The organism is Allomuricauda sp. F6463D (assembly GCF_023015965.1).
In the GTDB taxonomy this organism is placed as follows: Bacteria; Bacteroidota; Bacteroidia; order Flavobacteriales; family Flavobacteriaceae; genus Flagellimonas.
This window is the reverse complement of the sequence record NZ_JALKAN010000001.1, coordinates 634,386-749,728: the sequence shown is the minus strand read 5'-3', so window position 1 is coordinate 749,728 and position 115,343 is coordinate 634,386. Positions and strand designations below refer to the sequence as shown.

Annotated in this window: 112 protein-coding genes (1 of these 112 only partly in view); 41 read left to right on the top strand and 71 right to left on the bottom strand. The window is 37.4% G+C overall.

Annotated elements, in window-relative coordinates; all coding sequences use genetic code 11:
- Positions 1-77: the 5' end (the start) of a TlpA disulfide reductase family protein gene (locus MWU56_RS03260; protein ID WP_247042210.1), read on the bottom strand. The gene continues 1,039 nt to the left of window position 1, outside the view; 77 of the gene's 1,116 nt are visible here — the first part of the coding sequence; its start codon is at positions 75-77; the stop codon falls past the left edge of the window.
- A gap of 98 nt (positions 78-175) precedes the next feature.
- Entirely contained in the window at positions 176-679 is a 504-nt protein-coding gene (locus MWU56_RS03255) for a hypothetical protein (protein ID WP_247042209.1), read from the bottom strand.
- Positions 680-767: 88 nt separating this feature from the next.
- Here MWU56_RS03255 and MWU56_RS03250 point away from each other — a divergent pair, with 88 nt between their 5' ends.
- Positions 768-3,683: an FAD-binding and (Fe-S)-binding domain-containing protein gene (locus tag MWU56_RS03250; protein WP_247042208.1), complete on the top strand. Its 2,916-nt coding sequence runs from the start codon at positions 768-770 to the stop codon at positions 3,681-3,683.
- Here MWU56_RS03250 and MWU56_RS03245 read toward each other — a convergent pair.
- A complete protein-coding gene (locus MWU56_RS03245) occupies positions 3,654-4,565 on the bottom strand; it encodes a UDP-2,3-diacylglucosamine diphosphatase (RefSeq protein WP_247042206.1) in 912 nt (303 codons plus the stop codon). The two genes, MWU56_RS03250 and MWU56_RS03245, sit on opposite strands and share 30 nt — an antisense overlap.
- A 193-nt stretch (positions 4,566-4,758) precedes the next feature.
- On the opposite strand from MWU56_RS03245, the gene aroC reads away from it, so the two are divergent.
- Both aroC and MWU56_RS03235 read left to right on the top strand, forming a co-directional pair.
- Entirely contained in the window at positions 4,759-5,823 is a 1,065-nt protein-coding gene (gene aroC, locus MWU56_RS03240) for a chorismate synthase (protein ID WP_247042204.1), read from the top strand.
- A gap of 58 nt (positions 5,824-5,881) precedes the next feature.
- Positions 5,882-7,207 (top strand): dicarboxylate/amino acid:cation symporter, encoded by a 1,326-nt coding sequence (locus MWU56_RS03235; protein ID WP_247042203.1) that lies wholly within the window; start codon positions 5,882-5,884, stop codon positions 7,205-7,207.
- On the opposite strand, the gene MWU56_RS03230 is transcribed toward MWU56_RS03235, so the two are convergent.
- From MWU56_RS03230 to MWU56_RS03175, 12 genes are all read right to left on the bottom strand, one after another.
- The gene (locus MWU56_RS03230) at positions 7,208-7,615 is read right to left on the bottom strand and encodes a thiol-disulfide oxidoreductase DCC family protein (RefSeq protein WP_247042201.1); all 408 of its coding nucleotides are present in this window, start codon (positions 7,613-7,615) and stop codon (positions 7,208-7,210) included.
- Between the two features lie 396 nt (positions 7,616-8,011).
- Entirely contained in the window at positions 8,012-8,893 is an 882-nt protein-coding gene (locus tag MWU56_RS03225; RefSeq protein WP_247042200.1) for a DUF5677 domain-containing protein, read from the bottom strand.
- Between the two features lie 379 nt (positions 8,894-9,272).
- Positions 9,273-9,932 (bottom strand): hypothetical protein, encoded by a 660-nt coding sequence (locus MWU56_RS03220; RefSeq protein ID WP_247042199.1) that lies wholly within the window; start codon positions 9,930-9,932, stop codon positions 9,273-9,275.
- Between the two features lie 323 nt (positions 9,933-10,255).
- Positions 10,256-11,326 carry a DUF6090 family protein gene (locus MWU56_RS03215; protein ID WP_247042197.1) on the bottom strand — a complete coding sequence of 357 codons (1,071 nt, stop codon included), beginning with the start codon at positions 11,324-11,326 and terminating at the stop codon, positions 10,256-10,258.
- A gap of 92 nt (positions 11,327-11,418) precedes the next feature.
- Positions 11,419-12,345 carry an alpha/beta fold hydrolase gene (locus MWU56_RS03210; RefSeq protein ID WP_247042195.1) on the bottom strand — a complete coding sequence of 309 codons (927 nt, stop codon included), beginning with the start codon at positions 12,343-12,345 and terminating at the stop codon, positions 11,419-11,421.
- A 333-nt stretch (positions 12,346-12,678) separates the two neighbouring features.
- On the bottom strand, positions 12,679-13,461 hold the full coding sequence (locus MWU56_RS03205) for a DUF6090 family protein (protein ID WP_247042193.1): 783 nt from the start codon (positions 13,459-13,461) through the stop codon (positions 12,679-12,681).
- 450 nt (positions 13,462-13,911) lie between these two features.
- The gene (locus MWU56_RS03200; protein WP_247042191.1) at positions 13,912-14,724 is read right to left on the bottom strand and encodes a hypothetical protein; all 813 of its coding nucleotides are present in this window, start codon (positions 14,722-14,724) and stop codon (positions 13,912-13,914) included.
- 160 nt (positions 14,725-14,884) lie between these two features.
- Entirely contained in the window at positions 14,885-15,748 is an 864-nt protein-coding gene (locus MWU56_RS03195) for a DUF5694 domain-containing protein (RefSeq protein ID WP_247042189.1), read from the bottom strand.
- Between the two features lie 91 nt (positions 15,749-15,839).
- On the bottom strand, positions 15,840-16,274 hold the full coding sequence (locus MWU56_RS03190) for a cupin domain-containing protein (RefSeq protein ID WP_247042187.1): 435 nt from the start codon (positions 16,272-16,274) through the stop codon (positions 15,840-15,842).
- 24 nt (positions 16,275-16,298) lie between these two features.
- Complete coding sequence (locus MWU56_RS03185) at positions 16,299-16,676, bottom strand: nuclear transport factor 2 family protein (protein WP_247042185.1); 378 nt, start codon at positions 16,674-16,676, stop codon at positions 16,299-16,301.
- Between the two features lie 486 nt (positions 16,677-17,162).
- The gene (locus tag MWU56_RS03180) at positions 17,163-17,597 is read right to left on the bottom strand and encodes a hypothetical protein (protein ID WP_247042184.1); all 435 of its coding nucleotides are present in this window, start codon (positions 17,595-17,597) and stop codon (positions 17,163-17,165) included.
- Between the two features lie 462 nt (positions 17,598-18,059).
- Positions 18,060-18,935, bottom strand: coding sequence for an AraC family transcriptional regulator (locus MWU56_RS03175; protein WP_247042183.1), 876 nt, complete (start codon positions 18,933-18,935; stop codon positions 18,060-18,062).
- Between the two features lie 91 nt (positions 18,936-19,026).
- On the opposite strand from MWU56_RS03175, the gene MWU56_RS03170 reads away from it, so the two are divergent.
- Positions 19,027-19,371: a DUF983 domain-containing protein gene (locus tag MWU56_RS03170; protein ID WP_247042182.1), complete on the top strand. Its 345-nt coding sequence runs from the start codon at positions 19,027-19,029 to the stop codon at positions 19,369-19,371.
- Between the two features lie 476 nt (positions 19,372-19,847).
- On the opposite strand, the gene MWU56_RS03165 is transcribed toward MWU56_RS03170, so the two are convergent.
- Positions 19,848-20,729, bottom strand: a complete 882-nt coding sequence (locus MWU56_RS03165; RefSeq protein WP_247042181.1) for a LysR family transcriptional regulator — start codon at positions 20,727-20,729, stop codon at positions 19,848-19,850.
- 94 nt (positions 20,730-20,823) lie between these two features.
- Between MWU56_RS03165 and MWU56_RS03160 the strand changes: the two genes are divergently transcribed.
- Entirely contained in the window at positions 20,824-21,750 is a 927-nt protein-coding gene (locus MWU56_RS03160; RefSeq protein WP_247042173.1) for a DMT family transporter, read from the top strand.
- Between the two features lie 453 nt (positions 21,751-22,203).
- On the opposite strand, the gene MWU56_RS03155 is transcribed toward MWU56_RS03160, so the two are convergent.
- From MWU56_RS03155 to MWU56_RS03125, 7 genes are all read right to left on the bottom strand, one after another.
- Entirely contained in the window at positions 22,204-23,124 is a 921-nt protein-coding gene (locus tag MWU56_RS03155) for a restriction endonuclease (RefSeq protein ID WP_247042171.1), read from the bottom strand.
- Positions 23,102-24,187: a ParB/Srx family N-terminal domain-containing protein gene (locus tag MWU56_RS03150; RefSeq protein WP_247042169.1), complete on the bottom strand. Its 1,086-nt coding sequence runs from the start codon at positions 24,185-24,187 to the stop codon at positions 23,102-23,104. The genes MWU56_RS03155 and MWU56_RS03150 overlap by 23 nt, the downstream gene beginning before the upstream one ends.
- 339 nt (positions 24,188-24,526) lie before the next feature.
- A complete protein-coding gene (locus MWU56_RS03145) occupies positions 24,527-25,726 on the bottom strand; it encodes a serine hydrolase domain-containing protein (RefSeq protein WP_247042167.1) in 1,200 nt (399 codons plus the stop codon).
- Positions 25,727-26,396: 670 nt separating this feature from the next.
- Positions 26,397-26,849 (bottom strand): 5' nucleotidase, NT5C type, encoded by a 453-nt coding sequence (locus MWU56_RS03140; protein ID WP_247042165.1) that lies wholly within the window; start codon positions 26,847-26,849, stop codon positions 26,397-26,399.
- 240 nt (positions 26,850-27,089) lie between these two features.
- On the bottom strand, positions 27,090-29,588 hold the full coding sequence (locus tag MWU56_RS03135; protein ID WP_247042163.1) for a TonB-dependent receptor plug domain-containing protein: 2,499 nt from the start codon (positions 29,586-29,588) through the stop codon (positions 27,090-27,092).
- Positions 29,575-30,480: a FecR family protein gene (locus tag MWU56_RS03130; RefSeq protein WP_247042157.1), complete on the bottom strand. Its 906-nt coding sequence runs from the start codon at positions 30,478-30,480 to the stop codon at positions 29,575-29,577. Before MWU56_RS03130 ends, MWU56_RS03135 begins: the two co-directional genes overlap by 14 nt.
- A gap of 49 nt (positions 30,481-30,529) precedes the next feature.
- Positions 30,530-31,054, bottom strand: a complete 525-nt coding sequence (locus MWU56_RS03125) for an RNA polymerase sigma factor (RefSeq protein ID WP_247042154.1) — start codon at positions 31,052-31,054, stop codon at positions 30,530-30,532.
- A gap of 342 nt (positions 31,055-31,396) precedes the next feature.
- On the opposite strand from MWU56_RS03125, the gene MWU56_RS03120 reads away from it, so the two are divergent.
- Positions 31,397-32,467, top strand: coding sequence for a hypothetical protein (locus MWU56_RS03120; protein WP_247042152.1), 1,071 nt, complete (start codon positions 31,397-31,399; stop codon positions 32,465-32,467).
- A 176-nt stretch (positions 32,468-32,643) separates the two neighbouring features.
- Here MWU56_RS03120 and MWU56_RS16650 read toward each other — a convergent pair whose 3' ends face one another.
- From MWU56_RS16650 to MWU56_RS03050, 15 genes are all read right to left on the bottom strand, one after another.
- On the bottom strand, positions 32,644-32,760 hold the full coding sequence (locus MWU56_RS16650; protein ID WP_410548927.1) for a DUF4180 domain-containing protein: 117 nt from the start codon (positions 32,758-32,760) through the stop codon (positions 32,644-32,646).
- A gap of 166 nt (positions 32,761-32,926) precedes the next feature.
- Positions 32,927-33,283, bottom strand: coding sequence for an iron chaperone (locus tag MWU56_RS03115; protein ID WP_247042150.1), 357 nt, complete (start codon positions 33,281-33,283; stop codon positions 32,927-32,929).
- A gap of 36 nt (positions 33,284-33,319) precedes the next feature.
- On the bottom strand, positions 33,320-33,679 hold the full coding sequence (locus tag MWU56_RS03110; RefSeq protein ID WP_247042148.1) for a DUF1801 domain-containing protein: 360 nt from the start codon (positions 33,677-33,679) through the stop codon (positions 33,320-33,322).
- Between the two features lie 50 nt (positions 33,680-33,729).
- On the bottom strand, positions 33,730-34,233 hold the full coding sequence (locus MWU56_RS03105) for an SRPBCC domain-containing protein (RefSeq protein WP_247042146.1): 504 nt from the start codon (positions 34,231-34,233) through the stop codon (positions 33,730-33,732).
- Positions 34,230-34,556, bottom strand: a complete 327-nt coding sequence (locus tag MWU56_RS03100) for a metalloregulator ArsR/SmtB family transcription factor (protein WP_247042145.1) — start codon at positions 34,554-34,556, stop codon at positions 34,230-34,232. The genes MWU56_RS03105 and MWU56_RS03100 overlap by 4 nt, the downstream gene beginning before the upstream one ends.
- Positions 34,557-34,747: 191 nt before the next feature.
- A complete protein-coding gene (locus tag MWU56_RS03095) occupies positions 34,748-35,200 on the bottom strand; it encodes a DUF1569 domain-containing protein (RefSeq protein ID WP_247042136.1) in 453 nt (150 codons plus the stop codon).
- 85 nt (positions 35,201-35,285) lie between these two features.
- Positions 35,286-35,687: a VOC family protein gene (locus tag MWU56_RS03090; protein ID WP_247042134.1), complete on the bottom strand. Its 402-nt coding sequence runs from the start codon at positions 35,685-35,687 to the stop codon at positions 35,286-35,288.
- A 19-nt stretch (positions 35,688-35,706) separates the two neighbouring features.
- A complete protein-coding gene (locus tag MWU56_RS03085; protein WP_247042132.1) occupies positions 35,707-36,102 on the bottom strand; it encodes an SRPBCC family protein in 396 nt (131 codons plus the stop codon).
- A gap of 52 nt (positions 36,103-36,154) precedes the next feature.
- Entirely contained in the window at positions 36,155-36,604 is a 450-nt protein-coding gene (locus MWU56_RS03080) for an SRPBCC family protein (RefSeq protein ID WP_247042130.1), read from the bottom strand.
- Positions 36,605-36,611: 7 nt separating this feature from the next.
- A complete protein-coding gene (locus MWU56_RS03075) occupies positions 36,612-37,025 on the bottom strand; it encodes a VOC family protein (RefSeq protein WP_247042128.1) in 414 nt (137 codons plus the stop codon).
- A gap of 6 nt (positions 37,026-37,031) precedes the next feature.
- Positions 37,032-37,586: a dihydrofolate reductase family protein gene (locus MWU56_RS03070; protein ID WP_247042125.1), complete on the bottom strand. Its 555-nt coding sequence runs from the start codon at positions 37,584-37,586 to the stop codon at positions 37,032-37,034.
- Positions 37,587-37,620: 34 nt separating this feature from the next.
- On the bottom strand, positions 37,621-38,004 hold the full coding sequence (locus MWU56_RS03065; RefSeq protein WP_247042124.1) for a VOC family protein: 384 nt from the start codon (positions 38,002-38,004) through the stop codon (positions 37,621-37,623).
- 74 nt (positions 38,005-38,078) lie between these two features.
- On the bottom strand, positions 38,079-38,660 hold the full coding sequence (locus MWU56_RS03060) for a Crp/Fnr family transcriptional regulator (RefSeq protein WP_247042123.1): 582 nt from the start codon (positions 38,658-38,660) through the stop codon (positions 38,079-38,081).
- A gap of 99 nt (positions 38,661-38,759) precedes the next feature.
- Positions 38,760-39,206, bottom strand: coding sequence for a tetratricopeptide repeat protein (locus MWU56_RS03055; RefSeq protein WP_247042121.1), 447 nt, complete (start codon positions 39,204-39,206; stop codon positions 38,760-38,762).
- Between the two features lie 2 nt (positions 39,207-39,208).
- Positions 39,209-39,805, bottom strand: a complete 597-nt coding sequence (locus tag MWU56_RS03050) for a superoxide dismutase (RefSeq protein WP_262917771.1) — start codon at positions 39,803-39,805, stop codon at positions 39,209-39,211.
- Between the two features lie 110 nt (positions 39,806-39,915).
- Between MWU56_RS03050 and MWU56_RS03045 the strand changes: the two genes are divergently transcribed.
- On the top strand, positions 39,916-40,572 hold the full coding sequence (locus MWU56_RS03045) for a metal-dependent transcriptional regulator (RefSeq protein WP_247042119.1): 657 nt from the start codon (positions 39,916-39,918) through the stop codon (positions 40,570-40,572).
- Positions 40,573-40,930: 358 nt separating this feature from the next.
- On the opposite strand, the gene MWU56_RS03040 is transcribed toward MWU56_RS03045, so the two are convergent.
- The 6 genes from MWU56_RS03040 to MWU56_RS03015 all read right to left on the bottom strand — a co-directional run bounded on the left by MWU56_RS03040 (position 40,931) and on the right by MWU56_RS03015 (position 47,398).
- Positions 40,931-41,809 carry a pirin family protein gene (locus MWU56_RS03040; protein WP_247042117.1) on the bottom strand — a complete coding sequence of 293 codons (879 nt, stop codon included), beginning with the start codon at positions 41,807-41,809 and terminating at the stop codon, positions 40,931-40,933.
- Between the two features lie 68 nt (positions 41,810-41,877).
- Positions 41,878-42,471, bottom strand: a complete 594-nt coding sequence (locus MWU56_RS03035; RefSeq protein ID WP_247042115.1) for a Crp/Fnr family transcriptional regulator — start codon at positions 42,469-42,471, stop codon at positions 41,878-41,880.
- A gap of 385 nt (positions 42,472-42,856) precedes the next feature.
- Positions 42,857-43,228, bottom strand: a complete 372-nt coding sequence (locus tag MWU56_RS03030; protein ID WP_247042112.1) for a hypothetical protein — start codon at positions 43,226-43,228, stop codon at positions 42,857-42,859.
- Between the two features lie 514 nt (positions 43,229-43,742).
- Complete coding sequence (locus tag MWU56_RS03025; protein WP_247042110.1) at positions 43,743-44,309, bottom strand: carboxymuconolactone decarboxylase family protein; 567 nt, start codon at positions 44,307-44,309, stop codon at positions 43,743-43,745.
- Between the two features lie 71 nt (positions 44,310-44,380).
- Positions 44,381-44,944: a TetR/AcrR family transcriptional regulator gene (locus tag MWU56_RS03020; RefSeq protein WP_247042108.1), complete on the bottom strand. Its 564-nt coding sequence runs from the start codon at positions 44,942-44,944 to the stop codon at positions 44,381-44,383.
- Between the two features lie 279 nt (positions 44,945-45,223).
- Positions 45,224-47,398 (bottom strand): endonuclease MutS2, encoded by a 2,175-nt coding sequence (locus MWU56_RS03015; protein WP_247042107.1) that lies wholly within the window; start codon positions 47,396-47,398, stop codon positions 45,224-45,226.
- Positions 47,399-47,625: 227 nt separating this feature from the next.
- On the opposite strand from MWU56_RS03015, the gene MWU56_RS03010 reads away from it, so the two are divergent.
- Positions 47,626-48,291: a uracil-DNA glycosylase gene (locus MWU56_RS03010; RefSeq protein WP_247042105.1), complete on the top strand. Its 666-nt coding sequence runs from the start codon at positions 47,626-47,628 to the stop codon at positions 48,289-48,291.
- A gap of 26 nt (positions 48,292-48,317) precedes the next feature.
- Here MWU56_RS03010 and MWU56_RS03005 read toward each other — a convergent pair whose 3' ends face one another.
- The 5 genes from MWU56_RS03005 to MWU56_RS02985 form a co-directional block, all read right to left on the bottom strand.
- The gene (locus tag MWU56_RS03005; RefSeq protein ID WP_247042103.1) at positions 48,318-49,166 is read right to left on the bottom strand and encodes a substrate-binding domain-containing protein; all 849 of its coding nucleotides are present in this window, start codon (positions 49,164-49,166) and stop codon (positions 48,318-48,320) included.
- A gap of 70 nt (positions 49,167-49,236) precedes the next feature.
- Entirely contained in the window at positions 49,237-50,124 is an 888-nt protein-coding gene (locus tag MWU56_RS03000) for a nucleoside phosphorylase (RefSeq protein WP_247042102.1), read from the bottom strand.
- A 1-nt stretch (position 50,125) separates the two neighbouring features.
- Positions 50,126-51,058 carry a DUF1835 domain-containing protein gene (locus MWU56_RS02995; RefSeq protein WP_247042100.1) on the bottom strand — a complete coding sequence of 311 codons (933 nt, stop codon included), beginning with the start codon at positions 51,056-51,058 and terminating at the stop codon, positions 50,126-50,128.
- Positions 51,059-51,200: 142 nt separating this feature from the next.
- On the bottom strand, positions 51,201-51,530 hold the full coding sequence (locus MWU56_RS02990) for a translation initiation factor (protein WP_247042098.1): 330 nt from the start codon (positions 51,528-51,530) through the stop codon (positions 51,201-51,203).
- A gap of 2 nt (positions 51,531-51,532) precedes the next feature.
- A complete protein-coding gene (locus MWU56_RS02985) occupies positions 51,533-52,483 on the bottom strand; it encodes an isopenicillin N synthase family dioxygenase (RefSeq protein ID WP_247042097.1) in 951 nt (316 codons plus the stop codon).
- Between the two features lie 110 nt (positions 52,484-52,593).
- Between MWU56_RS02985 and MWU56_RS02980 the strand changes: the two genes are divergently transcribed.
- The 7 genes from MWU56_RS02980 (at position 52,594) to MWU56_RS02950 (ending at position 59,294) form a co-directional block, all read left to right on the top strand.
- Positions 52,594-54,573: a thiamine pyrophosphate-dependent enzyme gene (locus tag MWU56_RS02980; protein ID WP_247042095.1), complete on the top strand. Its 1,980-nt coding sequence runs from the start codon at positions 52,594-52,596 to the stop codon at positions 54,571-54,573.
- Positions 54,574-54,681: 108 nt separating this feature from the next.
- On the top strand, positions 54,682-55,167 hold the full coding sequence (locus MWU56_RS02975) for a lipocalin family protein (protein ID WP_247042093.1): 486 nt from the start codon (positions 54,682-54,684) through the stop codon (positions 55,165-55,167).
- A 4-nt stretch (positions 55,168-55,171) separates the two neighbouring features.
- Positions 55,172-55,864, top strand: coding sequence for an OmpA family protein (locus MWU56_RS02970; RefSeq protein WP_247042090.1), 693 nt, complete (start codon positions 55,172-55,174; stop codon positions 55,862-55,864).
- A 161-nt stretch (positions 55,865-56,025) separates the two neighbouring features.
- Positions 56,026-56,358: a hypothetical protein gene (locus tag MWU56_RS02965; protein WP_247042088.1), complete on the top strand. Its 333-nt coding sequence runs from the start codon at positions 56,026-56,028 to the stop codon at positions 56,356-56,358.
- Between the two features lie 97 nt (positions 56,359-56,455).
- The gene (locus tag MWU56_RS02960; RefSeq protein ID WP_247042085.1) at positions 56,456-57,373 is read left to right on the top strand and encodes an EamA family transporter; all 918 of its coding nucleotides are present in this window, start codon (positions 56,456-56,458) and stop codon (positions 57,371-57,373) included.
- A 68-nt stretch (positions 57,374-57,441) separates the two neighbouring features.
- Entirely contained in the window at positions 57,442-57,996 is a 555-nt protein-coding gene (locus MWU56_RS02955; protein ID WP_247042084.1) for a DUF4251 domain-containing protein, read from the top strand.
- A 95-nt stretch (positions 57,997-58,091) separates the two neighbouring features.
- Entirely contained in the window at positions 58,092-59,294 is a 1,203-nt protein-coding gene (locus MWU56_RS02950) for a PQQ-dependent sugar dehydrogenase (RefSeq protein WP_247042082.1), read from the top strand.
- 5 nt (positions 59,295-59,299) lie between these two features.
- On the opposite strand, the gene MWU56_RS02945 is transcribed toward MWU56_RS02950, so the two are convergent.
- Positions 59,300-59,476, bottom strand: coding sequence for a hypothetical protein (locus tag MWU56_RS02945; protein WP_247042080.1), 177 nt, complete (start codon positions 59,474-59,476; stop codon positions 59,300-59,302).
- Positions 59,477-60,073: 597 nt separating this feature from the next.
- On the opposite strand from MWU56_RS02945, the gene MWU56_RS02940 reads away from it, so the two are divergent.
- Together MWU56_RS02940 and MWU56_RS02935 are read left to right on the top strand one after the other, a co-directional pair.
- On the top strand, positions 60,074-63,202 hold the full coding sequence (locus MWU56_RS02940) for a WD40/YVTN/BNR-like repeat-containing protein (RefSeq protein ID WP_247042079.1): 3,129 nt from the start codon (positions 60,074-60,076) through the stop codon (positions 63,200-63,202).
- 292 nt (positions 63,203-63,494) lie between these two features.
- Positions 63,495-63,875, top strand: coding sequence for a DUF302 domain-containing protein (locus MWU56_RS02935; RefSeq protein ID WP_247042078.1), 381 nt, complete (start codon positions 63,495-63,497; stop codon positions 63,873-63,875).
- A 4-nt stretch (positions 63,876-63,879) separates the two neighbouring features.
- Here MWU56_RS02935 and MWU56_RS02930 read toward each other — a convergent pair whose 3' ends face one another.
- Positions 63,880-64,842: a BT4734/BF3469 family protein gene (locus MWU56_RS02930; protein ID WP_247042077.1), complete on the bottom strand. Its 963-nt coding sequence runs from the start codon at positions 64,840-64,842 to the stop codon at positions 63,880-63,882.
- 361 nt (positions 64,843-65,203) lie between these two features.
- On the opposite strand from MWU56_RS02930, the gene MWU56_RS02925 reads away from it, so the two are divergent.
- Positions 65,204-66,886 carry a reverse transcriptase domain-containing protein gene (locus MWU56_RS02925; protein WP_247042076.1) on the top strand — a complete coding sequence of 561 codons (1,683 nt, stop codon included), beginning with the start codon at positions 65,204-65,206 and terminating at the stop codon, positions 66,884-66,886.
- A 30-nt stretch (positions 66,887-66,916) separates the two neighbouring features.
- On the opposite strand, the gene MWU56_RS02920 is transcribed toward MWU56_RS02925, so the two are convergent.
- Positions 66,917-67,537, bottom strand: coding sequence for a JAB domain-containing protein (locus MWU56_RS02920; protein WP_247042075.1), 621 nt, complete (start codon positions 67,535-67,537; stop codon positions 66,917-66,919).
- Between the two features lie 137 nt (positions 67,538-67,674).
- Positions 67,675-69,870 (bottom strand): transferrin receptor-like dimerization domain-containing protein, encoded by a 2,196-nt coding sequence (locus MWU56_RS02915; RefSeq protein WP_247042073.1) that lies wholly within the window; start codon positions 69,868-69,870, stop codon positions 67,675-67,677.
- Between the two features lie 128 nt (positions 69,871-69,998).
- Here MWU56_RS02915 and MWU56_RS02910 point away from each other — a divergent pair, with 128 nt between their 5' ends.
- The 5 genes from MWU56_RS02910 to MWU56_RS02890 all read left to right on the top strand — a co-directional run bounded on the left by MWU56_RS02910 (position 69,999) and on the right by MWU56_RS02890 (position 75,945).
- Entirely contained in the window at positions 69,999-70,580 is a 582-nt protein-coding gene (locus MWU56_RS02910; protein ID WP_247042071.1) for a YdeI/OmpD-associated family protein, read from the top strand.
- 271 nt (positions 70,581-70,851) lie between these two features.
- Positions 70,852-71,169 (top strand): DUF6515 family protein, encoded by a 318-nt coding sequence (locus MWU56_RS02905; protein WP_317236525.1) that lies wholly within the window; start codon positions 70,852-70,854, stop codon positions 71,167-71,169.
- A 128-nt stretch (positions 71,170-71,297) separates the two neighbouring features.
- Positions 71,298-73,310: a M13 family metallopeptidase gene (locus MWU56_RS02900; protein ID WP_247042067.1), complete on the top strand. Its 2,013-nt coding sequence runs from the start codon at positions 71,298-71,300 to the stop codon at positions 73,308-73,310.
- A 459-nt stretch (positions 73,311-73,769) separates the two neighbouring features.
- On the top strand, positions 73,770-75,311 hold the full coding sequence (locus MWU56_RS02895; protein ID WP_247042060.1) for a S8 family peptidase: 1,542 nt from the start codon (positions 73,770-73,772) through the stop codon (positions 75,309-75,311).
- 205 nt (positions 75,312-75,516) lie between these two features.
- A complete protein-coding gene (locus tag MWU56_RS02890) occupies positions 75,517-75,945 on the top strand; it encodes a peptidylprolyl isomerase (protein ID WP_247042058.1) in 429 nt (142 codons plus the stop codon).
- Positions 75,946-76,095: 150 nt separating this feature from the next.
- Here MWU56_RS02890 and MWU56_RS02885 read toward each other — a convergent pair whose 3' ends face one another.
- From MWU56_RS02885 to MWU56_RS02870, 4 genes are all read right to left on the bottom strand, one after another.
- Positions 76,096-77,856, bottom strand: a complete 1,761-nt coding sequence (locus MWU56_RS02885; RefSeq protein WP_247042050.1) for a serine hydrolase — start codon at positions 77,854-77,856, stop codon at positions 76,096-76,098.
- 266 nt (positions 77,857-78,122) lie between these two features.
- Positions 78,123-78,707 carry a porin family protein gene (locus MWU56_RS02880; protein WP_247042049.1) on the bottom strand — a complete coding sequence of 195 codons (585 nt, stop codon included), beginning with the start codon at positions 78,705-78,707 and terminating at the stop codon, positions 78,123-78,125.
- A gap of 137 nt (positions 78,708-78,844) precedes the next feature.
- Complete coding sequence (locus MWU56_RS02875) at positions 78,845-79,468, bottom strand: class I SAM-dependent methyltransferase (RefSeq protein ID WP_247042047.1); 624 nt, start codon at positions 79,466-79,468, stop codon at positions 78,845-78,847.
- Positions 79,469-79,530: 62 nt separating this feature from the next.
- The gene (locus MWU56_RS02870; RefSeq protein WP_247042045.1) at positions 79,531-79,731 is read right to left on the bottom strand and encodes a hypothetical protein; all 201 of its coding nucleotides are present in this window, start codon (positions 79,729-79,731) and stop codon (positions 79,531-79,533) included.
- Positions 79,732-80,065: 334 nt separating this feature from the next.
- On the opposite strand from MWU56_RS02870, the gene MWU56_RS02865 reads away from it, so the two are divergent.
- Positions 80,066-80,389, top strand: a complete 324-nt coding sequence (locus MWU56_RS02865) for a hypothetical protein (RefSeq protein WP_247042043.1) — start codon at positions 80,066-80,068, stop codon at positions 80,387-80,389.
- Between the two features lie 49 nt (positions 80,390-80,438).
- On the opposite strand, the gene MWU56_RS02860 is transcribed toward MWU56_RS02865, so the two are convergent.
- Entirely contained in the window at positions 80,439-81,446 is a 1,008-nt protein-coding gene (locus tag MWU56_RS02860) for a carbon-nitrogen hydrolase family protein (protein ID WP_247042041.1), read from the bottom strand.
- A gap of 172 nt (positions 81,447-81,618) precedes the next feature.
- Between MWU56_RS02860 and MWU56_RS02855 the strand changes: the two genes are divergently transcribed.
- The gene (locus tag MWU56_RS02855) at positions 81,619-82,461 is read left to right on the top strand and encodes a 1,4-dihydroxy-2-naphthoyl-CoA synthase (protein ID WP_247042038.1); all 843 of its coding nucleotides are present in this window, start codon (positions 81,619-81,621) and stop codon (positions 82,459-82,461) included.
- 713 nt (positions 82,462-83,174) lie between these two features.
- Here the strand turns inward: MWU56_RS02855 and MWU56_RS02850 are convergent.
- Positions 83,175-84,509, bottom strand: coding sequence for a serine hydrolase domain-containing protein (locus MWU56_RS02850; RefSeq protein WP_247042036.1), 1,335 nt, complete (start codon positions 84,507-84,509; stop codon positions 83,175-83,177).
- A 213-nt stretch (positions 84,510-84,722) separates the two neighbouring features.
- On the opposite strand from MWU56_RS02850, the gene MWU56_RS02845 reads away from it, so the two are divergent.
- From MWU56_RS02845 to MWU56_RS02835, 3 genes are read left to right on the top strand one after another with little or no spacing between them, the layout of a single operon-like run.
- Positions 84,723-85,157, top strand: coding sequence for a 3D domain-containing protein (locus tag MWU56_RS02845; RefSeq protein ID WP_247042034.1), 435 nt, complete (start codon positions 84,723-84,725; stop codon positions 85,155-85,157).
- Positions 85,154-85,816: a peptidoglycan recognition family protein gene (locus tag MWU56_RS02840; protein WP_247042032.1), complete on the top strand. Its 663-nt coding sequence runs from the start codon at positions 85,154-85,156 to the stop codon at positions 85,814-85,816. Before MWU56_RS02845 ends, MWU56_RS02840 begins: the two co-directional genes overlap by 4 nt.
- A 5-nt stretch (positions 85,817-85,821) precedes the next feature.
- Positions 85,822-87,264 (top strand): M14 family zinc carboxypeptidase, encoded by a 1,443-nt coding sequence (locus MWU56_RS02835; RefSeq protein ID WP_247042029.1) that lies wholly within the window; start codon positions 85,822-85,824, stop codon positions 87,262-87,264.
- Positions 87,265-87,521: 257 nt separating this feature from the next.
- Here the strand turns inward: MWU56_RS02835 and MWU56_RS02830 are convergent, their stop codons facing one another.
- Together MWU56_RS02830 and MWU56_RS02825 are read right to left on the bottom strand one after the other, a co-directional pair.
- A complete protein-coding gene (locus MWU56_RS02830; protein ID WP_247042028.1) occupies positions 87,522-88,469 on the bottom strand; it encodes a DUF1080 domain-containing protein in 948 nt (315 codons plus the stop codon).
- 77 nt (positions 88,470-88,546) lie between these two features.
- Entirely contained in the window at positions 88,547-89,629 is a 1,083-nt protein-coding gene (locus tag MWU56_RS02825; RefSeq protein WP_247042026.1) for a vWA domain-containing protein, read from the bottom strand.
- Between the two features lie 210 nt (positions 89,630-89,839).
- On the opposite strand from MWU56_RS02825, the gene MWU56_RS02820 reads away from it, so the two are divergent.
- The gene (locus tag MWU56_RS02820) at positions 89,840-90,091 is read left to right on the top strand and encodes a MoaD/ThiS family protein (protein ID WP_247042024.1); all 252 of its coding nucleotides are present in this window, start codon (positions 89,840-89,842) and stop codon (positions 90,089-90,091) included.
- A gap of 17 nt (positions 90,092-90,108) precedes the next feature.
- A complete protein-coding gene (locus MWU56_RS02815; RefSeq protein ID WP_247042023.1) occupies positions 90,109-90,726 on the top strand; it encodes an NTP transferase domain-containing protein in 618 nt (205 codons plus the stop codon).
- Positions 90,727-90,734: 8 nt separating this feature from the next.
- Here the strand turns inward: MWU56_RS02815 and MWU56_RS02810 are convergent, their stop codons facing one another.
- Together MWU56_RS02810 and MWU56_RS02805 are read right to left on the bottom strand one after the other, a co-directional pair.
- Positions 90,735-90,881 (bottom strand): hypothetical protein, encoded by a 147-nt coding sequence (locus tag MWU56_RS02810; protein ID WP_247042021.1) that lies wholly within the window; start codon positions 90,879-90,881, stop codon positions 90,735-90,737.
- Between the two features lie 48 nt (positions 90,882-90,929).
- Positions 90,930-91,580, bottom strand: a complete 651-nt coding sequence (locus MWU56_RS02805; RefSeq protein WP_247042019.1) for a GntR family transcriptional regulator — start codon at positions 91,578-91,580, stop codon at positions 90,930-90,932.
- Between the two features lie 85 nt (positions 91,581-91,665).
- Between MWU56_RS02805 and MWU56_RS02800 the strand changes: the two genes are divergently transcribed.
- The gene (locus tag MWU56_RS02800; RefSeq protein WP_247042017.1) at positions 91,666-93,252 is read left to right on the top strand and encodes a trehalase family glycosidase; all 1,587 of its coding nucleotides are present in this window, start codon (positions 91,666-91,668) and stop codon (positions 93,250-93,252) included.
- 7 nt (positions 93,253-93,259) lie between these two features.
- Here the strand turns inward: MWU56_RS02800 and MWU56_RS02795 are convergent, their stop codons facing one another.
- Complete coding sequence (locus MWU56_RS02795) at positions 93,260-93,730, bottom strand: hypothetical protein (protein WP_247042015.1); 471 nt, start codon at positions 93,728-93,730, stop codon at positions 93,260-93,262.
- 147 nt (positions 93,731-93,877) lie between these two features.
- On the opposite strand from MWU56_RS02795, the gene MWU56_RS02790 reads away from it, so the two are divergent.
- Positions 93,878-94,666: a hypothetical protein gene (locus MWU56_RS02790; protein WP_247042013.1), complete on the top strand. Its 789-nt coding sequence runs from the start codon at positions 93,878-93,880 to the stop codon at positions 94,664-94,666.
- A gap of 107 nt (positions 94,667-94,773) precedes the next feature.
- Positions 94,774-96,144: an aldehyde dehydrogenase gene (locus tag MWU56_RS02785; protein WP_247042011.1), complete on the top strand. Its 1,371-nt coding sequence runs from the start codon at positions 94,774-94,776 to the stop codon at positions 96,142-96,144.
- Between the two features lie 529 nt (positions 96,145-96,673).
- On the opposite strand, the gene MWU56_RS02780 is transcribed toward MWU56_RS02785, so the two are convergent.
- The 4 genes from MWU56_RS02780 to MWU56_RS02765 form a co-directional block, all read right to left on the bottom strand.
- Positions 96,674-96,874: a hypothetical protein gene (locus MWU56_RS02780; protein ID WP_247042009.1), complete on the bottom strand. Its 201-nt coding sequence runs from the start codon at positions 96,872-96,874 to the stop codon at positions 96,674-96,676.
- A gap of 309 nt (positions 96,875-97,183) precedes the next feature.
- A complete protein-coding gene (locus MWU56_RS02775; RefSeq protein ID WP_247042007.1) occupies positions 97,184-100,276 on the bottom strand; it encodes an SIR2 family NAD-dependent protein deacylase in 3,093 nt (1,030 codons plus the stop codon).
- 498 nt (positions 100,277-100,774) lie between these two features.
- Entirely contained in the window at positions 100,775-102,166 is a 1,392-nt protein-coding gene (locus tag MWU56_RS02770) for an FAD-binding oxidoreductase (RefSeq protein ID WP_247042005.1), read from the bottom strand.
- Positions 102,167-102,301: 135 nt separating this feature from the next.
- On the bottom strand, positions 102,302-103,393 hold the full coding sequence (locus MWU56_RS02765) for a nickel-binding protein (RefSeq protein ID WP_247042003.1): 1,092 nt from the start codon (positions 103,391-103,393) through the stop codon (positions 102,302-102,304).
- A 226-nt stretch (positions 103,394-103,619) separates the two neighbouring features.
- Here MWU56_RS02765 and MWU56_RS02760 point away from each other — a divergent pair, with 226 nt between their 5' ends.
- From MWU56_RS02760 to MWU56_RS02730, 7 genes are read left to right on the top strand one after another with little or no spacing between them, the layout of a single operon-like run.
- A complete protein-coding gene (locus MWU56_RS02760; RefSeq protein WP_247042001.1) occupies positions 103,620-104,234 on the top strand; it encodes a TetR/AcrR family transcriptional regulator in 615 nt (204 codons plus the stop codon).
- Between the two features lies 1 nt (position 104,235).
- Positions 104,236-105,486 (top strand): TolC family protein, encoded by a 1,251-nt coding sequence (locus tag MWU56_RS02755; RefSeq protein ID WP_247041999.1) that lies wholly within the window; start codon positions 104,236-104,238, stop codon positions 105,484-105,486.
- A 1-nt stretch (position 105,487) separates the two neighbouring features.
- Positions 105,488-106,390: an HlyD family secretion protein gene (locus MWU56_RS02750; RefSeq protein ID WP_247041991.1), complete on the top strand. Its 903-nt coding sequence runs from the start codon at positions 105,488-105,490 to the stop codon at positions 106,388-106,390.
- A complete protein-coding gene (locus MWU56_RS02745) occupies positions 106,390-107,292 on the top strand; it encodes an ABC transporter ATP-binding protein (protein ID WP_247041990.1) in 903 nt (300 codons plus the stop codon). The genes MWU56_RS02750 and MWU56_RS02745 overlap by 1 nt, the downstream gene beginning before the upstream one ends.
- On the top strand, positions 107,292-108,020 hold the full coding sequence (locus MWU56_RS02740) for an ABC transporter ATP-binding protein (RefSeq protein WP_247041987.1): 729 nt from the start codon (positions 107,292-107,294) through the stop codon (positions 108,018-108,020). Before MWU56_RS02745 ends, MWU56_RS02740 begins: the two co-directional genes overlap by 1 nt.
- A complete protein-coding gene (locus tag MWU56_RS02735) occupies positions 108,017-109,123 on the top strand; it encodes an ABC transporter permease (RefSeq protein ID WP_247041985.1) in 1,107 nt (368 codons plus the stop codon). The genes MWU56_RS02740 and MWU56_RS02735 overlap by 4 nt, the downstream gene beginning before the upstream one ends.
- A gap of 38 nt (positions 109,124-109,161) precedes the next feature.
- Positions 109,162-110,283, top strand: coding sequence for an ABC transporter permease (locus tag MWU56_RS02730; RefSeq protein ID WP_247043689.1), 1,122 nt, complete (start codon positions 109,162-109,164; stop codon positions 110,281-110,283).
- A 205-nt stretch (positions 110,284-110,488) separates the two neighbouring features.
- Here the strand turns inward: MWU56_RS02730 and MWU56_RS02725 are convergent, their stop codons facing one another.
- The gene (locus MWU56_RS02725) at positions 110,489-111,058 is read right to left on the bottom strand and encodes a hypothetical protein (protein ID WP_247041983.1); all 570 of its coding nucleotides are present in this window, start codon (positions 111,056-111,058) and stop codon (positions 110,489-110,491) included.
- A gap of 214 nt (positions 111,059-111,272) precedes the next feature.
- Here MWU56_RS02725 and MWU56_RS02720 point away from each other — a divergent pair, with 214 nt between their 5' ends.
- Positions 111,273-112,355, top strand: a complete 1,083-nt coding sequence (locus MWU56_RS02720; RefSeq protein ID WP_247041982.1) for a DUF6544 family protein — start codon at positions 111,273-111,275, stop codon at positions 112,353-112,355.
- Positions 112,356-112,379: 24 nt separating this feature from the next.
- Here MWU56_RS02720 and MWU56_RS02715 read toward each other — a convergent pair whose 3' ends face one another.
- Entirely contained in the window at positions 112,380-113,606 is a 1,227-nt protein-coding gene (locus MWU56_RS02715; protein ID WP_247041979.1) for a glycosyltransferase, read from the bottom strand.
- A gap of 91 nt (positions 113,607-113,697) precedes the next feature.
- The gene (locus MWU56_RS02710; protein WP_247041978.1) at positions 113,698-115,209 is read right to left on the bottom strand and encodes a DEAD/DEAH box helicase; all 1,512 of its coding nucleotides are present in this window, start codon (positions 115,207-115,209) and stop codon (positions 113,698-113,700) included.
- Positions 115,210-115,343: the final 134 nt, after the last annotated feature.

Genomic DNA, 115,343 nt, shown 5'->3' with positions numbered 1-115,343 from the left:
AAAGTGTATCCTTTGGGGTCGGAATTACAAGCAGTTAAAAATAGAACTCCAAAGGTTATTACAAGTAATCTTTTCATTTCAAAAATGTTTAGGGTGCTAAGGTATTCAATACTTATGGCATAAAAAAACCCTTGGCACTTCTATGTGCCAAGGGTTTTTTGTAAAATTTTCTTAATTAGAATTGGTATCGGATACCCAATGCGATGTCAAAATCAAAGTCATTGTCGAAGCCATTATACCCAATCAGGCCAATTTCCGGTCTAAAGTCCAAGGATAGGAGCAGTGGGATATCAAAATCGTATTCTATACCGATATCACCTGCTGCGAATACAAAAAGTCCGTCGTTGTCATCATCAAAATCGGGGTCTCCCGGATAGTCAAAGTCTACGCTGCCCAAGCCACCGCCAACGCCGTAGTACCAATTAAAATTGCCATCCAACTGGTGTACCCATTGGTATACTCCGGTTATTTTAAAAGCGTCAAAATGGCGACTGTCCCTCCAGCCTAAATCAAATTCGGCACGGTTATATTGTCCAATGGACTTTTGGTAAGAAATTTCGGCTCCAAAGCCGTCGCTGTCTCCCAATCTAAGTCCCAAGGCATGTTCCGATATGCTCTGTGCGCTTAGGCTGGCTGTTGCAAACAAAATAAATACTGAAAATAATGTGGTAATTTTCATCAGGTTCTCGTTAAGTTAAAAATTAGAGATAGTTTTGTGTTAAATTTACGTTTGAAAAACAGTATTAGTTCCCAAAAAGTATTCCAAATTGGATAAAAATTTGTTAAAAGACCTTTCAGATGCCTTGGAAGGCGAGTTGTTGTTTGATGAATTGAGCAAAACATTGTATGCTACCGATGCTTCGGTATACCGTAAGATGCCCACAGCGGTGGCCTACCCTAGAACCAATGATGATTTAAAGGTTTTGGTTGCATTTGCCAATACAAACAAAATTGGACTAATACCGAGAACTGCCGGTACATCTTTGGCAGGTCAATGTGTGGGTGATGGTATTGTGGTGGATGTAAGTCGTTATTTTACTAAAATCATAAGTTTGGATAAGGATAACAAGCAAGTTACGGTACAACCGGGCGTTGTTCGTGACGAGCTTAATCTATATTTAAAACCTTTTGGCCTTTTTTTTGGACCAAACACCTCTACTTCCAATCGCTGCATGATTGGGGGTATGGTAGGGAATAATTCATCTGGGACCACATCAATCCAATATGGAGTAACTAGGGATAAAGTTTTGGCAATGCACTGTATCCTGTCCGATGGAAGCGATGCGTTTTTCTCGGAGATTTCCAAGCCGGAGTTTGAAGAAAGAAAGAAAGGTGATGCGTTGGAAGCCAAAATTCACAACAGCTTATTCGAAGAACTTTCTAAGCCTGAAACACAAAACAAAATAACATCAGAGTTTCCAAAACCAAGTATACACAGAAGAAATACAGGTTATGCGGTAGATGAACTGCTCAACAACCCTGTAATGGGGGATAGTGGTGCGAATTTTAATCTATGTAAGTTGTTATCGGGTAGTGAGGGTACCCTTGCTTTTACAACTGAGATTACCCTGCAATTGGACGATTTGCCGCCACAATACGCGGCTATGGTGGCCACGCACTATAAAAGTCTGGAAGATTGTTTATCGGATGTGGCTCCCGTAATGAAACACAACCTTCATTTGTGCGAAATGATGGATAAAGTTATTCTGGATTGCACTAAAAACAACCGGGCACAATTAGCCAACCGTTTTTTTGTGGAAGGGGATCCTGCCGGGATATTAATGCTGGAAGTGAAAGCCGATACCAAAGAGGACCTGAACAAGCAATTGGATAATCTATTAAAGACGATTGAACGGTCTGGTTTAAGCTATGCCAATCCTGTTTTGTACGGCGATGATATTAATAAGGCCATTGAGCTTCGTAAAGCAGGACTTGGACTTTTAGGAAATATGGTCGGGGACAAAAAAGCGGTGGCGTGTATTGAAGATACTGCTGTTGCTTTAGAGGATTTGAAGGATTTTATCGGTGAGTTTACACAGATAATGAAAGGGTACAACCAAAGTGCGGTGTATTATGCCCATGCCGGTGCGGGAGAATTACATTTACGGCCTATCCTCAATTTAAAAAAATCTGAAGATGTAGTACTGTTTCGAAGCATTACTACTGATGTGGCAAAACTGACCAAGAAATACCACGGGAGCTTTAGTGGTGAACATGGTGATGGAATTGTGAGGGCCGAGTTCATTCCCTTGATGATCGGTGAAACCAATTATGAATTGTTGAAAAGGGTAAAAACACTTTTTGACCCTAATGGTATATTGAACCCTGGAAAAATCGTGGACGCATACCCGATGGATGAATCTTTACGCTACGAAGTCGATCGTGAAGAACCCGTTGTGAAAACCTTGATGGATTTTTCAGACAGTGAGGGTATTTTAAAAGCTGCAGAAAAATGCAATGGTAGTGGGGATTGCAGAAAAAGTCACCACATGAATGGTGGGATGTGCCCAAGTTATCAAGCTACAAAAAATGAAAAAGACACGACGCGCGGTAGGGCCAATGCGTTGCGTGAATTTTTGACCAATTCAGAAAAGACCAATAGGTTCAACCATGAAGAGCTTAAAAATGCATTCGATTTGTGTTTGAGCTGTAAAGCATGTGCCAGTGAATGCCCTAGTAATGTCGATGTTGCGGCATTAAAAGCTGAGTTTCTGTATAACTATCAAGAAGCTAACGGTTATTCTTTGCGAAGCAAACTGTTTGCCTATAATACCCAATTAAATGCATTGGGAAGTAAAGTGTCAGGGATAACCAATTGGATGTACGAGTCCAAAATAGTAGGTGGAATGCTAAAAAAAGCTGTTGGTGTGGCCCCTGAACGTACACTGCCCAAAGTAGGTCGATTCAATTTTAAGAACCATGTAAAAAAATATCGTGTAAAACGTACTGATATTTCCAAAAAACGGGTAGTACTATATGTGGATGAATTTGTAAAGTATCTAGATATTGAGGTGGGCAAGGATGCAATAGAACTTCTTTGCAAGCTAGGCTACGATATAGAACTGTTTTATGGAGAAAGTGGTAGGACCTATTTGTCCAAAGGATATTTAAAGCAGGCCAAAAACCTGGTAGGCGCAAATATGAAAAAGTTAAAAGATATTTTAGATGCAGGTTTACCCATCGTTGGATTGGAACCTTCGGCCATTTTGTCCTTTAGAGACGAATATCAACGCTTGCACGACGATAAGGATCAGTTGGAAAAACTAGCTGCCAATTCGTTTTTAATAGAAGAATTTTTTGCTGCTGAAATTGCTGCCGGACATATTACTTCCGATAGTTTTACCGAAGAAGAACGAAGCGTTAAAATACATGGGCATTGTCACCAAAAAGCATTGAGCAACCAAAAGGTGACCTTTGATATGCTCAATCTTCCAAAAAATTATAAAGTGACCATTATACCATCAGGTTGTTGTGGTATGGCGGGTTCGTTTGGATATGAGAAGGAGCATTATGAAACCAGTATGAAGGTTGGGGGGCTCAAGTTGTTCCCAGCAGTGGCGAAGAGTCCAGAAGACACTTTGATAGCGGCAAATGGCACAAGCTGTAGGCATCAAATTAAAGATGGGACGAAAAGGGAGGCGCAACACCCGGTTTCAATCTTGAGAAAAGCCCTGGTTATCTAAGAAATCATTGTCAGTCTTATTTTCGTTCAAATACTCAGCGTCAACATCCGTGTTGGTAATTCCGCTATTGGTGATGGAGGCTATGAGTTCGTTCATATCCATCTCTTTGAGGTCTTCATCCATAAAAAACGGGGATAGCCTATCGTGGTTGTAATGGTAAATTTTCCATCGTTTGAAGGAATATTCCAAAGCTGTCAGGTTTTCTATCCAATCCCCTGAATTTAAGTAGGTGCAGCTCCCGTGTTTGTTTTCATAAACCTCTTTTTTAGGCTGATGTATATGTCCACAGACAACATAATCATAATGATTTTCAATGGCGAGTTCTGCTGCTGTCGTTTCAAAATTATTGATATACTTTACCGCACCCTTGACACTATTTTTGATTCGTTTGGAAAGCGAATATTTTTCGCGTCCCATTTTGGCCAGACACCAATTGAGAAAATAATTGGTCAATATTAAAAAGTCATAACCATACCCGCCCAATTTGGCCAACCATTTGGCATTTTGTATGGAAACATCGAACACATCACCATGAAAAAACCAAGCTTTTTTACCATCCAAGTTCAAAACCAACTTGTTCATTATTTTAAAGTTTCCCATGGAAGTATCACTGAACTTACGAAGCATTTCATCATGATTTCCAGTAATATAATATACCTCGGTACCCTTGGAGGCCATGCCAATGATTTTTTTTAGAACCTTTAAATGGGAAGGAGGGAAATATCTTTTGCTAAACTGCCAAATATCAATGATGTCACCATTTAAAATAAGCTTTTTGGGTTGGATACTATTTAGGTAGGTAATGAGCTCGTCGGCATGACAACCATAGGTTCCCAAGTGAGTATCTGAGATAACGACTAATTCTAATTTCCTTTTTTTCAATGCTATAGGGTTTGATTATAAAATTAAATCATGGTATTTATTTTAATATCAAATCGAAGTCATTAATACATGAGGATATTGTTAAATAATCATCATCTTGAAACTAAATATGTTACAATAATATTAAGCCATAACACTGTTTTTGAATTAGATTTGTAACGTCTACCTTTGGGGCAGTAAAATTTTATATTCAATGGCAGGAAATTCTTTTGGACAACTTTTTAGGCTCACCACATTTGGTGAATCTCATGGAAAAGCTTTGGGAGGCATCATAGACGGTTGTCCTGCCGGAATTGAGTTGGATTTGGACAAAATTCAATGGGAGCTTAACCGTAGAAAACCAGGGCAATCTGCGATTGTAACACAGCGCAAAGAGCCAGATACCGTTGAAATATATTCTGGTGTTTTTGAAGGAAAGACCACGGGAACACCTATAGGTTTTGCTATTCATAATACCAACCAGAAATCCAAGGATTATTCACACATTAAGGATTCGTACCGACCATCGCATGCAGATTATGTGTACGATAAAAAATATGGGTTTCGCGACTATCGCGGAGGCGGTAGAAGCTCTGCTCGGGAAACAGCCAGTAGGGTAGTGGGTGGCGCCATTGCCAAACAGTTTTTAAAGGAAATAAAAATCAATGCCTTTGTTTCGCAGGTCGGGGATATGAAATTGGAGAAACCGTACCAAGAGTTGGATTTTTCCTTGATAGAATCCAATGCAGTTCGCTGTCCCGATACCCAAATGGCCCAACAAATGGAGGATTATATCAAATCCATTAAAAAAGAAGGGGATACCATCGGAGGAGTGATTACCTGCGTTATCCAAAATGTACCAGTTGGTCTTGGAGAACCTGTTTTTGATAAGTTACACGCCAGACTGGGAGAGGCCATGTTGTCCATCAATGCGGTAAAAGGTTTTGAGTATGGTAGTGGCTTTGCCGGGGTGGCCATGAAGGGAAGTGAGCACAACGATGCCTTTAATCCAGATGGTACCACTAAAACCAATCGTAGTGGTGGGGTACAGGGTGGCATAAGCAATGGGATGGATATCTATTTTAGTGTGGCTTTTAAGCCCGTTGCTACGGTATTGCAGTCTTATGAGACCATTAATAAAGCAGGTGAAAAAGTAACCACCCAAGGAAAAGGGCGACACGATCCCTGTGTTGTTCCAAGAGCTGTTCCCATAGTAGAAGCCATGGCCTCATTGGTTTTGGCAGATTACGCTCTTTTGGCCCGTACAAACAAAATCTGAGTGCCCAATTAGGAGGTTTCCTTTCTATAAAGTATATTAACGTCCTGAATTTTACTTTATGAAGAAATTGGAATTGCACTGGCAAATCCTTATTGGAATGCTTCTCGGTATTCTTTTTGGATTTGCAATGACCCAAATTGATTGGGGTAAGGATTTTGTAGACGATTGGATCCAGCCATTAGGAACCATTTTTGTAAAACTTCTAAAACTTATTGCCATACCCTTGATTTTGGCATCTTTGGTAAAGGGTATTTCCGACTTAAAGGATATTTCAAAATTTAGAAATATAGGTCTCCGTACGATCGGAACTTATATAGTTACTACGGTAGTGGCAATAACCATTGGTCTGCTACTGGTAAATGTAATGAATCCCGGTAGTGGTATTTCGGAAGAAACCGTTACCAAACTAACAGATACTTATGCAAGTGATGCTGGGGTTACTTCCAAAATAGAGGAAGCTTCACGTCAAAAAGATAGCGGACCGCTCCAATTTATCGTTGATATGGTGCCTGACAATGCTTTGGCTGCCATGACGGACAATGCGCTGATGCTCCAAGTAATTTTCTTTACTATTTTCTTAGGTATTTCCATGTTGTTGATTGGCGAGGAAAAGGCAAAACCATTGAAAGACTTCTTTGATTCACTCAACGATGTGGTCTTAAAAATGGTGGATTTGATTATGCTTTCGGCGCCATATGCGGTTTTTGCCTTATTGGCTGGGGTTGTGGTATCCTCCAGCGACCCAGATTTATTACTGGCATTGTTAAAGTATGCCGGTGTGGTTTTATTGGGTCTTGCACTTATGATTGTTTTTTACACCCTTATTGTGGCCTTTGTGACAAAAAAGAATCCGTTCTGGTTTTTAAAAGAGATAAGTCCGGCACAGTTGCTGGCCTTTTCCACAAGTTCCAGTGCTGCAACCCTTCCTGTTACCATGGAAAGGGTAGAGGAGCATATTGGTGTGGATAAAGAAGTTTCCAGTTTTGTATTGCCCGTTGGCGCAACCATAAATATGGATGGTACAAGTTTATACCAAGGCGTTGCAGCCGTATTTATTTCACAGGCGCTTGGGTTCGACCTCACTTTTGGAGATCAGCTTACTATTGTGCTTACAGCCTTATTGGCCTCCATTGGTTCCGCGGCAGTTCCCGGGGCGGGAATGGTGATGTTGGTAATTGTGTTGGAGTCCATTGGTTTCCCTGCTGATAAGTTGGCCATTGGTCTAGCATTGATTTTTGCTGTGGACCGGCCATTGGATATGTGCCGTACCATTGTGAACGTTACAGGAGACGCTATGGTGTCCATGGTAGTGGCCAAATCGGTTGGTAAACTGGGCGATCCACATCCGCAGGAATGGGACGATCATTATGATGAGGTAAAATAATTAATCCAAAAACTTGGCTTTTAGTTCGGGCGTGGGAATCATACAGGATTCCTTTTTGCCAAACCACTTATATCGATTTTTGGCTACAAAATCATAGATAACATTGCGAACGGAAGTTGGAATCCATGCAAAAATGGCAGTCAACTTCCATAATCCACCCAAGTCCTTTGCAATTTCCAAGGCAGCATCGGATTTGGTATAATAGGCAACCCCAGGCTCAATAAGGATGATGGAATCGATTGTGAGGGTATCTATATGGCGTTGTGCTACCAATTGCTGACCAATATCGCTTTGCAGCGCAGCATACCGGAACAAGTCTTTTTTGTCTCGTTTGATCACAAATTGTACTGAGCTGTTGCAGAGGTTACATACCCCATCGAACAAAATTATTTTTTTACCTTCTTCCATACTATCGTTCCTGCACAGGCAGAAATCTTTTACTTAATTGTTTGGTGCATTTGTCATTTTAAACCGCCCATAGGGAGCATGGGGAATCTAGATTTCTCAATGGATGCTTCGCATCTCATTTCGAAATGACCCTTGCTTTGCAAAGATACGGTGATTGGGGGTGAAGTCTAGGAGGGAGGAAGAAGGTTTCGTTATCGGTCTTGTATATGAAACGTAGCGCTGAAAATAAGCGATAATTTTTCGGATGAAACACAAGCCAAATTTTTAAATTTTACTATTTATTTTATTTTTGGAAAATCGTCAAATTTAAAAATTTGGCGACTTCCTAAAAATGCCTGAACCTTTGTGTTAACAACGACTCGCGCTATTTTTTATATACGTTGTTACCACCAGTTTTTATTCCAATGTTTCTCCAAATTTTTTTTCCCAAACTGTATAGAATGAATTGCTAATTTCATTCATTCTCATAAGTCCATTTTCTATTTCGTTCGTAAGACATTCATTCCAATTCATAAATTCTAATAGACTTTCAATGACTATTGAGTTCATCGGCACAATCACTCTACAATCGCATTTTTCATAATTTAGGAATCCAAAAAATCCGCTTTCTTTTCTCGTTAGGTGAAAGTCAAATATCTCTTGCCAATTTCCGTGTACTGCATCTGAACCAACACCATAAATAAAAGAATATAAATCTTCATTGTCAACTTCACTATGTATTTTCCAGAATGACTTTCCGTCAAGTTTCCATCTTTTTTTGAATGATTTGTTGCTTTCTATTTCTAAATCTTCAATGGTAAATCCATCAACTTGTAATTTAGTTTCTAATTTTAATAATTGACGTTTGATAATTGGATGGTTATTGTCGTTTAATTCCATCAATTTTTTATAATTCTGGTGTCTTGCTTGATAAGAAACTAATCTAAAATTGCGTTGCGATTCAGTTCCGTTTTTTATTAAATATTTTGTGATTATAAACGATTCATACATTGGTCTTGCAAATAATGTCTGAATTTCAAGTTTATTTAATTCTTGGTAGTTAACGTATTCTTGATAAAATTTTACAATTCGAGTAATCGAACCAACGATTGTAGATTCGTTTAAATTGTAATAATTGGGATGTTTTTCGTGATTTATTACTCTTGAAAGTAAATCAATTAATTCTCCTAAATCTTTAGAAAACTTAATTATAAATTCATTTAGTTCTATTTCCGTTTTTGAAAATTCAGATATATCTATATTCGAATATTTATTAAATATCTCTGTGATTTCGTTCATTTTCTCAAATTGGTGGTAACGTATTAAAGATATGAATCCGTTTTAATGATTTATATCGACCAGTAACGAATTTCGGTGATTTTTTTGCAATCACAATCGGGTAAGTAAATCTCTTATCCCTTAATTATCAACATAAAAGCCACGATGTCTGGGTATACTTTGGGCTTTGGTGTCATTTTGAGCCGATCAAAGCGAGTGCGAGATAATTAGGTTTCTCAATTGTTGCCGTGCGCCTCATATTCAAGTGGAACTGGTAATTCACCTCAGTTCTTTGTGGGAAAATTTTTTATGCTTGCTACAATGTTTATAGAATACGTTTGTCGTAAAACTGTATTTCAGTTTTCCTTATTTTGAGTACGTATTAAATTGGTAATTGACCTTATTGATTTGTTTTAGGGAACTGTATTTCTTTGAATGGCGCTTCATCATTTTCCAGATCGGGTGCCGGTGTTACATGAGCATGTCCTTCATTATATAGTTCACCAGTTGTTTTTTTTATTTGATACCACGATTCTTGCATTTCCGAAACAACATTTATATCGTAATGGTCCTCTTTTTCCCGAATGCGCATCTCACCTTTAAAATTGGTAATATCCATACTATCGATATCAGTCATTGCTTCAAGTATAAAATCAATGTTCTTTTTAAAATGATCTGTTTGCACATAGTACGGAATCGTATTTGCTGTAGAAAAATCCTCGGGGTTTGAAACGTTACCTTTATAACTTGTCTTTGTGCTCATATTTATCCCTACATTATCGTAAAATATGGTGTTAATTGGCAGGAACATAATTGGATTTGAAAATGCAACATAGATTTCCTCTCCATTGGTTTGGACACTTGTATGAGAGAAGTTTTTTAAGCTTGCCCTTTCATCGATCAAGGGTAGGGCCAATTGAATAATTGAATCTTTCCCCAATTTTACCAACTCCCTTATTTCCTTGTTCATTTTGATTTTTTCTTTTTTTATATTTTGAGCGTAGAATGTAGTTGAAATAAACATGAGTTGAATGAGGATAAAGGCAATTCTATTTTTCATAGTTAGCTTTTTCAAAGGATGGGTAAGGTTAAGTGTTACTAACCGTTTTTAATACGGTTTAGTTACCCATATAGAATCCAATTAAGTACATGTAACGAAGTACGGTGATTTTTTCCGCAATAACAATCACGAGGATTCCTCTATTATTTCACAATCATAAATACTGTAGATTATTGACCATGGAAAGTTGCGTGTTTGTGTGCGAGGATTTTCCAAAGGAAAATCAGACGCCAGCAAACAAAACAACTAATATTGGTTAAGTGCCAAATAGTAATTTTACATGTACAATGTTAGCCTTTCGTTATTCATTTCTTCTAATTAGTTTAAAGTTTATTTAAGTGAACTCTTGTTCCAAATTTCATAATAATTAAAGAAGTAATTTCATTCGTACTATCTCTTATAAACTCTCCTTTAAAGTAAATATCTGTCTGGCCAAATATCTTATCTGCAGTTTCAAAATAGAAAAGATCTATATCTTCAAGATTTCCATTCATAACGCCTATTAAATCATTGTCTTGTATCTGAATTTTATAGTTCATATCAGGAAATTGACCATTAAAACCTTCAATCTCTACAACCTTATAGGTGCCCACATATTCTTTTAGTTGTTCTGTTGTTAGATCAACTAAATTATGTGGTATAAAATCGGGAAGCGGTTCATTACTTTCAACAAGTGCTTTAATTTGTTTGTATGCATTAATTGCGTTTTCTCTAAATTGCATAACATGATAACTTGCCAAATTTTCCCAGCCAGCATTTTGGTATAGAGCTACATCATTTTTATAGTAAGGGTCATTTAGGAAAAAATCAATCATCTCATCTTCTAATTGAGGCCGATTTAATCTGTAATACCAATCTTTACTTTTGGCTAACCCATCCATCACTCTATCTGTAATAAAGTCCAATCGATTATCGAACTTGTCTATTTCGTATTTATTATAAATATAGATCTCGTGTAATGGCTCAATAACTGCTTCTAGCTTTTTTGGAACATTATCAACATTTTCTATGAGGTTAGCATAGCCATTTGCATGAATTTTCATATGAAAAGCGTTCATTATAGCATTTCTCAAAGCATTTAGATGATCATTTTTATAATCATCATAGGTTAGTTTATCTGTTTGTATTAAGTTGATTATCGAATCTTTTGTTTTATAATAGGCAATTAGTTCGTCCGATTTTTGAATATCTAGTCCTAAATCATGTTGTACTTCTTTTAAAATAGAAACAATCTTGTTTTCGGTTTTACGCTGCTCGTTTTTATTATTTATTTGAAGTGCGATAAGAATACCAATAATAACAAGCACAATTTCTCCAATGGCATAAAGTAGATATTTGCTGAATTTATTTTCTGAGAGTGGTCGCTGTCTTAGGTTTCTAAAGAATTTTATCATTTGGTTAATGGTTGGTCTTAATGAAGGCTAACGTTTAGTATATAATGCGTAGCATCCCGAAAGGTGCTATGATTTCATATATAGTGTTATACTTATTTTTCATGTGTTTCTATATTGTCGATAAATTGCATGATTTCAGTATTAATAGTATCGCTATAGGAAGTAAAAAAAACATAATGGTCTTTTCCTTTCATTTCAAAAAGCGTTGAATTTGGTATTCTTTTGGCCGCATTCTGTGAGTGAGTATAAGGAACGTTCTCATCTTTGTCACCATGAAATAGGATGGTAGGAGACATTATTCTTTCCATCTCAAAATCTTTTAAATGGAGAACCACATTGTTATCGTTTGCTAAACCATCATCAATTGACACGAATGGGAACACACCTCTTTCAACAAACCTATCCATGATTTCACTTTCTTGCTTAGACATTTGAGTTTTAGCAATTTGAATTCCTAACCATGTACCAAATTCAGTTTGAAAGAATGAACTTAAAAGGCCATTGTCATCCGTTGTGTCTTCCATTTTTTCAGAAACTGCTGCAGATAGTATCAGTCCTGCACATCTGTCTGGATAATCTATTGCAAACTGAATACTTGGGGGGCCACCACCAGATATTCCATTAACAAATACAGAATCAATTTTTAGCTCATCCAATAAGCTTTTATAGAGTGCCGCTTCGTCTGTGGGGGTACCCCCAGAGGATAAAGGTGTTTTATAATATCCGGGTCTTGAGACTGCCAATACACTAAAGCCTTTATTAAGAAATGATTCACCCCCTGCAACATGTACACTACCAGGCGATCCATGGATCATGAGCATATATCGGTCTGAATTACCCTTTAAAGAGTATTCTACGGGTCCTTCGGATGTAGTTATGACTTCCGAATTTTGAGGTAAATTTTGAATTGCTGCTTTTTTCCAAAAGAAGAAAGTGATATAAAGACCAATCATTAAAACTGTAATTAAGCCAATGATTGCTATTAAAATTCGCTTCATCCACTTAAATACCTTTTTCATTCTATTTTTTAATTAAGTATAACGTATTGAGATATGTATCTGTTTTAATGATTAATATCGACCGATAACGAATTTCGGGGATTTATTTACATATTTAATCAGGTATGCAGTTCTCTTATCCCTTAATTATCAACATTAAAGTTACGGAATGTGGGGGGTAGGTTTGGGGTCATTTCGAACCTTTAGGACGGGGTGTGAGAAATGTTGACTTCTCAATTGTTACCATATGCCTCATTGCGAAAAGATGTTTGCTTCGAATAGGATTGATGGTTGTGGAAAAAGGTACACAGGGCGAGGAGGGAAGTTTGGTTATCGTGTTTGTGTATGATTTCGTTATTTTTCTTGTTTTAAATAAGCATCAATGGCCTTGGTTGTCTTTAGTCCTTCTTGGTATAGTAACAGTCGCACTTTATGATTCAGTAAAATGTTAGCTTTTGTCAGGCCAAAATTATTGGAAATTATTTGTTTTTGGTCTTCATCTAGGTTTATCAGGGAATTATAAAATTTATAAAATGATTTTTCATTCGAGTTTTCTTTCCACCGTTCTGGCATCCCAAGGTCTGACCCAGAACCTGTTTCGAAAAAAGGATAAATATTATCACTATATTTTATGATGGAATTATTGTGTACGCTCTCTTCTTTTATTACTTCATCAAATAATCTGTAGTAATATTGAATACTATTTCTTAAGGAATCTGAAGTAATGAGTCCTGTTTTGCCAGACGATTTCATGTCATCAAAAACTATATTTTTACCTTCAAACCATTGGATTCCAAAAGCATAACCTAACTTTGAGACTATTAAAGTAGGGTCTGTGTGAATTGAATCTGAATGCAAATAACGTCCCAAAAAAGTATAAGCATCTAATTTAACCGTATCCCCTTGAAAAAGCCTTTCTAATTCTGCTAAGTCCTGCTTAATATCTAATTGTATTCTAACAAGGTATTCCTTTTCATAACCTTTGTTTTTTTTTATATCATTAAGATTATTTAATTGCAGGGCAATAAGAATACCAATTACGACGAGAATAACTTCTCCTATAGCATAAATCAAATATTTACTGAGTTTATTTTCAGTTAATAGTTGTTGTCGGATTTTTCTAAAGAATTTAATCATTGGTTAGCGGTTTCTGATAATAAAGCACAACGTATTGAGATATGTATCTGTTTTAATGATTAATTGATCGCTAACGAATTTCGGGGATTTATTTACAAATTTAATAAGGTGTGCAGTTCTCTTATCCCTTAATTATCAACATTAAAGTTACGGTATGTGGGGGGTAGGTTTGGGGTCATTTCGAACCGAGCGTAGGGAGGGTGAGAAATGTCGACTTCTTAATGGTTACTTTGGGCCTCATTTCAAAACGACGTTTGCTTCGAAAAGGATTGATGGTTGTGGAAGTAGGGACAAAGGGCGAGGAGGGGAGTTTCGTTATCGGTTTCGGCTATGAATCGTTGCGTGGTCTAGCACTTAACTTTGCACGTACACACCAAGTTGGAAATTCCACATGACTTTCTAAAGTAAGCGAGAACAGGCAATAATTTAAAGCCATTGTTGGTAGTTGTTTTAATATTCGTAAAACTCTTTTATGGTGAAATTCAATTCTTCTTCTTTAGGCTTAATTAAAGAATTCAAATAGTATCTATGAAAATAACCATTCAACACGATTATTTTCTTGCCATTGTACTCTTTTACAAAGTGCAAAATATTTTTAGACATTGTATGGTTTCTTAAATCCCAAAATTCAGATGCCCTTTTAAAACCTTCAAAATAACTGATGCTGTCACCACTATTTTTAACATAATAGGTGTTAGAGAAAAGCGGATATTGAGACATTATGCTTAAAAGCTCTTTATAATGATATTTTTGCCTGATTTCAGCAGCTTTATCTGTTTCAGAGTTATTAAAGGCTCGAGCACCTAAATAGGCAAATGAATTAAGGGTATCATTTGCTTCAAGAAAGTTTTGATAGATTCTTTTATTCAAAGAGTTCAGCTGATTATTTTTATAAAGGCTGTCTAACAATTCGAATGCTTTGCTATCTGTTGGTCGAGACCCAATTTTTATCCTGTATTCGTTTCTTCCTGTGAAATCGTATGGCCTTACATCCACATTAAAGTTGTTCATGTACTTTACAGTGGCAATATTTTCATTACTTTCCCAAGTTTTCTTAAAGTCAAATTCTTTGGTAAAGAATGAAGAATCCACTTCAAAAAGTATCAAATCAGGCTCAATTTTAACCAAGATATTGTAAAGGCTGTCAGGTGTAAAATTTTGGACGGTCTGATGAACAGTTCCAAGAAGCACCAATTCAGTTTTTTTACTTGTACAGCTGCAAAAAAGCAAGCCAATAAAAATAAATTCTAAAAACCTTTTCATTCGAATGAGTTTTCAATATTGCTGGCAACGGTCTCGGTTATGAGTAGTTGCGTGGGTTAGCTCTTAACTTTGCAAGTACACACCAAACTGAAAATCCGCGAGGATTTTCAGAAATAGGCAGGAACAAGCAATTACTTATAGCCATTGTTGTAGCCAGTTTTTATTTTAAATATTCTAATGTGTTTACCATTTCAAATTTTGGGCTTCTTCTCATAAATTCTCTTAAAAAAGCAGTATGAGCAGTCCCCATAATTATAAATACTCTGTCTTTTTTTGTCATTGGAATTCTGTTTAGGTTAGAATATATCTTCATATTTCTATGATAGAATATTGCTGCATTATCAGCACCTTCAAATCCATCCTCTATTCCTACATAAAGTAATTTATCTGCATTAGTATTTATTGAATAATCAAGATGTAAGGGTTCATTAATTAATTTTAATTTCTCAAGTAGTGACAGTTTATCATAATTTTCTTCTCGTCTAGCCATTTCGGGATAATCTTTAAATGGCTCATTTGTTAGTTGTAAATATGTTTTTGAATCAATGTTGTTTTTATGTTCTGGACTGTTTTCGATAAAATCTCCAACACTATAATTATATCCCATATGATTATCTATTCCATATATTTTTTTTACATCACTCAATCTACCAACATCAAAACCAATCATACTACTTTCACCATAATTAGTGTTTAGTGTAGTAGGATTATCTAAAAAGTCTTGATAAGCTTTATTGATTTCAATATTAAATTTTGGTAAGTTTTCAATACATATTATCGTAGGTTTAAATTGAGCTAACATTTTTGAAATTTCTCTAATTTCTTTTTGTGCTTTTTCGCTGTGTTCATCGAATTCTGTTTTGTTAGCATCAGGGGTGAAACCAAAGTGAAATGTCCCAAAGTTTAAAACTTTGATTTTATCATTTATTTGTTCAATTGGTTTTTCTGTTTTTAATTCATCCGGTTTATTTTCTGTATTACAGCTAAAGCATAAAATACATAACAATAGGAAGGTTTGTTTCATTTTTAAATTTTGTTTTTTGCATTATGCACAACGGTTTAGCTATGCGCAGTGTCCCGAAGGGCATTGCGTATAGGTTTTGTTGTGTAGCGTTTTATTCTGTGTAAATGTCAAATTCAGCAGAAACTGATTTCATTAAATCCTTATTGGCAAAATCACTATCTGACATTTGAGACAATTTTTCTAAGTACTGATCGAACTGACCATTTTTGAAAATGGAAAGCATTTTACCACCTTTTTCACACTTTGCGGCATGCCAAATTTTGGGAGGTATGGATATTGTGTCGCCAGGTTTACAGATTAAGGTTACATCATCAAATATTAACTGCACTTCTCCTTCAAGAATATAAAAGACTTCTGTCATAATTTTATGATAATGCCTTGGTAAGAAGAATCCAGGTTTAATTTTGTCCTCAACAAAGCATAGTTCTCCGTTTGTGTTTTTAGAAGAAAGCTTTATAAAACAATGATCTTGTGAATAGTTGTAATTTTTTCCTTCGCCATTACGAATGATTTCTTTTTCCGTCATTTCTATTTTAAATAATTGGTGGCTTTAGTACATGGTGTTAGGGTTGGCCGAAATTTCAGGTATTTTCTGAATTGAATCCCAATGCTCGCAAATCTTTCCATTCTCATCGAATCTAAAAAAGTCCATGGTAACATATTGATCGTTTCCTGGCCATGTTTGATGTGTATGGAGAGCAACTAAATTTCCTTCCGCAATGCACCTAACAAATTCTATCGATTTCTTAGGGTATTCGTTTTGCATTCTATTGAAATAGTCAATAAAGCCTTGAGTTCCATTTGCCACATCAGGATTATGTTGAATATACTCTTTACCAACATATTTTTCAATTGCTGACTTAGGATCTCCGTGGTAGGCAGTCTTGTAAAATGCAATGGCGTTTTTCTTGTTTTGATCTATATTCATTGGCATCTAATGTTTTAATGCTACACAACGTATTGAGATATGAATCTGTTTTAATGATTTATATCGACCGATAACGAATTTCGGGGATTTTTTTGGCAATAGCAATGGAGTGAACGATACTGTTATAACCTAATTATCAACAGAAAAGTGATGGTATGTGGCCATTTTTATGTCTTGGTGTTATAACGAACCGAGTTTAGGGGAGGGCGAGAAATCCAAATTTATGCATCGTTACTAGGCACCTTTTTTGAAAAGACGTTTACTTCGAAAAGGATTGAAGGTTGTGGAAGAAGTTAAACAGGGCGAGGAAGGAAGTTTCGTTATCGTTTATGTATAAGAATAGTTGCGTGTTTGTAAGTGAGGATTTTCCGAAGGAAAATCAGAAGCTAGCAAACAAGTAACTACCTTTGGTTTAGCTAAAACTAGCAATTTTTTTTATACGGTGTTAGTGGCTGGCTTTTTTTGTCAAATTGTTTAATCAACATTTTAAAAATCTATAGTATATGAAGCCGAGTCACCCGTTTCACTTTCTTTTAATGCAAATGGTTCATCGTTTTTTGAAACATGTATTTCAATAGTGGGAGCTCCACTTATATAATCATCTATTTGAATTTCACATTTAAATCCTCTGTTTACAGGACCATATGTTTGATTCCAACTTCTAACTTGTAATCCATTATTGGTATATATACCTTGAGGCGTAGTGGCTGTCCAATTACTAAAACGACCATAAGCACCATTTCCTTTTATTATATATTGCACATAGTAATTGTCGTTTAATTCAGGTTTATTATTATCCATGTCATTTTTATCGCATGAAGAAATGCAAAAAATCAAACTAATTATCATTGGTTTGACAATTGAAAATCCTTGTTTTAGAAAATTTAATTTCATCTTGATTTTTTTAATTTCTTTTCTCATTGTTCTGTCCTCAGCTTTTCACTAACGTATTGAGATATGAATCTGTTTTAATGATTTATATCGACTGATAACGAAGTTCGGGGATTTTTTTGGCAATAGCAATGGAGTGAACGATACTGCTACACCCTAATTATCAACAGAAAAGTGATGGTACGTGGCCTGTTTTATGTTTTGGTGTTATAACGAACCGAGTTTAGGGGAGGGCGATAAATCCAGATTTATGCATCGTTACTAGGCACCTTTTTTGAAAAGACGTTTGCTTCGAAAAGGATTGGTGGTTGTGGAAGAAGTTAAACAGGGCGAGGAGGGAGATTTCGTTATCGGTTTTGTTGATGTTCAGTTGCGTAGTTTGAACAGTTTAATTAGCAAATAGTTAAACATGGAATATACCTAAGTAAGCGACCACTGCCAAGCAATTAATTTTACTGTTGTTGTGCATAGTACTTTTAAATAATCTAAATTTCATCTAAAATACTTTTTCCGAAAATCCAAAGGCGTCATACCTGTTTTTAATTTGAAAAACCTTGAAAAATAGGCATAGTCCGAGAATTCAAGAGTATATGCGATATTGGCCAAATTGTCTTGAGAATGTACAATCAATCTTTTTGCCTCTAGAATTATCCTTTCAGAAATTAATTGGCTTGTCGTTTTATTTAGTGTTTTGTTTACTACTCTATTCAGATGCTTGGTGGTTATATTTAATTTATCAGCATAAAATTTAGGGAATTTTTGACTATAAAAATGGGCGTTTATTAAACTCTCTAAAGCTTCAAGTATATTAGAATAGTTTAGAGAATTAAGCTTTTCCAAATTGATATTAACTGTATATGCCCTTGTTAATTCTATATAAATGTTGTTTAGTGAATTTACTATTTTTAACTCTCTTAAAAGATTGGTTTGTAAATATTCAGTATAAGTTTCCTGAAACTTAAGATTTAATTCATGAAGCTTTTTTGGAGCTAATTCTAAAACAGGAGGATTCTGATTGGAATAAAAAAAAGGAAATGAATGGAGTTTATGTTCTAAAAACTTTAACTCATAAAATTCTTGAGAATGAAAGAAGATAAATCCTTCAGGCTGTGTTTCAAATTTCCAAAAATGTGTTTGCCCTGGTTTTAAAAAAAATACCTTGCCAGGGTTTATACTATAAGAATTAAAATCAATTTCATGTGCACCTGTGCCTTCAGTAAATAGTACACATAGATAGAAATTATGACTATGTGGTTTGTTTATTATATCCTTATTACGCTGTATGTGATTCGAAAAAGAATTTATATACACATCGTTGAGTGGTTCGGATTCTTTAAATTGATTAATATTTAGAACTGGTGTTTTCATATTGTATGTCCTAAAAGTACAAATAATGGAGAATATTTTATAAGACTAAAAATTATTTACAATTCTAATTTTGTAGTATAAAATATTTGTAATGAATAAAGTTGTTGATGCATTAAACTGTAAGTGTCCGAATTGTAAAAAAGGAAATATTTTTATGCATGGAGGGAATATATTATTATTGAATTTTCCGAAAATGAATGATAGATGTCCAGAGTGTAATTATAAATTTGAAAGAGAACCTGGTTTCTTTTTCGGGGCTATGTTTGTGAGTTATGCACTTGCGGCGGCACAAATGATAACAAGTCTTGTAATCTTTTGGTATTTAATTGATTTGTCGCCTTTAAAAGTTTTCGTCATTATTGGTGTGATAGCATTTCTTTTAAGTACTATCAATTTTAAATTATCAAGGTCAATTTGGATATATATGTTTTATTAAGGTATGGTTTGAAGTTAATTTTTGGCAGTATTATGCACAACGTATCGAGATATGTATCTGTTTTAATGATTAATATCGACCGATAACGAATTTCGGGGATTTATTTACAAATTTAATCAAGTATGCAGTTCTCATATCCCTGAATTATCAACATTAAAGTTACGGAATGTAGGGGGGGAGATTTGGGGTCATTTCGAACCTCCAGAAGGGAGGGTGAGAAATCTCGACTTCTTAATCGTTACCTATGGTTAGTTGCGTGGTTCAGCCAGTAAGTTAACAAATACAAACCGAATAGAAAATACGAGAGTATTTTCGTAAGTAGGCAAGAACCAAGCAATTAATTATACACGGCTTAAGTTTGATTCTCTTTAAATTGATAGTATAAATCAGAAAGAACAAAAGAGAGAATTAAGGTTAGTATATACGGATGAAGCGTTGGTGTAAAAGTGTGTGTAACGGGTTAAGTGTTCCAATGTTTAAATGTTCAAATAGTGTTTCAAAAAATTTAGATATGATTCCAATTCATTTTCCCGTTCCGTTTTCCACACCAATTTCATATCCAATTGGTATGGCAAATCAGAAAGTTCTATACTTTTTAGGTCAAGCGAAAACCCTTTTAAGGTCGATTTTCCCATCATCGTGATTCCAAGTCCTGCAGAAACCATTCTTAGGACGGTAGATGTATTTGGCGAACGATGCACAATTTTTGGGGAATACCCATAATTTCCAATGATTTTCAGAATTTCTTCCATATATCCAACTCCCTCGGTTTGTGGATTCAAGACCCATTTTTCGTTTTTACAGTCCGCCAAATCCTTAAAATTAGAGGTGTTCAACCGATGATCTTCGGGTAAAATTAAAAGATAGTTTTCTTTGTAAATTGAAAGGCTCGAAAGTCCATCGGGAATAAATGCGTTTGGAACAAAACCAAAATCCACTTCTTTGTCGTTCAATTTGTCGAATATCATTTCATTAGTTCCCTCTACGTGACTTGATTTTAAGTCGGGCAGATTCGTTTCCATATATCGTAACAGGTCTGGCAAGACAGTATGCATCGCCGAACTTGCGTGTCCAATTTTAACTTCGCCTGCCTTTCCCTGATTAATCAAAACTCCTTTTTTAATGGATTGGTCGAGTTGGTTCAAAATTTTGGAAACCTCCGTTTTAAAGAATATTCCCGATTTAGTCAACGCAATTTGCTTTCGTGAACGGTCGAACAATAAAAAACCGAGTTCTTCCTCAAGCACCTGAATCTGCCTACTTAAAGCGGGTTGGGCAATAAAAATCCGTTCCGATGCTTTTCTGAAATTCAGTGTTTCGGTCAATACCAAAAAGTTTTGTAATTGCGTAGTTGTCATTTTATTGATTGAAATATGTTATCAATTAATCAAAATTAAGTATTTTTTTTAATTGATAGAGTGTCCTTCCTTTGTATTTCAATTTATATTAGAGATGCGAGTAAAAAACAATTATAAAGTTTGGTTCTATTTTATAGCGTTGGTTTTAGTTTGGGGCAGTTCGTTTATTTTGATTAAAAATGGATTAAAAGGTTATACGGTTTGGCAGGCTGCAACTATCCGGTTAGTAGCTGCTTTTTTAGTAATGCTTTTTTTTGCCATTCGGCATATTAGAAAAATACCAAGTGAAAAAGTTCCAGTAATTTTACTAGTAAGCTTGTTGAGTATGGTTTTTCCATCCTATCTGTTTAGTATCGCACAATCTCAAATTAGTAGCTCACTTGCAGGAATATTAAATGCTTTAGTTCCAATGTTTACAAGTGTTCTTGGATTACTATTTTTTAGAAAATCTATTAATAAATTACAATGGTTGGGTCTTGCTATAGGTTTTATTTCTGCTAGTTTTTTAATTTTGATTAATATAAGAAGCACATTTTCGTTAAACGAATATGCTTTATTAATCATTGTTGCAACTATTTGTTACGGATTAAATTTTAATATTGTAAAAACATATCTATCTGATGTTAATTCACTTCACGTAACCACAATTGCTGTTTCTTTTTCAGGAATATTCGGCTTTCTTTTTTTATTTTTTAGTGGATATGAGTCGTATATCAACGTTAGTGAGCAACAAGTTTTTCCGTTGCTATCATTAGTTACATTAGGTGTCTTGGGAACAGCTTTAGCTCAGTTTATGCAAAACCAATTAATTCAAAAATCTTCAGCTGTTTTTGCTAGTTCGCTTACATATCTAATTCCCGTTGTTGCTGTGCTTTGGGGTGTTTTAGATGGCGAAAAGTTGGTTTTTTGGCATTATTTAGGGATGTTAGGAATACTTATAGGTGTTCTGATTTTGAACAAGTTTGGAAAGTCTAAAAACAATTTGGCTTATGATAAAACAACGAAAGTGTTGCATGTTTAATTGAAGTACAGAACGAGTAAGGGCATAGAAATTTTTGTATGGATGATGAGTTGGAAAAATTTTATGCTCTTACGATACCTTATTTTAAACTTTCTGAAAACTTTTATTGCGTAATTTTGAATCTTGGCAAGACGTTTTTTGCATTATGCACAACGTATTGAGATATGAATCTGTTTTAATGATTTATATCAACCGATAACGAAGTTCGGGATTTTTTTCTCAATATCAATCGTGTAATCAGTTCTCATATCCCTGAATTATCAACATTAAAGTTACGGTATGTAGGGGGTAGGTTTGGGGTCATTTCGAACCTCCAGGAGGGAAGGTGAGAAATCTCGACTTCTTAATGGTTACTTTGGACCTCAATTCAAAATGACGTTTGCTTTGCTTCGAAAAGGCTTGATGGTTGTGGAAGAAGGTACACAGAGAGAGGAGGGAGGTTTCGTTATCGGTTTAGCTATGAGCAGTAGCGTCCCGCAGGGCGCTATTGCTTATAGGTTTTGTTGTATGCCGTTTTTTTATTTCTCGTAAAAACTTTACTTCATCAAATTCATTATTATCTAACCCAATGGAATGTTCAATTATTTCAAAGGCAATATCATCAATATCAAAAACTAGAATTCCTAGTTTATCAGACAATGCAATAGAATCAGAACTGTAATATGTTGTTGTTATGTAAACTAAAAGAAAAGGGTCAGCTAGTCTTATTTCTGATAGGATTTTACTATCGCCTAGCCATCCTGAAAGGTAATGTTCATCAAGTGCATTTTGCAAGATTTTTGCGCTACCATAGAATTCCCTTATATCTTTCGTTTTGATTTTAACTGATTTCGGATTATATCTTTTAGATTGACCAACAACCCTAAAGATTACATTATTTTTTTTAGATAGTACAGTATCAATTTTTGGGTCAATTGCTTTTGAAAAATCTCCTTTTCCAACAAAATCAATTCCGCCATCAGCACTTTTTCTAGTGACTACGGAATACTCAGTGAGTAAGTGGTTTACTAAAACGGCACTTATTAACTCAAAATCCTTATCATCGCAGTTTAGCAAGTATCTAACAATTGCTGGTGTTTCCTTGTAAACTGGATTTCTTTTAGCAATTCCTATAATTAAATTGTCGTCAGACTTACTGAACTCAAATTTTGAAAGACTGCTTTTATTAATTTTATATTTTATGTGGTTTCTAAGTTTTGTCTTTAATGATTTTAATGCATCATTAAACTCTGCTTCTTTGAGAAATACTTTTTTATTAGATAGGTATTTATCTAGACCCTGATTAATATCCAAATTCTGTGAAGGATTAAATCTTTCCAAAATTTCAAAAAAATAATCTTGGACGTGTAACTTATATTCCTTTGACTTGGTCATATATAGCTACTCTTTTAGTAATCATAGATTTCAATTTATTGAGCAATTCAATATCTTCATCATTAAATTTCTCTAATTGATCAAGTGGGATTTTTTCAAGGCTGTCAATTGCTTGAGTAACTTCTTTTTTCCAATTAACAGTATTATATTTTAGTGCAACAGCCAAAGCTTCAGTAATTGAAGTCCTATCTTCAAGCAGTTTATCCCATGCTTCACTTGAAGCTATGATTTTGGTTAATTCTCGCACATCACGAGTTGAGTTTAACTTTTTTCTATGACCATTATCTGGGTCCTCAATTATCCACTTAAAAAATAAATGGTAGTCGTTATCTACTTCTTCAAATAGGCCTGTATCGTTATCATACCCAAAAAACTCTCTTAATTTTTTTCGACCTACTAGTTCATAAAAGTAATTAATGTGCTCTGGAGTCGCATATTGTCCATAGTCATCATCATCGTGCATTTGTTTATGGAGAAGGTATGCACTATAAATACGATTTACTTCTTGTGTTCTGTAGCCGATTGCTAGTGCTACATCTTGAGGGGATAAACCTTCATTTTCAATTAACGATCTAATTAATTGAGCTTTTTGATATGTGCCCCAAGGTCTCGCCTCTGATATATGTCTTACACCCTGTACTTTTAATCGATTTATATCAGTATCACTTTCTGACTCTAAAACGCTCACTGTGAGATTTTCATAGGTCGATCGGATCGATTTGTCTTTGGCACCTTCTTTAATCATCTGTTCAATCCATAGAATTGCAGCTAATCTTCTATTACCTTCAATAACAACAAAAGAGTCATCGTCTAATTTTGAAACAACAATTCTATCCATTGGTAGATAGCCTATTTCAAGAATTGAATCTCTCAATGCTCTAACTTGAAATTCTGGTCTAAGCATTTTCTGGAATGCAGCTTCTTGAACATCGACCTCTTTTATTCTATCAGGTGGAACTTTACTCTCAGGTTCGTCCATTGATAAGAATCTAGGGTTGTTTGGGTCTAGGTACAATGAATCAAATGGTATTATTTGATCTTTAAATTTTATCGTTTCTTTCATGTCGTTTTTTTAATGGCATACAACGTATTGAGATATGAATCTGTTTTAATGATTTATATCGACCGATAACGAAGTTCGGGGATTTTTTTGTCAATAGCAATGGAGTGAACGATACTGTTATACCCTAATTATCAACAGAAAAGTGATGGTATGTGGCCTGTTTTATGTCTTGGTGTTATAACGAACCGAGTTTAGGGGAGGGTGAGAAATCCAGATTTATGCATCGTTACTATGCCTCAATTCAAAATGACGTTTGCTTCGAAAAGGATTGATGATTGTGGAAGAAGGTACACAGAGAGAGGAGGGAGGTTTCGTTATAGGCCCGACTTACCAGTGGGCTTATAATTTAGTTTCATATTCTTCTAATTTGTTCCATATGTCTATAAATTCCTTTATTCCTTCTTTTCTAAGGTCGGTATTTACAATCAAAAGCTTTCCGATTTTAGTTTCAGAATTGAAGAACATATGTGTTGCAACCCCTGGGTCGCCACCAGTATGACCTATTTGTCCGTGAGCAGATATTCCCATAAAAACACCCATATTGTATTCATCATTGTAGATGTTTTCATTTCTTTCGGTATAATTTATATCGGTCAATTGAGGTTTAAATAACTCCTTGTAGCTATTGTTATTTAAGATTTTGCCATTTCCGCTATAACCAGCAATTAATTCAGTTAAATATTTTCCCAAATCAGTCGATGAAGTAATTAAACCGCCATCTGGATAATTAACCAATTTATAAAAAGCTATTTCAGTTTCATTATTTAGATATAGTTTAGAATGCTTTGAAAAATCTACTTCATTAAAAGACCACCCTGTGCTAGACATTTCAATTGGTTTGAAAATATGTTCATTCGTGAATTCGTTGAATGATTGATTTGTTGCTTTTTCTATTAGTAAGGCAGCTAATCCTGCGGCAACATTTGAATATTCGAATACAGCTCCGGGCCTTGTCTTTAAAAAATTATTTTTCTTGTACCATTTTCCCTCTTTACTTAATATGTTTTTTAAAAAATCATCCAGAATTATTTTTTCATCAGGTAAACGAAAATTACTATTTACTTTAGCCTCCTTATTCTCTTTTTCTTTTAAAATATATCCGTTCTTCTCGTATCTTGAAGGATCTTTAATACTAGATGTGTGAGTTGCTAATTGTCGTATTGTAATTTGTTCATCAGGGAAATATGGATTACTTACATTGAATAATAAGTGTTTGTTTATAGGGTCGTCTAAGTTAAGTTTTCCAAGTTCCTGAGCTTTTAGCAATGCAATGCCAATAATAGTTTTGGAAATGGAAGCAATGTTTTGAATGGTATTATTAGTGTATTTCTTGTTTGCTTTAATATTAGAGTACCCAAACCCTTTTTTATATAAAGTCCCATCTTGATTTACAATAGCTACAGAGAATCCGTTAATATGTTTTCTTGAGTATATTTTTTCAAGTTCTACAGTTAATTTTATTGAGGTAGAGTCATTTGTCTGACAATAAACTGTGCTGACAAGAATATTTAAGATTAAGGTCGTAATTATTTTTTTCATTGCTATATAGCTATTGTCTTGCGTGCTGGTAACGGTCTTGTGTATGGTTAATTACGTGTTTCAAGTACCTAATTTAGCAAATACAAACCGAATAGTAAATCCGCGAGGATTTACATAAGTTAAGTTTGAACTACGTAATTAATCAGATTTCTCAACTACTAATTGGCAAGAGCATTTTATCTTAAAAAAGTCTATCAAATTTGAATGTCGATATAAAATAAAGCATTCCTGCTGTAGCCAATAAATGAATTCCAAAGCCTATACTGTTTATGACTTTTACATAGGTTTTATTATGAAAACCTATACTAGAGTAAAGGGCGAATATTAAAATAAAAGCTTCTAGACATATTACATATAATTCGTTCATTTCGAAGTTATATTGTTTTTTATTCAAACTATTAATAGCCCAAAAAACAAATAGACCAATCACAAAAACGGCATTTAAATACGATATTATTAAAGTTGTTTCTCCCGTTTTATACCCAACGATAAGGACTGCTAAATGGCAACACAAAATGATAATCAATATTATACTTACGACCATATCATTCATAACTATTTATCGGTATTTATTTTAATTGCTGGTAACGGTTTGGATATGGGTCTGTGCGACCTAGAGGGAGTGTGGCTTCATATCTATTGTTGTGCGTTCGGCTCCCTTTTTATTTATTTATATTAAATAGTCTATTACCTTATCCCAATTAGGAAATTCTTGGCTTCCGAAGTGAATCCATTCCCCTTTAAAATCTTTTGCGCCATTGTTAGGTCTATCATCAATTAAATAATCTCCGGAATTTAAATTCTTATTGTGTGATATAATCAACCTCTTATAGAACAAACTATTTTCTTCTTTACCAAAGTGTTTATGTACCCATTCTATTTTATTTATCCAAGCACTTGGATTTAACCATGGCGCTGTTGAAAGAATATACAGATCATATTTATCAGAAAGCTCTTGAACAGATCTTATTGCATTAGGGTAGGGTTCCATTAGCGAAAAAATATTAGGAACTTCGTCTAGCCTTCCCTCGTATTCATGAATGATATTTTTATCAAGTTTGTCTATTCCTGTTTTGAAATCGACAAGAACATTATCCATATCTATGTAAATAATCTTTTTCATTTGTTTTCATTATTTATGGATGCACAACATATTGAGATATCAATCTATTTTATTGATTTATAATGACCGATAACGAATTTCGGGGATTTATTTACAAATTCAATTAGTTATGCAGTACTCTTATTCCTTAATTATCAACATAAATGTTCCGGCATAGGAGGAGCTAAATATGCAAACGGGCCTATCAAAACTTAGGTTTTCGTTCTGAACAGAACTACAATTCGCTTAATTGGACACTCTTTAAAAATACAGCCGCAAAATAGCGTTGGTTGTGGTTCCTAAGGAATATCGCGTAAACTCCGTAGCACTATTTTCCGCGTTGATCCTATAATAATTGTTTATCGGGTTTATAAAATTGGTAATGTTCCAAACTGAAACCCCTATTTCTGAACGTAATTTTCTATTTATTTTAAATTTATAAAGCGTAGAAGCGTCGATTCTAAAATAGTACAATAATCTTTCGTTGTTTGCGGTATCAAAATTAATGGAACCCTCTATAACTTCATTGCCTTGCATGGGTATGGATGTTGGCTTCCCTGTTCTATAGTTTAATCCTGCAGAGATATTCCAAGAATTGCTGCTATATGTACTCCCCAATGTAAAAGCGTGGGTAATATCAAAATTGCTTGGAAATTCTGTGTCCTCAAGTTTCTCGAAGTGATACGTGTTCTGCATATATGAATAACTCAACCACGTACTTAACGTATTGAAATTTTTCCGCATCAAAAATTCAGCACCTATGATATCATAACTTCCTTGTTCTTTTTCAAATTCGTATTTCGTGGTAAAACCTTGGCTTTGGGTGGTAATGCCATCAACGTTTTTTACGTAAGCCTTTGCATCTAACAACCAGCCTTTATTTTTATACAGTAATCCTACCGATGCCTGCTTGCTTTTAATGATTGGTATACTATCATTGTCTGTGAGTTGCCATCGTCGTTTTTCCACGCCTAAAAAGTCATTTTGAAAATTGATGATCTGCGAGGTGTTTTGATGCTTAAATTCGCCTAAGGCCTCCAATTCAAAATGTTTACCCAAGGCCTTGCGAATACTTAAACGGGGTTCTGTGAGCAGCACATTGAATTTTTTAATATAATTTACCCTCGAACCTACCTTTACGGTAATATCTTTGTTTTCATTTTGAAACTGTGCTTGTGCAAAAGCGGCCTGTTCCCTTACCACTTCTTCATCGCGCCTTACGTATATTGGCTCGTCAATATCATTAAGATTTGTAACTTTTGATTCGATAAAATTGTAGCCCAAATTTAACCGCCATTGGTTTTGGGAATAAAAGCCCTCTGCTTTTACCGATGTTTCCGAAACTATATTTTCCTGTAAAAAGCGCTGTTCTGCCATAATATTTGCATTTATGGCCTGTAATTTATAGTCGGTATTGTAAACGTTTACAACGGTACTTACTTTATTGTTCCACTGTCGTTTGTAATGCAAACCAGCGGAAATACTGTGTTGGGATATACGGCTTTCCTTGGTTTCTTGTGACCCGTTGACAAATGCGGATTCATCAAAAGTTAAATCGTTGTTTACCCATAGGGCATTTAACCGTATATAATCTTTTTCCGATGGTTTGTACAACCATCGTAAAGAGGTGTCGTAAAAATCAAAAGAATGATTGGAATTGCTAACGTCCGATGTATTTTCCTCTACCTCCGTGTGTTGTGTAACGCGTTCAAAATAGGTGCTGTACGTGGGTGTTCGCACCAATGCGTCTATGGATTTTCTCGCAGCAACTTGTACAGAGGATTTTGTTCCGAAAGGAATGTTCAAAAACACATCTGCATTAAGCAGGTTAACACCAAAAGACCCTTCAAATGTTGGTGCAATGGCTTTATTGGACTGCATGTCTATAGTCCCGGAAACCCCATCGGTATATGAAGCATCCGTACCGTTATTGATTACCGTCGCTGTTTGTGTCATTAGTGGGTTAAAACTAGAGATCAACCCAAAAAAATGACTGGATTGGTACATTTTAATACCATCCCAAAGAATCAGGTTTTGGTCGTGCGATCCGCCTCTGATGTTTATATTGGAAACTGTTTCATCTACACTGAGTACACTGGGCAGTGCCTGTACCGTATGCAATACGTCCGATTCAATAAGGCCTGGCAACAAGGTGAATTTGTTATAATCAATTCCAATACTGCCGTCCTCATGTTTGTCGATACCTTTGATCAAATAACCATTTAGGGTCACCGGTCGCAACGCTTCCGCTTCTTCCTCCATTAGGATATAGTCGCAATTTTCCAGATCAAAATCCACAGCTTTGCGTTCCACGGTTTTAAAACCAATAAAGCGAATGGTCAAAACAGCGTCTAACAATCGTGCTTCCAATGTAAAATAACCATCTTCATCAGCTACGGTATAGCCATTCTTGGTATGGATTGTTGCGCCATAAAGTGGATTTTCTGCCCCGTCCAGTATATGGCCACAAACGGTAACGGTTTTAGATATAGCTATGACCTTATCGCTAATTCGTGTGAAAACTAAATGGGTTTGTTCTTCCAGGCTTTTAATATTGGCAATAAGGCTTTGGTTTTCTTTCAATGGGGTTACATACACGTTTTGTAGCAAATCACTTTTATAGTTAAAAGTAATGTTGTGTGCTTTTGCAACCAGATGGATCACATGTGCTACATCGACCTTTTCGTCAGTAGTTTGTGCACTTATTGAAAAGCAACAAAGAAAACTTGCCAGAAAAATTATTACTTTAATTATTAGCATTCTGTATTGTGACCTTTTTATTATCTGTAACACTATAGGTCAAGTCAAGAGGTTGCGTAATAGCTTTTAAAGCACTATTAAGGTCGTTGTGTTCGAATGCACCTGTAAATCGTAAACCTTCGGTATTTATAGTGGGGGTAATTGTAATGTTATATTGTTTTTCCAATGCTACAAATACGGCATTTATAGGTGCGTCTTTAAACACACTCATATTATTGAGCCAATAGGGCTCTGCAACGGTAATATTGGATTTTTTAGCGGTTCCCGATGCTAAAACAAACTCAGAACCTGCCGGCAATTCAATGGTCTTGGTATTAAAGCTCACTTGTACTAAACCTTCATAACAGCTTACTTTAAAAATACTGTCTTTTGTGAATACATTGAATTCGGTGCCCAAGACAGTAACTTTGCCAAATGCGGTATTTACAGTGAATTGCTTTCCTTTTGCGACATCGAAGAATGCTTCCCCTTTCAAATCCAATGCTCTTTCTTCATCCCAATTGGAAGGGGTATAGGTGAGTTGGGACAATTCATTTAGCTGAACGATAGAGTTATCTGGGAGTGTGATCGTTTCTTTTTGTGCCAAATCGGTTGCTATGGTACTTGCCTTATTATTGTTCCAAAACAAAAACACGGTTAGTCCTATCACGAAAACAGCTGCAAATCTGGAAGCTACCTTCATCCAGTTGATGGGCGATGTTTTTTTATGGTGCAACTGTTTTTCCAGCGCTTCAAAAGAAGGGACTTTTGCCTGTTTACTACCACTGAACCGCTGCGCTTCTACCACTATTTCTTCATATAGTGGCGCATCATCCAAAGCTTTAAAAGCTTCCGCCTCTGCTTCGGATAAGTTGTTGTCCAACCATTTTTTCAGTAAATCTTCTTTGTCCATAACTAGATGCTATACTTATAAAACAACTCAGCTTTCAATTGTCCCAAAATTATTTTTGATTCAATTCTTCCAATTGGTCTTTTAATTTATTTAAAGCGGCATAAATCCTGTGTTCCACAACTTTTTTGGTGACATTTAGTAATTCTGCTATTTCCCGATGTGTTTTACCATCTACTTTGCTTAGTAGAAAAGCCACGCGTTCTTCTTCCTTTAAATTGGACAATGCAGTTTCATAACGTTTTAAAAATTCCTTTTTACGCAACATGAACTCCGGTGTTTCATTGGTGTAGTCCTTAGGTTTTACCTCCTGATGTTTAAACACAATGTTCCGGTGCTTTACTTCATTGAGCATTAAATTGTTCGCAACGGTGTATAGATATGATTTTGCCGCCTCTGGAGCTACCTTGGCGCAGTTTTCCCATAATTTAATAAAAGCATCCTGAACTTTATCGGAAGGGTTTAGTAGGCTTCCATATTTATAATATAGAATATTGCTCATACTCTGTGCATACTTTTCGTAGAGATGGGAAAAGCGCAATTTATCACAGACATTTTTGTGGAGTGACTTAGGCAATTATTTGTGGGCTTAAAAAAATTAAAACCTTAAAAGTATACTTTTTTAAAAACACTGTAAAAATGTCAATATTACCAAAACATCAACTTTTAAGGCCCCATGAACAACCTATGACCAATAGAAGCAACTTTGTTCAATTACTTTTGGAAAAAAATATATTCCGTAAAAGTCTGAAAAAGTTATAATTAGAATGTAAGATTAAAAAAAACAATAAAATTTTTGGGACATTCATTCAGTAAGTTGTTCTAAGTATAAAGGCAGCAATTATAAATGTCTTTAAAAATAATAAGTGTAACCTTAATGCTAAAAAACAATTTAATTATGAAAATGTTTAAACCTCTCATGTTTGTCTTATTAGGTTTATTTTTAACCATAACATCATGTAGAACAGAAGATGATTTAAGTATCGACCCACCTGCAGAATCCACTTTAGAAGCTAATTCAGCTTTAGCGAACCAGATTCAAAGAGTTGCCATGAACGATGGTTCTGTAGATAATATCGTTTACAATGCAAACTGTTTTACGATCCAACTTCCAATTGATCTGACCATAAATGGTACGGAACTAACAATTACCAATATTGATGATTACGATGATCTTGAAGACCTGCTGGATGAATTTGACGATGACGACGACATTATTGACATCGATTTTCCCATCACCATTGTTTTTGCAGATTATACAGAGTTGGAAGTCAATAGTCTGGACCAATTAGAAGATTATGCAGATGATTGCAACGATGAAAATGAAATTGATGATGACATCGAATGTTTGGATTTTGTATACCCCATTTCAGCGTCTATATTTAACACCAATAATGAAGTTATTGCCACATTGACCTTTACCAATGATTATAATCTTTATGAATTTATAGATGATATAGATGAAGATGATTTGATTGGTTTTGAATTTCCTATAAGCATTATAGTTGCTGATGGATCTGAAATTATAATTCACGATTTTGATGCCCTGGATGATGCCATAGATGATTATGACGATGATTGTGATGAGGACGACGATTATGATTATGGTGATGACGACTGTAATGATTGTACGCCAAGCCAATTAACATCTATTCTAACCTCATGTTCTGGTTGGTATATTGACGAATTGGAACGAAACGACGATGATCTTGAAGATAACTTTTCGGGCTATAGTTTTAATTTCTTAGCAGATAATACCGTAACAGTAACTTGGAATGAAGATTCAGCCAATGGTACATGGACCGCAAGTGGAACAGGAAATAATATTACTGTGGTCTTTTCAATTCCAGGTTTGGATGATATTAATGATACCTGGTATTTAGACGAAATTGAAAATGATGATGATGATGATGATGATGGGGTTGAAGTGAGCTTTGAAATCGGTGATGATGACGAACTGGAGTTCCAAAACAATAATTGTAACCCATAATTAAACAAGGCTTTTAATTATTCACCACAACAAAATCCCCTTAGCTTACTTATAGATAGTTAAAACCAACCACATAACTAGTTGTGGTTGGTTTTTTGTTTTAAGAATACCCAAAAAATACGATTTACTACATTCGGTTGAAAAGACGGATATGCCACAGCTTCAGTTGATTATTTCTAAGCCTGCCTATATTTCGGATTTCGTGAAGTCCCAATAATGGTTAAAGCCATATTGTATTGTGTGAATTTCTGGGATATATCGACTGCAAGTCTTATCTGTAGACTAAAAAAAATCAGAGGAAGATTTATTTCGAAGAGATTATTTTATCAAACTCTTGATGGTACGAGTTTCCAAGTAAATTCAAGCCGATATTTATGGTGTCATTTAATATCTCACTTGAGATGTTTTCTGCGACCATACCAATAACATGCAGATGCTCCCTTAATCCATTTTTTAAGGTCAGACCTTGTTTAATTTAGCCTGTTCTTTAATCAGTAGTTCTATTTCCGTAGTTGGGACCTTTTGGTCAAACTTTATCTGAATGGTTTTCTTGCCCGTTTTATACCCTTTCGCATGAAGGGTTTCACGAACATCATCCGTTAAAGAATCGATGCCAAAACTTACGTGCTTTTTGGCCAGCGAAAAGCCAGCAAGAATACCGTGATATTTGTAAATAGGCACATTCCAACTGATGCCGCTTTCAGCAGTTGGCGCAGTAGTTTCAATCAGCTTTTTAAGTTCAATCATCACTTCTCGTGATTCAATGGGAGAATTATCGATAAACTCATCTACTGTTTTTGGTTTAAAATTTTCCATATTTATTGTTTTTCTACTCTTTTAAATCAAGTTTTTCTACCTATCCAAATCAATCGCTTGTAAAATGTAATATTCAAAAATATCATCTTTAAAATCTTTAGGATCACTCAGTCTTAAGTTCAACGATTTATTACCAACCCCTTCCAATAGATTGTATTTGTCTTCAAACTGTTTCCCGTCTGTAAATGAGAACGTAATCCCTTTTTTAGTAGGACTCACCGTGATGATAATGCTGTTGTGCCGATACACTGGAACGCCATAATACTTCTCGGTTCCTCCGCGCATTTCCTCTTTTAGCATTGGGAATTTTGCATTAATCAAGCCCTTAAATTTTGAGAAGATAGGCTGGTACTCTTCCTTGATTTTATCTTCTATGAATTGATTGATGGTACTCATTAAGTATTTAATTTTGGAATGATTTTATTTTATGCGATGAAACGTAAATGCTACTTAATTTGCGATTCAATATACCGATCTAAGTTTTCAAGCCCTGCAGTAAATCCTTCTTTGAAGCCCATACTGATGATGGTTTCTAAATCTTCCAATAGGTCAAATTGAATTTTAATATGTACAACAGCAGTATCACCTTTGGCTACAAATTCATTATACCATTTAACCCTTGGTTTGGTATCGCTTATCACAGCATTTTCATCACAGAAGGCATCCAAACCCGAAAAACTCTTTAAGGGCACTATTTTTTCAAAATCGAAGAGACACCAATGTTGTTCGCCTTGTGGCCCGGCCATGTAGTAATGCCATTGGCCACCTTCGGTGAAATCCATGGATTTCGTGATTGCTTTATAAGGTTTGGGTGCCCACCATTGTTCTAAAATTTCGGGTGTTGTCCAAGCTTTCCAAACTAAATCTTTCGGGGCGTTGAATGATCGCGCTACATTTATTTGCTTGTTTTCTTTATCTACTTTGAAGTTGAATAAAAAAGATTTGTTCATGACTGTTTGTTTTTTAATTGATTTAATACGTTGTCCAAATTATCGAAACGGTTTTCCCAGATTTTTCTGAATTGCTCCAACCAGAGATCTATTTCCTTCATTTTATCAATTTTTAGTTGATATTGAATCTCTCTACCTTGTTGGTTTGCCTCTACTAGTTCACATTCATTTAAAATTTGAATGTGCTTGGAAATTGTAGGTCTGGCCACATCGAAGTTGGAAGCAATGGCACCTGCGGTCATTGATTGTGAAGCGAGCAGTACCAATATGGCCCTTCTAGTTGGGTCGGAAATGGCTTGAAAAACATCTCTTCTTAGTTTCATTGCGAAGTTATTTGACTACAAATATAAATGAAGTCATTTAGCTACGCAATAAAAACATCTTTTATTTAAATAATAAAACATAAACAATTAATAATTAGTGTGTTATATACATCGGTGGGTGAGGGAGGTGTGGAACGAACCATTGCGGTATTCGCTAAATCCTAATCCAAAATATTGACAATTTACTTTTTTTATAACCCGAACTGCCTTAAATGATGATCTGTGTGTTTGTAGACCAAAACTCCAATTTGGTCTCTGCTCATTTTTCCAAAGAAATCGTGAATAAATCTTGGATTGTTGTAATTTTCATACGCTTTTATAAGTGCAATCCATTCTGATTTTTCTAGTTCCATGTCCCCATCAAACGCCTTAACCTTAAATTGGTCGGATGTGGGAATGTTCTTGTCCAATGGTTTATCGTTTTTTATCATTCGGTTCAAGGCTATTTTGCCAAATAATTTTCCCATAAACGCCTGTTTGTAAATGTGGTCTTCTGTTCCAAGCATCCAGCCATTCCAATAGGTATTGTGTTTTAGCATTTGACTAACATTCATTTTACCCCATTGCGCTTTACTCTCTTCGTTTATTTGCTCAATTCGCAGAATCAACTGTTCTCTTGTGTTTTGGTCGAAGATGCTTTTCATATTTATATTTTAATGCTTTATGAGGTAATTACTTTTATGTTCATTCCTTGGAATACATAAAATTCAGAATAACAATCAGGGTACTTTACTCCAAATTCAATTGCCAAGAAACTCCAAACCGATCTTCTACAAAAGCAAATTGTTTGCTAAAACCGTAATTGTCTAAGGGCATTTTTACATCCCCATTTTCGGATAGCCTTTTAAAAAGCTGTTCAATTTCTTTATCATTTTCGCATTCTACCCAATTGGATACCGCAGGGGTAAAAGTCCATTCGTGTTGAATGAAACTATCGCTACAAATAAACTGCTTACCGTTTAACTCAAATAAAGCTTTTTCAACGGTTCCTTCTTTCCCTGGTCCATCTTTTCCGTAGCGATGTATTTCAATCACTTTCGAATTATCGAATAAATCGATATAAAAATTCATTGCTTCTTCAGCGTTGTTGTTTTGAAATGTTAGAAAAGTTGTAATTTGTTGTTTCATCATATTGATTTTATACGCTGTTTTAGTTTTCGCAATAGTTCTTCAATCGAAATAAGAACATTGCCCAATTGTAATTACACCATCGGTAAAAATCGGTTCTTTCTCTCCAATCAAAATGTTTAAGAGTAACTGTTGTTTTATTACCTTTCTCTAAAAGCTCAAATGATACTTTTGTTCCTACCCATTCCTCATCAGAAGCGATACATTCCCAAACAATTTTGTTGTTCTCCTTTAGTTCAATTATTTTGAACTTTGTAATATATCCTTCATCAAAATCAAACTCGTTAACAAAGCCAACTTCTGGTTTTACTATTAGTTTCTTTGTCCAAACGTTTCCCAAACCTTCTTCTGAGGTAAGTGCCTTATACACTGTTGCAATAGGTGTTTTGACGTAGTTGACGATTTCTATGCTTTCCATCCTATTCGTATATTATTTCTTACTTCCATATTTATGAATCAATAGCCAGTATTTATTTTTTCTCTCGGTTGTGTTTAACTAATTGTTCAATGGCTCCAATTTCATTACTAGAATTGTAAGCATCATACCAAAGTTGTCCTTCTGGGTCAACTGCCAGGTCGCCTAAATAAAACTTAATTTTTGTCCCTTTACTGGTTTCGACTAAGTGAAACTCATAAGTGACAGCTTCTTTGGGAACTTCCGTTTTCCAACTAATGTCCTGCATAGAAATCACCAATTTTTGATTTGGGACAAAGTGTATGACTTTCCCTGTTAGGTAAACAATATCTTTATCGTTTCTCCATTCAATTTTACTACCTAAACCAAAGGAATTTTCATCTGTAGCTTTACCAGGAACAAACATCCATTCCTTGAAGTATTTAGGTGTTGTAATTACTTTCCAAATCTCTTTGGGATTAGCTTCTACGACTTGTTCTTTAATTATAATTAGAGCGTTTTCCATTATTTTATCAATTAGTGTTGTAAAGCAAATTGAATTTATGCCCATCTGGGTCGGCAAATACGCAAACAATAAATCCGTTTTTATCATAGAACGCTTTACGGTCTGTATTCGAGTCGAATAAAATTGTTCCTCCCGCTTTTTTTATTTCATTTACCCAAGTATCATATTCAACCTTACTTTCAACTGATAAAGAAAACATCACTTCATTCCCTTTTTTTAGGTCTGATAATTCTCCTTCGATACTTGTTTTCAGTTTCTCTTTTTTAAAAAAGTGAATTACAAAATCATCATCTCCAAACAAGAAACTCACCAAATCATCAGCAGGATGGCCATTTAATTTGAACCCTAATTCCAAGTAAAAGTCTTGAGTTCTTTGGATGTTTTCTACTTCCAGGTTTGCCCAAATGTTTGTAGGTTTCATACTGTTTTATTTTGGTGTATATTCTACTAAAAGATTACCCGATTTAAATGATTTGGTGTGTGTTAAACTCAAATCCATTTGGATTTTAAAATTCGGAAACAAAGGGTTTCCAGTTCCAAGAATTACGGGATTAATCATTATACGGAATAAGTCTATTAACTCATTTTCAATCAGTGCTTCAGTCAAATTGGCACTCCCAAAAATCAAAATGTCCTTTTCTGAACTTTTTTTGAGGTCGGAAACTACTTTTACAACTTCGTTACTATAAAGCCTTGTGTTTTCCCAATTTACTTCGTTCAGAGTCGTAGAAAATATAGTTTTAACCAGTCCATTCATTCTTCCAGCAATTTTTGGATCACTGGAAATGGCTTGTTTCGTTGGCCAATAATCAGCCATTAATTCATAGGTTTTTCGACCGAAAATCAAATGGTCTGCATCATTTAATTGTCCAAGGGTGAACTCGTTGAATTCGTCATCAACATTATGCCAATCCAATTCTCCATTATTATCCGCAAAAAAACCATCAAGGCTCATCATATTAAACAAAATAAGTTGTCCCATTTATTTCTTCTTTCTGAATTTTTAAAATGACTCCTTACGACAACGAATGAAACCCAATGGAATTCCCTTCGCTGTCCATTATGATGGAAACAAATCCGTGTTCACCAATAGACATTTTAGATTGAATGATTTTGCCGCCGTTTTCTTCAACACGTGATTCAAGTTCTTTGCAATCTTCACAACCAAAATACACAATACTGCCATTGGCAGAAGGTTCTGTACCTTCCATTTTTACCAAAGCACCGCCGGATCCATGATTTTCCATATCATCTGGGAAGAGCTTCATTTTCATACTACCACCGGTTGGATCCTTCATGTCTTCAAAAGTAATTTTGAAAACACTTTCGTAAAAAGATGCAGCTCTATCTAAGTCGTTCACATATATTTCAAACCACACTACGGGATTGTGCTTTTTCATTTTGTTAGTTTTACATGATTATGAATACAAAACTCAGAAAATGAATTCACTAAAATCTTGCCATAGGACAAGTTCTAAGTCTGCTGCAAGATGTCTTTTCTTATTCTGCTTAAAGAAGTGTCTGTAATGCCCAAATAGGTGGCGATGTATTTAAGCGGGACGTCCTTAATAATTTGGGGTTTTTTATTCATCAAACTCAAATATCTTTCAGAAGCACTTTGTGTATGCATGCTTACCGCACGGCTCTTCGCTTCAAAAAGTTGGTTGGTCATCCACGTTCGTCCCCATTCGGTAAACCCTCCAATAGTGCTATATAAATTTTGAAAGGCATTGAAATCAATTTCCCATACCTTGCTGTCTGAAAGTGCCTGTATCGTCTCTTTTGATGGAACACGAAGAAATAGGGAGGCAACATCAATTAAAATATCGTTGGAGTCAAAAAAATCAGTTGTAATTTCATTTCCGCTATAATCAATGAGGTATGATCTAAACATACCTTTTTCTATAAGGTAATAAGCATTGCTCATGCTCCCTTCCTTGAGAATTGTATCGTGTTTTTTAAAGGTAACTTGCTTATGTGCTCCAATGATGGACTTTAAGTCCGCATCACTAATAGACGGATGATTATATATATTTCCGAAAAAGGAATCCTGCATTGCTTTTCATTTTTCTTAAAAATAAGAAAAAGAAATACCACAGTAACCTTACTTTAATGATAGGATTATGAATTGCACGGACTTTTACATTAGTGTCACCTAATTGGTAACAAAACGTTCTTTCAGTTTTCTGAAAAGATGTTCTTGTTGGAGCTTTTTCAAATTGTTTTTTTCTGTAAAACTTACATAGGTCAATGATGCTCTTTTTAATTCTGATTGAATTTCATTGCTATCCAAAATTTTATTCCCTTCAAAATGGAGTAAAAAATAGATTATCCGTTTTAATATATTTTCAGCTTTTTCGTATTGATGTAGCTCTTCATAAGTGTTCGCAATATTATTACAGGAAATAATGTAAATCTGTAAGAACGGGATACCTACACGAATACAATCGGCAAAATTAGTATTTAATACTTCTGCCCTGTAGAGTGCTTCTTCGTAACCTGTTAAAGCAGCTTTAAAGCTCCCTTTATTAAATAACTCATTAGAGTCAGTAGTTTTAATTTTCCAATAATTTTCAATGTGCTGTATACAAGGATCACTCATTTTTATTTTAGGTTTTGATTTGCAAAATCCCAATTCACGATATCCCAAAAACTTTCTACAAATTTTGGGCGGGCATTGCGGTAATCAATGTAATAAGCATGTTCCCATACATCCAGCGTAAGAATAGGGGTCTTGCCCTTGGTCAATGGTGTGTGGGCTTCTTTCATAGGAATAATTTCCAAAAGCCCTGCTTCGTTTTGTGCCAACCACGCCCAACCGCACCCAAATAATTTTATGGCCGTTTCGGAAAAGGATTGTTTAAACTTCTCAAAACTGCCAAAATCACGATTGATCAACTCTGTTATTTTACCGTTTGGAGCTTTACCGCCGTTCGGAGAAAGGCAGTGCCAAAAAAAACTGTGGTTCCAGTGTTGTGCAGCATTGTTAAATAACGCAGTGTTGTTTTCCGCAAATGCTACTTTAATGATTTGTTCCACGCTCATTTCGGACAATGATGTGTCTTTCACCAGTCCTGCAAGATTGTTTACATATGCTGCATGATGCTTACCGTAATGGTAATCAAATGTTTCTTCTGTAATTATAGGGTTCAACGCATTCTTATCAAAAGGCAGCTCAGGCAATTGTTGTGTTATTTTCATTTTCATTATTTTGAAAGCAAAACTAATAAGTTAGAGTGTTCTAACAAAATTATTTTATCATATTTTAAGTTGTTAAAGTAAATAGGAGGTATGATTTATATATTTGTAGTATGAACTCATTGGTAGAAGAAAATTATCTCAAAGCCTTGTTCTCTTTGTCAAATGGCGATGGAGAAGTGAATGTTAATGATCTTTCCAAGCATTTGGAGATTAAAATGCCTACTGTAACGAGTATGATGAAAAAATTGGCAGCAAAGAAGTTGGTACATTATAAAAGCTACAAACCATTACGACTTACTGCAAGGGGAAGAAAAGAAGCAGCCTTAGTAATCCGTAAACATCGCCTTACCGAAATGTTTTTAGTAGAAAAAATGGGGTTTGGATGGGAGCAAGTTCACGAAATAGCGGAACAGATAGAACATATTAAATCCCCCATTTTTTTTTCCAAAATGGACGAACTGTTGGATTACCCCAAATTTGACCCCCATGGCTCTCCTATTCCGGATATAAATGGAAAAATTACTGGGAAGGCATATCGTAAGTTGAGCGAATGTAATGAGGGGGATACAGTAAAAATGGCTGCGGTTATCAATACTTCAGATGAGTTTTTAAAATTCTTGAATAGTAGAGAAATACATTTAGGATTGAAAATAAAAATTAATTCTGTTGAACCGTTTGATCATACGATGGTGGTGAGTTATGAAAATCATTTGTCAGAAAGCTTAAGTCACATGGTGTGCGAACGCTTGTTGGTGGAAAAGGAATAAACCCGTTTAATTTTAATATCATTTGCCAGGCCCAGGAAATTTCTACATCGTCATTTCAATCATCGTGTTTAAGGATTAATAAATCGGATTCCTATACTTTCACAGTAATAACATGGAGTCAGATTATAGTTTACTGTCATTTTGAATCGCCCGAAGGGAGCGTGAAAAATCTAGATTTCTCCAAGGTAGCTAGGCTCATCAGGTTAAAATGACGTATACATAGCTGGTGTCTTTTTACAAAATCATGAGTACTGCAATGGCTACCTGTATTATATTCTTGTATTAAAATGAACAAAAAAGAGTTAGATGCTGTAGTGTATATCAGCACCTAACTCTAACTCTCTTCAACCTACTGTTTCTAATCTTCTAAATACCCAAATTTCCCTTTGTTAAAATCGTTGAAAGCTTCTTGTAGCTCTTCTCGTGTGTTCATTACAAAAGGTCCGTGTGCGGCAATGGGCTCATTGATAGGTTCGCCGCTCAATACCAGTACAACGGCATCTTCAGTCGCTTCTATTTCAAATTTTTCACCATCATTGGCCATTAAGGCCAAATGGTCAGTAGGAGCTTCTTCCGTTCCATTCACCACAATGTTTCCTTCCAAAACAAGTAGCAAGGTGTTGTAATGGGCTGGATATTCAAATTCAGCTTTGCCACCTTTGTTGAGTTTGGCGTTCAACATATGGATTGGTGTAAACGTTGAAGCCACTCCTTGGGTGTTTTTATATCCTCCGGCAATCACTTCAATAGTACCAGCGTTATCTTCAATGTCGTAGCGACCGATATCATCATATTTGATGGCTTGATATTTTGGAGCGCTCATTTTGTCCTTTTTGGGCAAGTTTACCCAAAGTTGCACCATCTGAAAATCGCCCCCTTTTTTACTCCATTCTTCTTCGTGATATTCTTTGTGCAATACGCCGCTTGCCGCTGTCATCCATTGCACATCGCCTTCGCCAATAATGCCACCTCCGCCACTGCTGTCGTGGTGCGCTACCTTTCCTTTGTACGCTATGGTCACGGTTTCAAAACCTCTGTGAGGGTGCACACCAACGCCTTTTGGTTTGTCTGATGGCGGAAATGAATAGGTTGAATTATAATCCAACATAATAAACGGGTCCATACGTTTCATATCCATTCTATATCCGCTTGGAATAAAGTTGTGCACTCTAAAACCGTCTCCAACAAAATGTGGTTCTCTTGGACTTGCAATCAATTCTACTGTTTTTGTTTCCATATCCATTAATTTTTATAGCACAAATGTACTTGGAGAAAAAGGGCTGTGCATTGATGTATGGTAAGAGCCTATTTTTTGAAGTTCTTTTGGGCCAATTCTTTACGTACGCGACTTAAACTTTCAGGTGTAATGCCCAAATATGAAGCAATCATTGTTTGCGGGACCCTCAAAAGTATGTCGGGGTAGGTTGCTATGAACTGTAAATACCTGTCTTCTGCAACTGCGCTCAAGAGCAGATTGATCCTGTTTTGTAATTGACGGATATGATTGTGAAGCAATCGGTTATTAAAGTGGGTAAAGTTTGGGATTTTATCTGAAAGCATTTGGATAAAATCCTCATCTATCATGGCCACCGTACTATCCTCCAAGGCTTCAATATAATATTTTGAGGGTTGGTTGAAATAAGCACTTTCCCGATCTGTTACAAACCAATTTTCAGGAGCAAAAGATAGAATGTGTTCCTTACCCTTGTTGTCAATGGAATATTGTCTCAACAACCCTTTTTCAACAAAAAAAGTGTGTTTGCAATGTTCGTTTTCACGCAATAGGAACTGATTTTTTCTCACTTCTTTAACCGTGCAAGATTCAATTAACGATAAAATTTCCGCTTCGTCAATATCAAAGTTTGAAGTCAAAAATGTTTTTAAACCAGTTCTAATCATTGTGTAGTATGAGGGATGTATTGCCTACTACGTTAAAGATATGAATTCGTTTTAATAATTAATATTGATCTGTCAGTGTAAAAAACCAAGATTCCTAAACAGGTCGCTACGGGTCTCTTATCGAAATGCCACTTGCTTTGCAAACATAAGGTGATTTGGGGGTGAATGTCTAAGGGGTGAGGTTTCGTTATCGTCTGAGCTAAGCGTAGTGCGGTTGTAAGGAAACTTTTCGTTTCCGTCTGCGCACTAAGCTAAAGCTTATTGTTTTGCTTTTTCTTTTTTTGTCCAAAGCTAAATCCATAAGATTTAGCGACTACATAAAAATACACAGACCTTTCGGTTTTGCCCTAATGACCGCATTACGTTTAGGTTCTGTTGTAAACAGTTATTTAATGAGATAAACAGTCGTTTTATATTTTTCATATTTTCTTAAGTCCACCTGTGAGAATTTTGGATTTTCCGAAGAATAGTAGACATCTACCTCATATCCTATACAATTCTTATTCTTATAGCAATCAAAATATTCAACTCCAACTGTCCCATCGTATTTTTTATTGTCCACAATATATTCGTAACCAATGGAATATCGGGCCATATTAATGAATTCGAAATCCGTTATCTTTCCAGCCACATGTTTTTTATTCGTCTTTACGCTGTAGTCTTTTAATAAATGATAGGTAGTTGTTCCAATAATTGCGATTGCCAGAAGTCCGAATATGAACTTTTTCCAAAAAGGATTTTCCTTAAATTTTTCCATTAATGATTTTTGGTCGTGCAACGTATTTTAAGGTAGTCATAATTGTTTACAACGTTTAGGGCTATGAATCCGTTTTAATGATTTATAGCTAGCGATAACGAAGTTCGAGGATTTTTTGCTAAATAACAACGGGTGAATGATACCGTTATCCCCTAATTATCAACACAAAAGCCTTTTGGTTATAAAGAAACAGGTTTCCTACGTTCATAGGAATGGCATGGTGTTGTTTTAAGGTGATTTTAAACCGTCCGTAGGGAGTGTGAGAAATCTATTCTAGTACTAAGATTTCTTAATCGCCCTATGCGCCTCATGTTGTAGCGACAAGGGATTACTGGGATTGTTTATTGGGTTGGGCCTAAAATTAAAAAGAGGCTGTCTAAAAAGTATTAAAATACGTCAACCTGAACTTGTTTCAGAATCTCATCACATTGACAAATAAAGTATTATGAGAACCTGAAACAAGTTCAGGTTGACAAAAACAGACTTTTTAGACAACCTCTCTAAGAAGATTTGCTTATTTGCTCCATTCATATTTTTTAAAACCACTGTCCAACGGGGTTTCGGCAATATGATTGGTATAATTACTGATGGTTTTTTGGGCAAGTCCAAGAATTATTTCAAACAATTGTTTTTGTCCATATCCAGCACTGTAAAAGGCATTGATTTCAGCATCGTTTACATTTCCTCGGTTTCTGACCATGGACAATGTCATTTTTCGCAATGCTTCCAATTTTTCTGAAGGTAATTCTGTTTCATTTCTCAGTGCTTCGGTGATCGCATCATCAACTTGCATTGCTTTAGCGATTGCGGTATGGGCCGGAACACAATAATGGCATGCGTTTTCTACATTTAAAGCTTGCCAAACCACGGTTAACTCGTCTTTATCAAAAGAGGTGTTCATAAACAATTGGTGCAGCTTTTGATACCCCTCCAATAGTTCTGGGGATTCGGCAAGAACACCATGCAAATTTGGCACGTAGCCATTGGCTTTTTTTGAACTTTCTAGAAATGGCTTACTTTTTTCAGGCGCAGATTCAATAGTGTGTATTGTTGTTGTTTCACTTGTGTTTGTTGTACTCATAGCTATTATTTATTTGATTTTAAAATAATGAATATATCTAAACAATCGTTTAGATATGGGTTAAAAAAAAGTTATAATCTTAAAAAGATGTTTTCAATATAATTGTTTACTTGGGTTCTAGTAAAAACTCGCGTGGCTGATGAAAGACCAAATATTGACACAATTAAATAATCAGCTTGCTGTTCCACTAGGCTTTCATTTTTTTGAGAATTTTTTCGGAGTGCTTCAGCAAAAACCGCTCTCACATGCGCAGTAAAATTTTCTAGTGCTGAAATTATTTTCTGATCGCCACATGTACCAATTTCATTGGCGGAATTCGTTATCAAACAACCTTTTCCAAAATCATTCTCTTTTGAGAAATCAATAAAGTCGTAAAAGTATTGTTTGATGCCATCAATACCGTCGGTAGCGTTTTCCAACTTATTGATCAATAGGTTCAACTTTTGTTTGTAGCACTTCAAACTTTCCAAGAAAACCCCATTTTTGTTTCCAAAACTGGAATAGATGGAAAATTTATTGATCCCCATTTCTTTTTCCAGCATTTGCATTGAAGTGGATTTAAACCCATTGACCCAAAAAAGGTTCATGGCTTTTTCAATTACTTCTTGCTCATTATATGTTTTAGTTCTTGACATAATTTCTAGAGCACAAAACTAAACAATCGTTTAGTTAAAAAAAATGTTTTAACTTTTGTTTCAGTTTTACCATGATCAAAAAGCGTTTAAAGGGCATAACTAGACATTACCACCTTTTGAACCAAACCAATTGATCTACGATTGAATAATGCTACAATGCTTTTAAGAAGTTGCCCAAATCTATTTCTTTTTCAAGCCGAAGCCTTTTCTTCAAACGATATATGGATTTAAGAATACTATCGGGCAATACGTACTTGGTGGTGGAAATCTATTTGGTCGCTATTTCTTTTTGGCCTCTACCAATTCCAGCTGATCTACGCTTACATTGGTGGTGAACATACCGTAGTTCACGGTAGCTTTACCTTTTTCCAGGGTATCTATGCTGCCTACGGCCTTACCGTCCATTAAACGTACACGGTCGCCCACTTTAAAAACAGGGCGAGGTTTGTTCTTTTGGGCCTGTATCTCTTTTTTCTTTTGAACTTTTTTATTTACACGGACTTTTTTGATCTTTTGCTCCAATTCTTGGGCAACCTGTTTTTTCTCTTCTTGTTTTGCCTTTGCTTTTTTAGCTGTGGTTTTTTTGCGCTTGCTGTTCTCCGTTTCCACAATCCTGAGCATTTCGGAAATCAATGGCCGCTTTTTATTGTCTATAAAGTATTTTTCAGCAGCAGTGTTCACCTTATTTCCTAGTTGAATCATACGCTGGTTGTGGTCGTACATTTCTTGGTAGCTCTCCAATTTGGATTTGATTTTGGAATTGAGTTGCTCCATTCGTTCCGATTCTTCACGCGCCTTGGTTTCCTCTTCCTTCAATTTAGAGCCGGTTTCTACCATTTTACTTCGCTCTTTTTGCAACTTGGCAATAGTAGCATCAAACCGAACCTTTCCACGTTCAATTTTTTTCTTCGCTTTATTGATCAAAGAGTAGGGAATGCCGTTCTTTTGGGCGACCTCAAACGTAAAAGAGCTCCCGGCTTCACCTAGTATCAATTGAAAAGTAGGTTCCAACGTTTTAGAGTTAAACAGCATGTTGGCATTGGTGGCATGTGGCAGTTCGTTGGCCAAAGCTTTTAAATTGGCATAGTGGGTTGTGATTACCCCATAGGCTTCGCGCTCATAGAACACTTCCAAAAATGCTTCTGCAAGCGCACCTCCCAATTCGGGGTCACTTCCAGTTCCAAACTCATCTATTAAGAACAAAGTTTTGTCGTTGCATTTCTTTAAGAAATAGTTCATGTTTTTGAGCCGGTAACTGTACGTACTCAAATGATTTTCAATGGATTGATTATCTCCAATATCTGTCAAAATCTTATCAAAAAAACAGACCGTACTACGCTCGTGGACTGGAATCAACATGCCACTTTGAAGCATTACTTGAAGCAGTCCGATTGTCTTTAATGTGATACTTTTTCCTCCGGCATTAGGGCCGGAAATTACGATGATCCTGTTCTCTTTTTGCAGCTTTATGGTCTGCGGCCAGGTTTTTTCATTTTTCCTTTTATTGGAAAGATATAGTAACGGATGGAATGCATCTCTGAGATAAAGTTCTTGCTCTTCATTAATGTCGGGCAAGACTGCATTCATTTCATTGGCATACTTGGCTTTTGCCGAAGTGATGTCAATCTCGGAAAGATGTAATTGATACGCTCGTAACAACTTCAAATAAGGTCTTATCTCGTCAGTAAGCATATTTAGGATGCGCTGGATCTCTTCTTTCTCCTCAAACTCCAAATTACTGAGTTCTCTAGTGTAAGCCAAAGTGGCTTCTGGCACAATGTATACGATACTTCCAGTCTTGGAAGTCCCCATAACGGTGCCTTTTACCTTTTTGCGGTGCATGGCCTTTACCGCCAAAACCCTACGGTTTTCCATTACCGATTCACGGATTTCATCCAAAAAATCCGAAGATTGGTAACGACCTAGCGCAGCACTGAAACTTTGATTGATCTTACTGCGCACTTCATTGATTTGGCTACGAATATATCGCAGCTCATCTGAAGCGGAATCTTTAATTTCACCAAACTTGTCAATAACATTATCTATGGCAATTGGAATTTCTGGATGTAGCTCCAATGCACTTGTCTTTTGATGAAGTAGCGGGTAGTATTCCTTGAACTTTCTAAAGAATTTCTGATGAATGGCCACTGTTTTGCAAATACTACCAATTTTACGGAAACCAGAAACCTCCAAAGTGCTGTTGTCAATATTTAACAGCCCTAGTTCACTATTGATTTGGTCAAAGCCATGATTTGGAATACGGTTGTCGTTGGAATAGGAGGCCAAATATTCAGAAGTTTGCCCAAGAACCTGCATCAATTCATCTTTTTTTGGTAAAGGATGAATCTCTAAAGCATGTTCTTTTCCCAACTCAGTAATGCACCTTGCCGCAATCTGGGTCAATACTGTTGGAAATTCGAGATCTTGAAGTGTTTTTGGGTGAATGTTCCGCATCTTTTTCTGCTAGCAGCGCAAATATAGGATTTTGATGTGTTTTTGGGGGTGGACAGCTTGGTAAAAACAATCCGCATTGTGTACTTTTGATATATTGCTTTAAACGCATCACAATGAGGGGAGACAATACTGTGATCTATATTATCGCTGGGGTTATTATACTGCATTTTGTGGCGGGCATTGGATATTTGATCTATAAACTCACAAAAAAGAAGTAGCCTTAGCACATGGATGTGAACATTGAGCCCAGTTGGAAAGTAAAATTGCATGATGAATTTGAGAAACCGTATTTTCTTCAACTTATAGAATTTGTAAAGCAGGAATATCAGCAAAATACCTGCTACCCAAAGTATGAGGACATTTTTTCAGCCTTTGATCACTGTCCTTTCCAAGAAACTAAAGTCGTTATTATTGGTCAAGACCCGTACCATGGGCCCAATCAGGCCAATGGACTCTGCTTTTCCGTGAAAGACGGCATTAAGCATCCACCGTCATTGGTAAATATTTTTAAGGAAATCAAAGTGGATATGGAAAAGCCATATCCAGAAAGCGGCAATTTAGAACGCTGGGCAAATCAAGGGGTATTGCTATTAAATGCAACCCTTACCGTTCGAGCACATCAGGCTGGGAGCCACCAAAAAAAGGGATGGGAGCAATTCACCGATGCGGTGATAAAAACGGTTTCCTCAGAATTGGAGGGTGTTGTTTTTTTGCTTTGGGGCGGATTTGCCAAGAAGAAATCATCATTAATAGATAAAAGTAAGCACCATATATTGACTTCAGGACATCCTTCGCCATTAAGTGCCAACCGTGGGCTGTGGTATGGCAATCAGCATTTTAGTAAAACAAATACGTTGTTAACCCAAATGGGTAAAGAGCCCATAGATTGGTAGCGTTATGCTGATGCAATAGTTGGATGTTATTTCCAGAGAAATGTTTCCGGGGATTTTACCTCGTCAATTAATTTGAGGTCAAATAACCTAGATTGAACTTCATTTACCGTTTGCTCGGATAATTGTTTTTGCCCCCAAGTGGTTTTGGAAAGCCATTCTTTAATGTCTTCCAGTTTTTGCCCGTATCTATTGGAAAGTGTTCTATCAATACTGGGGATTTGTTTAAATTCGATGGAGTAGGTATTTATTACTTCCAGGATGTGCTTGACCACCCCTTCATTTTCTTTCAAAAATCCATCTGAAGCAGCGATCACAAAACAAGGCCAAGGGGTAGGGCAGTCGCCCACTCGTTTAAAAGTTCCATTGTCCACAAGAGGTTTTGTGGTAAAGTGTTCCCACATAAAATAGGCATTGGAGCCATCTGTTAAGCTTTCCACAGCGCCATCTAGATTATTAATGATTTCAAACTCGAGATTCTCGGTGTTCCATCCTTGATTTTGCGCATTGATATAGGCCATTAAATGGCTTCCGCTGCCCATTCGGCTAATGGCCACTTTATCATCCTTTAGGGACTTTATAGAATCTCTTTCACTGTTCGCATCTACATGAATGCCCCAAAGCAGGGGAGAGGAAATGTATTCTTGAACAATTTTGCTCGGATTGCCCTGTGAGATACTTTTAATGATACCTTCGGTAAGGATAATGCCTAAATCCGCTTCTCCATCCTGAAGCATCTGGGTCATTTTTCCTGTTCCTTCGGGGATATCGGTCCATTCCATTTCAATACCTCTGTCCTCGAAAGCATTGTCTTCCATGGCCAAGTGCCAAGGGAGGTTAAAATGTTCTGGAACACCTATTATCTTTACCTTTTTCATACGTCTCGTTTCTTTATGCTTTAAAAATATGATTCCAACTGGTATCTTTCAAAAAAAGTGGCTCTAAAAATTATACCAGTTGACTATCAGCGATACATTTCAAGGTGTATTGAATCAGTTCATCAATGGTCTTATGCCCCTGATCGGAAAATTCCCCTGTAGCTCGGTTGGCCAATATTGCATTGAGTGAAACCGCACGGTGCCCAAGTAGCTTTGCGATACCGTAAATGGCTGCGGTTTCCATTTCAAGGTTGGTGATTCTTATATTCCCATGGGAAAATTCGGATAACTTCTCATTAAAATCTTTAATAGTGGGCGCCAACCTCAATACTCTTCCCTGTGGGCCATAAAATCCTGAATTTGTTCCTGTTGCGCCAAATCGTATACGATTTGACTTAAAAATAGTGCTTAAATCCTTGTCTACATCCACGGCGTATGGGTGTATATTGTACTTGCTCCAGCCTAAGTATGCCGCGAGGGCTTGTTCCAGTTCCATGTTCTTGATGTGTCCACAGTCATAAAAGTGCATTAGGTTATCAAAGCCAATGCCTACGGAACTGATTAAAAATGAGTCCACGGGAATATCCGCTTGTAAAGAACCGGATGTACCGACCCGTATAAAATTTAGCTTGGTCGTATTGGTTTTTGCCTGTCGCGTGGTAAAGTCTATGTTGGCTAAAGCATCCAACTCATTAAAAACAATATCTATATTGTCTGTTCCGATGCCGGTTGATATGACAGAAATACGTTTACCGGAAAATTGACCGGTATGGGTAACAAATTCACGCTTGCTTTTTTTTACTTCAATGGAATCAAAGTATTTGGACACCTCCTTTACGCGTTGAGGGTCACCTACAGTAATAATAGTGGAGGCAATATCTTCGGGTAGAAGGTTAAGATGGTATATGCTCCCATCAGGATTCAGAACAAGCTCCGAACTACCCAGTGATGAGCTCATATTATAATTTAAGGATTCGGTCTGTTTCAGTATTGTACAAGAAGTTATACTTTAAGGAGCCGCCTAAATATAATTGATTATCACGTATTTCCGAATAGTAATTTGCTTCCTGTTTTAACACGTTCAACCCTTTTTTTGTCAATTTGACAGGGTCAAAAGAACTAAATAGTGGTTTTAGGGAAGAAAGCATCCGTTCATACTGGGTATCACCAAAGCCATAATAACCTTGGTTTGTCAGCAATTTATGCATCAACTCATTTTTGGACTCAGGTTTTTCTTTTTTAACTAGCTCCAAAATATGGTTCTCCAAATCGTTGAGCCCATTTTTAATGGTCGGGAATCGCTTTAAATGCGTTTTAAGTGCATCCGATAGGTACTCAAATTGAAAATCGTTGTTGGCAATCTGGTTTTCCAATCGGATAGGGTTGTCGCTACAATATAGTTGCCAAATGTAATCGGCATATTCTATGTCGTCCTGTGACAACACTTTTCTTTCATCGTAAAGCTCCAGTAATTTCTCATCACTAAGTTCATTGAGACCGTATAGTTTGTCGGAATCGTCTTCTTTGCCGCTGCATACCAATGAAATCTCGGCATGTCTCCTGTGTGTTTTCAGCCAGCTTAGAACCGCCAGCATATTTATTTGGCAAAAAAGGTCATATTCGAACCATAGTACGATATGATCTTGCTGCTTGTGATTGCAAAGCGATCGATATTCCTTTAGGGTTTTTTCAATGAACCAAGATTTGGAGACTTTGTAATTTTTGTTCAAGAATTCGAACCTTGTTTTCCAAAAAGATTCGCTGCCCACGGTGGAAAGGGTTTTTCCTTCGCATAGCATTTCTCTCCAAGTAATTACATCTCCTTTTAGTTGTAAAGACTGTAGTTTAGTCGTGAAACTGTCCCCGTTGGTTATGTGCAACAGTGATTTCATTTTCAGCTCAATTTCGTTGGTTAGGAATATTAAAAGTAAGGTTTAAAGCAAGAACACAAAAATTTTTTCACAAAACATTGGTATTTGGGCCAAGTTTTTAACATGTATAAAAAACTTAATCGGAATATTGTGGAATCGGCAGTTATCCGCCCACACGCTTCACTGAAAACCCATTCTGCTTAAGAAAATCCATGATTTTACCCCTGTAATCCCCTTGAATAATAATAGTTTCGTTTTTATAGCTTCCACCTACTCCCAATAGTGTTTTAAGGTCTTTTGTCAGTTTTTTAAAATCGGTATCGGCTCCGTTATATCCTTCCAGTATAGTTACAGGTTTGCCCTTTCTTTTTTCGTATTTACAGATAATGGGGTCGTCCTGTAGCCAATACAAGGGCTTTTCTTTTTCGTTTGAAGGCTCTTCCTCCGAAACATGGTCGGGAAATAGGTTTTTTAACTGGTCTCCAAGGTCCATGGTTACTTTTTTATAAGTCCTAAATCTATTAATCTTTCGTGTAAATATTCTCCCGCAGTTATATCCTCAAACGCTTTGGGGTGCTCACCATCAACACAGCCTTCCAGACAATTTAGGGGCATATCGCTAACAGGATGCATAAAGAAAGGAATGGAGTAACGGGAAGTGCCCCATAGCTCCTTAGGCGGGTTGACCACTTGGTGTATGGTCGATTTTAATTTGTTGTTGGAAAGTCTGGACAACATATCCCCAACATTGATCATTAATTGGTCGGGTTGGGCAATAGCATCTACCCAGTTGCCATTGTGATCCTTAACTTGAAGCCCTTTTCCGTGTGCCCCCATGAGCAGTGTTATTAGGTTGATGTCGCCATGGGCGGCGGCTCTCACGGCATTTTTTGGTTCTTCCTGTATGGGCGGATAATGGATGGGTCTTAAAATGGAGTTACCGTTTTTAATATAGTCATCAAAATAGGTTTCTTCCAGGCCTAGGTGCAAAGCAAGGGCTCTCAGTACATATTTTGCGGTTTTCTCTAACATTTTATAGGTTTCTTTTCCAACCTTGTTGAAGGAAGAAAGTTCTTTTACCATAACATTGTCCGGGTATTCCGCTTCTAGTTCCGGGTTGTCTTCAACATATTGGCCAAAATGCCAAAATTCCTTAAGATCACCCTCTTTTTTGCCTTTCGCATGCTCTTTTCCAAAGGAAGTATATCCTCTTTGGCCTCCAATGCCTTCAATTTCATAGTGGTCCTTGACCTCTTGCGGTAGTTTAAAGAACTTTTTTATTTCCGTATAAAGGTTTTCCACCAATTCATCAGATAAAAAATGTCCACCTAGTGCCACAAAGCCAATGTCTTCGAAAGCAGTACCAATTTCCTTTACAAATCTTTCTTTTCTTTTAGGGTCACCCGAGATAAAGTCTTCTAGGTTGACACTTGGGATAGCGCTCATATTACAATCTTTGGAATAGTATCAAAAATAGGGAATATTGACGAAGGATATAAAATTTTAAAGCATTTTGAAGGGCTTTTTACTACTTTTAGCCAACAGAATTTTATTGTATGAGGTATCATATTGGCGACTTGGAAGAACAAAAGTTGCTGGATTTGTACACAGGAATGCTGAAGCCAAGAATGATTGAGGAGAAAATGTTGATTCTACTCAGGCAGGGCAAAATTTCCAAATGGTTTAGTGGAATAGGTCAGGAGGCAATCTCGGTCGGGGTTACCAAATCACTCAAGGAAAATGAGTATATCCTGCCCATGCACAGAAACTTAGGGGTTTTTACTTCCAGAAACATTCCGTTAAATCGACTTTTCGCGCAATGGCAGGGCAAACAAAGTGGTTTTACCCAAGGTAGGGATCGTAGCTTTCATTTTGGCACTCAGGAATACAAAATTATTGGGATGATTTCACATTTGGGGCCTCAATTAGGGGTGGCCGATGGTATTGCTTTGGCAGATATGTTGCGGAGAAAGAGGCGGGTAACTGCTGTTTTCACGGGTGAAGGCGCAACCAGCGAAGGTGATTTTCATGAAGCATTGAATGTGGCTTCCGTGTGGAACCTGCCTGTGTTGTTCTGTATAGAAAACAATGGGTACGGTCTTTCCACACCAACCAGGGAGCAATATAACTGTGAACATTTGGCGGATAAAGCCAAAGGATACGGTATTGAGTCGCGAATAATTGACGGAAACAATATTTTGGAGGTGTATGCTAAAGTGGATGAGTTGTGCAAGGCCATACGTAGGCGTCCGCGACCTATATTGATAGAGTTCAAGACGTTCAGGATGCGTGGGCACGAAGAGGCAAGTGGTACCAAGTATGTCCCAGAGAAATTGATGAAAGAATGGGAGGGGAAGGACCCTATTGCCAATTATGAAAGTTTCCTACTGAAAGAAGGAGTGCTTACAGAAGAATTTATAGCAAGTGTCAAAGAGAAAATTTCAGAAGAAATCAATACAAATTTGCAATTGGCTTTTGATGAGCCAGAGGTTTCTTGCAATGAAAGTAAAGAGTTAAAAGAGGTTTACAAACATTTTGATTACGAGCATATTGAATCAGAATCAAATAAACTTGAAAACATACGTTTTGTAGATGCCATTTCTCAAGGTTTAGAACAATCCATGTACCGTTACAACGACCTAATCATCATGGGTCAGGATGTTGCGGATTATGGAGGGGTTTTTAAAATTACCGAAGGTTTTGTGCCCAAATTCGGTAAACGTCGGGTAAGGAACACGCCCATTTGTGAATCGGCAATTGTGGCCACAGCCATGGGATTGTCCATCAATGGAATGAAAGCCGTTGTGGAAATGCAATTTGCCGATTTTGCAAGTTCAGGCTTCAATCCTATTGTTAACTATTTGGCTAAAGTGCATTACCGCTGGAACGAAAAAGCAGACGTGGTTATACGTATGCCCTGCGGTGGTGGAGTAGGTGCGGGACCTTTTCATTCCCAAACCAACGAAGCGTGGTTTACCAAAACCCCGGGGCTCAAAGTTGTGTACCCAGCATTTCCGTTCGATGCCAAAGGATTGTTGAACACAGCAATTAACGACCCAAATCCTGTGCTCTTTTTTGAGCATAAAGGTTTATACCGAAGCATTAGAGGTGATGTCCCTACGGATTACTATACCTTGCCTTTTGGGAAAGCCAATCTTTTAAGAGAAGGAAAATCCATTTCCGTAATCACCTATGGTGCCGGGGTACATTGGGCATTGGAAATTCTAGATAAATATTCAGAAATAGATGCGGATGTAGTGGACTTGAGAACACTTCAGCCGCTTGATACCGAAACCATTTTTAATTCGGTAAAGAAAACCGGAAAATTGATTGTACTTCAGGAAGACACTTTGTTTGGAAGTATAGCCAGTGATATTTCTGCATTGGTAATGGAAAACTGTTTTGAATATTTGGATGCCCCCATTAAACGAATAGGAAGTTTAGAGACACCCGTACCTTTCGCGAAGTCACTGGAAGCGAATTTTTTACCTAAAAATCGGTTTGAATCAGCCTTACTTGAACTGTATCAATACTAATTTTTACTCTATCGCAGTTAAAGTAAGGCGGTTAACCTTTTTTTTAATAATTTAACAACTATAAATACGTCCCCAAACGTATATTTTTGAACATTAACTTTAATACTTATGATGAAACAATCAGTACTTATGATTATTGTGATGGGACTTATGCTCTCATCGTGTTCTGTTTCCAAATCAGCAAGAACACAGCGAGATTTATTTAGTGGTACTTGGAATCTGGACAATGTTTATTACGAAAATAACACTGGCAACTTTAAATCTACCATCTTCAATGATGTGGAGGATATCTGTTTTGAAGACAGTGAATGGTTCTTTCGCGACAACAACAGCAGCGGACGCTACACTATAGGCCAAAGCTCCCTTTGCCAAGGCGGAGACCGATTTTTTAGATGGTCCGTTGTGGAGCCGGAACAGAATTACCAAAGCCAACTTCAATTTAAATTTATTGACGAAAACCGAAAGGATATCTCCGGGGGGTATGGCTACCGTTTGAACATTGTAAGTTTATCCGAACAATCCATGACCCTTAATTCCAATGTTTCGGTTGATGGACAACCCGTGACCATAGTTTACAAATTCTCAAAAAAATAATTACATGAAAAATATAGCATTAAAAGGGGCAACAGCTTTTTTAGCGTTGACCATGATTATTGGTTGTGATGCAGTTAAGAATGCAAACAACACACAAAAAGGCGCTGCAATAGGTGCTGGTGGTGGAGCTGTTATCGGTGGTGTCATTGGAAACAATGTAGGAAATGGAAATACCGCCTTGGGCGCCATTATTGGTGCCGTCGTAGGTGGTGCCGCCGGAGGTTACATAGGAAACCGGATGGACCGACAGGCAGAACAAATTGAACAAGAAATTCCTGGTGCCGAAGTGCAACGGGTTGGTGAGGGAATCAATGTAACCTTTAGCGGGGAAAATGGTGTGTATTTTGATACCAATAAATCCGATATTAAAGGGGCCTCCGCTGCAACTTTGGACAAATTGGCCGGTATTTTTATGGAATATCCAAAATCCAACGTATTGGTAGAAGGACATACCGATAGTGATGGCGCAGCTGAATATAATATGGGACTATCCCAACGTAGGGCGCAGGCAGTAACTAGCTATTTGGTGGCCAAAGGTATTTCCAGCGGACGATTCACTACCAAATGGTATGGTGAAGAACAGCCCATTGAAACAAATGAGACTGCGGCAGGTAAAGCGGCAAACAGGCGAGTTGAGCTTGCCATTGTTGCAAGTGATGAGCTAAAAGAGGAAGCTCGCGAGCAAACGGAAAACTAAATACTTCGCTCAATAATAAGCTAAGGCCCGATACAATCGGGCCTTTTTTATTTCCAGATGTTAAATAAACCATTAAAAATGGGTTAAATCAGCGGTGGTTTAATAGAAGTTATGTAACTTAAAGCTAGTCAAATGTTTAAAGTTATAATCCTCGTAGCCCTATGGATAACATTGTCCAAAACCATCTTAAAGATCAACAAGAATTGCTAGTGCGGATAGAACGGAACCATAGAATGGTGCAACGCTTATCCGAAAAGCTGAACTCTTATACTTATGAGCCTAAATGTCCAGAGAGATTTGAAAAATATTACCAATTGAATAGGAGTATTCAAAAATATTACAAGAACCATAACAGTATAATGTCCAAAATAAGGCAGGGAAAATTTAATATGGAATTTACCGATTTAGGAATAATCGATGAACATTTAGAGCGCTTTAAAAAACTGGAAAGCGAGTTTGCCGCATACCTTCTTGATCTTAAGATGCCCCTCTGACTTTAGGGTTGCCACACATTACTTAAAATTACATGGACAAGGTTATTTTCTCCATCAACTATCCGTAATTTTGCAGGATAGTTAATCAATCTTAAAAATGGGAAAATCCTCAAACTCCGCCCTTGTTGTTTTGGCTTTCTTTGCTATATACGTTATCTGGGGCTCCACCTATTTGCTGAACAAGATTGCTGTAATGGAGTTGCCCCCTTTTATGCTCGCAGCTTCTCGTTTTACAATAGCGGGAGTCTTTATTTTTCTGTTGGCAAAAATAATGGGAATATCACTTCGGATTACTCCAAAACAATTGGGAAATACCATAATTGCCGGAGTACTGTTTTTAAGCATCGGAAATGGATTGGTCGTCTGGGCCCTCCGTTACGTGGATACGGGTTTTGCTGCACTTGAAATATCGTCCCAACCCCTGATAATACTATTAATGATGCGAATACTTCAGGGCAAAAAAATTAAGCCCATGTCGGTGGTCGGCGTTGTTTTGGGGGTAATTGGTATTTATTTATTGGTGAGTCAAAAACAAATTATTGCTCAGGAAGAATCCATTGTGGGCATGGTTATGATTTTCTTTTGTATGCTTTGCTGGTCGTTCGCCAGTCTTTTTGTAGCACGGGCAGACTTGCCTACCAATTATTTTGTGAATACAGGTTACCAGATGTTCTTTGCAGGTATTGTTTTGGCGTTGATGAGTGTTGGTTTTGGGGAAGAATGGTCTTCTCCGTTATTGTGGAGCGGTAAGGTGCAAGTATCCATGCTGTTGCTTGTGTTTTTTGGAAGTATCGTGGCATTTACATCCTTTAACTATCTTTTAAAAACAGTTTCACCTGAAAAAGTGGCCACATCTACATACGTTAACCCGATTGTGGCCTTATTACTGGGCTGGTATTTTTTGGATGAAAAGATCACATTACAATCCATTATCGCTGCATCTATTCTACTTACAGGGGTATATTTTATAAATACCAAAAAAACCTTGGCCATTTTTGAACGCTTCAAACGTTAATGCACCGTTATTTAACTCGGAATTGTTTTTACTATTTTGTAATTTGTAATAAGTTAATAATCAAATAAATGAATTCCATAGTAAAAATCACAGCATGTATCTTACTATGCCTAACAATAGGATGTGTATCCAGTAAAAGCAAGGCAACTCCGGAAGAAATAACTGTCTTGGAGAATATGATTGCCAACAAACACTTCGAGGTTCGTGCCAAATGGGCACAGCCGATGGCCTCCCAAAGCTTGAATAGTATTGCAAATGCCGGATTACTACCTCCGGGAAGTACCGCTTCCCAAATAGATGTCTCTGGAACTGGAGGATATTTTCGTATGAAGGGTGATAGTGTTATGGCCGACCTTCCTTTCTATGGAGAGCGCAGAATGGGTGGTTATTACAATCAGAACAAAACGGGAATTATATTCAACGGTATTCCTAAAGAGCTCACATTTTCTTCAAATAATAATGGAGCTGAACAAACCATGCGTTTTTCAATAAAAGAAAAATCTGAGGGTTATCAAGTACAAGCGCAATTGTATGCAAACGGTACAGCTCGACTTACCATTTCGAGTACCCATCGAACAACAATGTGGTACCAGGGCAATCTTTCCAAACATAAAAAAGAATGAAAGACATCACAAAAGAATGTATTGACGGCTAGGGTATTTCGATGATTTTATCATAGTTTTATAAATTTAGGAACCTAAACACTTAAACATTCAATATGAAAATGTATACTTTGACCCTGAGGTCAATATTTATGTTGGCGCTTTCAATAACTTTTCTAGCATGCAACGGAAAAAAAGAAAGCAAAAATGAAGAAAACTCTGAAGAAATTGTAGAATCCCCGGAAGACGCAACACCAAAGTCGACCACCAGCTTGCCCTTGGATCGCCTTAAACTCCCAGAAGGGTTTAGCATTGATGTATATGCGGAAAATTTAGAAGGTGCAAGATCTATGGCCATGGGAGACGATGGCACCCTCTTTATAGGCACCAGAAATGAAGGTAATGTGTATGCTGTAAAGGATACAGATGGTGATTATAGGGCAGATGAAACCTATACCATAGCCACCGATTTAGAACAGCCCAATGGTGTAGCCTTTAAAGATGGTGCATTGTATGTGGCGGCTGTGAGTCGTTTATTCAAATACTCCGGCATTGAGTCGCAATTGGAAAACCCACAAGAACCCGAATTGATTTATGATGATTACCCAACCGAGTTTCACCACGGATGGAAATACATTGCCTTTGGCCCTGATGATAAATTATATGTACCTGTGGGCGCACCATGCAATATTTGTGATAGTGCAACAGTTGATAAACGTTATGCATCCATAACCAGAATGGATCCTGATGGTAGCAATAGGGAGATTCTTGCACACGGTATACGAAACACAGTGGGCTTTACATGGCATCCGGATACCGATGAACTTTGGTTTACAGATAATGGCAGGGATATGCTGGGAGACGATGTTCCTCCTGGTGAGTTGAACAAGCTTTCCGAAAAAGGACAACACTTTGGTTATCCATTTTGCCACGGTGGAACAGTAAAAGATTCAGAATATGGTGATCAACGCCCATGTTCAGATTTTGTGCCACCAGTGCAACCCTTAGACGCCCACGTGGCAGCCCTCGGTGTAAAATTTGGAAAAGGCCCTATGTTTCCGGAAGCATATAAAGGTCATGCATTCTTGGCAGAACATGGGTCGTGGAATCGCTCATCCAAATCTGGATACAGAATCACCATGGTAAAATTGGAAAATGGGGAAGCCGTAAGTTACGAGCCCTTTATAGAAGGTTGGTTGGATGAAGAGGCTCAAGAAGCCTTTGGTAGACCAGTGGACCTTTTGTTTTTGGAAGATGGTTCCTTACTGATTTCCGATGATGAGGGCAACGCAATTTATCGAGTTACCTATACGGGATAATTGCATTAAGAAAAATCTTGTAAGTACTTGGGAATGGGCATTTGCTCCATTTTCCAAGTACTTTTTTTTTGGTCCTTATCCGCAACCTCAATAAAAAAGTAGTTGGCATCCTCTTCCGTATTGGATACAATGTGTTCCACGGTAAATGTTGAATCTTTGTGGTAAAAAATAAATTCGGTCATGTCGCCGTTAGTAGATTCAATTGCCTTTCCATGCCTTAATATCAAATTGGGCCTTTTTAAAATACTGTTGCTCTTGTTCCAACAGAGATATCTTATTTCACCTGTACGCAGTCTATCGATTCTTACGGTGAACTGCTGGTCGCCAAAATAAGCCAGAATGCGTTTTATGTTGGGATCACTCCAAAAAATAGCCTCGTAGGTTTAAGTAGGTTCGGTTGGTATGGAAACGACAATACGATTTCACTATTGCTTTAAACCTTGTTTCTTTTCCCCCAGTGGGCACCGGACAGCCAACCGGCCATGTAAATAATAATTCCCAGTACTACCAAACAAAATATCTGTAAGGCGTTTATAGTTTCGAGTGTAGTCATATTCTTGAATTTTACGACAAGCTACACGATACGTAATTATTTTGCGCACACAATTGACGAATACACCCTTTGGATTTATATATAGGTCATTTGGATTGATAGGTTTCTTGATTCTTTACAATTCCATAGAAAATTTGCTAAAAGTTTAATCTTTTGTCACCCTATTATACTTTTTGCTCAACTTTATACTAATGAGAAGCCTTTATTAAATCTAAACAACAAATCCATGAAAAAATTTGCACTCCTATGGTTCGTAAGCCTGGGAATAGTGATTAGTAGTTTCGGTCAGCGAAAAGCATCCGGACCAACAATCAACAAAACATTGTACGAATCCATGTCTTACCGAAACATTGGTCCCTTTCGAGGAGGAAGGGTAACAACCGTTGAGGGCTTACCAGATGATATTTTCACCTATTACATGGGTGCTACTGGGGGTGGAGTATGGAAAACAACCGACGGGGGCGAAACATGGAACAATATTTCAGATGGTTATTTTAATACAACAGGGATTGGGGATATTTCAGTAGCTCCATCCGATCATAACATCATTTATGTGGGTACAGGTGAATCGCCTATTCGTGGTGTAAAAACCTCGCATGGCGACGGTATGTACAAATCTACCGATGCCGGAAAAACTTGGAAGCACATTGGTTTAGAGGCTACTAGGCATATTGGGGCAGTTTTTGTACATCCTAAGGATCCTAATAAAGTTTATGTAGCCGCACAGGGAAATCCATGGGGTGCAGACGAGCATAGAGGACTCTATCTTACCAACGATGGTGGGGAAACTTGGGAGAAAATCCTTTATGTGAACGACCATTCGGGAATAGCTGAAATTTCTGTAAGTGATAGCGACCCGGATTTTATGATGATAACTTCTTGGGACTTTCAAAGAAAGCCTTGGGTGGTACAGAGTGGTGGACCTGGAAGTAAGGTTTTTAAAACCACAGATGGAGGTGAAAATTGGAAGGAGATTACGAAGGGGCTACCAAACTTGAAGGGAAAAATGGGAGTTGATATTTCTCCTGCAAACCCTAACGTGGTTTATTTGGCTATTGAAGCTTTTGAAAGAGAAGGTGGTGTTTACCGTTCCAATGATGCAGGAGAGACATTTAAGCAAGTAACCAACGACCCAACTACCTATGCACGTGCTTGGTATTACATGCATATTATTGCTGATCCCAATGATGAAGATGAAATTTGGGTATTGAACAGTTGGGCGATGAAGTCCATTGATGGTGGTAAAACCTACACCGGAATGCAAGGAACACACGTAGATCATCACGATATGTGGATCAACCCCAACGACAGTAATATAATGATCAACGGTAACGATGGGGGAGCAGCAGTCACTTATAATGGTGGTAAAACATGGTCTTCAATCTATAATCAGCCAACCGGACAGTTCTACAGGGCCCTTACGGATAATGGCTATCCATACCGGATATATTCCGGTCAGCAGGACAATAGTACTATTGCCATTGATAGCCGTGCCATGGATAGAGGAATAGGACAAATGCACTGGGACATTATGCGTGCCGGTGAATCATCCACCGTAGCGTTAGATAAAGATAACCCTCGTTACGTATACTCAACCTACTTTGCCAGCAATTTTGTGGAATGGGATCGTGATATTGACAATACACGGATGGTTCGTCCTTATCCGGAGCGTATTAGTGGAGAACAACCAAAAAACTTAAAACTTCGTGCTAACTGGAACGGACCTGTTATCGTATCACCCCATAACCCAAATGTTATTTATTACGGTTCACAATATGTAATGAAATCAACGGATAGAGGTGTGACTTGGGAGACCATCAGTGAAGATTTAACAAGAAACAATAAAGACCACCAAGGAAAGGGTGGAATGCCAATCTCCAATGAGCAGATTACGGCAGAAAGCTATAATAACCTTTTCAATATTGAGGAATCTCCCATTAAAGAAGGGGTAGTCTGGGTAGGATCGGATTGTGGTCTGGTACATCTAACCCAAGATGGAGGAGGAACATGGACCAATATTACGCCTAAAGGATTAAAAGAAGGTATCATCAATGTAGTGGAGCCTTCTCCACATGATCCAGCTACAGCTTATTTTGCCATGGCAGGATATAAAATGAACAATTTTACACCAGAGGTATATAAGACTACCGATTACGGAGCTTCTTGGAAAAAAATCGTGAACGGAATCCCAGGTAATACGTTTGCTCGTACCATTCGTGAAGACCCGGAACGTAAAGGATTACTTTATTTAGGAACAGAAACGGGAGTATTTGTTTCCTTTAATGATGGTGAATTGTGGATGCCATTGCAAAACAACCTTCCCGAAGTGCCCATTACGGATATGAGGGTTCAGCGTAATGATTTGGTAGTGACCACCCAAGGACGTGCCATTTGGATATTGGATGATCTAACCCCATTACATCAAGTTTCCGATGAGGTGGCCAAGGCAGAATACTATTTGTACAAACCACAAGATACCCATTCACCACTTGGAATAGCTTACTCTACCAGAAATACTCCGGGACAGAATCCACCTAGTGGACTTCAAATCAATTATGTGCTCAATAAAGAGGTATCCAAAGATGCCCCTATGTCGATTGAAATCACTAATAGCAAAGGCGAATTGGTATATTCGGAGTATACCGATGCTCCAAAAACCGAATGCGATGCCTTTAAAAAGCCTCAGTTAAAGCGTAGTGCAGGTGCACACCGCTATCAGTGGAACATGAAAATTGGTACTATTGATTGCCTCAAGGAAATTACGGCAACCAGCCGTGGAGGACTTAGTGCCTATGATGCCGCTCCTGGAAACTATAAAGTAAAACTCACTATCGGTGATTTTACCCAAACCCAAGATTTCGCCATTACTATTGATCCACGTATTAAGAAAAGTGTGGACAACGTGGAAGCTGCTTACGTAGAGCGCGATGGTATTTTTAAATCTATATATAAAGGTGCCACCGAAATGGCAAAAGGAGTACGTGACCTTAGAAAAGTTCAGCAGCAGTTGGATTTTGTACTGGGAGAGACTACCTCACCCGAACTACAAGCCAAAGGCAAGGAACTTGATGATACCATTGAGGCTTGGATTGCTGAAATTTTGCAAAAAGAACTGCGTACATCACAGAACAATTATATGTTCGAAGCACGCCTACTGGTCAAGTTTAAAAGCTTTATGAGCGGTATTGGTAGAGGTAACCTACCAGTTACCCAAGGTGTTCGCGATGTATCTCGTGATTACCTAAACGTATGGAGCGGATTAAAATCCGACCTACAAAAAATTAAAACGCAAGATGTTGCTGCTGTAAATACCCTTATTAAAAATTCGGGATTACCAGAACTGTACTTGCCTTAAAAATTTGTTGTTGAATAGTGTTTAGCAGGGGAGGCCTTAGGGTCTTCCCTTTTTTTATGTATAAATATGGACCTTTGTTGGTGAGCTTTTTCAATTTATGGTAGTACCGAAATGTTGTTCCATAAATTTGATATATAAGAAGAAACCAAATAAAATTTGATGCATACCTTCGTACTGTGTGATGATGAACACAACAAGAATTGTGTTTTAAGAACATTATAGACATCTAGCTGAAAACTTAAGGTAACCCAGTGAGCTATCTTCATGCCGTCATAATGTAATTTGTATTGGAATGAAAACAAATGTAAACCACCAAACCTTGCAACAGCCCTTCGGGCAGGTGTACAACACATTGAAAAAACGCATTGTAGCGCACGGTTTTTTGCTTTTGCACGAGATAGACACCCAAGCCATTGTGGCCAAACAAGGCGTAGCCATACCCCAACTGCGACAATTGCTCTTTTTTGAGCCCAAATACATTGCCCAGATTATGGAGAACGACCCCTTGGCCATAAACGATATCCCCTTAAAACTGGTACTACAAGAAATTGATGCCCAAACCACCCAACTGAGCTTTAAAAACCCTGTGGGCAGTCTACGGGATTATGGATTGGACCCAGAAATGGCGGAGGAGTTGTTGGGGAGAATATTTAATATTATAGAATTTTTATAGGTCTTTAGGTGTGCTTATTTTTTTTTGTTACAAAGCCTTTTTCTTTAGCATAAAAAACAATTGTGCCTAAGCTAACTGAACCCGGTAATTGAATTTTACGATTATTGTAACAGTATTTTAAAATATTCACACTTTCAATTTCACTGTGTTTTTCTTTGTCCAGTTCACAAATTTGTAAAAAGTATTTTTCTCCTAAATCATAACTGAAAGTGTTTGAAATTCCCAATGCGACTCTGAACCATTTGTCGAATGTTTCTGTAATAGATATATCTTTTCTTTTAATATATTTTATTACCAATTGAATCATTTTTCTATGCTCAGGCTTGTTTAAACCCTCGGTTGCAAATGCACTTTTTGTCAATGAGGTATGAACTTTTTCTTTAGGGAGTTTTTCTATTGAGCTTTCAGTTTCAATAATTTTATCCAAATAAACTTCAGAAGATTCATTTAGATACAAATCTTTATCCCAAGACACAAAGCAAAGTCTTGTTATATCACTTCCACTTTTGTCCAGTTCAATTTTATATTTTTTTTGGAAGTAATCTTGCAAGGAACGGAAACTTGACTTATGGAAATTAGGGTCATCTGAAACTTTTATTAAAGCCTTTAAACCCATTCCCGAAGGGGATCGCCATAAAGCATAAACAAATTTGTCCTTACAAATAAGACCTTTCAGGTTTTCGACTTCCTTAATTTCAAGATCATCAATATCTAAAATCATTAATCCATTGTAAGAGACTAAATTTTCGAGTTTTCGACCATTTTCAAAAGTTCCACAAAATGTAACGATAGGTAATTTAACTTTTAATGATTTGTAAGAATCGTAATCACCAATAGAAGTATAATATCTACAATTGTTAATTAAATTTTTGTATTTTCCGTTCTTGATATCCATTAACTCCCCCTGCAAATCAGTTTGAATAGGATTGTCGGTATTATAAATACTACTGAATCTTGAAACTTTCATGTATTATTTTGGATTAGTAAAAAGAATAATAAATATAAAATATTTGAATTAAGGCGTAGACAAGAGTGGGACTTATGTCTCCATTATATTGAACAGGTGTGAGATGAAATATCTCTAGGTGCGTGTATGATAAAATTAGTTTTACAGAAAGTACCGAAAAAATTTGCGAGGCCCGATAATCCTGATGCTAATGGTCTCAGCTGTATTTGTATGCAGCTATGTATCTCAATCATATAGATTTTTTACGTCTACGCCTTATTTACTTATGGATGATTTAATTAATTTCTATTCAGACCAATCAATAATCAGAATGCTCTGTAAGTATAGAGCTAGGATATCCCATAAAAGACATAAAACGCATATGACTAGGGATATAAGTCTTCATCAAAGAACTAATAAAATTGAAATTTCTTCAAAAGATTCTGATTTAATCTTACTCCAATCCATTTTACCATCTAGGCGAAAATGGAAAAAATTGAGTCAAAAGGAAAGAAGTCATCCGAATAAATTCAATGATAGTATAGAGAAAAATCAGCAAAGAATTTGGAAATCTTATGTTGATGAAAAATATTGGGTAACCAAAAAGGGTAAAACACCTGAAGACTGGTATGTAAACTTGTTGGAATTTTGCAAAAAAATTAGGGGCATTGTAGAAAATGTAGAAACCAATTCATTTAGTTTAGCTAAGCCAGAAATTTACCCTTTGTTAAAGTCAGTTGAGAAGAATAAATTTATCTACAGACCAATAACAAAATATTCTCTCGAAGATAAAATTATCACTTCGGCCTTTGCCAGATACCTTACCATTAAATTCGATAATATATTTCTTGATTGCTCATTTGCTTTTAGGTCTCGAAAAAAAGGTAAAATACCAAATCATCACGATTCGATTCTTAAAATTTTAAACTATAGGAAAAGACATAAGAAATTGTGGGTGGCAGAATGTGATATTCAAAAATTTTTCGATACGGTTCAACATGTTCATTTGGAGGGAATTTTCCGCAAAAGGGTGGCACAACTTAAATCAGAAGGTCATTATTTTTCATCAAAGGCAATAAGATTATTTAATTTGTTTTTAGACTCATACTCATTTAACAAAGATGTTTTACCAAAAAACTATGATCCAACTTTCTTTAAAAAAAGAGGTGTTCCTCCAGGAGAGTTTGGTTGGGTTTCTAATGAACTGAAAACAAATTTTGGAATTAATTATACCGATGTCTTTAAAATTGGTGTGCCACAAGGTAATGCGGTTTCATGCTTTATTTCAAATTTGATTTTAAATGAGGTTGATAAGGATGTTTTGGATATAGACAAGGATTTATTATATGTGCGCTATTGTGATGATATGGTTTTAGCCCACACAGATAAACTTGTATGTAAAAATCGACTAGAGGTTTATAAAAAGGGTATTCATAGTAACTTTTTGTTGTATCACCCTCATAAGCAATTTAAAGATTATAAAAAAAATCCCAAAGCTTTCTGGAGCAAAAAGATTAAGTCTAAGGAGCCATATTTTTGGTCTAATCCAAATGAAGGTGTTTTAAATGTGCCATGGTTGTCTTTTGTTGGATATCAAATAAATTATAAAGGAAAAATTAGGGTTAGGAAATCTTCAATTCAAAAAGAAATAAAAAAGCAACGTAACGAAACCCAACGGGTTTTACATGCTTTGGGAATGGATAAGAATAGAAGCTTGAAAAATATAAATAAGTTTTCAAGAAAGAGTAAACAACAAATTATATATAGCCATCAACAAAGATTAATGTCTATGTCAGTTGGTAGAGTAGAACTATACAATTACCAGAATAATATTAACCAAGGTTTGTGCTGGATCAACGGTTTTAGAGTCTTGAAAAATAATAAGATAGTGTCAAAACAACTTAAGCTATTAGATAAAAAAAGAGAGCAGCAAATATCCTATTTAAAAAGAGAACTTCGTTATTTGAAAAAGAAGAAATTGAAACAGGATAAAATTCCAAAGCATCGAAGAAACATTTATTATGGCAAACCATTTAGTTACTATCAATTTATTAGTAAAGATTAATGTTATGCCAAATTGGATTATTTAAAACAACTAAATCCCCCCAATCACCTTCAAACTCAATCCCGTGTGCTTTTTAATGTCGGCATCCGACATACCGCTCTCTTTTAAGGACTTAGCAATAGCTTTGGCCTTTTCCTTTTCGGCCCGCTTTTTCTCCGTATCAATTTTAAACTGTTCCAGTTCTTGCTTTTCGGGCCCCATAATTTCAAACAGGCCGCTTTTTTGGAGTTCGTCCATTACGCCTTGGTCGGCAAAACTGGTGTAATTGGTTTCGGTAATCACCAAATGGTCCAGCACCTCCACTTTGATCAATTTCCCCACTTTCAGCATGTGGTCGGTAAAGGTAATATCGGCATCGGTCACTTCGTGCGTACCGCTGGGGTGGTTGTGCACCAAGATGAGCTTGCTTGCCAGTTTGTAGATCGCCATTCGAAACACATCGGGTGGTTCGGCATTTACGCGGTTGCTGGCCCCAAGGCCAATAAGTTCCACAAACAATATTTTGTTGTTGTGGTTAAGACCCACCACCCAAAAATGCTCTTGGTTGCGGCGTATCTTGTTTTCGCGAAGCAATACCTGCTGCATGATCGCATATATGTCCGCGGAGTTGAGCACTTTTATCTTTTGTTCTTGGGTAAGCCGTACGTTCATGGTAGGTGTGTTGTTGTTTTTGGGTTTGGGAAAGGTAGTCCATGCCCGTGAAAAAAACAAAAATGCCCTTTGGGCATAAAAAACCGCCCCTCACAATTTAATGCAAGAGGCGGTTTTACTTTTTAGTGATACATTAATTACTGCACAATACTGTTCAGTTTTTGTACCTGTGCATCAAAAGCCTTAAGGGTGGTGGCCAATACCCCAATTTGTTCCTGTGCTTCTTTCCATTCTTGTTGTTCAATGGCCTCGCGCACGCCTGGAAGTGTTTTTACCCCATAACCGGTGTAAAATCCGGGGGCGTAAATCTGGTGTTTAAACCAATCCCTGCGGGGTAGTCCCTTATCCTGTAACAATACCTGCTCCATCCCCATTAACTCTTGGTTGAGCTGTGCCTTTTTGGCGGCGGGTAATTGCAGTGCATCGGCATTGGAAAAAGCGGCTATACTTTTCTTTAGATCGGCAACCACATTTTGTATGGGCGAAAAGTCCAAGTAGGGAACTTTTGCCTTCATTTGTGCCGGTGCTATGGGTTTTTTAGGGTCCATCACCAATTGTTGTGCATCCTGTTTTACCAGTTTGTTGTGCTTTTCTACTTCGGTACGCATGTCTTCCAAAGTTTTCATCACCTCACCTAAATAAGTTTCAATAGTGCTGTGCCATTGGGTCAGTTCAAACGGTAATACCTCGGCATTTGCCAAACGAAGCGAAATACGTCCTGCCGTGTTTGCCAAAGCCACGCCATAATCAAACCCAGGATCTTTAAAACGGGTATAGTGGGTATAGGTATCATAAATGGTGTGGTATTCCCCACCACGACCTTCACCGCCGTAGCCCAAGTTCAACGAGGCAATACCGGTATGCTGTATAAAAGGCGTATAATCCGACCCGGAACCGAGGGCGGAAAGTTTAAAAGTACTGTCACCACCACGCATCATATTGGCCGCTTTACGACGTTCCGCTACGGAAACCCCTTTTTGAGGGTCGGTGACCGCATCGGCCACTTGGCTCACCATGGCCTGTAGCGAGTGGGAACCACCGGCACCCAAATATCCGCGACTATTACCATCGGTGTTTATATAGGCTACGGCCTTTTCTTTAAGTTCTGGAATATGGTCCTCTACCCATTCGGTGGAACCAATAAGTCCCGGTTCTTCGGCATCCCAGGCACAATACACTAAGGTACGTTTTGGTTTGTTGCCTTCTTTGGCCATCTTGGCTATTACACGGGCCTCTTCCATCAAAGCCACCATGCCACTAACAGGGTCGCTGGCACCGTGTACCCATGCATCGTGGTGGTTACCACGGATTATCCACTCATCCGGGAACTCATCACCCTCCAAGGTAGCTATCAAGTTATTGGCAGGTTTCATTTGCCAGTCAAATTCCAATTTTAAATGCACTTTGGCAGGTCCGGGTCCAATGTGGTAGGTGAGGGGTAGGGCACCTCTCCATGAAGCTGGCGCTACAGGGCCTTTTAACGCTTCCAACAAAGGTTGTGCATCTTCGTACGAAATAGGCAATACCGGAATCTTGGTAATGGTAGGCGCTTCTTCACGCTTTAAACGCTTGGCATCCTTGGTAGCGGCATAACCTGGAGTTAAAACATCACCAGGATAGAGCGGCATGTCCATAACCGAACCACGCTGTACACCAGTTTTGTTTTTAAAGGGACCCTCGGGGTACACATCGCCTTGGGCATAGCCATCATCCTCGGGATCGGAATAAATAATACAACCAATGGCACCTTTTTCGGCTGCCAGTTTTGGCTTAATTCCTCTCCAAGAACCGTAATATTTAGAAATTACAATTTTACCTTTTACATCGATGCCCATTTTCTCCAATTCCTCGTAGTCACTAGGGATACCATAGTTAACAAAAACCAGTTCGGCTTCTACATCACCATCGGTGGAGAAGGCATTGTAGCTAGGCAGCAATTTATCGCCTTGTGCGGTGTACGGATCACCATCCACGGCAACGGCCTCCAATTTTGCGGTGTACTTGGTTGGAGCCGTAAGCTCCAATAAACGCACTTTGGGATAAGGGAAAAGCACATCATAAGTATCCACTCGGGTCTTATAGCCCCAAGATTTAAATTGCTTTTCCATCCATTTTACATTCTTTGCACCGTACTCGGTACCGACCCAATGGGGTTCGGCTGCCATGAGTTTCATCCACTCATCCAAATTGTTGGCGGAAAGTTGTTTTTCGTAATTTGCTTCGAGTTGTTGTTGCGCTTCAGAAGCTTTTTCACTAAACCCAATAATTTTATCTTGGGCCGTAACGCTGATTACTCCTAAAAGTAGGAGTAAAGGAAGTAATTTGTTTTTCATTGTTTTGAATTAGCACTTAAATTTAAGGGTTTGATTGAAATTTTGGAAGTAAAAAGGCAAGAAGTGATGCTAAATGTTTAAAGAATTTGCATTTTATTTAAAAATACAGTCAAGTTAAAAGATAACCGATGAATCCAAAAGTTGATTTCTTTTTTGATAAACCATCACAATGGAAAGATGCTTTCCGAACTTTACGAACCTTGGCACTGGAAACAGGTGTAACCGAGGAACTAAAGTGGGGAGTGCCATGCTATACCTATAGAGGCAACAATATATTTTTGATTCACGGATTTAAAGAATATTGTGCATTACTGTTCCATAAGGGGGTTTTGTTAAACGATACGGAGGGTGTTTTGGTTCAACAGACAAAAAATGTACAATCTGCACGGCAGATCAGGTTTACCCACACAGATGAGATATTCAGTATGCAAAAAGTGCTCAAAGCCTATATTTATGAAGCCATTGAGATTGAAAAGGCAGGATTGGAAGTCAAAATGAAAACAACGTCTGATTTTAATATGCCCAAAGAGCTTCAAAATAAATTGGATGCAGATGAAGCCTTCAAAACTGCCTTTGAAGCATTGACCCCAGGTAGGCAACGGGGATATATACTTCATATTTCGCAGGCAAAACAATCCAAAACCCGCGTTACAAGAATTGAAAAGTTTATTCCTAAAATTTTTATGGGAAAAGGATATAACGAACAATAATCATTGTATAATGGGCAGTTCGTTGTTGAGGATCAACAAAAACCTTAACATCCTACACAATTAAGTAGCAGAAGTTGACAAATCTTTATATATATGGTGAATAAAAGCCCCAAAACCCTTTCATCAAAAAAGTAACGATGTAATAACATCTATAAAATACCTTAGTTGGTAGATTAGTTTCCAGGGTATGTCTATCGTACATTTTTTTGGAGCATTTGGGATGAAATTTGATATAGATTCAACAAGAAAGAATCTTAGTAGAAGTTGAACTATTAAATCCCAGAATTATGAAAAAGTCATTAAAACTAGGCCAGGGGTCAAAATTTCTGCCTTGCCACCAGGTTTTGTAACGCTAAGAATGGGAACTAGGAATTATTATAATTATCAAGGTATATTCTATATTAATATTGGTAATGAATACGAAGTTGTAGAACCAGAAATTGGAACGATTGTTTACAACTTGCCAAGAGGGTACGAAAAGGTGGAAATAGATGGTTATACATATTATGAATATGCCAACGTATTATATGAAAAAGTACAGGTAGATGGTGCTAGGGCTTACGAAGTTGTGGGTACCATACAACTATAAATAGTATAATTTATTGAGCAAGTCGGTTGGATGATCAAGTGTTGTTGATTCCAACCGATTTTTTTTGAACAGAACTTAAAAGAAGGCTGCTTATTATTGAGTATATTGGGGGCAAATTAATTAACCTTATGAAATATACTTTTGCTTTGGCAATTATGACTATTCTTTTAGTTTCTTGCCAACAGGAACAAAAAACGGAAAAACCTTCAAAAATAGATTTTACCGGAATTTCGGAATCCATTAAACCGGGAGACAATTTCTTTGATCATGTAAACAAAAAGTGGTACGATACCATTCAAATTGCCGATGATCAAGTGGGAGTTGGCTCTTATAGCTTTTTGAACATTCCACAAAGACAGCTACTTCAGAATATTTTAGAAGAAGTTTCGGCTGCTGAACATTCAAAGGGTACTGTGGAACAAAAGGTGGGAGATTTCTTTGCCTCTGGAATGGATACGGCAACCCTCAATAAAAGAGGATATGAACCTTTGAAGCCAATTTTGGCAAAAATCGATGGAATTTCCAATGTTGGGGAGCTTATGGATTTTGTTTCCGAGCAAATTACAAAAGGAAACAACTCCATTTTGGGACTACGCGTTGCTCCTGACAATAAAAATAGCCAGATAAATATTTTACATGCGGGTCAATCTGGATTGGGACTTCCCGATCGCGCTTATTATTTTAAAACAGATTCTTCTGCCGTAGGTATTCAAAATGCATATAAAACGTATGTAGCTTCACTGTTCGGCCTTGCTGATATTGAGGGTGGAGCACAAAAATCTGACATTGTGTATGCTGTTGAGAAACAATTGGCAGAAGCACACAAAACCCGAATAGAAAGACGAAACATACAGGCCAATTACAATAAATTGTCCGTAGGGGAGCTTACGGCCTCGAACCCTAACATAGATTGGAAAAATTTGTTGGCAAAACTTGAGTTGAGTGCGGACTCCATTAATGTGCGTCAACCAGCGTACTATAATAAATTGGATGAAATGCTTGGAGCTGTTTCCATAGAAGATTGGAAGACCTATGTAAAAGCTCATACGTTGAATCATTACTCACGGTTTTTGAGCGTACCTTTTGAAGATGCCCTTTTTGAGTACAATAAAGTGTTGTTGGGTCAATCGAAACAACAACCAAGACCTCAGGTAATGGCACAACAGGTGGATCGGAACCTAGGTTTTGCATTGGGACAACTTTACGTGAAGCGTTATTTTGATGAAGCTGCCAAAAAGCGTGTTCTGGATTTGGTCAATAACCTTCAAAAGGCGTTTGAAAATAGAATGTCAGAATTGGATTGGATGAGCGATAGCACAAAGGCCAAAGCCAAAGAAAAATTATATGCCATCACTAAAAAAATTGGATACCCCGATGTTTGGAGGGAATATGATGTAGATATTGATAGAGAACGCTATTTTGAAAATGTGGTTGCACTTCAGGAGAATAACTACGCATATAATGTGAAATACTTGAACAAGCCTCCGAACAAAGATGCTTGGGGTACAACGCCATCAACGGTAACTGCTTATTATAACCCATCGCTCAACGAAATCGTATTTCCTGCGGGGATATTGCAATTTCCATATTTTGATATGGCTGCGGACGATGCTGTGAATTATGGTGGTATTGGAATGGTGATAGGACATGAGCTCACCCATGCTTTTGATGATAATGGTTCTCAGTATGATGGAGAAGGAAACTTGAAAAACTGGTGGACCGATACTGATTTGAAGAAATTTAAGGAAAAGACACAACAGCTCATTGACCGTTATAGTTCTTACACCGTATTGGATACGGTACATATTAAGGGTGCTATGACCATTGGTGAAAATACTGCCGACAATGGAGGTATTTCTATTGCGTATGACGCATTTAAAATGACCGAGCAAGGGCAGGATACGGTAAAAATAAACGGATATACCCCTGACGAGCGCTTTTTTATGTCCATCGCACGGATTTGGAGGGTTAAGACACGGGATGAATTTATGCGGAATTATGTAAATACCAATTCTCATTCGCCCGCAATATGGAGAGTAAACGGTCCCTTGATGAACTTTACACCTTTCTACGAAACTTTTGATGTAAAACCAGGGGAAGCTAATTACAAATCAGAGGAGGAGCGAATTAAAATTTGGTAAACAAGTTTCCTTTAATTCAGTTATATAAAAAGAGGCTGTCTAAAAAGTATTTAAATACGTCATTCTGAACTTGTTTCAGAATCCCATCATATTGGCAAATAACTAATTATGAGAACCTGAAACAAGTTCAGGTTGACGAAAATCGATATTTATTTTAGACAGCCTCTTTTTTCTTCATTCCATATTTTTATAGGGTTGGTGCAGGTCTCCCTCCATATCAAAAATGATGGTTTTTACCATCTTGGCCAACATCTAAAGAAAGCCATGTATCCGTCCGTAGAAAATCTATTAACTAAGAAACAATTGTGCATTGTGATGTAATGCATTTTTTACGAATTTGTAACAACGATTATTTTATGGAAAGCAAAGTGCTACTTTTTCGGAGAACTACTATATGCCTTATATATTTGTAAAGTTTGTGGAATTTAACAAAACATTTTTTGAGTAAAGTAAAAGTAGATGAAGCAGTCAAAATTACCCGTGATTTTAGGGGCTATTTTATTATTTAGTTCATTTATAGTCTCTTCCCAGCAATCTCAATGGGGAGGAAAAGTGCAAACCGAAATAGAAAATGTTTGGGTAGATTCCGCCTATGACCCTGCAGACGGAACACAATCCGTAGTAGTATGGTTTAAAGATCAATACTTGGAAAATGCAGATTCATACTTGAAAAAAACCAAAGAATTTAAAGGTAGGAAAAGATTGGAACTACGTTCTGAGGTGACCTCTACTTTGAAAGAAATCAGCAATATGGCCTTCGGTAAAGTTGAATCAAAGCTAAAAGCAATGGAACAATCTGGGGTGTTGACCAATATCAACCAACATTGGATTATCAGTGGGTTTAGTTGTAATGTTGCGCCAGAAGGTATTGCCGCTCTCAAAAAATTGGAAAATGTAGCATTTATTTTTAAAAAACAACCCTCAATAGTCCCGAAAGGCAATAATATGGGGCCAGAATATTTGGAAAGTATACCGGTTTCCAATTTTAATCCCAAAGAGGTAGAATCTTACCCTTGGAACATTGAAAAAATAAGAGCTCCAGAGGTCTGGGACGAGTTTGGTATTACTGGTAAGGGTGTACTGAACGTGGTACACGATTCTGGCTTTAAATTGGACATTCCCCCATTGGCCTCAAATATTTACACTAATAAAGGGGAAATACCGGGTAATGGGATAGATGATGATGGCAACGGATATATTGATGATTACCATGGTTTTCATTTTGATCAGGGTAAGGCTAATCTAAATGAGCCGAATATTCGCCGGGCTACCAATATACATGGAAATTTATGTGCCGCAATGATTGTTGGAACATATGAAACCGGAACTAAAAAAGCTATAGGTGTGGCCCCTGGTGCTAACTGGGCTCCACTAATTGGAGTCAACCATATTGAGGATGCTATAGAATGGGCCATTGAACAAGGAGCCGACACGTATAGCATGAGTTTTTCTCATCCAAATTTAGGAGAATATAGAACACATTGGAGAAAAATTTTAGAACAAGGCACCCTATGTGGTGTGGTATTTATTTCTGGGGCTGGAAATTTTGCCGCAGGCAATAGTTTTGCGCCAATACCGGTACAAATGCGAAATCCAGAGGATATACCCAATGCGGTTTTGGGAGTGGCAGGAATTGGTGAAGATGGACAGAGACCTGCTTTTAGCAGTCAAGGTCCAGTGGAATGGAACACAGCATATTACAGAGAAGGTCTGGTGAACAAACCGGATTTTACCACAATAAACTACAAAGTACCCTGTGTAGATCCCGAAGGTAAACTATTGAATATGGCCAGTGGAAATTCATTGGCCGGTCCACATACGGCAGGTATTGTATCGTTAATGTTATCAGCAAACCCCGATTTATTGCCTTGGGAAATCAAGTCCATCTTGCTAAGTATTGCCGAAGATATTGGCGACCCCGGATTTGACTATCAAAGTGGTCATGGATTTATTAATGCATACGATGCAGTGAACGCTGTAATAAATCCAAAATCAAAATAAATACGCTGTCTTAAAAACGTCCAAAAATATAACAAAACCTCAGTTGAAATAAAGGTATCAACCTTAAGTACAGTATGCTTATGACTTCAAGGTAACAGGAGTATAAAAATAGTATTTAGAGAAAACGGATGGCAACTTTTTCGTTGAACCATTTTATACCTCATATATTTGCAACGTTTTGATTTTAAAACTGTAAACTAAATTTATGAGTAAAGTAAAAGAAAGCGATACTGTAAAAGTACATTACACGGGAAAACTAACTGATGGGCAGGTTTTTGACAGCTCATTGGAAAGAGAACCGTTAGAAATAAAGTTGGGTGAAGGTCAACTTATCCCTGGATTTGAGAAGGGACTTATTGATATGGCCGTGAACGAAAAGAAGACCATTACCATTGATAAACAGGAGGCGTATGGAGAGGTGAATGAAGCGCTTTTTCAGAAAGTATCCAAGTCTCAATTGCCTGAAGACCTTAAACCAGAAGTTGGAATGGGGTTGGTCGGTGCCAATGCAGAAGGACAGGAACAACAATTTAGAGTTGCCAAGGTAGAGGAAGAAGACATTATTATAGATGCGAACCATCCTTTGGCCGGACAAGATTTAGTGTTTGACCTTGAAGTGGTTGAAATACTTTAAGATAAGATTTTTATAGGAAAAAACGCCTTGTCATTAATTTGATAAGGCGTTTTTTTTATCCATTTACTAACGGTAAACTATATGGTACTATTATTTAGTAATCCAACCAAGTTATGTTGTTTTATTATGTGTATATGGATTTAGTCTAGTTTATTCAAGGATTTGGGAGTAAGGTATATAATGCTCCCATTCCCATGGGGTGTAGATATCTTTTAGGGTGACTTCCAACAATTCCTTGAAAATACTATTGCCACGTTCGAAATTGGTCATGATCATAATTCCTTTTCCAGACTCTGGAAAAAGCACGGAATGATGCACAAAACCACTGCCATGTCCTTCTTTGAAAACAGCTTTTCCATGAGGCGTTTCAAAATAGCCCCAACCTAAACCATAACTTAAATTGATGCTATCGTATTTATGACTGATCATATTGGCAGCTTCCCCAAATTGTTTTTCTCCCCATATTCGAATATGTGGGCTAAATATTTCATCATAGGATGTTTTACTTATCAACTTTTGATTGAGTACTGCAGTCAAGAATTTGGTATAGTCTTCTGCTGTAGTTTCTAACGTTCCACCACCTCTGGGTTCATTATCTTTATCTTTTTTAAGTGCTTCTGCGTTTTCATTGTGTCCAAGGGCAAAATCCTTATCGAACCTTGTTTTCCATTCATAAGCAGAATTTTTCATGCCCAGAGGTTTAAAAATGTTTTCTTGGGCAAGTTCTTCCAATCCCTTACCGGTCAGTTTCTCCAAAACTACCTGTAAGTATATAAAACCCTCACCGCTATAGCCAAACTTGGTTCCTGGTTCATTATGTATCCTTAGTTTGTAATCGTCCTCGAACCATCTATAGTTTTTAAACCCGGTGGTATGGTCCAAACACATTCTAGCGGTTATTATATGGTAAAGTGTATCTTCTTTTAAACTTGAAAAATCATCATGCCAACGGGTCCGCGGCTCATATTCATACAGTTTTTTGGGCAAATAGGATTCCAATGGAGTATCTAGGTCAATAACACCTTCTTCTACCAATTTCATTACTAAAACTCCAAACACAGCCTTACTAAACGATGCACCATATATATTGGTTGAATCCGTCATGTGCACTTTATTTGGATAATCTTTATAGCCGAAAACTTTTTGGTAAACGGGTTGGTTGTCATCAAAAATGGATACCGCCAAACCGAATACTTCGGCATCTGTCATTAACTGATCAATCTTTTTGGTTACGGTATCTTTTGTAATCATCGAACCGTCCAGGCGTTCAATGGTTTCCTGTGTTGGGCCTGAACAACTACAAAGTAGTGATATGCCCATCATGAGCAATAAACTAAATGTTTTATACTTTTTCAAACGTAAAAACGGGATGGAAAAAGGGTAGTAACACTTGTTTTTTTGTACCACGTAGATACTGTTGAAAATAATGATTCCTATGCATATGGGAACAACAGAAATAAAAATGATGAATCCCCATTTTTCGATGGTCATCAAACTTACAAACGATAAAACAGCCAAAATAAGTACAGTAATTTGAAAGTTGATTACCTTGATACCATGTTCGTTATATATTGGATTGTCTTCTCGCTTATGAATCCATAAAAATAATGGGATGAGCACATTCAATACTGGAAAAAATATCCCTATCAACGGAGTGGCATGCATTAAAAGCAGCCATTTCTTTTTAACTGTTTCTTCCTTAGGGTTATCCAAAGGAAAAAGTTCATCCACTTCTACCTCCAAAGCAACCGCCAATAATTTAACTGTGTTTAAGTGCGGGGATACCTCTTCTTTTTCGATTCGTTGAATGGTACGCACGGTAACATTGGTTCTGTGGGCGAGTTCCTCTTGGGAATATCCCTTGATTTTTCTTTGATACTTGAGTCGTTCTCCAATTGATGTATTGCTCATGATTTTTGATTTAAATTCACGAACAAAGGTATCTGCGTAGGCACGACAGCGCCACGACATTTAGATGTCACCTTTGTGTCATACTCAGTAAAAACAACCCTTTCAACCATCTTTTTTGAAGAAATACTTTTCTGAACATTAACTTAAGCTTATAATTTAAGAATACCTAGCAAAGCTTAAATTTAAAGCTATTGCATAAAAAAACTCCATCCTACCGAGGCAGATGGAGCTCTTCATTTTCTTTTTCAATAATTTTTAATATGCTGTTAGAACATAAATCCTAGACCAGCAGAAAATACGGAGTTGTGGATGTCCACATCCTCAATCATTTCTGAAAATCCGTAGGAATATCTTCCTTGGATAAAAAATCCAGATGCAAATTTGTATTCTACACCAGCAGTACCTTGAAAATCAAAGCTATTGATGGAATCTGAATCAAAATCACCGGAATCTTCACCCGGGTTAAAATCCAATTCTTCATTTACTTTGAAACCGAATTGTGGCCCTGCTTGTATATTGAGTCCATCTGCGATGTAAAATTTCAAAAGTACCGGTACTTGTATGTAATCCACCTGAAATTGTGCATCTGGCGTATCGGGCTCATCGGTTATATCAAAACCTTGTGCCGAATAAAACACCTCTGGCTGTAAGGATACATGATCGGACAATGGTGCCTCGGCCACCAGACCAAGATAAAATGAAGTCCTTGAATCTGGGCTATCATAATCATCACCAGCTACGGTTGCGAAATTAGCACCACCACGTGCACCTAATTGTACATTGTTTGTATTCTGGGCAAAAGAGGTAAGTCCTGTAAAGAGGATACCTAATAGTATTAAATTCTTTTTCATGATATAAAAATTTTGGGGTTTCTAATCCATCACGAAAATAGCGCGGTCATACGCCCCTTGTTGATGCATACCCTAGAATTATTGACGCTAAAAATTAGCACCCTGTATATCAATGAACTAATTAAATAAGGGTTTTACTACTTCTTTTTACCTACAAAGCGGATAACGGAACCTGTACCCACATGTCCATCACCTTCGTTGAGTTCGATTGTAGTTTGTTTGAGTTCTAAAATTTCATAATCTTTAAAATCAGATTTTAATTCTTCAATGGAAAATAAATAGTCCAAGTTCCCTGGACCTCCAATTTTTGGGTTGTTTTTTTTATATTCCAAATGTGCTTTGCTAAATCCTTCAAAAATAATGACACCTCCTGTTTTAAGATAGCTGCTCAACAATTTATGGTATCGTGACCGGATATTGGGAGGGAAGTGGGCGTAAATAAGGGCAATAGCATCAAACTGCGATGGTTGAAAATCCAATTGGGGCAATTCGCCTATTTTGTAATCAATGGATACCTGTTTTTGCTCTGCGAGTTTAATGGCTTTAAGCTTGCCCGCCTCACTGATGTCAAAGGCTGAAACTTGCCATTTCAATAGAGCTGCATAAACGGCATTTCTTCCTTCACCTTCTGCGGGAAACAGGATTGAACCTGGTTTAAGATGTTTGAGCTGTTTCTTTAAATATTGATTCGGTTCCGTCCCGTAAGCATATTCTTCTTTCCCAAAACGGGTATTCCACATTTGTAGCCAATCGTTGTCCATTAAACAAATTGATTTTATCTTTAAAATTACATCAATTCAACGGGCTTTAAAAATCAATTTACTCACCTATGGTTTTGGAGTTGTTTTAATTTAAAAGTACTGTTTTCATCAACCTCAAAGGAATATTCATCATTGTAAAGTGTGTAGCCATAATTTATGGAGTAGCGAATTATACCCATTGACGTACTACGATAATTATTGTCAAGGTTTGCTGTAATTTGCACACTTCCTTTATTGGATTCAACATCTAAATTGATAAACAAAACGGGGGCATTTGATGTTTAAAATAATTATCCGGGTTTATTTTTCGGGTGATGACCAAGTACCATAATCCAATCAATAAAACAATCGAGAGAAAAACATGGTACGTGGATATGAAAATTAGTGCTCTGATGCTCATATCATACCTATGGGCCAGCAAATTCAATATTAACATGTTGATATATAGGTTGTTGCATTTATATGTTTTGGATTCATCCTCACGTCTTATCAAAATTGATAATAATCCAAATAAATGAGGTGGACTGATCTTAATCACTTAAAAACCAAAGTCAATAAGATAATTTTATAGAAAAATAATTCTAAACCTTATATGTAATGGGAAATCAAAATAAAAATTCAACGAAAAGCATATTCTGGATATTGATTGTACTGTCCTTAATTATTGGTTTTATCATTTATGGCACCATGAAAGACCAATTGGGCTTACAATTTCTAGTATTCTTCTCAGGAGTACCCTTTTTATTATTTGTTACAGGAGCTTTTGGATTGTTATGGCCCAAAATAAAACCAGAAGGCGATGAAGTTTACATAAGCCATGCGTTGATTATCGGATTACTGTTTATTGTATTGTTTTTTATCCATGTATGGGTATTGTTGCCCCTCATTTGCCCTAGGTTTGCTGAGTGTTTGCGGATGTAAAACTAATGGTAAGAAAAAGAGACCTGTAATGGCATGGGCAAATATGATATTATTCGTCTTTGTTACTCGTTATTGTATTGTTGACCTGTTCATTCGTAATTTCCAGAACTGATTGTCTGTCCCTGTTCACTGACAACTTTGTAATATCTGGCCTGGAGTAATGTCCTACGGGATCAAAATTATGTCGTTCTTCCAACACCTTATTAAAATCCAATGTGGACATAATGAGACCTTCTTTGCCAATAACGGGTTCCAAAGCCCATTCACCTGAGGGAGACGCAATGCAAGAACCTCCATTGCCCAAAACATCTGGGGCGTTTTCGATTATTCTTTCATAACCTGGTATATCAGGAGTAATATCCGATTTGCTCAATAAACTTGAAACAGATATGACATAGGAACGAGCTTCTCTTGCAATAAACCGCGTTATATCTTTTGTGTTATAATCCGAGCCAGGCCAAACTGCAATGTGCAGGTTTTCTCCCAATCCATAGAGCGCTGTCCTTGGTAATGGCATCCAATTTTCCCAACAGTTTAACCCTCCTACGGTGAATTGCTTTAAAGCATGGGTTTGCAAACCGTTGCCATCACCGGGAGACCAAACGAGTCGTTCCTCGTATGTGGGCTGTAATTTTCTGTGTACAGATTTTATGGCGCCAGTTGCATCAATATACACCAAAGAGCAATACAGGCTATGTCCACCTCGGTTTTTAGGTCTTTCAATTATACCCAAATACACGGCAATATTATTATTTTTCGCCAATGAACATAGTTCATCCAAATCACCATTTTCAATTTGAACCGAATTGTTGGCATAATGCGCAAATAATTTTTTCTGATAGTCGGAATCGAACTCACTCCCGTTGGTAATTGAAACCCAAAAGGGATAACCTGGCAACAATGCTTCACCAAAAACAATAAGTTCGCAGTTGTTTTCTCCGGCTTCAACAATATAGGATTTTACTTTTTCAATTGTTTTCTCCTTGTTGAGCCAAACAGGGGCAATCTGTGCCAACGCAACTTTAAGTTCAGCGGTTTCTATAATCGATTCTTTCATTTTTTTTAAAATTTATACCAAGGTTAAAAACTTGTTCATCCCTTTTTATTCTAAGGGATATAGAACAGCATTAAAGATAGTATTTTGGAACCTTAATGTGCTAAACCAATCTATCATCGATGGTCATAACATAGATTTTCCGTTATTTTGTGGGACAACAAAAAAATGAATTATGGAATCACCCAACTGGCAGACCGCCATGGAATTTGAGGATATTACCTATAAAAAATGTAACGGTGTTGCCCGTATTGCTTTCAATCGTCCAGATGTACGCAATGCATTCCGACCAAAGACCACCAGCGAACTTTATAAAGCATTTTACGATGCGCAAGAAGATGCTTCGATTGGAGTGGTTTTGCTTTCTGGTGAAGGACCTTCTTCCAAAGATGGTAAATGGGCATTCTGTAGCGGTGGCGACCAAAAAGCACGGGGACACAAAGGTTATGTTGGAGATGATGGGTATCACCGTTTGAATATTTTGGAGGTACAACGACTCATCCGTTTTATGCCCAAAGTGGTGATTGCCGTAGTGCCCGGATGGGCCGTTGGGGGAGGGCATAGCCTGCATGTGGTATGCGATATGACACTTGCCAGTAAAGAACACGCCATTTTTAAACAAACCGATGCCGATGTAACCAGTTTTGATGGTGGATATGGTTCTGCGTATCTCGCTAAAATGGTAGGACAGAAAAAAGCTCGTGAAATTTTCTTTTTGGGAAGAAATTATTCCGCACAAGAAGCGTATGAGATGGGCATGGTGAACGCAGTAATCCCACATGACGAATTGGAAGATACAGCATATCAATGGGCTCAGGAAGTATTGGCCAAATCCCCAACATCCATTAAAATGCTAAAATTTGCCATGAACCTTACCGATGATGGCATGGTGGGGCAACAAGTGTTTGCAGGCGAAGCTACACGTTTGGCTTATATGACCGATGAGGCCAAGGAGGGTAGAAATGCATTTTTAGAAAAGCGTAAGCCCGATTTTGGCAAGGACAATTGGATTCCGTAGATCAATGCTCAATTAGCAATTTACAATGAGTTGTTGTCATTCTGAAGGAGTGAAGCGACTGAAGATTCTATTTAGTTTTATTCAGGAAGAGGTGCTTCGCCAAACCTTGAATGACACGGGATTAGATAGTGTGATTCGTAGAATACATCTCAGGCTATAAGTTTAGAATAGTCCTAAATAGAAAAGAGCCCTGCCACTTGGGTCAGGACTCTTTTACGAGAACACTATATGAAAATGAAAAAATTACTTCGTTTTTTATTACATGGTAAAAGTATCACTAGGGTTACTATCTTCAAAAATATTGTTGTGAAGTGATGTTTAGCTGTTGTCAGCCTCTTGTTTTTTGTGATTTTTTGGCCATTTTCTATCATTCTGAAGGAGTGTAACGACTGAAGAATCTATAGTAACATGGAGATTCTTCGCTAAGCACAGCCTGACAAAGCAAAGAAGTCTTTCTATTGTCTATGACCTCAGTTCTTGAACTAATTGGAGGAATTCGTGTAAGTCTAGAAAAATTCAAAATAGCCCCAAATAGAAAAGAGCCCTGCCACTTGGGTCAGGACTCTTTTACGAGAACACTATATGAAAATGAAAAAATTACTTCGTTTTTTATTACATGGTAAAAGTATCACTAGGGTTACTATCTTCAAAAATATTGTTGTGAAGGGCTTATATTCTGTGGTTTTTGTTACATTTTAGTACATGTCACCGATTTATGGTACTGCTTTTACGATGTTTGACAATACTTCATTTGCATCAAAATGTGGTTCTTCGGCCAATCCGGTTCGTACAACGACCAAATCTTTGGAAGGAATTACAAAAACATGTTGTCCCTCAAAACCATTGCACGAAAACAAGTCTTTGGGAACATCCGGGTATTTTCCTTCGGCGTTTAACCAAAAATGGGCTCCGTAGGTACCATTTGAATGGGCAGTTGGGGTGGTAATGTAGTCCACCCAACTTGAATCGAACAATTGCTCTCCGTTCCAAGTACCTTCATCCAAATAAAGTTGCCCAAAGCGGGCCCAATCCCGAGTATTGGCCCATGCATAGGATGAACCTACATAGTTCCCGGCAATATCCGTCTCCATAATCATGGAATACATCCCTATTTTATCAATTAAAGAAGTGTAGGGAAAGTTTAAATATTCTTGGTGACTTCTAAACTGCTGTCTGAGTATTCCTGATAATAAATTTGTGGTTCCCGAAGAATAGTTCCATATTTCTGTAGGCTTGGCAACGGCTTTTTTGTTCCGTTGTGCCAAGGTCATGTCGCTATCCAAAAACAACATTCTCGTTACATCCGAAATACCGGTATAGTCTTCTTCCCAAGCCAGACTGCTTTGCATGCGGAGCAAATGGTTCAGTGTAATGTTCTGCCGTTCGTCATCTTTCCATTCAGCTATCGGTGCGGGCCATTCCATTTCCAATTTTCCTTGGTGCTCCAAGATGCCGAAATAGGTTGCCAATACACTTTTGGTCATTGACCACCCTAAGATCGGTGTGTTCTTGTCAAAACCATCAATATATTTTTCAGCAATCAGGTGTCCCTTATATAATATGAGCAGGGTTCTTGTCTTTTGGGTTTCTGGGTTAGCGAAAGCCATGGCCATAGCCTTATTTATTTGATTCATATCAACTTCTGGCAGAATGGTATCCAAAGGAGCGGCTTGTCCGTAGGGATACGGGATGGTGTCCATATCCTGCTTTCTGTTGGGACGAATGGCGAGTTCATTCGGGTCATAATCATCATTGATCAAAACAGCACCCAACCCTTCACGATATACCGCCGTACGTTTCATAAGGCCATAGACAGTAGAGGATGCCGATTTTTCAGTCTCATTAACCTCCGTAGAAGCAAGTTCGATCAACGGAGCATTATTATCATATTGGTTTAAGCTGGCTGAGGAGCGATGGGCTACATAAACTCCGGAAGCCATGTTTTTGGCGGCATAACCGGAAATAATGTTTAATTTGGGGTAGTTGAAATAGAAGACCACTCCAATTACAACAAGTAGGAGTAGCAAAACACGCTTAAGTAGTTTCATGGTTATAGTATGTATTTGTAACTTTCTGCAGCTAAATATAAACATTTATACATGTCCAACATTGGAATGATCATTGAAGAAAGGTACAGGGAATTTAAATTAATGTACGAGAAGGTTATGGCAAATAATTTCACTTCGACTTCTATTTTTCTGCCAACGAGAAGATGATAGCAATAATAAAATGAATATTAGGGTCTTGTAAAATTTGATTATTTGAAGAAATTGGTTCCCATAATTGTTTTGATTCTTATTGGTTGTACACCAAAAGAGAATCCCCGGACCGAACCATCTCCTACCCACGAATGGTATGGTCATGAGGTCGTGGCTTCTGCGTACAACTCCGTATATTGGCAGACCGATAGCATAAGCCCAGCAGTGGCTGCTTGGGGAGATACCTTAAAACCGGGAATGAAAAGTATTGCCGTGTCAAGAGATCTTATTAAAATGGGGTTGACACACAATACTATGGTCAAAATAGATGCTTTTAAGGACACTTTTTTGGTTAAGGATAAAATGCATGGTCGATGGCAGAATAGAATCGATATTTATATGGGGCAAGATGTGAAGAAAGCACGGGAATGGGGGCGGAAAAAATTGATAATCTGTTATGCCGTTCCCTTGGATACAATTTTAAATGTTACTGAATGAGGAAAACAAGTTTGGTTTTATTGTTGACAATTATTTTGGGAGGTTGTTCCACTAAAAAAGAAATTGTGGATATTCCCATAATTTTTGACGAACAACGGATTGAATTGACCAAGGAATATTTACTGAAACGGTATGAACTAAAGCAGGACACCCCTGAAATTACCCCAAAAATGGTGGTTTTGCACTGGACGGCCATACCGTCCCTAAAAAAATCCTTTGAAGCCTTTAACCGTTCCACACTGCCCAATTGGCGGCCCGACCTGGTAAATGTGAGCGGCCTAAATGTTTCTTCTCATTTTTTGGTGGACCAAGATGGAACCATTTACAGATTAATGTCAGAAACAACCATGGCCCGCCATACCATTGGGTTAAACCATTGTGCCATAGGCATTGAAAATGTTGGAGGAACCGAAGAGTTGCCGTTGACAAAACAACAAGTAAAAGCCAATATTTACTTGGTAGATTATTTGGCTTCAAAATATGATATTGAATATGTGATCGGTCACCAAGAATACACCTTATTTGAAGATCACCCATTATGGCTCGAGGTGGATGATGGCTATCGAACCAAAAAAACAGATCCAGGAATGGATTTTGTCGAAAAAGTAAGGAAAGCCACTAAAAAACATAACTTTAAACCTATTCCAACAAAACAATAATGATAATGAAGAAACTGCTGTCATTGATAATCATCCTACTTGCATTTACAATACAGGCTCAAGATGGATTAACGTCGCAATTGTATGAGACCTATGAGGAATATAAAGAATCCAGTATAGGAAAGCGAAGAATTAAACATGCAGACATACAACCGTTGATTCAAAAATTTAAGGAAAACCCGAAATTTGAAGTTCAAAAAGTAGGGGAGTCCATACAAGGCAGGGATTTGCAGCTGATCAGTATCGGTTCCGGGAAAAGTAATATTTTTCTTTGGTCCCAAATGCACGGTGACGAACCTACGGCCACACAGGCCATATTTGATATTTTGAATTTTTTGGATGCACCACAGTTCAAAAAAGAGAAGGAAGAAATACTATCCAAAGTAAAGCTTCATTTTTTACCCATGCTTAATCCTGATGGGGCGGAAGTGTTCACTAGACGAAATGCCTTAGGGATTGATATTAATCGAGATGCACTGCGGTTACAATCACCAGAAGGCAGAACCTTAAAGCGACTTCGCGATAGTTTGGATGCTGATTTTGGCTTTAACCTTCACGATCAAAGCACCTATTACAATGCCGAGCGTACTGAAAAGCCCGCTACCATTTCATATTTGGCAACGGCCTACAATTATGAAAAAGACATTAATGAAGTACGTGCCAACGCCATGAAGGTAATCGTTTATATGAATAAGATCATACAAGACTACGCCCCAGGACAGGTAGGACGATATAGCGATGATTTTGAGCCACGCGCTTTTGGCGACAATATTGCGAAGTGGGGAACTAGCTTAATCCTTATTGAGTCGGGCGGTTATGCCAACGACCCCGAAAAGCAGGAAATACGAAAGTTAAACTATGTTTCAATTCTATCCGCATTATATACTGTGGCCACAGGTTCTTACCATAACATTCCCATCGAAGATTATGAAAAAATTCCGCACAATGACCGCAAGCTTTTTGATTTAAAAATAGAAAATGTCACTTACGAGTTATTGGGCGATGATTATATTCTTGATCTTGGCATTTTTACGAACGAGATTGATGTGGAACAGCACAATCAGTTCTATTACAAATCCTCGGTTGCAGATCAAGGCGATCTTTCCACTTTTTATGGATATAAGACTTTTGATGCTACGGGCTATAAAATAATACCTCCAAAGATGGCCACTGTGAACCATGTTGAAGACGCCATGGATTTATTAAAAAACGGCATTGCCTACGTTAAGACCCAATTGCCCGAAAACAGTGCATTTGTTGAGCTTCCTTTGATATTGGTGCATAACGATTTCAAATTAAATGATTTTACTATTCAGCCTGGAGTAAATCCTACTTTCTTCTTGGAAAAAGAGGGCAGTTTAACCCATGCGGTAATCAATGGTTTTCTAATTGATCTATCCAAACCATTGGATGAACAACATACTGGCAATGGATTGATTTACAAATGATTTGTGATAGATTGATTATAGCAAAAGAACCCTCCATCTTTTGAAATTAAGATGCCTTTTACGTGCTATTTTGATGGAGAAACATTCAACATGTTTCTTTGGATTGAAGACAATAAAAGAGGCTGTTTGAAATGTGATGCGTCAACCTAAACTTATTTCAGGTTCTCATAATGCTCATCAATAAAGTAAGATGAGATTCCGAAACGAGTTCGGAATGACGAATATATCAAACAGCCTCTGCTGTAATTTCTAATCTTTTATTTTTTCAGTGGAGTCACTTCAAAACTCCTATACTCAATTGGGCCGTGATCTCCTTGAATCATAAATGGTCCAGGCTCACCTTCTTTGCTGTCCAAGGCTCCTCCCGTGATTCCTGGAATGGTCGCATCGGAAATAACGGTTTTACCGTTCAAGGTAATGGTAACCCTTCTGCCTATCAAGGTAATATCATACGTCTGCCATTCTCCAGCTGGTTTGGAAGCGTTTTCATTGGGTTCCAAAAAACCGTAAACACCACCCAAATAAATGTCGGATGGTTCATAGCCCTGGCTGTCAACAATCTGGACCTCGTAACGTCCACGCAAGTAAATACCACTATTGCTTCCTTTTGGGTAACGAAATTCTACATGAAGCTTAAAATCTTGGAATGTTTCATCGGTAATCAGGTTGGACCCAGATTCAGGACTGGTCAATATGCCATCTTTCACCACCCATTGGTTCTTTTCTCCATCAATATGCCATCCCGTAAGGTCCTTACCATTGAACAAATCAGTGGTTTTTCCCCATTTTGGATTTTCAGTATATTCCAGTTCTGGAGCTTTTACCCCTGTCCAGTGCAATACAGAACCATCGGTATAAATTAGTGTACCCTTTAATGCTCCATCTTCCAGTTCTCCATGAAAAATCATATCGCTTCCCTTGGGTTCCCATTGGTTGGGAATACTAAAAGTAAATTTGTTTTCCCCATATGTTTTAACCTCGGCAATGGGGCGTGCACTACCAAAAGCAAAGACAAAACGGCCCAGTAAAGTGGCATGTCCCGAATGCCTTATCTCCAACCATGAAGGGGAGGTTTTGCCCATAAAATCCATTTCTAGATCCCATCTGCCCTCCAATGGACTGATGTTCTGAGCATAAATAGTACTAGTTAGCCCTATAAATAAGGTAAAAATAAAAGTGTAAATTATTCTTCTTTGGGTTATCATACGTAGTTTAGTTTTATTGTGGTCCAAGATACGTATAATCCAAAAAAAATTAAGGTTACAATTGGGTCCGGACTGGTTTATTCGCAACCGCCTGTAAATCCATTGGCACTGAATTTGGTCTGTACAGCTCCTTTTAGGCTGTTATGAGTTAGTTGAATAACCAAATTGCTCTCGCCACTGCCATCACGTTTTGGGGTGCAATATTCAAATAGATAATAGCTGCCTGCCTGTTCTTCCACGCGTTGTGAAATATCGTTAAAGGTATTTTCCAACTCCTCCGAATTACTGGCAAAAACACTTGCAGTCTTTCCGATTTTCGTCAATACTTCGGTGTCTATTTCTGCCCCGAGCCCAATAGTGAAATAAGAAATGTTTCTGTCTGCTTCTTCCACCGCTTTTAATGCATCGGACTCCCGGTACCGGGATGCTTGGTCGGTACCATCGGTGAACAATACCACGGAAGCCGCGTTGATCACTTCTGAGTTTTCGTTGAGTAAATCCTCGGCAATGTCCGTTGATTTTATCACAGCCCCGTACAAATCAGTTGAAAAATCGTTGCTTATGTCAGCTGTGATACCGTCCACGGAGGTTGTCAATTCCGACACCGAAGTCGTCAAGGGGTTCAGCAAATGAAGCTCATCCTCACCATCGAACCAATAAATAGCCATTTTGAAAGAATCCGTAGCTGGAGTGGGCATTACATTGTTGATGAAGCTGGTGGTAGCAGTCTTCAGTTCGTCCAAACCGCTTTCCAACACACTATTGCTCAAATCCAATACCAAAAGGGTGTTGTTGTTGAATACTTGCGAGTTGGGCGAAATGCGTGCAAAAGATTCCGAAGAGGATATAGTATTAAAACAATTATCGTTTCGCCCCTGCTCGTAAATGGAAAACTGATCCGCGGACAAACCTGAAATAGGGTTGCCCATAAGGTCGGAAACCCTGAACAGTACAGAAACCTTACCCGGTAAAGAAGTAAACTCATCTTGGATGGACAACAACAATTCGTTTTCGCCAAAACCAAGACAATCATCGGGTTCTTCACCTAGACCAAGCTCCCTGTCATTAATATCAAAACTGATATCATCATCTGCATTTCCGCAGGAAAACAATATTAAACTAAAAGCTAATAGGAATGTAAACTGAAGTATGTTTTTCATGTTCATATAAGTTAAGGTTCTGCAAGCACAACGTAGATATTGATTGAAAAGTATAGGGAAACCCAAGAATTAAACTAAAGAAAAGTTAAAAGAAAATTGGGGATGTTAAAATGATAGGTGTCCGAGCAATTTTTAATATTTTCACCCATCAAACATACCAACCTATCTAACCAAAAACAAAACAAACACTAACATTAATAGGTTGATTTTATGACGATACTCTTGTTCGGAGCTACTAAAGATATTGTGGGAACCCCCACCTTGTCGGTTCCAACCGCAAGCCTGTCAGGAAAGAAAATTCCAAATACGGTAGGTGAACTCAAAAAATTTCTGGAAAACACCTATCCAGAACTTAAAAAAATATCAAAGGTGACCGTTGCCGTCAATCAAAACTATGCTGCGGACAATGAAAAAATTAATTCTTATGATGAAATTGCACTGATTCCCCCACCGGGAATATGATGCATTGAGACAAAAGCATGGAAAAAAAGCAGGAAACCATTGATACAGGGACTCCCAAATTATTCGGGCTGGTATTGTCTGGTGGTACGAGTGCACGTATGGGAAAGGATAAAGGCCTTGTGGATTATCATGGCATTCCGCAACGGGAATATGTGTACCACCTTTTGATGCAATTTTGTGATGATGTTTTCCTAAGTGTTCGACAGGATCAAGCAACCGAGGTGCCGGAAGGGTTTAAAACCATTGTGGACCAAAATAACTGCAAAGGTCCGTTTAATGGTATATTGAGTGCACATAATCTATATATTGACAGCGCTTGGTTGGTAGTGGCCTGTGACCTTCCCTTTATGGATTCGGAGACTTTAGGGCAATTGATAGCACATCGAAATTCTAAAAAATTTGCAACCACCTTTGCCAATCAAGAAACTGGTCTGCCGGAACCATTGGTGTGCGTTTGGGAGCCAAGAGCATTGAAACATGCACTGGAGCATCTTAATAATACCGATTGCCCAAGTCCCAAAAGATTTCTGATGCAGTCGGATATCGCCATGTTGAAATTAAAAAACAATAAAGCATTATTTAACGCCAATACCGTTGCGGATATGGAGTTTGTGCAAAAAACTTTGAATCGATAGGGTAGTGCCTATTCGTTGGAATGTTTCCTTTTAGTTTTGTCAAGGTCCAACGTTTCCAAATCTTGGAAAATACCACAAGAAATTTGCTTTTTAATCAATGACCTTGATTTTTTGCGTTTGGTAAGGGCTTCAATTTCCTTATTTAAGAATTGCATGAAAAGCTATTTTAACTAAAACGGAATGGTTGGTGTTTTATTTTGATGCTATAAACAAGAAGAGGAACCATTTTTAATAATCTGGGTTTTAATATGATCTAAAATGGACATCCAATGCATACGCAGGATCAAGGCGGCTGTAGGCACATTGTCCTCTTGGATTGCTTCGACCACAGAGCGGGTCTGAATAGTCAGTTTTTGGAAAAAGTCAATGTCTTTGATAAAATCATGTTCATAGAAATGCAGTCTAAGTTTAAGGTCTTTTAAAATTTGCAACAATACCTTATTACTACAATTTTGCACCAAATAATTGTGGAAATTGAACCGAGCGACTAAACCTTTTTCAATGGTTCCAGCTTCTTCCATTTTAGTTTGTAATGTTGCCAACTGCGCTATTTCCGAAGCTTCGAATGCTGCGTTCTCCAAGGCCATTACCTCAAGTTGCGCAACAATTTCAATAAGGCTCTTTACCTCGGACTTTGAAAGCTTGGCAACAACGAAACCTCGATTTGGAACTGCTTGTAATACCTGTGCATGTTCCAATTGGCTCAAGGCCTCACGAATGGGTGTGACACTGATTCCGGTTGCTCGGGAAAGCGCTGCTAAATTAATTGTTTTGCCCACCGGTAACTTCCCATTTTGTATTTGCAACAATAAATATTGTTTGATTTGGTCCCGTAAAACAAATTTCTGCTCCATACCACTAAATTAAGAATCGTATACGATTTAACGATATTGCATTGGGCTTATTATTATATATTTAGCCTAATTAAAATTGAATACAATGAAAAATTGCTTGTTAGGGGCATTCCTGCTGTTGTTTGTGATAGGTTGTAAAGAAGCCGAAACCACTGTACAAGAACCATTAAGTTTATATGAAACGGAATTGTTTAAGGACGTACAGATGTCGGATATATTTGAAGATTCCAAAACTTTTGTGGATTTGGTTCCCAAAAAAGATATCGCAACACTTGAAACAGAATACCTTAAAAGTAAGACCAACGATGGGTTTAGGTTAGGGGATTTTGTACTTGCCAATTTTGAGGACAAATACATGGATTCCCATACCGTTGCAACGGATACCATCAAAAATATGTATGATCATATGTCCCATATGTGGGAAAATTTAAAAAGAGCTCCAGATAGTGTTTATGCCAACGCCTCAAGAATAGCATTGCCACATAATTATATTGTTCCCGGGGGACGTTTTCGCGAGATTTATTATTGGGACAGTTATTTTACCTTGGAAGGATTAGTGGTGGACAATGAAAATGAAGTGGCACAGAGCATGGTGGACAACTTCGCTTTTTTAATTGATTCCATTGGTTTTATACCGAACGGTACTCGAAATTACTATAAAACGCGCTCCCAGCCTCCTTATTTTGCTTTGATGGTGGACGCTATCGCACGAGACAATGAAGATTTATATCTAAAATACCTTCCACAAATGACTGCTGAATACAACTATTGGATGGAGGGAGCTAAAGTAGGGGATAATGTGGAGCCAGTGAAGCGCGTAGTAAACCTTACAAATGGAATAACGCTGAACCGTTACTGGGATTCGGGCAACACCCCGCGACCAGAATCCTATAAAGAAGATTACTTACTGGCACAACAACTTCCTTCAGATTCATTGAAGCAGCAACTGTATAAAAATTTACGTTCCGCTGCAGCTTCTGGTTGGGATTTTAGTTCCAGATGGTTTGGGGAAAAGGGCGGTCTTGAATCCACAGAAACCATATCAATAGTACCGGTGGACCTTAACAGTCTTCTGTATTTTATGGAAGAGACCTTGGCAAAGGCCAACAGCATCAAAGGGGATGATGAAGCGGAAAAACACTATTCGGAATTGGCCGAAACCAGAAAAGCCAATATTCAAGATTATTTTTGGAACGAAGCCACAGGGTTTTATCACGATTACAATTTTGACACCAAAGGCATGACCCCAAAACTTACCTTGGCCGGTGTTACTCCTTTATTTTTCGAAATTGCCTCTCACGAACAGGCCGAGCAAGTAAAAAATATGATCATGAACACCTTTTTAAAGGATGGAGGGCTGGTAACTACTTTGGATCATAGTAGTCAACAATGGGATGCTCCAAATGGGTGGGCACCCTTGCAATGGTTGGCGGTGAACGGGCTTTTGAACTATGGTTATGTGGAGGAATCAAAAATTATTATGAAACGGTGGTTGTCCCTAAACGAGAAAGTATATGCCAACACCGGTAAAATGATGGAAAAATACAACGTGGAGGATCTATCCTTACTTTCAGGGGGAGGGGAGTACCCTACCCAAGATGGTTTTGGATGGACAAACGGTGTAGCCTTGGGTTTTAAAAAAATATTGGAAGATTTGGAACGGCCCAACTAATGTTGAACTACCTGCGCTCATATACGTAAGATGCAACGCCCGGCAGATCGTCACCAGTGGTTTTTACTATTTTGTTATTATTCAACTGCAAAGTTCCCAATACTGTGCTGCCCTGAAACACCACTTCCATACCATTGCTGGCCCATGCCCCTGTAGCCAAGGTGCTCCCAGTACATTGAACAACGTATAAACCATTGGTAATTGAGGTCAATGAGAAATTGGACTCTTCAAATTGATAGGTGGAATCGTCATTTAGTACAAGAGTTCCGGAAATACAATTTTCTTCATCCAATAAATTGGAAGATGTAGACCCATCCCCATCTAGATCAATTCCGGTATTGACATTGACTTCTACCAGATCCCATGTGCCGACGAGTTCTGCACTGGAAAATCCATTATCGTCATCATTATCCTCACTACAGGAAATTAAGAGCAAGATGGTACAGATGTGAAGCGTGATCGCGGCTATTTTTTTCATGGGACACTTAATTCAAGTTTCGATGAAAATAACACAATTTCAATAATAATATCCAAATCTAATCGGCATTTCATCGAATTGCAGCTATTTTTCATACTAAAAAAATTGGCTATACGTTGAGAAAAAGTAAATACATAACTAAATACAATGAAGAAACTTACCCTAAGAATCTTATCCATTGCTTTTATCTCTGGTACGCTAATTAGCATCCAATCGTGTAGTGAAGATGCCATGCCAGGTGAAGGCGAAGAACTTACACAAGCCGAATTACAGACGATTTTAACGACCGATGAAATTGCCGGGGCAGCCGACACAACTTTAGCTGAACTTTTTGCAGGCAATACGGCCAAAACTCCTACTGCAAAGGATGGGGAGTGTTATTCTGCCGAATATTCGGAGACCGGATTTGTGGCAACGTTCAACAATTGTGTGCTCAACGGAACGGATAATGTAAATGGTACCGTTACGGTTACCTACAACGTAGGGGATGAAGCTTCCTCTTTTACGGCAACGTATCAGGATTTTTACGTTGGTACCATTAAATTAAATGGCACTAGAACTTACGAAATATCAGGGAATAGTGGAGAATCCACTATGACATTTACCGTGATGAGCGATATGTCCGTTGAAATGGAAGATGAGAGCATTATTTCTGAAAATGGCACCAAAACTTTCAGTATTACCATTGGTGACAGTTTGGCAACCACTGTTTTCACACTTTCTGGAAACTGGACCATTGAGGCCGAAGGAAACACGTATGCTGTGGAAACCTTGGAAAGTCTTCAAGGCAATGCATCTTGTGAATACATGACTACCGGATCCATGACCGTTTCCAAAAATGGTTTGACCGTAACAGTGGACCTTGGAAATGGTGCGTGTGATAATACAGCCACCCTTATCTATCCGAACGGAGCTACAGAAGAGATTATGTTGTAATCTTTCTAAAAAATATATACGAAAGAGCACCGGTATACGCCGGTGCTTTTTTGTTTTTATAGGATTCAGGTTTCAGTTTGATTATATTTAAGGAAACAATCAAGTTTATGGTGAAAGATTTGGTAGCGGCACAAAATGATTTTTTTGCCACACAGAAAACAAAAGAAGTCGCATACAGAAAGCAGTATCTTAAAAAGTTACAAGAAGAGATTGTAGCACAGGAAGACAGTATTTGCGATGCGCTATATGCCGATTTTAAAAAACCAAAATTTGAAAGTTTGGCCACGGAGACCCAATTGGTTTTGGCGGAACTTAAATATGCGATTAAAAGTGTGAAAAGCTGGAGCGAACGAAACCATGTGGGCGCTTCACTTTTAAACTTTCCATCAAAGGAATGGGTGCAGCCCGAGCCGTATGGCAAGGTGCTTATAATTTCGCCATGGAATTATCCGTTTATGCTTTCCATATCACCCTTAATTGGTGCGTTGGCAGCAGGGAACACCGCTATTCTAAAACCATCCGAATTTAGTCCCAATACTTCCAAAATTATCGCCCAGATCATACGAAAAGTGTTTCCGCCCGAATACGTTACTGTGGTGGAGGGTGGAGTAGAGGCTTCTACCGCGTTACTGGCAGAAAAATGGGAATACATCTTTTTTACGGGCAGTACACGCGTGGGTAAGATTGTGTACAAAAAAGCGGCGGAACACCTAACACCGGTCACTTTGGAGCTGAGTGGAAAAAATCCCTGTATTGTTGATGAATCCGCATCCATAAAACTGGCAGCAAAACGTATTGCCTGGGGTAAATTCATCAATGCTGGACAAACTTGCATAGCACCGGACTATATTTTAGTGCACAAAAATGTAAAAAAAGCTCTGGTGGAAGGATTAAAAACCAACATCGCCGGGTTTTATGGGGAATCCATTGAGGCTTCCCAAGACTTTGCCCGAATCACGACGAGCAAGCATTACGAAGAACTTAAAGCAATGCTTAAAGGCCAGCAGGTATTGTTTGGGGGCAACTATAATGATGAAGATCAGTATTTGGAGCCTACTTTGGTAGATGAACCCCAACTGGACAGTACAGTAATGGAAGGGGAAGTATTTGGCCCAATTCTACCCATAATTTCTTATGCTGATAAAAGCGAGTTGGACGAATACATCTCGCATTACCCAAATTCATTGGCATTTTACGTGTTTTCCAATACTAAAAAGTTCCAGCAACGCATGATGCAGAACTATTCCTTTGGTGGTGGAACCATTAATGATACGGTAGTGCACATCACGAACAAAGCATTGCCTTTTGGTGGTGTTGGACAATCCGGAATTGGTGGTTACCATGGAAAACATACTTTTGATTTGTTCTCACATCATAAAGCGATTGTACAACGAGGTAATTGGCTGGATCCAGCTATTCGATATGCACCTTACAATGTGTCGTTGAAATGGATAAAGAAGCTCAAGCATTTCTTTTAATGCATCGGCCAAGATATTTTCATTGGTTTTTAATGTAGCGGAATGTGTGAATGAAGGATTACATTAGATTTTCTTTTTTAAACAAGTAGTGGGTTGAATTGTTGAGATATAGAGCATTTTACATATCCTATTTTACATAATATATATTATAGTACATTTATAGTAAATTAGCGGATAGACCATTTTTGATCTATTTTACATAGTTGCAGCTATCGGCCATTAGGACTATATCGTCAGCAATTATGTAAAAGCCAAGCTCGTCTGTTTTTTATAAATAAACGTTTTACGGCGCTCATTTCTAAACACAATTTGCCATCGCTTGCCAACGCCATTTAAAAGCTAGCCTTTTAGAATCATTTAAAATTTGAGTATTCGAGGAAATGTGTGCAAGATTTTTTTCTACAGCATTCTCGTCAGCTTGCCGCAACAGCTAAAAATTACTCTGCGAGATAATTTCTTAGCCCTTGCTAACCTCTTGCTCTGATTGAATCTTTTCTTTAGGTGTTTCTAACATTATGTAAAATAGGATTTATCGAGCCTCTTTTTCTCCAAGTTGCATGGCAATAGCTTCCAATGCCGATGGATGACTGTCTGAATCAGATAAAACAAAGGCTCTTTTTAATATTTCATTCCTTTCATCTTGAATTAATATTCCTAAAGCCTCTGCCATAGTTATTTTGCACTCCTTTGATAGCTCTTTAGCCTCATTTATTTGCTTTCCTGTAATCATAATTATTTTTCTGTTATTGTTTAAATTGTAAGAATCAATCTAATTATAAGGTATTTTGAACAATTAAAAATATAATTCTTTTCTTTTTTTCTTGATAAAAAAAGAAACAAAAAAAATCAAGGCTTACAGATAATTTTAGAAACAATGTACGGGTCGGTCGCTAAATTTTAGGATCCATTGTAACTCTTAAGACTACTTAAAGGAAATACGACCAATTCGGTGGTTAACAATAATTGTAACCAGCCCCCTAAAATTCTTAACGCTCCTCTCCCCTATTGTTTTACCAAAATTCTCTTAGGCCGCTTCAGATTATGTCAACAATAAGGCTACTACACCATTATAATTAAAAGCTTTATTGAATTTTACCCTAGAATTGAATCTTAAGTCGTTTAATTCCCTTCCTCTATAAAAATAAATTGTTTCGCCGCTATAATCTTGTTTTACAAAACCATATGAACTTTCTAGTTTAGTTATAGTGCCATCAAAAACTTTCACTAACAAATCTTCAGTAACAATTCCTTGAGGTTTTTTCTTTCTTCTAACATCTAGGGGAGCCGTTTTTAAATATTCGAAATAATCCAAAAACTCCTTATCACCTAATAAATACAATGTTCTAGCATACCAGAACTGGGCATCATATCTTTTATCCATTTTAGTAAAAGATTTTCTTAAATAGTGTTTAATTTCACTATAATCTTCAGGGTTCTTTCTCATTAGTAGTTGGGCATACTTAAAATTTAAATCTTTATTACTCAAGTTTAAATTTATAGTTTCAAGTAAAACAGCTAATGCAGAATCAATATCATTATTATTAAAATAATAATTGGATAATCTGGTTGCTAAATAAGCGCTACGCTTATTTAAATCAAAAGCAGATTTTAAAGATTCAAAGGCTTGTGGAGTATTATTTAAAAGCTCATTAAAACTTGACTCAGCATCCAACAGAAAACTTTCGTTAGGATGCGACTGCATAGCCTTATTTATAGTCTTTTCAAATTCCTGAATTTTAGTTTCCAATAATTCGTTACTCTCACTTTTAAACAACTTTTCCAATTCAAAAAGATAGATTTTTAAAAGAGTATGGTAACCGTGTGATTTGTTTTTAGTTTTCCTGTTCTTAATAATATCGTTACACATTTCTTTTGCTGAAGTCAAAAGTTTTTTAGTAACCAAACTTTGAGTTGACTTTTCTGCTTTTCGAAGTAGAAATTCTGCCTTTGAATGAGCTATAAAGGGATTATCAGGATCAATCTCGTGAGCTCTTGTCAATAATAAGTTTGCTTTTTCAAAATTACCTCCACTAGAATTCATTTCAAAAATTGATTCCTGCTGTAAAAGAGATGATTGCTCTCCAACATTTTCAAAGGCTACCTCATATATACTTCTAATATTTGTTGCATCTTTAAAAGTTTCCATTAATTTTCTAGCATTGGTAAGAGCTACAAATACCTGTCTATCACTATCATAGTCAATATCTAAACTTGAAATTATCGAGATGTATTTTTGAAATCTAGCATCCTGATCTACTAATACTTGTTCAAATATCAACTCAGCGATATATTGATGTCTAGTAGTAAAAACAAAGTCATTAATTACGTAATTTCTATGGTTGTAAACTACAGATTCTAATGGCTTGAATAATTTATCTTTAAAATAAGCAAAATTAATATTATGTAATCTAGAGATATTACCAGCTCTGGCATAAGTGCCTATTCTATGAAACATAGATATTGTCAAGTATAAACTTTGTGCTTCTTCACTCGGTATGGACTTATATTCATCCATTACAATATCTGGAAATGGTTTCCCAGCGGTTGCCTCATATAATGCGACAAGTAATTCTCTGCCAGCTTTTTCAGATAAAGCTTCTTTTTGTTTTTCTATGCTTTTATCTGTCAAATAACCTAAGGACCTATATTTAGTTAAAAGTTGGACTAAGCTATCTATTTCGTTATCATTTAAATAACCTAAGGTGTAACTACGGTTTAGTAAATATGATAGTCTATCTCCCACAGAATTCCATACATTAGTTCTTTCAGCTGTTATTATTGTTATTTGAACTTTATCTTTTTTGGCCTTTGTTAAAATATATTCTATATCTTCAACCTTTTCTGTAGCATCATCTATGAAAAGGTAAATTCTTTCCTGCACTAATTGATACAACTCGGATATTCGATTATATTCTATTGACAAGTCTGATTTATAATACAGACATAACAGTTCAAAAGTTACTGATGCTTCCCAAGCTAATCGATGTAATAAAACAGTCTTTCCTGAGCCTGCATTACCCTTAATTAAATACAAATCTTGTTCTGTTATTCTTTCATTTTCCTCAATTAAAAATACTTCGGACAAAATTGAATCCGTAACTTTCCGTTGTACGTCATAATTTTTTATTATTGGGTCCCAACCCTTAAAATAACCTTTGTAGAAAGTTTTAGGGTCCGTATTTTCTTCTGCCAGATTAGCATGAACAAAAATAATATCTCTCTCTAGAAATTCCATTAATCTGGTCGTGGGCTCTTTTGTTCCAGAAATGAATTTATGCATGATAGGATGAGAATAATCCTTTTTAACTATGCCACTTAAAACTCTTTCATTCTCACTTATTTCTGATTTCAAACACTCCATAAAGTCGTTGAAAGTCAATTTTATAGAGGAAACCTTTTTTAAATCCCACAGTCGTTGTTCAGCGTCGGTTATATTTGGACCAACCATAAATGATCTTGGTCTAGCATCGCCCAACTTATTTAGCTCTTTAAGATTTAGTCTTATGTCCCAATCTGCAAAACTAAATCCAACGAATAGAATTGGATAATCATACGATGCCTCTTGCAATCGTTTGAACAATCGTGAACGATTTTCCTTATGATCTACATATTGATCAGGAGTTAAGATTAAAGGCAACTCCTTATCGCTTATATCCGTAATTGATCCGTGTAATTTGTTGTACATAAGAGAATTTGGAAAAATCATTTTATCCTTTATTCTTTCTCCATCTTTTACAAATGTCGCAAGTACTTGTTGTCTGTCTTTGATTTCAAAAGAATTCTCTACGATTAAATCATAATTTGTGGTAAAAATGGAGTGCCAGCGATATAACGGAATTCTAAGATGATGGTCACCTGGTTTAAACTCTTTAAAAATATCAGCTACAAATTTTTGGACTGTAAATAAATCAGTTTCACTAATCGCTAATTCAGATACAGATTGTAAGTCCATATTTAGATATGTATCTCCCAAGAATTTTTTTGCTATGAGATTAGATAGTTGGTTACCTGTTGGCGGCGATTCACCTCGAGGATGTTTAGCATCGAATGCAGCACCTGCACCCAAAAATAAAATAACGTTACCATCTTTTATCTGGTCAATTAAAGCCTTAGGAATTTTAGTTTCACTCATTTATTTATGGATAAATTGAATTCTTTATTTGGGTGAAAATTTGATTCACTTAGGTCTTAAATATAAGAACTTTTAACAAGAAAAAAATTACGGAATTTAGTAATTGTTTTGTGAATTAGGCAGAATAATACCATTCCACACACATTACACTCCCCTCCTATTGTCGGCTCGCATAATAAGTGTTCCATTACCTTTTCAGAGTGAGTTTTGAGAAGAAAAATTTAAAGAAAGTGTAGTACCAAATACTTTGCTTTACCCAAGCAAAGTTACATAACGCAAACATTATGTTTCAAAACAGAAACATAATTTGACGTTATATCAAATAGCGAAAAATTATAAGTAATTTCAGAGAACTCCTAGGCTATATTGTGATTCCTATCAGAGTCTACATGTAGAAAAAAGTGATTACCTACTATTGGATAATCACTTTTCTTAATTCAAAAATTGGTTGGTAAAATCTAGTTAATCCAACCTATGATCAATTAATAGGCTAAAAACTCACGAACTAGGCCTTATATTTTGATTCACGCTAAATAAATTATGGGCATCGTAGGTGCTTTTGATCCTAACCAATCTTTCATAATTGTGCTTATAACTGGCCTTAATTCTTTCTTGACCTTCTTCCATCATAAAATTGGAATATGCCCCTCCTGCTGAATACGGGTGTAGCGCTTCTTGATACCCTTTACACCAATCTGTAATCTTAGCAGCGTTTTCTGGGTTTGGGTCAACGCCGATATAAACTCCGGCATATTTGGCATCTCTATACGCCCAAGGTGTGTCTTCTGCCCCTACCCTGCTTGCCGCACCGCTTAATGGGTAGAGGTGCATTTGCGATAAGGGTGTAGGGATACTTGAACCGTACTTTAAATGTTCTGCACGTACTTCTGGCCCTAAGTCGTTAAAAAAGTCGGCCCTCCAATACCATTGCAATCCCGGTGGCAACAGTCCATCGAACATGCTTTGCAATGCTGGAAACGGCATTTCGCCTACATGGGCAAAAACCGGGTTTAAATCTAGTACCAGCTTAAACAAGGTTTCAAATTTATCCGGGTCACCAAGGTAACACCAAACAATTGCACAGAACTTTTTATTATGCAGCTGTTCTGGAAACGGAGATTCGGGTATGACCATCGTGGCGATAAACCCGTTCAAATCTTCTGGTGCATCTTGAATAAACGTATCGTACCATGCCATAATCTCTTCGACCTGTTCAATGGGCCATAGCGTAGGCCCGCCTATAATCATTTTAACAGGATGTGCTTGAAATGCAAAGGACGTTACCACACCAAAATTTCCACCACCACCACGAACGGCCCAAAATAAGTCGGTGTTATTGGTAGCGTTGACAGTGACAAAAGAACCATCTGCCAACACCATTTCAGCTTCCAATAAATTATCTATAGTGAGTCCATATTTTCGTGATAAATATCCAATACCACCCCCAAGTGTTAATCCACCAACACCTGTCGTTGAAACCATTCCCGAAGGTATAGCCAAACCATGTTCGTGCGTTACGGTATCGACTTCATTCCAAATGTTGCCACCTCCCACTTTTACGGTATTGTTCGACGTATCGACTTCAACAAACTTTATTCCTGATAAATCAATGACCAAACCATCATTGCATAGGCCCAAACCTGCACCATTATGTCCTCCGCCTCTTATGGCCACCAATACGTTGTTGTCTCTTCCAAAATTTACGGCAGCCACAACATCTTCAGCATTTTCGCACATGGCAAATACACCGGGATGTTTATCAATCATACCGTTATAAACTTTGCGGGTTTCATTATAGTCTAAATCCGTTGGAAAGATCAGCTTTCCTTTTAATTGGGAAGCAAAGGTTTTTAGGATGTTGGGAGCGATTTCTTTTACTGAATTTTTCATCTTTATAGGTTCTAAAATTAGTGTGAATCAAAATTAGTATAGAACCGTATTTTGAAAATCTACGTTTAGACCAAATAATGGCACTTTTAGACCAAATAAATTATTGGTGCAACTTTCTGTATTACATTGCCTTATTTAATTATTATGAAGATATGATGGTAAAACCCCATATTTTTTATGGAAACATTTAGAGAAATACGAAGGACTACTAAACCCTGTTTGATAGGCAATTTCAGAAATATTGCTGTTTTGTTTTTCCAATAATTCCAAGGCTTTATCCAAACGATAGTCCCTTAAAAATTGGTTAGGGGATTTACCGACCAAATTCATCATGGTTCGATACAATTTAGATTTGCTAAAGCCCATATTTCTTTCAAAGTCTGCGACACTTATTGTCGTCTGCGACCAGATTTTTTCTGTATAGGACATTAATTGCATCATAAAGTCTTCGTCGTTACTGTTCAAAACAGTAATCTCCCCTCTATTGGGCAATGCCTTATTTTGATTTTCACCTTCGTAAAGATCGTTGACTTCCGCGGTGATGGAAAAATCACCCCGAACAATATCACTTAAATAATCGGAGGTTTTTATGGTATCTTCAAAAATACCTTCCTTATCGGTAACGGGAATTCCGGAACTGATCCCAATTTTGAACGTTAAATCCGGTGTAATTACACTATGATAGATAGCTTTAATTCCTAAACCACAATGTACAGCATCGGTTACCGATGCAAAAGACAGTAAAAACGTATTCCCTTCTTTCCGTACCAAGCGTCCATTATGTTCTGAAACCAAAGTCGTAATTGAAGTTGAGTATCCCCTTAGGGCCGCTTTTAAAGTTTCCATTTCGGAACGCCTTAAAGTGGTCCGTTTTAATTTAATGATCATTAGTGTCCTGAACGCAGGGTCATTAATGATGTTGAGTTTTACATTTTTTGCTTTTTCAGGATCTTCGATACGACCTAAAAATGATTCTACAATGGTATCGTTGACTTCAATTATTCGGGTTGGGATTGCGCCATGGGAATTCTCATGTAAATCTATGAGCGCTTGTTTGTTTGGGGCATCAATTAAACAAAAGGCCGTTTTTCTTTTTTCATCACACCAATAGGTCAAGCCCCGGCAATTGTATTTGTGCTCAACATCCAGATCAGCCTGGTGCATTTCTGCAACATGTGCCGCTGTGATTCCTTCAGGAAGCTCATGTAAATCCAAAAACAATGGCATAGGGTCGGTTTTGACGGTTGCTTACGTCATTTTTGGTTTAAATGGATAGAGGGAATTGTCTAAACAAAAATGTTGTGTTTGAAAATTACGCAATTTATTTCCATTTCACACTCATTAAACGCCCCTATTCCAACGTATTGCCAAAATTTTACCGATCTCGTTGTATAACAATGCAATTTAATTTTTACCTTTGTTAACCATATGGTTAAACTATATAGTTGAAAAAATGGCTAAAAAAAAGGACGAAAATACAGAAGCTAAAATATTGGAAGCGGCAAAACAAGTATTTCAGGCTAAGGGGATGGCTGGTGCCCGTATGCAAGAAATAGCCGATAAAGCAGGTATTAACAAAGCCATGCTCCATTATTACTTTAGAAGTAAGCAGTTGTTGTTTGAAGCGGTTTTTAGTAATGCTTTTTCCTTATTGGCACCTCAATTAAATGCTGTTTTAAATGATGATTCTACCATCGAAGAGAAGATAAAAAACTTTACGGCAAATTATATTTCGTTTATAGTGGACCATCCCTATATACCCAACTTTATCATTCAAGAGCTCAATAGGAATCCGGACTTTATCCTAAAATTAAAGGACAATCCAAGCTTTCCCAATATTGAAAAATTTAAAAAACAAGTGGATGAGGAAATAGAAAATGGCAGTTTAAAACCCATCAGTGCAGAACAATTGTTCATTAACATAATGGCGTTAAATGTCTTCCCCTTTGTTGCAAAACCTTTGATCATGGCCCTTACAAACACAGATGATGAAGATTACAAACAACTTATGGAAGACCGAAAGTCCGAAGTTGCCAATTTCATCATTAATTCCATAAAAACGACTTGAAATGAAAAAGGTACTAGTCATTTTCACATTCTTGATTACCCTACCAGGTGTAGCACAGCAAAACATATCGCTAGCGGAATGTTATCGTTTGGTGACGGAAAATTATCCTTTGGTCAAACAATTTCAGCTCTTGGATGCACAAAACAAATTGGACAAAGAAGTGGTGTCAACCGCAAATCTGCCCCAAGTAAGTATGGATGCCTACGCCACCTATCAATCCGATGTCATTGAGTTTCCCTTGGCCATGTCCGGTATAGAACCGCTGAACAAAGATCAATATCGGGCCACGGTATCTGTCAACCAACTTATCTATAACGGAGGTGCCACTGATGCTTCCCTACACTTAAAATCGGCACAGCTCAAGACCAAACAGAAGCAGCTAGAAGTTAGTCTGTACCAACTGAAACAGCAAGTCAATCAATTGTATTTTTCCATCCTGTTGGCACAAGAATCAGGGTTGTTGCTCAACGCTAAAAAAGAACAAGTAAAATCCAAGCTCAAAGAAGTACAATCAGGAATAAAGTACGGAATCATACTCCCATCATCGGACAAAGTCTTAGAGGCCGAATTATTGAAGATAGACCAACAATATCAGGAATTGGAAAGCAATAAGGCAACACTTACCCATACACTTTCAAGTTTAATAAATAGGCCATTGGATAAATCCACCACATTTCAAAATCCGCTTGTCGAAATTCAATTACAACCAGATATGGTCCGTCCGGAACTGGAATTATTTCAACTTAAAAAGGAAGAGGTGGACAACACCCAAAGTTTGTTGTCAAAGCAAAATATGCCAAAATTATTTGGTTTTGCCACTGGTGGCTACGGCAATCCCGGATTGAACATGCTGGACAATTCATTTCAAACATTTTATACTGTAGGTGTAAAATTGAATTGGAACGTGTTCGACTGGAACTCCAACAAAAAACAACGTGAATCCTTGAGCATCAACAAGGAAATTATTGAAAACGAATCTGAAATCTTTAAACTAAATACCAGTATTGAGCTGAATCAGCAACAAAACGAGATCAATAAGATTGAAAGCTTTATAGAATCTGACCTAGCGATCACCAACCTTAGGAAAGAGGTGTTGAAAACAGCTGATTCGCAACTCAAGAACGGCGTGATCACATCTTCGGCATACATTACAGAACTCACGAACTTATACGAGGATGAAAACACCTTGGTCAAACATAAAATCCAATTACAGTTGGCAAAAGCAAATTACAACCTCATTAAAGGTCAATAACATGAAACAAAGCAAAAGATACAATTATATATTAGGACTGGGCATTATCGTTTTTAGTTTGTTTTCCTGTGGAAATGGTAATGGAAAGGCCGATGGATACGGAAACTTTGAAGCTACGGAGATAACCATTTCAGCCGAGAACAATGGAAAACTGATCCAGTTTGATGTTGATGAAGGAGATGTGCTCAAAAAAGGTCAATTTATTGGTCATATTGATAGCATCCCCCTAGCCTTAAAACGGGAACAACTGGAAGTTTCCAAAGCTGTAATCAATTCAAAATCCAAAGGTGTCCTATCTCAAATTGCAGTGTTGAATTCCAAATTAAAAACTGCGAACATCAACAAAACCCGTATTGAAAATTTGATAAGAGACAACGCAGGGACACAAAAACAGTTGGATGACGTCAATGGGGAAATTGATGTGATAAAAAATCAAATCAGAAGTGTGGAAATCCAGAACGCACCGGTTATCAATGAACTTAAATCCATTGATGTGCAGTTAAAGCAAGTGGATGATCAGATTCAAAAAAGTAAAATCATAAACCCGATAAACGGAACCGTTTTGACCAAATACGCAGAACCAAATGAAATCACCGCTTTTGGCAAACCCCTGTATAAAATTGCGGATTTGAACACCATGCAATTACGGGTCTATATCAGCGAAACCCAATTACCAAATATTAAGATCGGGCAAGAGGTTACCGTGAAAATTGATGATGGTGAATCGATGAAATCCTATCCGGGAACCGTTTCTTGGATTGCTTCGGATGCGGAATTCACCCCCAAAATCATTCAGACCAAGGAAGAACGCGTAGCCTTGGTATATGCCGTAAAAATCGATGTTAAAAATGATGGCAGCCTAAAAATAGGCATGCCGGCAGAAATGTGGATATCCGAAGAATAATGAGCATTACCGTATCCAACATATCAAAATCATACAAAACCGTAAAAGCATTACAGGACATCTCCTTTACTGTGAAAGAGGGTGAGCTTTTTGGTTTGATAGGACCGGACGGTGCCGGAAAAACGACCCTTTTCAGAATTTTGACAACATTGCTTATTGCGGATGAAGGCACTGCAACGGTCACCGGTTTCGAGGTGGTTTCAGAGTATAAAAAGATAAGGAACAGCGTAGGATATATGCCCGGGAAATTTTCCCTTTACCAAGATTTGACCGTTGAAGAGAACTTGGAATTTTTCGCCACCATCTTCGGTACAACGATTGAAGAAAACTACGGCCTGATCAAAGATATATATGTGCAAATAGCCCCTTTTAAAGACCGTAGGGCTGGCAAGTTATCCGGAGGAATGAAACAAAAGCTTGCCTTATGCTGTGCATTGATCCATAAACCCAAAGTATTGTTTTTGGACGAGCCAACAACTGGTGTTGACCCTGTTTCCAGAAAGGAATTTTGGGAAATGCTCAAGCGTTTACAGCAAAAGGGCATTACCATTTTAGTTTCTACACCCTATATGGATGAAGCTGCACTTTGTGATCGAATTGCGTTGATTCAAGATGGAAAAATTCTGGAGATTGATACACCAAACGCCATTGTAAAGCACTATACAAAACAGATTTACAACGTTCGTGCAAACAATGTGTACCAACTCATCACCAGTTTAAATACCTATGAACACAGCCATAGCGTGTATCCTTTTGGTGAATATGTGCACTATACCGATAAGAGAGCAGATTTTAACCCGGAAGATTTGCTTCTGTATTTGGAATCCAAAAAATTATCCGATATCGAAATCGAGAAAACCCAAACAACCATAGAGGACACCTTTATGGAATTAGCGAAATAATGAGCAACAACCACGTCATAAAAGTAGAGGGGCTGACCAAAATGTTCGGTGATTTTACCGCGGTGAACGCCATTACATTTGAAGTTAAAAAAGGCGAAATATTTGGCTTTCTGGGAGCTAACGGGGCAGGGAAAACCACGGCCATGAAAATGCTGATCGGTATTTCCACTCCAACCGCTGGAAAAGCCAATGTTGCTGGTTTTGATGTGTTTACCAATGCAGAGGACATCAAGAAAAATATTGGCTATATGAGCCAGAAATTTGCCTTGTACGACGATTTGACGGTAAAGGAAAACATTACATTTTTTGGTGGGATTTATGGTTTGTCCAGAAAAGAAATCAAGGGAAAATCTGAAATATTGATCAAAGAGCTGGAGATGGAAAAAGCAGCAAACAAACTTGTTGGTTCCCTGCCATTGGGGTGGAAACAAAAATTATCCTTTTCCGTGTCCCTGCTCCACGACCCTAAAATTGTGTTTTTGGATGAACCCACAGGAGGTGTTGACCCCATTACCCGTCGTCAATTTTGGGAAATGATCTACAAGACTGCCAACCGAGGAACAACCGTTTTTGTGACCACACATTATATGGACGAAGCAGAATATTGTGATAGGGTTTCGATTATGGTAAATGGTACAATTGAAGCTTTGGATACACCGAAAAAATTAAAGGAACGGTTTAAAACGGATACCATGAACGATGTATTTTTAAAATTGGCCAGAGGGTGAAACGATTCATAGGATTCATAAAAAAGGAATACTACCACATTTTTAGGGACAAACGCTCGTTGTTTATTCTCTTTGGAATGCCCATTGCCCAAATTATGTTGTTCGGCTTTGCAATAACCAATGAGATCAATAATGTGGATATTGCCATTTTAGATCATTCCAAAGATGCGGATACCAAAGAAATCATCAATAAAGTTTCAGCTTCAAAATATTTCAGCATCAATCAAATTATTGAAAAGGAATCCGATATCGAGGCCATCTTCAAAAAAGGAAAAGTCAAAGCTGTTCTAAATTTTGAAAAAGATTTCAGTAAAAACCTGATCAAAGAGCGCAAAGCGACCATCCAGATCATTACCGATGCTACAGATCCCAATACGGCAAACACCATCAGCAATTACGTAAATGCGATTCTTGCCCAATATCAAAAAGAACTGAACAAAGATGTTACGGTCGCATATCAAATTATACCCCGGACAAGAATGGTTTACAATCCAGAACTAAAAAGTGTGTACATGTTTGTTCCCGGGGTAATGACCATAATTTTGATGTTGGTCTCGGCCATGATGACATCCATTTCCATTACAAGGGAAAAGGAATTAGGCACCATGGAAATTCTATTGGTGTCACCTTTAAAACCCATTCAGGTTATTGTGGGCAAAGTGTTTCCTTATATTTTCCTGTCCATAATCAACGCAGTGGTCATTGTAATACTGAGCATTTTCATTTTTAAAATGCCGGTTCAAGGAAGTCTGTTTCTGTTGGCTTTGGAAAGCATATTGTTTATCATAAGTGCATTGGCTTTGGGAATTTTGATCTCTACCATTTCCGCCACCCAACAAACGGCAATGATGATTTCCTTGATGGGATTGATGCTTCCCGTTATTTTGCTCTCTGGTTTTATATTTCCTATCTCAAGTATGCCCCTGCCATTGCAACTGATCAGTAATATCATTCCGGCCAAATGGTTTATCATCATCATCAAGGGCATTATGCTCAAAGGGGTCGGCTTTCAATTTATTTGGAAAGAAACCTTGATTTTGATGGGAATGACCGTGTTTTTCATTGGATTAAGTGTGAAGAAATATAAGATCAGATTGGAATAGAAAATTAAAAAATGATTCCTGCTTTTACAGGAAGTGATATGAAAACCATTCTTTACATCGTACAAAAGGAGTTCAAGCAAATCTTTAGAAATAAAGGTATGCTCCCCATTATTTTTGTAATGCCCATACTCCAACTCGTTATTTTATCCAATGCCGCCACTTTTGAGGTAAAAAACATCAAATTTGGCTATATTGATAATGACCATACTTCCACATCCAGGGCCTTGGTGGAAAGGTTCGATGCTTCAACGTATTTTAATGTTTTAACGGATTTTCCTTCGGAAGCATTGGCCAGTGCAGCGATGCTAAACGGAGAAGTAGATGTGCTTCTACATATCCCCCCCTATTTTGAACGTGATCTACAAAAAGAAAAATACAACAATTTAGGCGTTACCATAAATGCCATTGATGGCGCAGCTGCCGGCGTTGAAAATGTGTATGTTACTCAGATTGTGCAACGTTTCAACCAAAATTTAAAAATTGATCTGTTCCAAGTTTCCGATCAAGAAATTCAGCCTATAAACATTGAAACCATTCCTTTGTTTTGGTACAATGAAACGTTAAATTATAAAACATTTATGGTTCCCGGTATATTGGTTTTATTGGTCACCATGATTACATTATTTCTATCAGGAATGAACATTGTTCGCGAAAAGGAAATTGGCACTTTGGAGCAAATAAATGTAACACCCATTAAAAAGAGGGAATTTATTATCGGGAAACTTTTTCCTTTTTGGATTCTTGGCGTGGGGTTGTTGACCGTTGGATTGGTTTTGGCAAAAGTTATATTCCATATTCCCATGGTCGGCAGTTTACCACTGATGTATTTATATACCTCAATTTATATTTTGGTGGTGTTGGGCATAGGGCTGTTTATTTCCAATTTTACGGAAACACAACAACAGGCCATGTTTATTTCATGGTTTTTTATAGTCATCTTCATTTTGATGAGTGGTTTGTTCACGCCCATAGAAAGTATGCCGAATTGGGCTCAGATCATCACGCAGTTTAATCCCATAAGATACTTTGTGGAGGTCATGCGAATGGTAATGCTCAAAGGTTCCGAGTTTATGGACATCCTTCCACAATTGTTCAAAACATTGCTTTATGCCATAATTATGAATGGTTTAGCGATTTGGAGTTATAAAAAAACCACATAATTCTTTTCCATCCCACAAATTACACTCCCCTCCTACGCTGTCGCCTAAAAAGTATTTACTCGGCTCACTCCTACTTTATTAGATCGGACCTCGTGACTCTCTTACGTCGATTTCGTTACCTTTTAGAAGAAGTTTCTAGAAGGAAAGAAAGAATACCAGGTAATCACAGAGAACCAGTTACGTTTTTCAGGTTCAGCCATGAAAATCACTCCTCCCAACCCCAAGGGGCATCGGGTGTTGCAATAGGTTTGGTAAGATCCATCGCAACTTTAAAAATGCGATCTGTACCTAGCCTTTTCAAATTGTAGGTAAAGGTACTTTCATCAATGGTTATCCACCATACATTGGTGGCTGCCCCGGGTATAATCTTTTGGGTATGCACATCTGCAGGAAAAAACTGAATTTCCGGTTTACCCTCATTACTTGCGGTACCACCATACAGGTTGACGTCATCTTCGGTGCCATCTTCATGGCGATGGTCATGCTTTAAAGTAATTATGCCTTCATTCATGGTAAGCACCCAGGTACGAGATTTATCATCGCCGACATAGAAAGGTATTTTAATTTCATCTGTATCACAGGCCCTAACATGCATAACAAGTTTTTTTCCACTAAAGGCTTCATCTCCTTCGGGCAGTACAAGACTACCTTCATAGGCTTTACCACAATGGGACTGTAAAGTATTCCAAAATTTTTCTGATGGGCTGGTTTCCTGAGAAAGTACTGGTAAGCAAATCAGTACCGCAATGAAACGGATGGTGGTTTTAAGTATCATATGTATAAAAATAAGTGTTTTTAAAGATATTGATTTAAAAAGAAACAACCAGAACACATTTTTATGGTTTGATTGAGAATGATGCACAATAGATTAGGCATAAAATAACTTAGTAAACTAATAAATATCATTTTTCAAAATACTACCATATACTAGGTTTGTAATAGTAAAGTGTTACCAATTTCAGGATGAAAAAATCTCATAAATCTGAACAATGAAATTTGTATTTACATTCATGCTTGTAATACATGCACTTATCCATTTGATGGGTTTTGTAAAAGCATTTCAATTAGCACCGATACATCAACTATCCCAAGACATTTCAAAACCAGTTGGGGTACTATGGTTGTTAACTTTTCTTCTCTTTGTATTTGGGGCAATAGTGTTTGTAATGAAAAAGGACTGGTGGTTTTTTGTGGTCATCATTGCTGTGGTACTTTCCCAAATTTTAATCATTATGTATTGGAATGATGCAAAATTTGGCACTCTTCCAAATATCATTATTCTTTTGGTCTGTATGTCAGCTTGGGGTAGTTACCAATTTAATATCATGGTTGAAAAAGAAGTAAATACCGTGTTATCCAATAGTTCAACGAACAAAACAATGATATCCAATGAACGTATGCATCATTTACCGGAAATTGTTCAAAAATGGTTGAACGCCTCAGGCGTAGTTGGAAAAGAAAAAGTGGATTTGGTAAAGTTGAAACAAGCAGGTGAAATGAGAACGCAGCCTAAGGGAAAATGGATGCCATTTACAGCAGAACAATATTTTGATGTTGAGCACCCAAGCTTTGTTTGGTCCACGGAAGTAACAGCATTTTCTTCAATAAAAATGATAGGGAGGGACAAATTTTATGATGGTACAGGTTCAATGCTCATAAAATTGGCCTCATTGATCCCAGTGGTTGATGAATCCGACAACGAACAAATCAATACGGGAACTATGCTACGCTTTTTAGGGGAGATTTGTTGGTTTCCTTCAGCGGCTTTAAACGATTACATCACTTGGGAAGCTATTGATGCGACATCGGCCAAAGCCACATTCACCCTTGATGACAAGCATGTTTCTGGAATATTTAAATTTAACAACAATGGCGATATGGTTTCTTTTGAAGCTGACCGTTTTTATGGTGGAGGAAAAAATGCTACGCTGGAAAAATGGGTTATTAACGTAACCGACTACAAGGTGTACCATGGCGTTAAAATCCCGTATAAATGTAAAGTACTGTGGAAATTACCCGATGGCGATTTTAATTGGTTAAATCTTGAAATAACTAAGACAACATATAATTGAACCAAATCGTTGGAAAACAATAAATTACTTGCGATGTTTCTCTTCAATCCATTTGGACATATACTTGGTACTTGCCATGGTTTGATGCTGTAACAACTTACCGATAAAATTTTGCGAACGGTGCGCTTCCAAAGTGTTGCTTAGTTGTTGTAATCGTTCTTTTAATTGGGCCTGCAAAACCTCTTTATTATAATAAGTATGCAGTAATTGCTCCCCTTGCAGTTGGGCGTTTTCCCAAACCGTGGGGTTCTGGTGCAGGTCAACAGCTGCTTGGGCAAAGTGATCCCAATCGTTTGTAATGGTACCGTTCCATGGTGAATTATAATGCATTCCCTCAGCACCGATGGTGGTGGTTACGCTGGGCGTTCCAGTTTTCAAGGCATCCATTAGTTTTCCCTTTATCCCTGCACCAAACTGGAGCGGTGCCAGAACTACGCGTGCGTGTTGGAGGACAGTGCTAACATCCATTGCCCATTCATCTATATAAAAACCTGTTTTAGGACTATGCATTTGGGTAACCTGCTGTGGCAAATAAGCGCCATAAATATGTAGTTCGGCCGCTGGCAGTTTTTTGCGTATCCGTGGCCAAATCTCCTGGTTTAAAATTTTAACGGCATCCACATTGGGAGCGTGTTTTCCGTTACCAATGCTCACAAAACCATTGCGTGTTCCAAAAGGCGGCCATTCCAATTTGGTTTTCCCCACCATAAAAGGTATATGGTGCAATAGTTCCGCTGGAATGTTCAGCTGTTGCTGCAAAATATCCATTTCGTAGGTCGAAATCATCAAACTTAAATCACAGCGATAGACACTTGCTGTTTCTCGAAGGGTAAAGGGATGATTTTTCCAATCTGCTATTGTAAAGGATGCGTTTTTTTTATGAGCCTCTTCCCTAGCCTTTCGTAGTGCGTGCAAGTCTTCGGTATTCAAAACTCGGAGAGCCTTGGGTGCAAATTCAGCCACGCGCCATCCAAATTGCTCTTCTACCATAAATCGGTCGAACACTACCACATCGGGAGAAAGTTCTTTAATAAAAACATCAAAACTGGCGTGATTGAGTTTAATTGGAACCTCTTCGACGCCCAAGGACTGTAAATTCAGGCTGTATTCGGTTTTACTGGCGGTGCTTGCAAACGTAACCTTATAACCAAAGGTTATAAATGTTTCCAAAAGCTGCTGCATCCGACAGCCTGCTGCCGTAGTGGTGGGCTCCGGCCAAACATAACCTACAACAAGGAGATTCTTTGACATTTTGAAAAGTACGAAGTTGGAATTGTATGGACAAGGTTAAACTTTAAAAGTAAAAACCTGGCAATCCAATAATTGAATCAACGATTGATGGTTACATCCTTGCTGCAAACATTTTGGAAATGCTGGAGCGGAGTTTACGTTCATAATCTTCTTCCAGCCATTCTTTATAATTTTTGGTATTGTTCATAATACAGTACGAATATTGCTTTACCCGATAGGCGATCTCATCTTTGAGTTCTTTTGCCAAAATACGCGCATCAAACACATCTTCACTGTTTTCAACACAAATTTGAGCGTGCTGTTCAATACTTTTTTCGAGAACCACCTTGGATTTTAACCCTTGTGCAAATACTTTTTTGTACTCAGCCTTTACATCAAAACTAACATTATCAGATTTGCTAAACTTGGCACGTAGCTTATCGGGCATTTCGTAAACAAATTCACGCTCGATTTCTTCATCATTTTTAATATTTTCCAAGTAAAAATCTGGGAAATGGAATATCTCCTGCCAATCAATAGGTGCATTCCATGATCCAAAACGGGCAATATTGTTACCCATGTCGATAACATTGAATTTTTCCTTGTTGGGCAATACCCTCGAACCCCTACCGATCATTTGAAAGTATAAAGTAAGAGAGCGTGTTGCCCTATTCAAAATAATGGTCTCCACCGTTGGCTCATCAAAACCTGTGGTCAAAATACTTACCGAAGTCAAAATTGCGTCAGGCGTATTGGCAAACCATTCCAGGATATCTTTCCGTTCCGTTGCCGTGTTCTTATTATCCAAGTGCCTTACGTTATATCCTGCCTTTTTAAAGGTTTCGTAAACATATAACGAAGTGTTGATCCCGTTATTGAAAATCAATGTTTTGGTTCCCTTCGCAATCTCTTCGTACGCTGTTACCAATTTGCCCAGCATACTGTGGGCGCTATAAAACTCATCGGACGATTTAACCGTGTAATCCCCGTTGATACCCAGTTTTAAGGTTCGAAGGCTTACATCGTAGTTGTACAGATTTGCCTTGGCCAAAAACTGTTTGTCTATAAGGGATTTTATGGACTCCCCGATGATCAAATGTTTATAGTTGTCCTTCATGGGGAGTTTAATATTGGAGCTCAACGGAGTGGCCGTAACCCCCAATATATTGGAATTCTCAAAATATTTGAAAAGTTTCCTAAAGGAATTGTAATGGGCCTCATCAATAATGACCAAGCCAATATTATTGATTTTCACCTTTTCTTCCTGTAGGCGGTTGTTCAGCGTTTCCACCATAGCCACAAAGCACATATAATCATCTTGATCATACAATTCTTTTACCTCGCTGTTGATGACCTTATTGGCAACCCCAAAGCCGTGAAGCATTTTGGAAGTTTGCTTGCTGAGCTCAATCCGATGCGTGAGCACCATTACCTTTTTGCCCGTTTGCTCAATAAACCGTCTGGTTATTTCGGAAAACACCACGGTTTTGCCTCCGCCTGTGGGCAATTGGTACAGAATGTTAGTGCCTGCGGGAAGTTTTTCCAGCTGGGTGAAGATTTTGTTCAGGTCTTCCTCCTGATAATCGTACAATGTTTTCTTCTTGATTATTTTGTTTACTTCCAATGGAAAAAGGGCGTTATGGATTCTTAAATAAAAAACCCTACAAAATTAGGGGTTTTTTGCATTTACGACCAACACTGAGAAGCTTTTCTACTAAAATAGTATCAACAATCTATAATTGGTTGATTTTTCCATGT

Coding starts and splice junctions, on each gene's coding strand:
- MWU56_RS03155 (WP_247042171.1), bottom strand. CDS start 23,124: ATGACCAAGTCAAAGGAATATAAGTTACACGTCCAAGATTATTTTTTT.
- MWU56_RS02770 (WP_247042005.1), bottom strand. CDS start 102,166: ATGAAAAATTCAGTAAAAGAAATCGCTCCCAACATCCTAAAAACCTTT.
- MWU56_RS03215 (WP_247042197.1), bottom strand. CDS start 11,326: ATGATAAAATTCTTTAGAAACCTAAGACAGCGACCACTCTCAGAAAAT.
- MWU56_RS03165 (WP_247042181.1), bottom strand. CDS start 20,729: ATGACAACTACGCAATTACAAAACTTTTTGGTATTGACCGAAACACTG.
- MWU56_RS02950 (WP_247042082.1), top strand. CDS start 58,092: ATGAAAATGTATACTTTGACCCTGAGGTCAATATTTATGTTGGCGCTT.
- MWU56_RS02750 (WP_247041991.1), top strand. CDS start 105,488: ATGAAACAAAGCAAAAGATACAATTATATATTAGGACTGGGCATTATC.
- MWU56_RS03225 (WP_247042200.1), bottom strand. CDS start 8,893: ATGAACGAAATCACAGAGATATTTAATAAATATTCGAATATAGATATA.
- MWU56_RS02730 (WP_247043689.1), top strand. CDS start 109,162: ATGAAAACCATTCTTTACATCGTACAAAAGGAGTTCAAGCAAATCTTT.
- MWU56_RS02980 (WP_247042095.1), top strand. CDS start 52,594: ATGAGGTATCATATTGGCGACTTGGAAGAACAAAAGTTGCTGGATTTG.
- MWU56_RS02935 (WP_247042078.1), top strand. CDS start 63,495: ATGAAAACAAATGTAAACCACCAAACCTTGCAACAGCCCTTCGGGCAG.
- MWU56_RS02825 (WP_247042026.1), bottom strand. CDS start 89,629: ATGAAAAACATACTTCAGTTTACATTCCTATTAGCTTTTAGTTTAATA.
- MWU56_RS02780 (WP_247042009.1), bottom strand. CDS start 96,874: ATGATTACAGGAAAGCAAATAAATGAGGCTAAAGAGCTATCAAAGGAG.
- MWU56_RS03130 (WP_247042157.1), bottom strand. CDS start 30,480: ATGGACAAAGAAGATTTACTGAAAAAATGGTTGGACAACAACTTATCC.
- MWU56_RS02715 (WP_247041979.1), bottom strand. CDS start 113,606: ATGTCAAAGAATCTCCTTGTTGTAGGTTATGTTTGGCCGGAGCCCACC.
- MWU56_RS02970 (WP_247042090.1), top strand. CDS start 55,172: ATGAAAAATATAGCATTAAAAGGGGCAACAGCTTTTTTAGCGTTGACC.
- MWU56_RS02785 (WP_247042011.1), top strand. CDS start 94,774: ATGGTGAAAGATTTGGTAGCGGCACAAAATGATTTTTTTGCCACACAG.
- MWU56_RS03150 (WP_247042169.1), bottom strand. CDS start 24,187: ATGAAAGAAACGATAAAATTTAAAGATCAAATAATACCATTTGATTCA.
- MWU56_RS03160 (WP_247042173.1), top strand. CDS start 20,824: ATGCGAGTAAAAAACAATTATAAAGTTTGGTTCTATTTTATAGCGTTG.
- MWU56_RS03140 (WP_247042165.1), bottom strand. CDS start 26,849: ATGAAAAAGATTATTTACATAGATATGGATAATGTTCTTGTCGATTTC.
- MWU56_RS03100 (WP_247042145.1), bottom strand. CDS start 34,556: ATGAAACTAAGAAGAGATGTTTTTCAAGCCATTTCCGACCCAACTAGA.
- MWU56_RS02855 (WP_247042038.1), top strand. CDS start 81,619: ATGGAATCACCCAACTGGCAGACCGCCATGGAATTTGAGGATATTACC.
- MWU56_RS03045 (WP_247042119.1), top strand. CDS start 39,916: ATGAACTCATTGGTAGAAGAAAATTATCTCAAAGCCTTGTTCTCTTTG.
- MWU56_RS02800 (WP_247042017.1), top strand. CDS start 91,666: ATGAAAAATTGCTTGTTAGGGGCATTCCTGCTGTTGTTTGTGATAGGT.
- MWU56_RS03170 (WP_247042182.1), top strand. CDS start 19,027: ATGAATAAAGTTGTTGATGCATTAAACTGTAAGTGTCCGAATTGTAAA.
- MWU56_RS03220 (WP_247042199.1), bottom strand. CDS start 9,932: ATGAAAAATAGAATTGCCTTTATCCTCATTCAACTCATGTTTATTTCA.
- MWU56_RS02925 (WP_247042076.1), top strand. CDS start 65,204: ATGACTAGGGATATAAGTCTTCATCAAAGAACTAATAAAATTGAAATT.
- MWU56_RS03255 (WP_247042209.1), bottom strand. CDS start 679: ATGAAAATTACCACATTATTTTCAGTATTTATTTTGTTTGCAACAGCC.
- MWU56_RS03075 (WP_247042128.1), bottom strand. CDS start 37,025: ATGAAACCTACAAACATTTGGGCAAACCTGGAAGTAGAAAACATCCAA.
- MWU56_RS02850 (WP_247042036.1), bottom strand. CDS start 84,509: ATGAAACTACTTAAGCGTGTTTTGCTACTCCTACTTGTTGTAATTGGA.
- MWU56_RS03090 (WP_247042134.1), bottom strand. CDS start 35,687: ATGATGAAACAACAAATTACAACTTTTCTAACATTTCAAAACAACAAC.
- MWU56_RS02955 (WP_247042084.1), top strand. CDS start 57,442: ATGAATTCCATAGTAAAAATCACAGCATGTATCTTACTATGCCTAACA.
- MWU56_RS03205 (WP_247042193.1), bottom strand. CDS start 13,461: ATGATTAAATTCTTTAGAAAAATCCGACAACAACTATTAACTGAAAAT.
- MWU56_RS03065 (WP_247042124.1), bottom strand. CDS start 38,004: ATGAAAAAGCACAATCCCGTAGTGTGGTTTGAAATATATGTGAACGAC.
- MWU56_RS02830 (WP_247042028.1), bottom strand. CDS start 88,469: ATGATAACCCAAAGAAGAATAATTTACACTTTTATTTTTACCTTATTT.
- MWU56_RS02885 (WP_247042050.1), bottom strand. CDS start 77,856: ATGAGCAATACATCAATTGGAGAACGACTCAAGTATCAAAGAAAAATC.
- MWU56_RS02960 (WP_247042085.1), top strand. CDS start 56,456: ATGGGAAAATCCTCAAACTCCGCCCTTGTTGTTTTGGCTTTCTTTGCT.
- MWU56_RS03190 (WP_247042187.1), bottom strand. CDS start 16,274: ATGACGGAAAAAGAAATCATTCGTAATGGCGAAGGAAAAAATTACAAC.
- MWU56_RS02975 (WP_247042093.1), top strand. CDS start 54,682: ATGATGAAACAATCAGTACTTATGATTATTGTGATGGGACTTATGCTC.
- MWU56_RS02795 (WP_247042015.1), bottom strand. CDS start 93,730: ATGAAAAAAATAGCCGCGATCACGCTTCACATCTGTACCATCTTGCTC.
- MWU56_RS03145 (WP_247042167.1), bottom strand. CDS start 25,726: ATGAAAAAAATAATTACGACCTTAATCTTAAATATTCTTGTCAGCACA.
- MWU56_RS03020 (WP_247042108.1), bottom strand. CDS start 44,944: ATGTCAAGAACTAAAACATATAATGAGCAAGAAGTAATTGAAAAAGCC.
- MWU56_RS02865 (WP_247042043.1), top strand. CDS start 80,066: ATGGGAAATCAAAATAAAAATTCAACGAAAAGCATATTCTGGATATTG.
- MWU56_RS02725 (WP_247041983.1), bottom strand. CDS start 111,058: ATGATACTTAAAACCACCATCCGTTTCATTGCGGTACTGATTTGCTTA.
- MWU56_RS03070 (WP_247042125.1), bottom strand. CDS start 37,586: ATGGGACAACTTATTTTGTTTAATATGATGAGCCTTGATGGTTTTTTT.
- MWU56_RS03080 (WP_247042130.1), bottom strand. CDS start 36,604: ATGGAAAACGCTCTAATTATAATTAAAGAACAAGTCGTAGAAGCTAAT.
- MWU56_RS02890 (WP_247042058.1), top strand. CDS start 75,517: ATGAGTAAAGTAAAAGAAAGCGATACTGTAAAAGTACATTACACGGGA.
- MWU56_RS02930 (WP_247042077.1), bottom strand. CDS start 64,842: ATGAAAGTTTCAAGATTCAGTAGTATTTATAATACCGACAATCCTATT.
- MWU56_RS03210 (WP_247042195.1), bottom strand. CDS start 12,345: ATGAAAAAGGTATTTAAGTGGATGAAGCGAATTTTAATAGCAATCATT.
- MWU56_RS02720 (WP_247041982.1), top strand. CDS start 111,273: ATGAAATTTGTATTTACATTCATGCTTGTAATACATGCACTTATCCAT.
- MWU56_RS03085 (WP_247042132.1), bottom strand. CDS start 36,102: ATGGAAAGCATAGAAATCGTCAACTACGTCAAAACACCTATTGCAACA.
- MWU56_RS02860 (WP_247042041.1), bottom strand. CDS start 81,446: ATGAAAGAATCGATTATAGAAACCGCTGAACTTAAAGTTGCGTTGGCA.
- MWU56_RS03095 (WP_247042136.1), bottom strand. CDS start 35,200: ATGAAAAGCATCTTCGACCAAAACACAAGAGAACAGTTGATTCTGCGA.
- MWU56_RS03230 (WP_247042201.1), bottom strand. CDS start 7,615: ATGGAAGAAGGTAAAAAAATAATTTTGTTCGATGGGGTATGTAACCTC.
- MWU56_RS02985 (WP_247042097.1), bottom strand. CDS start 52,483: ATGAGCGCTATCCCAAGTGTCAACCTAGAAGACTTTATCTCGGGTGAC.
- aroC (WP_247042204.1), top strand. CDS start 4,759: ATGGCAGGAAATTCTTTTGGACAACTTTTTAGGCTCACCACATTTGGT.
- MWU56_RS02805 (WP_247042019.1), bottom strand. CDS start 91,580: ATGGAGCAGAAATTTGTTTTACGGGACCAAATCAAACAATATTTATTG.
- MWU56_RS02835 (WP_247042029.1), top strand. CDS start 85,822: ATGAAGAAACTGCTGTCATTGATAATCATCCTACTTGCATTTACAATA.
- MWU56_RS03115 (WP_247042150.1), bottom strand. CDS start 33,283: ATGGAAAATTTTAAACCAAAAACAGTAGATGAGTTTATCGATAATTCT.
- MWU56_RS02995 (WP_247042100.1), bottom strand. CDS start 51,058: ATGAAATCACTGTTGCACATAACCAACGGGGACAGTTTCACGACTAAA.
- MWU56_RS03055 (WP_247042121.1), bottom strand. CDS start 39,206: ATGAGTGATCCTTGTATACAGCACATTGAAAATTATTGGAAAATTAAA.
- MWU56_RS02790 (WP_247042013.1), top strand. CDS start 93,878: ATGAAGAAACTTACCCTAAGAATCTTATCCATTGCTTTTATCTCTGGT.
- MWU56_RS03010 (WP_247042105.1), top strand. CDS start 47,626: ATGGATGTGAACATTGAGCCCAGTTGGAAAGTAAAATTGCATGATGAA.
- MWU56_RS03200 (WP_247042191.1), bottom strand. CDS start 14,724: ATGAAAAGGTTTTTAGAATTTATTTTTATTGGCTTGCTTTTTTGCAGC.
- MWU56_RS02875 (WP_247042047.1), bottom strand. CDS start 79,468: ATGGACAACGATTGGCTACAAATGTGGAATACCCGTTTTGGGAAAGAA.
- MWU56_RS03030 (WP_247042112.1), bottom strand. CDS start 43,228: ATGGAAAAATTTAAGGAAAATCCTTTTTGGAAAAAGTTCATATTCGGA.
- MWU56_RS03040 (WP_247042117.1), bottom strand. CDS start 41,809: ATGGAAACAAAAACAGTAGAATTGATTGCAAGTCCAAGAGAACCACAT.
- MWU56_RS02945 (WP_247042080.1), bottom strand. CDS start 59,476: ATGACCGAATTTATTTTTTACCACAAAGATTCAACATTTACCGTGGAA.
- MWU56_RS02765 (WP_247042003.1), bottom strand. CDS start 103,393: ATGCCATTGTTTTTGGATTTACATGAGCTTCCTGAAGGAATCACAGCG.
- MWU56_RS02755 (WP_247041999.1), top strand. CDS start 104,236: ATGAAAAAGGTACTAGTCATTTTCACATTCTTGATTACCCTACCAGGT.
- MWU56_RS02965 (WP_247042088.1), top strand. CDS start 56,026: ATGGATAACATTGTCCAAAACCATCTTAAAGATCAACAAGAATTGCTA.
- MWU56_RS02915 (WP_247042073.1), bottom strand. CDS start 69,870: ATGAAAAACAAATTACTTCCTTTACTCCTACTTTTAGGAGTAATCAGC.
- MWU56_RS02745 (WP_247041990.1), top strand. CDS start 106,390: ATGAGCATTACCGTATCCAACATATCAAAATCATACAAAACCGTAAAA.
- MWU56_RS03000 (WP_247042102.1), bottom strand. CDS start 50,124: ATGAGCTCATCACTGGGTAGTTCGGAGCTTGTTCTGAATCCTGATGGG.
- MWU56_RS02775 (WP_247042007.1), bottom strand. CDS start 100,276: ATGAGTGAAACTAAAATTCCTAAGGCTTTAATTGACCAGATAAAAGAT.
- MWU56_RS03015 (WP_247042107.1), bottom strand. CDS start 47,398: ATGCGGAACATTCACCCAAAAACACTTCAAGATCTCGAATTTCCAACA.
- MWU56_RS03105 (WP_247042146.1), bottom strand. CDS start 34,233: ATGAACAAATCTTTTTTATTCAACTTCAAAGTAGATAAAGAAAACAAG.
- MWU56_RS03060 (WP_247042123.1), bottom strand. CDS start 38,660: ATGCAGGATTCCTTTTTCGGAAATATATATAATCATCCGTCTATTAGT.
- MWU56_RS02880 (WP_247042049.1), bottom strand. CDS start 78,707: ATGAAAAAGAATTTAATACTATTAGGTATCCTCTTTACAGGACTTACC.
- MWU56_RS03110 (WP_247042148.1), bottom strand. CDS start 33,679: ATGAGTACCATCAATCAATTCATAGAAGATAAAATCAAGGAAGAGTAC.
- MWU56_RS03135 (WP_247042163.1), bottom strand. CDS start 29,588: ATGCTAATAATTAAAGTAATAATTTTTCTGGCAAGTTTTCTTTGTTGC.
- MWU56_RS02910 (WP_247042071.1), top strand. CDS start 69,999: ATGAATCCAAAAGTTGATTTCTTTTTTGATAAACCATCACAATGGAAA.
- MWU56_RS02920 (WP_247042075.1), bottom strand. CDS start 67,537: ATGAACGTACGGCTTACCCAAGAACAAAAGATAAAAGTGCTCAACTCC.
- MWU56_RS03180 (WP_247042184.1), bottom strand. CDS start 17,597: ATGAGAAAAGAAATTAAAAAAATCAAGATGAAATTAAATTTTCTAAAA.
- MWU56_RS02990 (WP_247042098.1), bottom strand. CDS start 51,530: ATGGACCTTGGAGACCAGTTAAAAAACCTATTTCCCGACCATGTTTCG.
- MWU56_RS03235 (WP_247042203.1), top strand. CDS start 5,882: ATGAAGAAATTGGAATTGCACTGGCAAATCCTTATTGGAATGCTTCTC.
- MWU56_RS02820 (WP_247042024.1), top strand. CDS start 89,840: ATGACGATACTCTTGTTCGGAGCTACTAAAGATATTGTGGGAACCCCC.
- MWU56_RS02940 (WP_247042079.1), top strand. CDS start 60,074: ATGAAAAAATTTGCACTCCTATGGTTCGTAAGCCTGGGAATAGTGATT.
- MWU56_RS03185 (WP_247042185.1), bottom strand. CDS start 16,676: ATGAATATAGATCAAAACAAGAAAAACGCCATTGCATTTTACAAGACT.
- MWU56_RS02740 (WP_247041987.1), top strand. CDS start 107,292: ATGAGCAACAACCACGTCATAAAAGTAGAGGGGCTGACCAAAATGTTC.
- MWU56_RS02840 (WP_247042032.1), top strand. CDS start 85,154: ATGAGGAAAACAAGTTTGGTTTTATTGTTGACAATTATTTTGGGAGGT.
- MWU56_RS03120 (WP_247042152.1), top strand. CDS start 31,397: ATGTTTGTCTTATTAGGTTTATTTTTAACCATAACATCATGTAGAACA.
- MWU56_RS03050 (WP_262917771.1), bottom strand. CDS start 39,805: ATGAAAATAACACAACAATTGCCTGAGCTGCCTTTTGATAAGAATGCG.
- MWU56_RS02895 (WP_247042060.1), top strand. CDS start 73,770: ATGAAGCAGTCAAAATTACCCGTGATTTTAGGGGCTATTTTATTATTT.
- MWU56_RS02900 (WP_247042067.1), top strand. CDS start 71,298: ATGAAATATACTTTTGCTTTGGCAATTATGACTATTCTTTTAGTTTCT.
- MWU56_RS02815 (WP_247042023.1), top strand. CDS start 90,109: ATGGAAAAAAAGCAGGAAACCATTGATACAGGGACTCCCAAATTATTC.
- MWU56_RS02810 (WP_247042021.1), bottom strand. CDS start 90,881: ATGCAATTCTTAAATAAGGAAATTGAAGCCCTTACCAAACGCAAAAAA.
- MWU56_RS03175 (WP_247042183.1), bottom strand. CDS start 18,935: ATGAAAACACCAGTTCTAAATATTAATCAATTTAAAGAATCCGAACCA.
- MWU56_RS03025 (WP_247042110.1), bottom strand. CDS start 44,309: ATGAGTACAACAAACACAAGTGAAACAACAACAATACACACTATTGAA.
- MWU56_RS03035 (WP_247042115.1), bottom strand. CDS start 42,471: ATGATTAGAACTGGTTTAAAAACATTTTTGACTTCAAACTTTGATATT.
- MWU56_RS02760 (WP_247042001.1), top strand. CDS start 103,620: ATGGCTAAAAAAAAGGACGAAAATACAGAAGCTAAAATATTGGAAGCG.
- MWU56_RS03005 (WP_247042103.1), bottom strand. CDS start 49,166: ATGAAAAAGGTAAAGATAATAGGTGTTCCAGAACATTTTAACCTCCCT.
- MWU56_RS03195 (WP_247042189.1), bottom strand. CDS start 15,748: ATGAAACAAACCTTCCTATTGTTATGTATTTTATGCTTTAGCTGTAAT.